The sequence below is a fragment of the Staphylococcus sp. EG-SA-15 genome, from assembly GCF_017151895.1.
Classification (GTDB): domain Bacteria; phylum Bacillota; class Bacilli; order Staphylococcales; family Staphylococcaceae; genus Staphylococcus; species Staphylococcus aureus.
Genome location: NZ_JACVZN010000001.1, coordinates 115,344 through 230,686, shown reverse-complemented (window position 1 = coordinate 230,686; position 115,343 = coordinate 115,344). Strand labels below are relative to the sequence as shown.

The window sequence follows — 115,343 nt, the reverse complement described above, 5'->3', positions numbered from 1 at the left end:
TATAACGTTAAAAACAATTAATATCGATGAAGGTGAATAAATGGTTACATTATTACTAGTTGCAGTAACAATGATTGTCAGTTTGACGATAACACCAATTGTTATTGCAATATCGAAAAGATTAAATTTAGTTGATAAACCAAATTTTAGAAAAGTACACACTAAACCTATTTCAGTTATGGGTGGTACAGTGATTCTCTTTTCATTTTTAATAGGTATTTGGATTGGTCATCCTATTGAAACAGAAATCAAACCACTTATTATTGGTGCGATTATTATGTACGTACTTGGGCTTGTAGATGATATCTACGATTTGAAACCGTATATAAAATTGGCTGGTCAAATTGCCGCTGCCTTAGTAGTTGCTTTTTATGGTGTGACTATTGATTTTATTTCGTTGCCAATGGGTACAACGATTCATTTTGGATTTCTTAGTATTCCAATTACTGTGATTTGGATTGTTGCTATTACAAATGCAATTAACTTAATTGATGGACTCGATGGTTTGGCGTCGGGTGTTTCTGCAATCGGACTCATTACAATAGGATTCATTGCAATTTTACAAGCTAATATTTTCATAACGATGATTTGTTGTGTTTTATTAGGCTCTTTAATTGGGTTTTTATTTTACAATTTCCATCCTGCCAAAATATTTTTAGGTGATAGTGGGGCTTTAATGATTGGATTTATCATCGGATTCCTTTCTTTACTCGGATTCAAAAATATTACAATTATTGCATTGTTCTTCCCAATTGTTATCTTAGCAGTTCCATTCATTGATACTTTGTTCGCAATGATTCGACGTGTGAAAAAAGGGCAGCATATAATGCAAGCTGATAAATCGCATTTGCATCATAAACTATTAGCTTTAGGCTACACACATAGACAAACAGTATTATTAATCTATTCAATCTCTATTTTATTTAGTCTTTCGAGCATTATTTTGTATGTATCGCCACCATTAGGTGTTGTATTAATGTTTGTATTAATCATATTTAGTATTGAATTAATTGTTGAATTTACAGGATTAATAGATAACAACTACCGACCAATATTAAATTTAATTAGTCGGAAATCGTCACACAAAGAGGAATAGGGAATGAAAGCATAGCTGTATGGGATAATTTGTATTATATGGCTTTACTCTTTGCAATTTTTTATGTATTAAATTTCAAATATAAAAAAGCACTGCCATAAACGTGTACTTCAATTGTCGTTTAATAATACGCAATTGATATTTACCGTCTTATGATAGTGCTTTTTATTTTTATTCAGTTGGTATATCGAAAGGTAACTGCTTTGGAGTTTCTTCAGTCAAATCGAAATTTCCTGCAGTCATTTGATTTAAAAAGTTAATAAACGCTTCATAGTCACTTTTAACGACATCGATATAGTAGCTTACCTTATCAGTGTAAGTTTGGTTTCTTAACATAAAATGAGTTGAAGCTAATTCATATTCAAATTTACCAGTTTGATCATAATTCAGTGTTACTATACATGGTACTGCTTCTCGTAGTTCGACACGTCCGACATCATAAATGACGTCTCTAACAGCACCGCTATAGGCGCGAATTAAACCGCCACCACCTAATTTAATACCACCAAAATATCTTGTTACTACGACACACGCATTATGAACATCGAGCTTTTTTAATATGTCTAACATTGGGACACCGGCAGTTCCTGTCGGTTCACCATCATCATTCGCTTTTTGAATATTCATTTCAGGTCCAATAGTATATGCAGAACAATTATGAGTGGCATCTTTATGTTCTTTTTTTATTGCAGCAATAAATGCTTTAGCTTCATCTTCATTTTGAACAGGCTTGATGTGAGCAATGAATCTTGATTTACTAATCACATTTTCAATAATGTGTTCTTTTTTAACAGTAATGATATTTTGTGTCATAATAACTCCTTAATTCATAAGCTTAAGATTATTTAATCTTCATTATACACTGAAAATGACATGACTATAAATCGTTTGATTGCCATTTTCTTTTTAACTGAAATATTGTATCATTGCTATGAGTATATTTTAGGAGGACGACTATGAAAATTGCTGTGATGACCGATTCTACAAGTTATCTTTCGCAGGACTTAATCGATAAATATAATATTCAAATAGCGCCATTAAGTGTGACTTTTGATGATGGGAAGAACTTTACAGAAAGTAATGAAATAGCAATTGAAGAATTTTATAATAAAATGGCATCGTCTCAAACGATTCCAACAACAAGCCAACCAGCAATTGGCGAATGGATTACTAAATATGAAATGCTAAGAGATCAAGGTTACACAGATATCATTGTCATTTGCTTATCAAGTGGAATTAGTGGAAGTTATCAATCTAGTTATCAAGCAGGGGAAATGGTTGAAGGTGTTAATGTACATGCATTTGATAGTAAGCTTGCAGCAATGATTGAAGGATGCTATGTATTACGTGCTATTGAAATGGTTGAAGAAGGATACGAACCACAGCAAATTATTGATGATTTAACTAATATGCGTGAACACACAGGTGCATATTTAATTGTTGATGACTTAAAGAATTTACAAAAAAGTGGTCGAATTACTGGTGCTCAAGCATGGGTTGGAACATTATTGAAAATGAAGCCAGTTCTTAAGTTTGAAGATGGCAAGATTATACCAGAAGAAAAAGTTCGTACTAAAAAGCGTGCCATTCAAACATTAGAAAAGAAAGTATTAGATATTGTAAAAGACTTTGAAGAAGTAACTTTATTTGTCATAAATGGAGATCATTTCGAAGATGGTCAAGCGTTATACAAAAAGTTACAAGATGATTGTCCTTCAGCTTATCAAGTAGCATACTCTGAGTTTGGTCCAGTTGTTGCAGCACATTTAGGTTCTGGTGGATTAGGTTTAGGCTATGTTGGCAGAAAAATAAGATTAACATAATTATAAAATTTTAATAAAAGAGTCTATATTGTAATTGGAAATTATCTCTCGTATACATGGCTTTAAATGTTCATCATTTGAAAGCCAAAATGCTAAAGATATAAGAAAATCATTATAATATTAGGCTCTTTTTTACGTTGAAATGAGGTTTTAAGCATTAAACATTACGGGAAATTAATTCATCCTCAAACTTCACTTACTAATGAAAAAATTAAAAAAGAAGTAACAGGTGTCATCAAACAAAATTCAAACTATTATTGTGTTCAATGTGAAAGTACAAATCCAAAGCATTTTTATCAGTATGCTTCCTCAGTACATTCCAAGAAAATTGTATATTGCAGAAATTGTATATCACTGGGTCGAATGGATAATGTAACAAGATATAAAATAACAGAGAGTTCGCAAAGTTCATCACAAGCATATTATCATCTCTCATTTGCATTGTCGGAACAGCAGTCTTATGCCTCAGAACATATTGTTCGAGCCATTAGAAAGAGACAAACGATTTTGTTATATGCCGTAACAGGTGCAGGTAAGACAGAAATGATGTTTCAAGGCATTCAATATGCAAGAATACAGGGAGATAATATAGCTATTGTGTCACCACGTGTAGATGTTGTTGTAGAAATTAGTAAACGTATTAAAGACGCATTTCTTAATGAAGATATAGACATACTACACCAGCAATCAAGACAACAATTTGAAGGGCATTTTGTTGTATGCACAGTGCATCAACTTTACCGATTCAAACAGCACTTTGATACTATTTTTATTGATGAAGTCGATGCCTTTCCTATATCAATGGATAAAAATCTACAACAAGCATTGAAGTCATCTTCTAAAGTTGAACATGCAACAATTTATATGACAGCAACACCACCGAAACAACTTCTGTCAGAGATTCCCCACGAAAATATAATTAAATTGCCAGCTCGCTTTCATAAAAAATCACTTCCAGTTCCTAAATATTGCTATTTCAAACTTAATAATAATAAGATTCAGAAAATGTTATACCGAATTTTACAAGATCAAATTAATAATCAACGTTATACACTGGTGTTTTTTAACAATATAGAAACAATGATTAAAACATTTTCGGTTTATAAGCAGAAAATTACTAAATTAACATACGTCCATAGCGAGGATGTTTTTCGCTTTGAAAAAGTTGAACAATTAAGGAATGGACATTTCGATGTCATTTTTACTACGACAATATTAGAACGTGGATTTACAATGGCAAATTTGGATGTTGTTGTTATCGATGCACATCAATATACTCAAGAGGCTTTAATACAAATTGCTGGACGTGTTGGACGAAAATTAGAATGTCCTACTGGAAAAGTATTGTTTTTCCATGAAGGAGTAAGTATGAATATGATTCAAGCTAAAAAAGAGATTCAAAAGATGAACAAATTAGCATTAAAAAGAGGTTGGATTGATGAATAATTGTTTGAGTTGTGGTGCTAAGTTATATGAAAATATAACCATTTATAATTTGTTCAAGAAACCTAATAGATTATGTGACAGATGCAAAGAGAATTGGGACAATATTAAACTTGATATTAAAGCAAGGCGATGTTCAAGGTGCTTAAAACACTTAAATCAAAATGAAGCGTATTGTTTAGACTGCAAGTTTCTATCGGCACACTTTAATTTAATGGAACAATTATATTGTCAATTTCAATATGACGGTTTAATGAAAGAGATGATACATCAGTATAAATTTTTGAAAGACTATTATTTATGTGAATTATTGGCACATTTGATTGAAATACCACAAACATCTTATGACTATATTGTGCCAATTCCTTCTTCGCCGGCACATGATTTATCTAGAACATTTAACCCGGTAGAAGCAGTACTAAAAGCTAAAGGGATTCGCTTTGATAAGATTTTAAAGATGTCAAATAGACCAAAACAGTCTCATTTAACTAAGAAAGAGCGTCTGGCAGATGAAAATCCATTTATTATTGATACGGAATTAGATTTAAATGGCAAGGAAATATTACTCGTTGACGATATTTATACAACTGGATTAACAATTCATCGTGCAGGGTGTAAATTATATGCTAAAAATATCAGAAAATTCAAAGTGTTTGCGTTTGCACGATAGCGTAAAAATGTTAAAATATAATAAAGAGTTACCAATAAAGAGGTTTAAGGAGAGATTACTATGATTAGATTTGAAATTCATGGAGATAACCTCACTATCACAGATGCTATTCGCAACTATATTGAGGAAAAAATTGGTAAGTTGGAACGTTATTTTAATGACGTACCAAATGCAGTGGCGCATGTTAAAGTTAAAACTTATTCAAATTCAGCTACTAAAATTGAAGTAACAATTCCATTGAAAAATGTTACGTTAAGAGCTGAAGAGCGAAACGATGATTTATACGCAGGTATTGATTTAATTAATAATAAACTTGAAAGACAAGTTCGAAAATATAAAACACGTATTAATCGTAAGAGCCGTGATCGAGGAGATCAAGAAGTGTTTGTTGCCGAATTACAAGAAATGCAAGAAACACAAGTTGATAATGACGCTTACGATGATAACGAGATAGAAATTATTCGTTCAAAAGAATTCAGCTTAAAACCAATGGATTCAGAAGAAGCGGTATTACAAATGAATCTATTAGGTCATGACTTCTTTGTATTCACAGACAGAGAAACTGATGGAACAAGTATCGTTTACCGCCGTAAAGACGGTAAATATGGCTTGATTCAAACTAGTGAACAATAAATTAAGTTTAAAGCACTTGTGTTTTTGCACAAGTGCTTTTTTATACTCCAAAAGCAAATTATGATTATTTCATAGTTCGGTAATGTAATTTGTTGAATGAAACATAGTGATTATGCTAATGTTAATGGATGTATATATTTGAATGTTAAGTTAATAATAGTATGTCAGTCTATTGTATAGTCCGAGTCGAAAATCGTAAAATATTTATAATATAATTTATTAGGAAGTATAATTGCGTATTGAGAATATATTTATTAGTGATAAACTTGTTGACAACAGAATGTGAATGAAGTATGTCATAAATATATTTATATTGATTCTACAAATGAGTAAATAAGTATAATTTTCTAACTATAAATGATAAGATATATTGTTGTAGGCCAAACAGTTTTTTAGCTAAAGGAGCGAACGAAATGGGATTTTTATCAAAAATTCTTGATGGCAATAATAAAGAAATTAAACAGTTAGGTAAACTTGCTGATAAAGTAATCGCTTTAGAAGAAAAAACGGCAATTTTAACTGATGAAGAAATTCGTAATAAAACGAAACAATTCCAAACAGAATTAGCTGACATTGATAATGTCAAAAAGCAAAATGATTATTTAGATAAAATTTTACCAGAAGCATATGCACTTGTTAGAGAAGGCTCTAAACGTGTATTCAATATGACACCATATAAAGTTCAAATTATGGGTGGTATTGCAATTCATAAAGGTGATATCGCTGAGATGAGAACAGGTGAAGGTAAAACATTAACAGCGACAATGCCAACATACTTAAATGCATTAGCTGGTAGAGGTGTTCACGTTATTACAGTCAATGAATACTTATCAAGTGTTCAAAGTGAAGAAATGGCTGAGTTATATAACTTCTTAGGTTTGACTGTCGGATTAAACTTAAACAGTAAGACGACAGAAGAAAAACGTGAAGCATACGCACAAGACATTACTTACAGTACTAATAATGAGCTAGGTTTTGATTACTTACGAGATAACATGGTGAATTATTCTGAAGATAGAGTAATGCGTCCATTACATTTTGCAATCATTGATGAGGTTGACTCAATTTTAATCGACGAGGCACGTACGCCATTAATTATTTCTGGTGAAGCTGAAAAGTCAACGTCACTTTATACACAAGCAAATGTTTTTGCGAAAATGTTAAAACAGGACGAAGATTATAAATACGATGAAAAAACGAAAGCTGTACATTTAACAGAACAAGGTGCGGATAAAGCAGAACGTATGTTCAAAGTTGAAAACTTATATGATGTACAAAATGTTGATGTTATTAGTCATATCAACACAGCTTTACGTGCGCACGTTACATTACAACGTGACGTAGACTATATGGTTGTTGATGGCGAAGTATTAATTGTCGATCAATTTACAGGACGTACAATGCCAGGCCGTCGTTTCTCGGAAGGTTTACACCAAGCTATTGAAGCGAAGGAAGGCGTTCAAATTCAAAATGAATCTAAAACTATGGCGTCTATTACATTCCAAAACTATTTCAGAATGTACAATAAACTTGCGGGTATGACAGGTACAGCTAAAACTGAAGAAGAAGAATTTAGAAATATTTATAACATGACAGTAACTCAAATTCCGACAAATAAACCTGTGCAACGTAACGATAAGTCTGATTTAATTTACATTAGCCAAAAAGGTAAATTTGATGCAGTAGTAGAAGATGTTGTTGAAAAACACAAGGCAGGGCAACCAGTGCTATTAGGTACTGTTGCAGTTGAGACTTCTGAATATATTTCAAATTTACTTAAAAAACGTGGTATCCGTCATGATGTGTTAAATGCGAAAAATCATGAACGTGAAGCTGAAATTGTTGCAGGCGCTGGACAAAAAGGTGCCGTTACTATTGCCACTAACATGGCTGGTCGTGGTACAGATATCAAATTAGGTGAAGGCGTAGAGGAATTAGGCGGTTTAGCAGTAATAGGTACAGAACGACATGAATCTCGTCGTATTGATGACCAGTTACGTGGTCGTTCTGGACGTCAAGGTGATAAAGGGGATAGTCGCTTCTATTTATCATTACAAGATGAATTAATGATTCGTTTTGGTTCTGAACGTTTACAGAAAATGATGAGCCGACTAGGTTTAGATGACTCTACACCAATTGAATCAAAAATGGTATCAAGAGCTGTAGAATCAGCACAAAAACGTGTAGAAGGTAATAACTTCGACGCGCGTAAACGTATCTTAGAATACGATGAAGTATTACGTAAACAACGTGAAATTATCTATAACGAAAGAAATAGTATTATTGATGAAGAAGACAGCTCTCAAGTTGTAGATGCAATGCTACGTTCAACGTTACAACGTAGTATCAATTACTATATTAATACAGCAGATGACGAGCCTGAATATCAACCATTCATCGACTACATTAATGACATCTTCTTACAAGAAGGTGACATTACAGAGGATGATATCAAAGGTAAAGATGCTGAAGATATTTTCGAAGTCGTTTGGGCTAAGATTGAAGCAGCATATCAAAGTCAAAAAGATATCTTAGAAGAACAAATGAATGAGTTTGAGCGTATGATTTTACTTCGTTCTATTGATAGCCATTGGACTGATCATATCGACACAATGGATCAATTACGTCAAGGTATTCACTTACGTTCTTATGCACAGCAAAATCCATTACGTGACTATCAAAATGAAGGTCATGAATTATTTGATATCATGATGCAAAATATTGAAGAAGATACTTGTAAATTCATTTTAAAATCTGTAGTACAAGTTGAAGATAATATTGAACGTGAAAAAACAACAGAGTTTGGTGAAGCGAAGCACGTTTCAGCTGAAGATGGTAAAGAAAAAGTGAAACCGAAACCAATCGTTAAAGGCGATCAAGTTGGTCGTAACGATGATTGTCCATGTGGTAGTGGTAAAAAATTCAAAAATTGCCATGGAAAATAAATGATATAAAATAACTCCTTCCAATTAAACACCTATAGTTTGTGTTATGGGAGGAGTCTTTTTATTTTACAAGCGTTAAATACTTTAAAAAATGTGAAGAAGTTGTTAAACGTTGTTATGTACTTAGTTTTAAAAAATCGGTTTAGGCATATGTCGATGATAAATGTACTGATTTTTAACAATAAATGCATAAACTAATTGTCAGTGTGCTTATATTTCTTAACATTGTTATTTAACAAAATTATGTTAAAATTTAGCATTATAAAAGATACAAATCAATGACTTGAATTGAAATATAAATAGGAGCGAATGCTATGGAATTATCAGAAATCAAACGAAATATAGATAAGTATAATCAAGATTTAACACAAATTAGGGGGTCTCTTTGACTTAGAGAACAAAGAAACTAATATTCAAGAATATGAAGAAATGATGGCAGAACCTAATTTTTGGGATAACCAAACGAAAGCGCAAGATATTATAGATAAAAATAATGCGTTAAAAGCAATAGTTAATGGTTATAAAACACTACAAGCAGAAGTAGATGACATGGATGCTACTTGGGATTTATTACAAGAAGAATTTGATGAAGAAATGAAAGAAGACTTAGAGCAAGAGGTCATTAATTTTAAGGCTAAAGTGGATGAATACGAATTGCAATTATTATTAGATGGGCCTCACGATGCCAATAACGCAATTCTAGAGTTACATCCTGGTGCAGGTGGCACGGAGTCTCAAGATTGGGCTAATATGCTATTTAGAATGTATCAACGTTATTGTGAGAAGAAAGGCTTTAAAGTTGAAACTGTTGATTATCTACCTGGGGATGAAGCAGGGATTAAAAGTGTAACATTGCTCATCAAAGGGCATAATGCTTATGGTTATTTAAAAGCTGAAAAAGGTGTACACCGACTAGTACGAATTTCTCCATTTGATTCATCAGGACGTCGTCATACATCATTTGCATCATGCGACGTTATTCCAGATTTTAATAATGATGAAATAGAGATTGAAATCAATCCGGATGATATTACAGTTGATACATTCAGAGCTTCTGGTGCAGGTGGTCAGCATATTAACAAAACTGAATCGGCAATACGAATTACCCACCACCCCTCAGGTATAGTTGTTAATAACCAAAATGAACGTTCTCAAATTAAAAACCGTGAAGCAGCTATGAAAATGTTAAAGTCTAAATTATATCAATTAAAATTGGAAGAGCAGGCACGTGAAATGGCTGAAATTCGTGGCGAACAAAAAGAAATCGGCTGGGGAAGCCAAATTAGATCATATGTTTTCCATCCATACTCAATGGTGAAAGATCATCGTACGAACGAAGAAACAGGTAAGGTTGATGCAGTGATGGATGGAGACATTGGACCATTTATCGAATCATATTTAAGACAGACAATGTCGCACGATTAATATATATTTTAAAACCGAGGCTCTAAAAGGGCGTCGGTTTTTGGTTTTTTTAAAGGTAGCTAAATAAATTGTAAATTAGATTTTGGAATATGATTTGTTTATGAATATTTAAGTACAATTCGGTAGATAGAGTTAGAATATATTTTTTGAAAGTTGTATTTGTTAAAACAACATATGCAGTGTGCATTTAGTAATATTACCTATGGCGATTTTCAAGGTATTGAATTAATCGTTGAAAACGTTCTCAATTACATGGTATGAATACATTTTACACTATGATAAAAGGTTGTATTCTTTTTATATTGTTAACCATTTGATTACATCGTTATAACAATAGCTTTTGACAAAATGTATTGTGCTATAGTATTTGCATACTTAAAATACTAACAGCAAAGGAATGACAGCAAGATGAAAAAAACTCTTACAGTGACGGTTTCGTCAGTGTTAGCTTTTTTAGCTTTAAATAATGCAGCACATGCACAACAACATGGCACACAAGTAAAAACACCTGTTCAACATAATTATGTATCAAATGTTCAAGCACAAACGCAATCACCGACAACTTATACAGTAGTTGCTGGCGATTCATTATATAAGATTGCATTAGAGCATCACTTAACGTTGAATCAATTATATTCATACAATCCTGGTGTAACACCTTTAATTTTTCCTGGTGACGTGATTTCACTTGTGCCTCAAAATAAAGTGAAACAAACTAAAGCGGTTAAAACACCAGTAAGAAAAGCAAGCCAAGCTAAAAAGGTAGTAAAACAACCTGTACAACAAGCGTCTAAAAAAGTAGTAGTTAAGCAAGCACCTAAGCAAGCAGTAGCTAAGACAGTTAATGTAGCATACAAACCTGCTCAAGTACAAAAATCAGTACCAACTGTACCTGTTGCACATAACTACAATAAATCAGTTGCTAACAGAGGGAACTTATATGCTTATGGAAACTGCACATATTATGCTTTCGATCGTCGTGCACAATTAGGTAGAAGTATAGGAAGTTTATGGGGCAATGCAAATAACTGGAATTACGCAGCAAAAGTTGCAGGATTTAAAGTAGATAAAACACCAGAAGTTGGCGCTATTTTCCAAACAGCTGCTGGCCCATATGGACATGTTGGTGTTGTTGAATCTGTAAACCCTAATGGAACAATTACTGTTTCTGAAATGAACTATGCTGGATTTAATGTTAAATCTTCAAGAACAATTTTAAATCCAGGAAAATATAATTACATCCACTAAGTAATATATCAAGACAAGACTATCCTCTTAGCCTGTTTAAGTAACAGGTTGAGAGGATTTTTTGGTATCATTTAATCAGAGTTATATAAAGAAGATATTTAAATGATATTTAATTGATTGATATGTAAAAAGAAAGTATAATTTATGATTAATTAATGGAGGAGGTAATTGAAATGGGTGTACATCAATATTTTAAAAGATTATCAGATATGGAAAGACTTATAAGATTACCTGGAAAATTTAAATATTTTGAACACAATGTTGCAGCACACTCCTTTAAAGTAACTAAAATTGCTCAATATCTAGCAACAGTTGAAGAATATCATGGACGAAAGATTAATTGGAAAAGCTTATATGAAAAAGCATTAAATCATGATTTCGCCGAAGTGTTTACTGGTGATATAAAAACACCTGTTAAATATGCGAGTAGTGAATTAAAAAAATTATTTTCGCAAGTTGAAGAAGAAATGGTAGAGACCTTTATTGAAGAAGAAATTCCACTACAATATAGAGATGTTTATAAGCAACGACTGCAAGAAGGTAAAGATGATTCATTAGAAGGCCAAATACTTTCAGTTGCTGATAAAATTGATTTGCTTTATGAAACATTTGGAGAAATACAAAAACGTAATCCCGAAGAATTATTTTTCGAAATTTATGAAATGAGTCTAGAAACAATTATTCAATTTGACCATTTAGCATCTGTACAAGATTTTATTAATAATATCATTCCAGAAATGTTGACTGAAAACTTTATACCTAGAACAGAATTAAGAGAAACAACCATGAACATTTTAAATAAAAGAAAAGAGGAAAATGAATGATATGGTATTTTAGCGCAGCATTCTTTCCATGTGTCTTGGTAGTATTATTTAGTGTAATAACAAGAAGTAAATGGGTCGGTACTATTCTGACATTAATTTTAATTGGTGCCTCAATCTATAAAGAGTATTTCCATAACGAGTGGATTATTTTTATTGATGTAGTGTCATTATTAGCTGGTTATTTAATTATAGATCAACTCGAATTTCATAAACATCAAGATGAAGATCGCTAAGATTAACTTTAAAATAATGTTTCAAACAAATTTGTTGAAACAAAATGATGATTAATATAATGTGTATTTACATACTAAAAATAACAAGATAAACGATTTGATTTAAGGCAAGCATAGTTAGCACAACTATGTTTGTTTTTCTTTGTTCGACATTTTTACGAACAAACGTTTGCTTTTTGTGTGACTACTTTGCTAAAATATGTAATGAGAAAGCAAAGAGTTGAGCGGAAATATAAATAATACGTTGAAAGAGGAGGCATATGTGACAATGGTTGAACATTATCCTTTTAAAATACATTCTGATTTTGAGCCTCAAGGTGATCAACCGCAAGCAATTGAAGAAATCGTGGAAGGTATTAAAGCGGGGAAAAGACATCAAACTTTATTAGGTGCTACTGGCACAGGGAAAACATTTACGATGAGTAATGTTATTAAAGAAGTTGGGAAACCAACGTTAATTATCGCGCATAACAAAACATTAGCAGGACAATTATATAGTGAGTTTAAAGAATTTTTTCCTGAAAACAGGGTGGAATACTTTGTAAGTTACTATGATTATTATCAACCAGAGGCATACGTACCGTCTACTGACACTTTTATTGAAAAAGATGCCTCAATCAATGATGAAATTGATCAACTACGACATTCTGCTACAAGTGCATTATTTGAACGCGATGATGTAATTATTATTGCTAGTGTAAGTTGTATATATGGTTTAGGTAATCCTGAAGAATATAAAGATTTAGTAGTAAGTGTTCGAGTTGGTATGGAAATGGATAGAAGTGAATTACTTAGAAAACTTGTAGATGTGCAATATACACGAAATGACATCGATTTCCAACGAGGAACGTTTCGAGTGCGTGGTGATGTAGTTGAAATATTCCCAGCCTCTAAAGAAGAACTTTGTATAAGGGTTGAGTTTTTCGGCGATGAGATTGACCGTATCCGAGAAGTTAACTACCTAACAGGTGAAGTGTTGAAAGAAAGAGAACATTTTGCGATATTCCCAGCTTCTCACTTCGTAACACGTGAAGAAAAGTTGAAAGTTGCGATTGAACGTATTGAAAAAGAATTGGAAGAACGATTGAAAGAATTACGAGATGAGAATAAATTACTAGAAGCGCAAAGGTTAGAACAGCGTACCAACTATGATTTAGAAATGATGCGAGAGATGGGATTCTGTTCAGGAATTGAAAACTATTCCGTACATTTAACTTTGCGACCACTGGGTTCGACACCATATACTTTATTGGATTACTTTGGCGATGATTGGTTAGTAATGATTGATGAATCACATGTGACATTACCGCAAGTTCGAGGCATGTATAACGGAGACAGAGCGCGTAAACAAGTTTTGGTGGATCATGGGTTTAGATTACCGAGTGCATTAGATAACCGTCCACTTAAATTTGAAGAATTTGAAGAAAAGACAAAACAACTTGTGTATGTATCTGCAACGCCTGGACCATACGAAATTGAACATACGGATAAGATGGTTGAACAAATTATTCGTCCTACTGGTTTACTGGATCCTAAGATTGAGGTTAGACCTACTGAAAATCAAATTGACGATTTATTAAGTGAAATTCAAATAAGGGTTGAGCGTAATGAACGCGTACTTGTTACAACGCTCACTAAAAAGATGAGTGAAGATTTAACCACATACATGAAAGAAGCGGGTATTAAAGTTAATTATCTGCATTCAGAAATCAAGACATTAGAACGAATCGAAATAATTAGAGACTTACGAATGGGTACATATGATGTTATCGTAGGTATTAATTTATTAAGAGAGGGTATTGATATACCAGAAGTTTCTCTAGTTGTCATATTAGATGCAGATAAAGAAGGATTTTTACGTTCTAACCGCTCATTAATTCAAACAATAGGTAGAGCTGCGCGTAACGATAAAGGTGAAGTCATTATGTATGCCGATAAAATGACTGATTCGATGAAGTATGCAATTGATGAGACACAACGTCGTCGAGAAATACAGATGAAACATAATGAAAAACATGGTATTACACCTAAAACAATTAATAAAAAAATACATGATTTAATTAGTGCTACTGTTGAAAATGACGAAAATAATGACAAAGCACAAACTGTGATACCTAAGAAGATGACGAAAAAAGAACGTCAAAAGACAATCGACAATATAGAAAAAGAAATGAAACAAGCAGCGAAAGATTTAGATTTCGAGAAAGCTACAGAATTAAGAGATATGTTATTTGAATTAAAAGCAGAAGGGTGACAAGTAAATGAAAGAACCATCCATAGTAGTAAAAGGTGCTCGTGCGCATAACTTGAAAGATATTGATATCGAACTACCTAAAAATAAATTAATTGTTATGACAGGTTTATCTGGGTCAGGTAAATCGTCATTAGCATTCGATACTATATATGCTGAAGGACAACGACGTTATGTTGAATCATTAAGTGCCTATGCGCGTCAATTTTTAGGCCAAATGGACAAACCAGATGTTGATACAATTGAAGGATTATCGCCAGCAATTTCAATAGATCAAAAAACAACAAGTAAAAATCCAAGATCAACTGTAGCAACAGTAACAGAAATATATGATTATATACGTTTGTTATATGCACGTGTTGGTAAACCTTACTGTCCAAATCACAATATAGAAATTGAATCGCAAACAGTACAACAAATGGTTGACCGCATTATGGAATTAGAGGCACGTACAAAGATTCAATTATTAGCACCTGTCATCGCTCATCGTAAAGGTAGTCATGAAAAGCTAATCGAAGATATTGGTAAAAAAGGTTATGTACGTTTAAGAATCGATGGCGAAATTGTTGATGTAAATGATGTACCTACTTTAGATAAGAACAAGAATCATACAATAGAAGTTGTTGTAGACCGATTAGTTGTTAAAGATGGAATTGAAACACGACTAGCTGACTCTATAGAAACTGCCTTAGAGCTTTCAGAAGGACAATTAACAGTCGATGTCATTGACGGGGAAGACCTTAAGTTTTCAGAAAGCCATGCTTGTCCTATATGTGGATTTTCAATCGGAGAGTTAGAACCAAGAATGTTTAGCTTTAACAGTCCTTTTGGTGCTTGTCCGACATGTGATGGCTTAGGCCAAAAGTTAACAGTCGATGTAGACTTGGTTGTTCCCGACAAAGATAAGACGCTAAACGAAGGTGCAATAGAACCTTGGATACCGACGAGTTCTGATTTTTATCCAACATTGTTAAAACGTGTTTGTGAAGTTTATAAAATCAATATGGATAAACCTTTTAAAAAGTTAACAGAACGTCAACGTGATATTTTATTGTATGGTTCTGGTGACAAAGAAATTGAATTTACATTTACACAACGTCAAGGTGGTACTAGAAAACGAACAATGGTTTTCGAGGGTGTAGTTCCTAATATAAGTAGACGATTCCATGAATCTCCTTCAGAATATACACGTGAAATGATGAGTAAATATATGACTGAACTACCTTGCGAAACTTGTCATGGAAAGCGATTGAGTCGTGAAGCGTTATCTGTTTATGTAGGTGGTTTAAATATTGGTGAAGTAGTCGAATATTCAATCAGTCAAGCGCTGAACTATTATAAAAACATTGATTTGTCAGAACAAGATCAAGCGATTGCAAATCAAATATTGAAAGAAATTATTTCCCGACTTACTTTTTTAAATAATGTGGGACTTGAATATTTAACGTTAAACAGAGCTTCAGGTACACTTTCAGGTGGTGAAGCACAACGTATTCGATTAGCAACGCAAATTGGATCGCGTTTGACTGGTGTCTTATATGTATTAGATGAGCCATCAATTGGACTGCATCAAAGAGATAATGATCGATTAATTAATACACTTAAAGAAATGAGAGATTTAGGAAATACTTTAATTGTAGTTGAACACGATGATGATACAATGCGTGCGGCTGATTACTTAGTGGATATAGGTCCTGGTGCTGGTGAACATGGAGGACAGATTGTGTCTAGTGGTACTCCTCAAAAGGTAATGAAAGATAAAAAATCATTAACAGGACAATACTTGAGTGGTAAGAAACGTATTGAAGTACCTGAATATCGCAGACCGGCTTCAGATCGTAAAATTTCTATACGTGGAGCTAGAAGCAACAATCTTAAAGGGGTTGATGTGGACATACCACTATCAATCATGACGGTTGTTACAGGTGTATCAGGTTCTGGTAAAAGCTCATTAGTAAATGAAGTATTATACAAATCATTAGCTCAAAAAATTAATAAATCTAAAGTAAAGCCAGGATTGTACGATAAGATTGAAGGTATTGATCAACTTGATAAAATTATTGATATTGATCAATCACCGATAGGTAGAACGCCACGCTCTAATCCAGCAACATATACTGGTGTGTTTGATGATATACGTGATGTGTTTGCGCAAACAAATGAAGCTAAAATTCGAGGATATCAAAAAGGGCGTTTTAGTTTTAATGTAAAAGGTGGACGCTGTGAAGCTTGTAAAGGTGACGGTATTATTAAAATTGAAATGCATTTTTTACCTGATGTTTATGTTCCTTGTGAAGTGTGTGATGGTAAACGATATAATCGTGAGACACTAGAGGTTACTTACAAAGGTAAAAATATTGCTGACATTTTAGAAATGACTGTTGAAGAAGCAACACAATTTTTTGAAAATATTCCTAAGATTAAGCGCAAGTTACAAACACTAGTTGATGTTGGTCTTGGATACGTCACATTAGGTCAACAAGCTACAACGTTATCAGGTGGTGAGGCTCAACGTGTGAAACTTGCATCTGAACTTCATAAACGTTCAACTGGTAAATCTATTTATATCCTAGATGAACCGACAACAGGGTTACATGTTGACGATATTAGTAGATTATTAAAAGTATTAAACCGATTAGTTGAAAATGGTGATACTGTTGTAATTATTGAACATAACCTAGATGTTATCAAAACAGCAGACTATATTATCGACTTAGGTCCTGAAGGTGGTAGTGGCGGTGGTACTATTGTTGCGACTGGCACACCCGAAGATATTGCTCAGACAAAGTCATCATATACAGGAAAGTATTTAAAAGAAGTACTTGAACGAGATAAACAAAATACTGAAGATAAATAAGATTAAAAGAAGTGAAGGATGTTATAAATTTATCCTTCGCTTCTTTTTATTAATTTAGTAATGAATAGTAGAAAGAAAAGATGCGTAAAAAGAATTATGTTAAGATAGGGTCAATCTAGAGTAGTTAAACATAAATCGAACTGGGAGTGGGACAGAAATGATAAAGAATCACTAATGATTTATTATGTAGTGGTTCTTTGTCATTAGCCACAGCTATTGTGTACTTAAAAATAGGAATGCATGAGTGCAACTCATGCATAAGAAATACTAATTTCTAAAGAAAAAGTATTTCTTTATGTTGGGGCCCACCCCAACTTGCATTGTTTGTAGAATTTCTTTTCGAAATTCTCTGTGTTGGGGCCCCGCCAACTAATTCCAATATATCATTGTGGAGCTTAGGTCCATTGATTTATGGCTCGGACTTTTATGGCGATATGAACCATGTAAATTAAGCAAGCAATAAATTAATGATTGATATTGACTTGTAAAATAATAACAATAATGAACAATTAATATTTATTTTAGCTTTTCAATGTAGATTGGTGTTATATTTTTGATATGATAAGAAGAGATGTAAGAGTAGGGATAAATACAATTGAGGTGAACCCATGTTAACGACAGAAAAACTAGTTGAAACATTAAAGTTAGATTTAATCGCTGGTGAAGAAGGACTATCGAAGCCAATTAAAAATGCTGATATATCAAGACCGGGCTTAGAGATGGCAGGTTATTTTTCACATTATGCGTCAGATAGAATACAACTATTAGGAACAACGGAACTATCGTTTTACAATTTATTACCAGATAAGGATCGCGCAGGTCGTATGCGTAAACTATGCAGACCAGAAACGCCTGCAATTATTGTGACACGTGGATTGCAGCCACCAGAAGAATTAGTTGAAGCTGCAAAAGAATTAAATACCCCACTTATAGTTGCTAAAGATGCGACTACAAGTTTAATGAGTCGCTTAACAACGTTTTTAGAGCATGCACTTGCAAAGACGACATCTTTACATGGTGTTCTAGTAGATGTTTACGGTGTTGGTGTACTAATTACCGGTGATTCAGGAATAGGTAAAAGTGAGACTGCGTTGGAATTAGTTAAACGTGGGCATAGATTAGTAGCAGATGATAATGTAGAAATACGTCAAATTAATAAAGATGAACTAATAGGGAAACCACCAAAGTTAATAGAACATCTATTAGAAATACGTGGACTAGGTATTATCAATGTTATGACTTTATTTGGCGCGGGTTCAATATTAACTGAAAAACGAATTAGATTAAATATTAATTTGGAAAACTGGAACAAGCAAAAGTTATATGACCGCGTAGGTCTTAATGAAGAGACGCTAAGTATTTTAGATACTGAAATCACTAAAAAAACAATCCCTGTAAGACCTGGTAGAAATGTTGCGGTAATTATTGAGGTCGCTGCAATGAACTATCGATTAAATATCATGGGCATTAACACGGCCGAAGAATTTAGTGAAAGATTAAATGAAGAAATTATCAAGAACAGTCATAAGAGTGAGGAGTAGGTTGAATGGGTATTGTATTTAACTATATAGATCCTGTGGCATTTAACTTAGGACCACTGAGTGTACGATGGTATGGAATTATCATTGCTGTCGGAATATTACTTGGTTACTTTGTTGCACAACGTGCACTAGTTAAAGCAGGATTACATAAAGATACTTTAGTAGATATTATTTTTTATAGTGCACTATTTGGATTTATCGCGGCACGCATCTATTTTGTGATTTTCCAATGGCCATATTACGCGGAAAATCCAAGTGAAATTATTAAAATATGGCATGGTGGAATAGCAATACATGGTGGTTTAATAGGTGGCTTTATTGCTGGTGTTATTGTATGTAAAGTGAAAAATTTAAACCCATTTCAAATTGGTGATATCGTTGCGCCAAGTATAATTTTAGCGCAAGGAATTGGACGCTGGGGTAACTTTATGAATCACGAGGCACATGGTGGACCTGTGTCACGCGCTTTTTTAGAACAATTACATTTGCCAAATTTTATAATAGAAAATATGTATATTAACGGCCAATATTATCATCCAACATTCTTATATGAATCCATTTGGGATGTCGCTGGATTTATTATCTTAGTTAATATTCGTAAACATTTAAAATTAGGAGAAACATTCTTTTTATATTTAACTTGGTATTCAATTGGTCGATTCTTTATAGAAGGATTACGTACAGATAGCTTAATGCTCACAAGTAATATTAGAGTTGCACAATTAGTATCAATTCTTTTAATTTTAATAAGTATAAGTTTAATTGTATATAGAAGGATTAAGTATAATCCACCGTTGTATAGCAAAGTTGGGGCGCTTCCATGGCCAACAAAAAAAGTGAAGTAGTGATAGTTTGAGGAAATTTTTATCAAAAACACATCATCATACAAACCCTTTATGGCGTGTATACCGTCTTGTTAAATTTTCGAAAGTTTTTAAGAATGTAATTATCATTGAATTTTCGAAATTTATTCCAAGTATGGTACTGAAAAGACATATATATAAACAACTTTTAAATATTAATATCGGTAATCAATCGTCGATAGCTTATAAAGTAATGTTAGATATTTTTTACCCAGAACTGATTACGATTGGTAGTAACAGTGTTATTGGTTACAATGTAACAATTTTGACGCATGAAGCATTAGTTGATGAATTTCGTTATGGACCAGTGACGATAGGATCTAACACTTTGATTGGTGCAAATGCTACCATTTTACCCGGTATAACGATTGGTGACAATGTAAAAGTTGCAGCTGGTACGGTTGTTTCAAAAGATATACCGGATAATGGATTTGCATATGGCAACCCTATGTATATAAAAATGATTAGGAGGTGACAATTTTATGGCGCAAAAGAATAATAATGTAATTCCAATGACTTTTGATGATGCATTTTATCGTAAAATGGCTAAACAGAAGTTTAAACAAAGAGAATATAAACGAGCTGCTGAATACTTTGAAAAAGTGTTAGAATTGTCACCTGATGATCTGGAAATTCAAATTGATTATGCACAATGTCTAGTGCAACTTGGTATTGCTAAAAAAGCAGAACATTTATTTTATGACAATATTATTTATAATAGGCATCTAGAAGATAGCTTTTATGAATTGAGTCAGCTCAACATTGAAGTTAACGAACCAAACAAGGCATTCTTGTTTGGTATTAATTATGTTATTGTTAGCGACGACCAAGATTATAGAGATGAATTAGATCAAATGTTTGATGTGAAATATCAAAGTGAAGAACAAATTGAACTTGAAGCTCAATTGTTTGTAGTTCAAATACTATTCCAATATCTTTTTTCTCAAGGTCGATTAAAAGATGCAAAGAATTATGTCTTACATCAACCACAAGAAGTTCAAGATCATCGTGTCGTACGTAATTTATTGGCAATGTGTTATTTATATCTCGGCGAATATGATACGGCTAAAGCATTGTACGAAGCACTATTACAAGAGGATAGTACAGATATATATGCATTATGCCATTATACTTTGCTACTTTATAACACTAAGGAAAATGAACAATACCAAAAATATTTAAAAATATTAAATAAAGTTGTACCTATGAATGACGATGAAAGTTTTAAATTAGGTATTGTTTTAAGTTATTTAAAGCAGTATCGTGCATCACAACAATTGTTGTACCCTTTATATAAAAAAGGAAAATTTTTATCAATTCAAATGTACAATGCTTTAGCATATAATTATTATTATTTAGGTGAAGAAGACGAAAGTCATTACTACTGGGATAAATTGAAGCAAATTTCTAAAGTGGAAATTGGACATGCGCCTTGGGTAATTGAAAATAGCAAAGAAGTTTTTGACCAACATATTTTGCCATTACTTCAAAGTGATGACAGTCATTATCGTTTATATGGTATTTTTTTATTGGATCAATTAAATGGTAAAGAAATTGTGATGACGGAAAGTATTTGGCAGGTTCTGGAAAATCTAAATAATTATGAGAAATTGTATTTAACGTATTTAGTTCAAGGTTTAACGCTCAATAAATTAGACTTCATTCATCGCGGCTTGTTAACGCTTTACCAAAATGAATTATTTGTAAGTGAAAATGATTTAATGGTTGCATGGATTAATCAAGGTGAACTCATAATTGCTGAAAAAGTAGATTTAACTGATGTTGAGCCATATATCGGTGCGTTTATTTATTTGTATTTTAAAAATCAACCTCGAAACGTTACAAAGAAGCAAATTACAACATGGTTAGGCATAACACAATATAAACTGAACAAAATGATTGAATTTCTCTTGAGCATATAGATTTATGAAAAGTTAGATTTATTATATAATGCGCATAATGATTAATAATGAGGAGGCGTTAATAAAATGACTGAAATAGATTTTGATATAGCAATTATCGGTGCAGGTCCAGCTGGTATGACTGCTGCAGTATACGCATCACGTGCTAATTTAAAAACAGTTATGATTGAAAGAGGTATTCCAGGCGGTCAAATGGCTAATACAGAAGAAGTAGAGAACTTCCCTGGTTTCGAAATGATTACAGGTCCAGATTTATCTACAAAAATGTTTGAACACGCTAAAAAGTTTGGTGCAGTTTATCAATATGGAGATATTAAATCTGTAGAAGATAAAGGCGAATATAAAGTGATTAACTTTGGTAATAAAGAATTAACAGCGAAAGCGGTCATTATTGCTACAGGTGCAGAATACAAGAAAATTGGTGTTCCGGGTGAACAAGAACTTGGTGGACGCGGTGTAAGTTATTGTGCAGTATGTGATGGTGCATTCTTTAAAAATAAACGCCTATTCGTTATCGGTGGTGGTGACTCAGCAGTAGAAGAGGGAACATTCTTAACTAAATTTGCTGACAAAGTAACAATCGTTCACCGTCGTGATGAGTTACGTGCACAGCGTATTTTACAAGATAGAGCATTCAAAAATGATAAAATCGACTTTATTTGGAGTCATACTTTGAAATCAATTAATGAAAAAGACGGCAAAGTGGGTTCTGTGACATTAACGTCTACAAAAGATGGTTCAGAAGAAACACACGAGGCTGATGGTGTATTCATCTATATTGGTATGAAACCATTAACAGCGCCATTTAAAGACTTAGGTATTACGAATGATGTTGGTTATATTGTGACAAAAGATGATATGACAACATCAGTACCAGGTATTTTTGCAGCAGGAGATGTTCGTGACAAAGGTTTACGCCAAATTGTCACTGCTACTGGCGATGGTAGTATTGCAGCGCAAAGTGCAGCGGAATATATTGAACATTTAAACGATCAAGCTTAATTCGAAGTCGAATTAAGATGTTGAGCTGTAAATTATTTGGATATTTATTTTAATAGTGTCATCACATTGTTAATATAATGTCTTACTTTTAAATTAAAGCAAATTATATAGAAAACTAGAACTTAGTACGTATCATTTGTGCGTTTCAATGAGTTCTAGTTTTTTTATATGTTATATTAAACTTATAACTTTATGGGAGTGAGACAGAAATGATATTTTTACAAAATTTATTTCGTTGTCCCACCCCAACTCGCACATTATCGTAAGCTGACTTTTCGTAAGCTTCTGTGTTGGGGCCCCGCCAACTTGCATTGTCTGTAGAAATTCTTTTCGAAATTCTCTGTGTTGGGGCCCACACCCCAACTTGCATTGTCTGTAGAAATTGGAAATCCAATTTCTCTGTGTTGGGGCCCACACCCCAACTCGCATTGCCTGTAGAATTTCTTTTCGAAATTCTCTGTGTTGGGGCCCCTGACTAGAGTTGAAAAAAGCTTGTTTCAAGCGCATTTTCATTCAGTCAACTACTAGCAATATAATATTATAGACCCTAGGACATTGATTTATGTCCCAAGCTCCTTTTAAATGATGTATATTTTTAGAAATTTAATCTAGACATAGTTGGAAATAAATATAAAACATCGTTGCTTAATTTTGTCATAGAACATTTAAATTAACATCATGAAATTCGTTTTGGCGGTGAAAAAATAATGGATAATAATGAAAAAGAAAAAAGTAAAAGTGAACTATTAGTTGTAACAGGTTTATCTGGCGCAGGTAAATCTTTGGTTATTCAATGTTTAGAAGACATGGGATATTTTTGTGTAGATAATCTACCACCAGTGTTATTACCTAAATTTGTAGAGTTGATGGAACAAGGAAATCCATCCTTAAGAAAAGTGGCAATTGCAATTGATTTAAGAGGTAAGGAACTATTTAATTCATTAGTTGCAGTAGTGGATAAAGTTAAAAGTGAAAGTGACGTCATCATTGATGTTATGTTTTTAGAAGCAAGTACTGAAAAATTAATTTCAAGATATAAGGAAACGCGTCGTGCACATCCTTTGATGGAACAAGGTAAAAGATCCTTAATTAATGCAATTAATGATGAGCGAGAGCATTTGTCTCAAATTAGAAGTATAGCTAATTTTGTTATAGATACTACAAAGTTATCACCTAAAGAATTAAAAGAACGCATTCGTCGATACTATGAAGATGAAGAGTTTGAAACTTTTACAATTAATGTCACAAGTTTCGGTTTTAAACATGGGATTCAGATGGATGCAGATTTAGTATTTGATGTACGATTTTTACCAAATCCATATTATGTAGTAGATTTAAGACCTTTAACAGGATTAGATAAAGACGTTTATAATTATGTTATGAAATGGAAAGAGACGGAGATTTTCTTTGAAAAATTAACTGATTTGTTAGATTTTATGATACCCGGGTATAAAAAAGAAGGGAAATCTCAATTAGTAATTGCCATCGGTTGTACGGGTGGACAACATCGATCTGTAGCATTAGCAGAACGACTAGGTAATTATCTAAATGAAGTATTTGAATATAATGTTTATGTGCATCATAGGGACGCACATATTGAAAGTGGCGAGAAAAAATGAGACAAATAAAAGTTGTACTTATCGGTGGTGGCACTGGCTTATCAGTTATGGCTAGGGGATTAAGAGAATTCCCAATTGATATTACGGCGATTGTAACAGTTGCTGATAATGGTGGGAGTACAGGGAAAATCAGAGATGAAATGGATATACCAGCACCAGGAGACATCAGAAATGTGATTGCAGCTTTAAGTGATTCTGAGTCAGTTTTAAGCCAACTTTTTCAGTATCGCTTTGAAGAAAATCAAATTAGCGGTCACTCATTAGGTAATTTATTAATCGCAGGTATGACTAATATTACGAATGATTTCGGACATGCCATTAAAGCATTAAGTAAAATTTTAAATATTAAAGGTAGAGTCATTCCATCTACAAATACAAGTGTGCAATTAAATGCTGTTATGGAAGATGGAGAAATTGTTTTTGGAGAAACAAATATTCCTAAAAAACATAAAAAAATTGATCGTGTGTTTTTAGAACCTAACGATGTGCAACCAATGGAAGAAGCAATCGATGCTTTAAGGGAAGCAGATTTAATCGTTCTTGGACCAGGGTCATTATATACGAGCGTTATTTCTAACTTATGTGTCAATGGTATTTCAGATGCGTTAATTCATTCTGATGCGCCTAAGCTATATGTTTCTAATGTGATGACGCAACCTGGGGAAACAGATGGTTATAGCGTGAAAGATCATATCGATGCGATTCATAGACAAGCTGGACAACCGTTTATTGATTATGTCATTTGTAGTACACAAACTTTCAATGCTCAAGTTTTGAAAAAATATGAAGAAAAACATTCTAAACCAGTTGAAGTTAATAAGGCTGAACTTGAAAAAGAAAGCATAAATGTAAAAACATCTTCAAATTTAGTTGAAATTTCTGAAAATCATTTAGTAAGACATAATACTAAAGTGTTATCGACAATGATTTATGACATAGCTTTAGAATTAATTAGTACTATTCCTTTCGTACCAAGTGATAAACGTAAATAATATAGAACGTAATCATATTATGATATGATAATAGAGCTGTGTAAAAAAATGAAAATAGACAGTGGTTCTAAGGTGAATCATGTTTTAAATAAGAAAGGAATGACTGTACGATGAGCTTTGCATCAGAAATGAAAAATGAATTAACTAGAATAGACGTCGATGAAATGAATGCAAAAGCAGAGCTCAGTGCACTGATTCGAATGAATGGTGCACTTAGTCTTTCAAATCAACAATTTGTTATAAATGTTCAAACGGAAAATGCAACAACGGCAAGACGTATTTATTCGTTGATTAAACGTGTCTTTAATGTGGAAGTTGAAATATTAGTCCGTAAAAAAATGAAACTTAAAAAAAATAATATTTATATTTGTCGTACAAAGATGAAAGCGAAAGAAATTCTTGATGAATTAGGAATTTTAAAAGACGGCATTTTTACGCATGAAATTGATCATTCAATGATTCAAGATGACGAAATGAGACGCAGTTACTTGAGAGGAGCTTTTCTGGCAGGTGGCTCAGTGAATAACCCTGAAACATCTTCGTACCATTTGGAAATTTTTTCTCAAAATGAGAGTCATGCAGAAGGCTTAACGAAACTAATGAATAGTTATGAGTTGAATGCCAAACATTTAGAGCGAAAAAAAGGAAGTATTACGTATTTAAAAGAAGCGGAAAAGATTTCGGATTTTCTTAGTTTGATAGGTGGCTATCAAGCGTTATTAAAATTTGAAGACGTACGTATTGTAAGAGATATGCGTAATTCTGTTAACCGACTCGTTAATTGTGAAACGGCCAATCTAAATAAAACAGTTAGTGCTGCGATGAAACAAGTTGAGAGCATTAAATTGATTGATAAAGAAATTGGTATTGAAAATTTACCAGACAGGTTGAGAGAGATTGCTAGAATTCGAGTAGAACATCAAGAAATTTCGTTGAAAGAGCTTGGAGAAATGGTATCAACTGGTCCAATTTCAAAATCAGGTGTAAATCACCGATTAAGAAAACTTAATGATTTAGCCGATAAGATTAGAAATGGTGAACAAATAGAATTATAAGTAAGAAGGTGTTTTTGGTAGTGAATTATCAAAAATACCTTTTTTATGATTAAAAAGTGTTTAATGAATAATAGTCGACTAACTATTAAATTGAGCTGGAAAGTTTAATGAAGGAAATTCAATAACCAAGCGTTACCTAATTTTCTCATTAAGTAGCATCATATGTATCAATTTGGTCATAAGAAAATATGAATGTGATAATTAATTGAGTCACTGATCATAGACAAAAACAAAATCAGCATAAAAAAGAATCCCGACTTTGCGGGATTCTCTGTATTGAAAAGTATTGTATTTTATTAAAACAGCCTCCTTGAAGGGAATTGAACCCCTATCTTAAGAACCGGAATCTTACGTGTTATCCATTACACCACAAGGAGCAAATATGTAATCATATCTCTGTACTATGAGAAGTAAAATAAGTACAATCTAAAATAGATATTATCAGTTTACAAAGGAAAGAGAAAAGCGTCAAACAATGTAACTATTTAAAGTCAAAGTGTTTGACCAAATTTGACTTAATATGTAAAATAATGAGTAACAGTTATTACAAGGAGGAAATATAGATGAATTTAATTCCTACAGTTATTGAAACAACAAACCGCGGTGAACGTGCATATGATATATACTCACGTTTATTAAAAGACCGTATTATTATGTTAGGTTCACAAATTGATGACAACGTAGCAAATTCAATCGTATCACAGTTATTATTCTTACAAGCGCAAGACTCAGAGAAAGATATTTATTTATACATTAATTCACCAGGTGGAAGTGTAACAGCTGGTTTTGCGATTTATGATACAATTCAACACATTAAACCTGATGTTCAAACAATTTGTATTGGTATGGCTGCATCAATGGGATCATTCTTATTAGCAGCTGGTGCAAAAGGTAAACGTTTCGCGTTACCAAATGCAGAAGTAATGATTCACCAACCATTAGGTGGTGCTCAAGGACAAGCAACTGAAATCGAAATTGCTGCAAATCACATTTTAAAAACACGTGAAAAATTAAACCGCATTTTATCAGAGCGTACTGGTCAAAGTATTGAAAAAATACAGAAAGACACAGATCGTGATAACTTCTTAACTGCAGAAGAAGCTAAAGAATATGGCTTAATTGATGAAGTGATGGTACCTGAAACAAAATAATTCAAAGTAAAGAGTAGACTAAGCAGTCTGCTCTTTTTGTATGAGTAAACCGAGGTGTCAATAAATTGTTTACTATACTTTGAGCGGAAATATGATTGAATGAAGCTAGTTGAATCGTAACTATATGAAATGTTCCCTTCAAAGTAGACATTGAAAGGAACATTTCAATCCTTTGTTTGTAAGTCGCTCTAGACATTACATTTAGTACATATGTTGTTTCTAATGCTCATTAATGGTATTGATTATTCTTTGATTAAATCTTCAAGTGCCATTTTTAAATTACTATATTTAAATTGGAATCCCAATGCTTGAATTTTATTAGGTAATACTTTTTGAGTATCCAATACTACTGTTGACATTTGACCAAGTATGAGACGCATTGCAAGACTTGGTGCCCAAGTTTCATGGGGCTTATGCATAGCTCTTGCTAAAGTGTAGCCAAATAAATTTTGACGCTCAGGTATAGGTGCAGTTAAATTAAACGGACCACTAGCTGACTCGTTATTTATTAAAAATAAAATAGCTTGAATTAAATCATTGATATGAATCCATGAATACCATTGTTGACCAGAACCTAATTTACCACCAATGTAATATTTGTATGGTAGTTTCATTGTTTGTAACGCACCGCCTTCATTCGATAAAATCATACCGAAACGACCGATGACAACTCGCGTACCTAATTGTTCAAATTGTTGTGCGAAACGTTCCCATTGATACACAATATCTGATAAGAAATCAAATGGTAAAGTTTTATAAACTTCTGTGTAACTCATAAATAAATCAGGAGGATAGTAACCAGTGGCACTAGCATTAAATAAAACTTTAGGTGCTTTATTGCGTGATTTAAACAATTCATATAAAGCTTGCGTAGATTGAATTCTACTTAGCATTAGCGTTTGTTTATATTCCGGTGTCCATCGTTTATTCAATGTAGCACCTGCTAAGTTGATGACCACATCGATATTTTGAGGAACTTTGTGTTCCCACCCAGATTTAGCCCAGTTGACATATGAAATTTTCTTATCATTTGAAATTTGGTCGTGTCGCGTTAATATCGTGATATGTGAATCTGATTTTTTAATTTCATTAACTAATTGAGATCCAACCATACCAGTCCCACCAGTAATTAAGTATTGTTTCATTATCATTCACCCCATGTAATTTTGTATTTAGTTACTATTTAATAATCATTATTGTTGTTCAAAGGTTATACATTATTTAGACAATAATATGTCAATAACTTTTTTTGAATTGTATTTTAATAAAAATGATATAAGTTATAATAAAGGTGTACCTTCGATAACGAATAAACATCTCTTAAAAGTATGTGTAAAACGCTGCATGATACAAACGAAGGTAAAAATTTGACTCCCTTTAGTAGTGGACCCGTACGTTTATCGTGCGGGTCGTTTTTATTTATTTCTTATTCCCATTATACATCAATTTAAAGCATTAATTTTTTAAACAAATTTAAGAATACATAGTAATATAACAATCTAAACATAAAAACTTTTAACACAACACTTAAACCAATGCTTTAATTTTCAATACGTAGCTATAATTTGTTGTAAAATCAAAAAGGTTAAAATGTTAATTTTCAAAAAAAGGCTCAAAATATGTTTGATTTAGTTATTAAATGTTAAGATATATAAGACTACTATTTCTTTGTAAAAATGAATCCGATTTACGAGTGAGTAATAGTGAAGGCAGTTTTAAGTTGAAGAAGGCAAAAAGAGTAAATGTTTATTAATATTTGTAGAAACTAGGTAAGCAAATTAGTTGTGAAAATGTTAATGGTTGCGTGATAATTTCTATATTTAAATTAGTTTGAAGTGAGGGAGAGTATGTCGAATCAAAATTACGACTACAATAAAAATGAAGATGGAAGTAAGAAGAAAATGAGTACAACAGCGAAAGTAGTTAGCATTGCGACGGTATTGCTATTACTCGGAGGATTAGTATTTGCAATTTTTGCATATGTAGATCATTCGAATAAAGCTAAAGAACGTATGTTGAACGAACAAAAGCAGGAACAAAAAGAAAAGCGTCAAAAAGAAAATGCAGAAAAAGAGAGAAAGAAAAAGCAACAAGAGGAAAAAGAGCAGAATGAGCTAGATTCACAAGCAAACCAATATCAGCAATTGCCACAGCAGAATCAATATCAATATGTGCCACCTCAGCAACAAGCACCTACAAAGCAACGTCCTGCTAAAGAAGAGAATGATGATAAAGCATCAAAGGATGAGTCGAAAGATAAGGATGACAATGCATCTCAAGATAAATCAGATGATAATCAGAAGAAAACTGATGATAATAAACAACCAGCTCAGCCTAAACCACAGCCGCAACAACCAACACCAAAGCCAAATAATAATCAACAAAATAATCAATCAAATCAGCAAGCAAAACCACAAGCACCACAACAAAATAGCCAATCAACAACAAATAAACAAAATAATGCTAATGATAAGTAGTATTTAGTCAAACAAAAATGAACCAGTATGACAGACAACACAATTAATTAGGTTGTCTCGAATATTGGTTCTTATTTTTATAATTGTTAATTAGGGGAGAGATGATACTTAAATAGTTAGTTGTTTATTTTACGGATAGTGAAATTTATTTTGAGTGAGGTGGGACAGAAATGATATTTTCGCAAAATTTATTTCGTCGTCTGACCCCAACTTCCATTGCCTGTAGAATTTCATTTCGAAATTCTCTATGTTGGGGCCCCACCCCAACTTGCATTGCCTGTAGAAATTGGGAGGAGCCAATTTCACTATGTTGGGGCCCCTGACTTTAATTGGAAAAAGCTTGTTACAAGTGCATTTTCGTTCGGTCAACTACTACTAATGTAACTTTTTGGATTCTAGAGCATTGATTTATGTCCTAGTCTCAAATAATAAGCAAATGATTATCGAGTCAGTATAAGGGTATACATTTGACTACAGCGAATAAAATAAAACGTTTTGTTGCATAACAAATCGAAAATGTATTGCAAGCGCTTTATCAAATTATTTAGAAAATTTAAGTTTTATGCTTGCAATTTTTGAAATAGAATAGTACTATTGCAAGTGTAAAGAGGTTAATTTTTGTCCCACGCGGGACTTAAAAAGGCAACCACTGGTTGTGACATATCCTTATTTACATTTATAAATATAAGGAGGAGGTAGTAGTGAAAGACTTATTGCAAGCACAGCAAAAGCTTATACCGGATCTCATAGATAAAATGTATAAACGTTTTTCTATTCTTACTACTATCTCAAAAAATCAGCCTGTCGGACGTCGAAGTTTAAGCGAACATATGGATATGACTGAACGTGTACTGCGTTCTGAAACAGATATGCTTAAGAAACAAGATTTGATAAAAGTTAAGCCTACCGGAATGGAAATTACAGCTGAAGGTGAGCAACTGATTTCGCAATTGAAAGGTTACTTTGATATCTATGCAGATGACAATCGTCTGTCAGAAGGTATTAAGAATAAATTTCAAATTAAGGAAGTTCATGTTGTTCCTGGTGATGCTGATAATAGTCAATCTGTTAAAACAGAATTAGGTAGACAAGCAGGTCAATTACTTGAAGGCATATTACAAGAAGACGCGATAGTTGCTGTAACTGGCGGATCCACGATGGCATGTGTTAGTGAAGCAATTCATTTATTACCATATAATGTATTCTTCGTACCAGCCAGAGGTGGACTAGGCGAAAATGTTGTCTTTCAGGCAAACACAATTGCAGCCAGTATGGCACAACAAGCTGGCGGTTATTATACGACGATGTATGTACCTGATAATGTCAGTGAAACAACATATAACACATTGTTGTTAGAGCCATCAGTCATAAACACTTTAGACAAAATTAAACAAGCAAACGTTATATTACACGGCATTGGTGATGCGCTGAAGATGGCGCATCGACGTCAATCACCTGAAAAGGTCATTGAACAACTTCAACATCATCAAGCTGTCGGAGAGGCATTTGGTTATTATTTTGATACACAAGGTCAAATTGTCCATAAGGTTAAAACAATTGGACTTCAATTAGAAGACCTTGAATCAAAAGACTTTATTTTTGCAGTTGCAGGAGGCAAATCGAAAGGTGAAGCAATTAAAGCATACTTGACGATTGCACCCAAGAATACAGTGTTAATCACTGATGAAGCCGCAGCAAAGATAATACTTGAATAAGAGATAAAAAGTTTAATACTTTTTAAATATCATTTTAAAGGAGGCCATTATAATGGCAGTAAAAGTAGCAATTAATGGTTTTGGTAGAATTGGTCGTTTAGCATTCAGAAGAATTCAAGAAGTAGAAGGTCTTGAAGTTGTAGCAGTAAACGACTTAACAGATGACGACATGTTAGCGCATTTATTAAAATATGACACTATGCAAGGTCGTTTCACAGGTGAAGTAGAGGTAGTTGATGGTGGTTTCCGCGTAAATGGTAAAGAAGTTAAATCATTCAGTGAACCAGATGCAAGCAAATTACCTTGGAAAGACTTAAATATCGATGTAGTATTAGAATGTACTGGTTTCTACACTGATAAAGATAAAGCACAAGCTCATATTGAAGCAGGCGCTAAAAAAGTATTAATCTCAGCACCAGCTACTGGTGACTTAAAAACAATCGTATTCAACACTAACCACCAAGAGTTAGACGGTTCTGAAACAGTTGTTTCAGGTGCTTCATGTACTACAAACTCATTAGCACCAGTTGCTAAAGTTTTAAACGATGACTTTGGTTTAGTTGAAGGTTTAATGACTACAATTCACGCTTACACAGGTGATCAAAATACACAAGACGCACCTCACAGAAAAGGTGACAAACGTCGTGCTCGTGCAGCAGCAGAAAACATCATCCCTAACTCAACAGGTGCTGCTAAAGCTATCGGTAAAGTTATTCCTGAAATCGATGGTAAATTAGATGGTGGTGCACAACGTGTTCCTGTAGCTACAGGTTCATTAACTGAATTAACAGTAGTATTAGAAAAACAAGACGTAACAGTTGAACAAGTTAACGAAGCTATGAAAAATGCTTCAAACGAATCATTCGGTTACACTGAAGACGAAATCGTTTCTTCAGACGTTGTAGGTATGACTTACGGTTCATTATTCGACGCTACACAAACTCGTGTAATGTCAGTTGGCGACCGTCAATTAGTTAAAGTTGCAGCTTGGTATGATAACGAAATGTCATATACTGCACAATTAGTTCGTACATTAGCATACTTAGCTGAACTTTCTAAATAATTTTAGTATAGTTTTTATTCAAATACGCTAGTGCTCAGAACTATTTAGCATTAATTAAAGCTTATGAGTAAGCGGGGAGCACAAACGCTTCTCCGCTTATTTTTATATAAAATTTCCTAATTACAAGGAGGAAACACCATGGCTAAAAAAATTGTTTCTGATTTAGATCTTAAAGGTAAAACAGTCTTAGTACGTGCTGATTTTAACGTACCTTTAAAAGACGGTGAAATTACTAATGACAACCGTATCGTTCAAGCTTTACCTACAATTCAATACATCATCGAACAAGGTGGTAAAATCGTACTATTTTCACATTTAGGTAAAGTAAAAGAAGAAAGTGATAAAGCAAAATTAACTTTACGTCCAGTTGCTGAAGACTTATCTAAGAAATTAGATAAAGATGTTGTTTTCGTACCAGAAACACGCGGTGAAAAACTTGAAGCAGCTATTAAAGACCTTAAAGAAGGCGACGTATTATTAGTTGAAAATACACGTTATGAAGATTTAGACGGTAAAAAAGAATCTAAAAATGATCCAGAATTAGGTAAATACTGGGCATCTTTAGGTGATGTGTTTGTAAATGATGCTTTTGGTACTGCGCATCGTGAGCATGCATCTAATGTTGGTATTTCTACACATTTAGAAACTGCAGCTGGATTCTTAATGGATAAAGAAATTAAGTTTATCGGTGGCGTAGTTAACGATCCACATAAACCAGTTGTTGCTATTTTAGGTGGAGCAAAAGTATCTGACAAAATTAATGTCATCAAAAACTTAGTTAACATAGCTGATAAAATTATCATCGGCGGAGGTATGGCTTATACTTTCTTAAAAGCGCAAGGTAAAGAAATTGGTATTTCATTATTAGAAGAAGATAAAATCGACTTCGCAAAAGATTTATTAGAAAAACATGGTGATAAAATTGTATTACCAGTAGACACTAAAGTTGCTAAAGAATTTTCTAATGATGCCAAAATTACTGTAGTACCATCTGATTCAATTCCAGCAGACCAAGAAGGTATGGATATTGGACCAAACACTGTAAAATTATTTGCAGATGAATTAGAAGGTGCGCACACTGTTGTATGGAATGGACCTATGGGTGTATTCGAGTTCAGTAACTTTGCACAAGGTACAATTGGTGTATGTAAAGCAATTGCAAACCTTAAAGATGCAATTACGATTATCGGTGGCGGTGATTCAGCTGCAGCAGCAATCTCTTTAGGTTTTGAAAATGACTTCACTCATATTTCAACTGGTGGCGGAGCGTCATTAGAGTACCTAGAAGGTAAAGAATTGCCTGGTATCAAAGCAATCAATAATAAATAATAAAGTGATAGTTTAAAGTGATGTGGCGTGTTTGTTTAACATTGTTACGGGAAAACAGTCACAAGATGACATCGTGTTTCATCACTTTTCAAAAATATTTACAAAACAAGGAGTGTCTTTAATGAGAACACCAATTATAGCTGGTAACTGGAAAATGAACAAAACAGTACAAGAAGCAAAAGACTTCGTCAATGCATTGCCAACATTACCAGATTCAAAAGAAGTAGAATCAGTAATTTGTGCACCAGCAATTCAATTAGATGCATTAACTACTGCAGTTAAAGAAGGAAAAGCACAAGGTTTAGAAATCGGTGCTCAAAATACGTATTTCGAAGATAATGGTGCGTTCACAGGTGAAACGTCTCCAGTTGCATTAGCAGATTTAGGCGTTAAATACGTTGTTATCGGTCATTCTGAACGTCGTGAATTATTCCACGAATCAGATGAAGAAATTAACAAAAAAGCGCACGCTATTTTCAAACATGGAATGACTCCAATTATATGTGTTGGTGAAACAGACGAAGAGCGTGAAAGTGGTAAAGCTAACGATGTTGTAGGTGAGCAAGTTAAGAAAGCTGTTGCAGGTTTATCTGAAGATCAACTAAAATCAGTTGTAATTGCTTATGAACCAATCTGGGCAATCGGAACTGGTAAATCATCAACATCTGAAGATGCGAATGAAATGTGTGCATTTGTACGTCAAACTATTGCTGACTTATCAAGCAAAGAAGTATCAGAAGCAACTCGTATTCAATATGGTGGTAGTGTTAAACCTAACAACATTAAAGAATACATGGCACAAACTGATATTGATGGGGCATTAGTAGGTGGCGCATCACTTAAAGTTGAAGATTTCGTACAATTGTTAGAAGGTGCAAAATAATCATGGCTAAGAAACCAACTGCGTTAATTATTTTAGATGGTTTTGCGAACCGCGAAAGCGAACATGGTAATGCGGTAAAATTAGCAAACAAGCCTAATTTTGATCGTTATTACAACAAATATCCAACGACTCAAATCGAAGCGAGTGGCTTAGATGTTGGACTACCTGAAGGACAAATGGGTAACTCAGAAGTTGGTCATATGAATATCGGTGCAGGACGTATCGTTTATCAAAGTTTAACTCGAATCAATAAATCAATTGAAGACGGTGATTTCTTTGAAAATGATGTTTTAAATAATGCAATTGCACACGTGAATTCACATGATTCAGCGTTACACATCTTTGGTTTATTGTCTGACGGTGGTGTGCACAGTCATTACAAACATTTATTTGCTTTGTTAGAACTTGCTAAAAAACAAGGTGTTGAAAAAGTTTACGTACACGCATTTTTAGATGGTCGTGACGTAGATCAAAAATCCGCTTTGAAATACATCGAAGAGACTGAAGCTAAATTCAATGAATTAGGCATTGGTCAATTTGCATCTGTGTCTGGTCGTTATTATGCAATGGACCGTGACAAACGTTGGGAACGTGAAGAAAAAGCTTACAATGCTATTCGTAATTTTGATGCCCCAACTTATGCAACTGCCAAAGAAGGTGTGGAAGCAAGTTATAATGAAGGCTTAACTGACGAATTCGTAGTACCATTCATCGTTGAGAATCAAAATGACGGTGTTAATGATGGAGATGCAGTGATCTTCTATAATTTCCGACCTGATAGAGCAGCACAATTATCGGAAATTTTTGCGAACAGAGCATTCGAAGGCTTTAAAGTTGAACAAGTTAAAGACTTATTCTATGCAACATTCACTAAGTATAACGACAATATCGATGCGGCTATCGTTTTCGAAAAAGTTGATTTAAATAATACAATTGGTGAAATTGCACAAAATAACAATTTAACACAATTACGTATTGCAGAAACTGAAAAATATCCTCACGTTACTTACTTTATGAGTGGTGGACGTAATGAGGAATTTAAAGGTGAACGCCGTCGTTTAATTGATTCACCTAAAGTTGCAACGTATGACTTGAAACCAGAAATGAGTGCTTATGAAGTTAAAGATGCATTATTAGAAGAGTTAAATAAAGGTGACTTGGACTTAATTATTTTAAACTTTGCTAACCCTGATATGGTTGGACATAGTGGTATGCTTGAGCCGACAATCAAAGCAATCGAAGCGGTTGATGAATGTTTAGGAGAAGTGGTTGATAAGATTTTAGACATGGACGGTTATGCAATTATTACTGCTGACCATGGTAACTCTGATCAAGTATTGACGGATGATGATCAACCAATGACTACGCATACAACGAACCCAGTACCAGTGATTGTAACAAAAGAAGGCGTTACACTTAGAGAAACTGGTCGCTTAGGTGACTTAGCACCTACATTATTAGATTTATTAAATGTAGAACAACCTGAAGATATGACAGGTGAATCTTTAATTAAACACTAATATTGTAAAAGATGTTAAGTAAACGCTTAATGACACTTATTTTTTGAAAATAATAGTAATATCATTTTGTTAAATGAAAGAATAAAGCTATAATAATTATAGAATAACTATTTAAAGGAGATTATAAACATGCCAATTATTACAGATGTTTACGCTCGCGAAGTCTTAGACTCTCGTGGTAACCCAACTGTTGAAGTAGAAGTATTAACTGAAAGTGGCGCATTTGGTCGTGCATTAGTACCATCAGGTGCTTCAACTGGTGAACACGAAGCTGTTGAATTACGTGATGGAGACAAATCACGTTATTTAGGTAAAGGTGTTACTAAAGCAGTTGAAAACGTTAATGAAATCATCGCACCAGAAATTATTGAAGGTGAATTTTCAGTATTAGATCAAGTATCTATTGATAAAATGATGATCGCATTAGACGGTACTCCAAACAAAGGTAAATTAGGTGCAAATGCTATTTTAGGTGTATCTATCGCAGTAGCACGTGCAGCAGCTGACTTATTAGGTCAACCACTTTACAAATATTTAGGTGGATTTAATGGTAAGCAGTTACCAGTACCAATGATGAACATCGTTAATGGTGGTTCTCACTCAGATGCTCCAATTGCATTCCAAGAATTCATGATTTTACCTGTAGGTGCTACAACGTTCAAAGAATCATTACGTTGGGGTACTGAAATTTTCCACAACTTAAAATCAATTTTAAGCAAACGTGGTTTAGAAACTGCAGTAGGTGACGAAGGTGGTTTCGCTCCTAAATTTGAAGGTACTGAAGATGCTGTTGAAACAATTATCCAAGCAATCGAAGCAGCTGGTTACAAACCAGGTGAAGAAGTATTCTTAGGATTTGACTGTGCATCATCAGAATTCTATGAAAATGGTGTATATGACTACAGTAAGTTCGAAGGCGAACACGGTGCAAAACGTACAGCTGCAGAACAAGTTGACTACTTAGAACAATTAGTAGACAAATATCCTATCATTACAATTGAAGACGGTATGGACGAAAACGACTGGGATGGTTGGAAACAACTTACAGAACGTATCGGTGACCGTGTACAATTAGTAGGTGACGATTTATTCGTAACAAACACTGAAATTTTAGCAAAAGGTATTGAAAACGGAATTGGTAACTCAATCTTAATTAAAGTTAACCAAATCGGTACATTAACTGAAACATTTGATGCAATCGAAATGGCTCAAAAAGCTGGTTACACAGCAGTAGTTTCTCACCGTTCAGGTGAAACAGAAGATACAACAATTGCTGATATCGCTGTTGCTACAAACGCTGGTCAAATTAAAACTGGTTCATTATCACGTACTGACCGTATTGCTAAATACAATCAATTATTACGTATCGAAGATGAATTATTTGAAACTGCTAAATATGACGGTATCAAATCATTCTATAACTTAGATAAATAATCATTTTAAACATTAAGTACTGTCATAATTTTAGTTGAGGATTATTATGTCGGTATAAATTGAATAAAGTTTTTGAGTTCATGCTTAAAAAGTTCACGCTTGTATTTATAACCTGCCACAGAGTTGAGACTGTGGTAGGTTTTTTATTTTGGATGGCTTCAAATCATGATTTATAAGGGGCTTGATAAATCGTGAGATAGCCAATAACACATATTTAACTTGTATTCTTAAACTGGTATAATAAATTTATGTTGAAATGAATATTGTATGACAGGGTATTCACTTTTATTAAAAGGTAAAATTAAATAAAGGTTTTATAGAACGTATTTAAATATATGAGGAGTAAACAAATGGCTGATAGAACGAATAAAGAAATTAAAACAGGACGCTTTATTGCAACTGCATCAATCGTATTCTCAATATTATTGATTATTCATTACTTTGTTTCGTTGGATAATGCGACTGCCAAAGCATTACTTAATTTAACGAATCAAAACACTTCAGATAAAGCGATTGATTACATTTTAAACAGCTTTAGATTCACTGGTATTATGTATATTTTGGCTTATCTAGCAGGCTTCATCACTTTTTGGAATCGACATACTTATGTGTGGTGGTTTATGTTTGCAGTTTATGTATCAAATAGTTTGTTTACGTTGATTAATTTATCAATCACAATTCAAGCAATAAAAGCTGCACACGGTGCGTACTTAACATTGCCAATTTTAATCGTTATTATAGGTTCGGTTGCATTAGCGATTTATATGCTTGTTGTTTCTATCAAACGTAAAAGTACATTTAATCGCTAGAAAATTGATTTTAACAATAAAAATATGATATACTACTTGTCGTATATAAGGAACGGAGGACAATTTATGCATACATTTTTAATCGTATTATTAATCATTGATTGTATTGCATTAATAACTGTTGTACTACTCCAAGAAGGTAAAAGCAGTGGACTTTCAGGTGCCATCAGTGGTGGTGCTGAGCAGTTATTCGGTAAACAAAAACAACGTGGCGTCGATTTATTCTTAAATAGATTAACAATTATTTTATCAATATTATTTTTTGTACTTATGATTTGCATAAGTTATCTTGGTATGTAAGGTCCGGCGATGTAAATGTCGGGCTTTTTTATTTATAATTAAGAATGTAATAGTTTAACAATAAGCTATGTAAAATATATAGCCTAGTTAAGTATGCAAAGGGAGCGTTAGATTTATGCAGATAAAATTACCAAAACCTTTCTTTTTTGAAGAAGGCAAACGTGCCGTGTTATTATTACATGGATTTACAGGCAATTCGTCTGATGTACGTCAATTAGGTCGATTTTTACAAAAAAAGGGATATACTTCGTATGCACCACAATATGAAGGTCACGCGGCACCACCAGAGGAAATACTGAAATCTAGTCCTTTCGTTTGGTTTAAAGATGCGTTAGATGGTTATGATTATCTTGTTGAACAAGGTTATGATGAAATTGTTGTTGCTGGTCTATCATTAGGTGGGGATTTTGCTTTAAAATTAAGCTTAAATAGAGATGTAAAGGGTATTGTAACGATGTGTGCACCAATGGGTGGCAAAACTGAAGGTACCATTTACGAAGGCTTTTTAGAGTATGCACGTAACTTTAAAAAGTATGAAGGTAAAGATCAAGAGACTATTGATAATGAAATGGATCATTTTAAACCAACTGAAACTTTAAAAGAACTAAGTGAATCATTAGATACGATTAAAGAGCAAGTTGATGAAGTGTTGGATCCTATTTTAGTGATTCAAGCAGAAAACGACAATATGATTGATCCACAATCCGCAAATTATATATATGACCATGTAGATTCTGATGACAAAAATATCAAGTGGTACAGTGAATCTGGACATGTTATTACGATTGATAAAGAGAAAGAACAAGTATTTGAAGATATTTATCAATTTTTAGAGTCATTAGACTGGTCAGAATAAAAAGAGATTTTAACATTAGAAAGGAGGGGCATAATGAATTTAAAGCAATCTATAGAAGAGATTATTAATCAACCTGAATATGAACCTATGTCAGTGTCAGATTTTCAAGATGCATTAGGTTTAAGCAGTGCCGACTCGTTTAGAGATTTAATTAAGGTGCTTGTGGAGTTAGAACAATCAGGATTAATCGAACGTACAAAAACAGACAGATACCAAAAAAAGCATAGTTCTAGAGGTCAATCAAAATTGATAAAAGGAACGTTAAGTCAAAATAAAAAAGGCTTTGCATTCTTAAGACCTGAAGATGAGGATATGGAAGATATATTTATTCCCCCGACGAAAATTAATCGTGCCTTGGATGGAGATACTGTTATTGTAGAAACACATCAATCTAAAGGTGAACATAAAGGTAAAATTGAAGGGGAAGTTAAATCGATTGAGAAGCATTCAGTAACTCAAGTTGTTGGTACGTATAGTGAAGCTAGACATTTCGGATTTGTTATTCCAGATGATAAACGTATTATGCAAGATATTTTCATTCCTAAAGGACAAAGTTTAGGTGCAGTAGATGGGCATAAGGTACTTGTTCAAATTACTAAATATGCTGATGGTTCAGATAATCCAGAAGGACATATTTCTGCTATTTTAGGACATAAAAATGATCCTGGCGTAGATATTTTATCTATTATCTATCAACATGGCATAGAAATTGAATTTCCTGATGAAGTGTTACAAGAAGCTGAAGCAGTACCTGATCATATTGAAAATACTGAAATTAAAGGCCGTCATGATTTACGTGATGAATTGACAATCACAATTGATGGTGCTGATGCTAAAGACTTAGATGACGCAATTAGTGTTAAAAAGTTAGCGAACGGTAATACGCAGTTGACTGTAAGTATTGCTGATGTCAGTTATTATGTAACTGAAGATTCAGCTTTAGATAAAGAAGCTTATGATAGAGCGACAAGTGTATATCTTGTTGACCGTGTGATTCCGATGATTCCACATCGATTAAGCAATGGTATTTGTTCATTAAATCCTCACGTTGATCGTTTAACGTTAAGCTGTCGCATGGAAATTGATGCTAGTGGTCGCGTTGTTAAACATGAAATTTTTGATAGTGTTATACATTCTGATTATCGAATGACGTATGATGCGGTAAATCAGATTATTACTGAAAAGGATCCTAACATTCGCGAACAATATAAAGAAATTACGCCTATGTTAGATTTAGCACAAGATTTATCTAATCGTTTGATTCAAATGAGAAAACGACGTGGTGAAATCGATTTTGATATTAGTGAAGCAAAAGTATTAGTTAACGAGGACGGTATACCAACAGATGTTCAATTAAGACAACGTGGCGAGGGTGAACGTCTAATTGAATCATTTATGTTAATTGCAAATGAAACAGTTGCTGAACATTTTAGTAAGTTAGATGTACCTTTTATTTACCGAGTGCATGAGCAACCTAAATCAGATCGCTTAAGACAATTCTTTGATTTTATTACAAACTTTGGCATCATGATTAAGGGTACTGGCGAAGATATTCATCCAACAACACTTCAAAAGGTTCAAGAAGAAGTAGAAGGTCGACCTGAACAAATGGTCATTTCAACAATGATGTTACGTTCAATGCAACAAGCGCATTATGATGATGTGAACTTGGGACATTTTGGCTTATCAGCTGAATATTATACGCATTTTACATCACCAATTAGACGTTATCCTGATTTAACAGTTCATCGTTTAATCCGTAAGTATTTAATTGAGAAATCAATGGATAACAAAGAAGTGAAGCGTTGGGAAGACAAATTGCCTGAGTTAGCTGAACATACTTCTAAACGTGAACGTCGTGCTATTGAGGCAGAACGTGATACTGATGAATTGAAAAAAGCAGAATATATGATTCAACATATTGGTGATGAATTTGAAGGTATTGTCAGCTCAGTAGCTAACTTCGGTATGTTCATTGAATTGCCAAATACGATAGAAGGTATGGTTCATATTGCGAATATGACTGATGATTATTACCGTTTTGAAGAGCGTCAAATGGCATTAATTGGTGAGCGTCAAGCTAAAGTATTTAGAATTGGTGACACAGTTAAGGTTAAAGTGACGCATGTTGATGTAGATGAACGATTAATTGATTTTCAAATTGTTGGAATGCCTTTACCTAAAAATGACCGCTCACAGCGACCAGCAAGAGGTAAAACGATTCAAGCTAAAACGCGTGGCAAATCTTTAGATAAATCGAAATCTGATGATAAGGGTCGTAAGAAAAAAGGTAAGCAACGTAAAGGTAAAAACCAACGTAATAATGATAAATCAGGTAATAGTAAGCATAAGCCATTTTATAAAGATAAAAGTGTGAAAAAGAAAGCACGTCGTAAGAAAAAATAAGCAGCAATGAGGTGAGTATGAATGGCTAAGAAGAAATCACCAGGTACATTAGCGGAAAATCGTAAAGCAAGACATGATTATAATATTGAAGACACGATTGAAGCGGGAATCGTATTACAAGGTACAGAAATAAAATCGATTCGCCGAGGTAGTGCTAACCTTAAAGATAGTTATGCGCAAGTTAAAAACGGTGAAATGTATTTGAATAATATGCATATAGCACCATACGAAGAAGGGAATCGTTTTAATCACGATCCTCTTCGTTCTCGAAAATTATTATTGCACAAGCGTGAAATCATTAAATTGGGTGATCAAACACGTGAGATTGGTTATTCGATTGTGCCGTTAAAGCTTTATTTGAAGCATGGACATTGTAAAGTATTACTTGGTGTTGCACGAGGTAAGAAAAAATATGATAAACGTCAAGCTTTGAAAGAAAAAGCAGTCAAACGAGATGTTGCGCGCGATATGAAAGCCCGTTATTAAGCGATTTAGTTGCTTAATCGGGCTATATTTGATATAGTTATATGTGCTTTTGTAAATTACAAAAGTATGATTTGTTTGATTTATTATTTCGGGGACGTTCATGGATTCGACAGGGGTCCCCCGAGCTCATTAAGCGTGTCGGAGGGTTGTCTTCGTCATCAACACACACAGTTTATAATAACTGGCAAATCAAACAATAATTTCGCAGTAGCTGCCTAATCGCACTCTGCATCGCCTAACAGCATTTCCTATGTGCTGTTAACGCGATTCAACCTTAATAGGATATGCTAAACACTGCCGTTTGAAGTCTGTTTAGAAGAAACTTAATCAAGCTAGCATCATGTTGGTTGTTTATCACTTTTCATGATGCGAAACCTTTCGATAAACTACACACGTAGAAAGATGTGTATCAGGACCTCTGGACGCGGGTTCAAATCCCGCCGTCTCCATATTTGTAGCCTACAACTTTTGTGGATGTGGGCTTTTTTATTATGTGTTTTTCAGGGGATAATGCATTGCAGAATTTGTTGTGAGTATTGATATAGCAGTGTTTGTATAGGTGTTTATTTGATGGAGGAAAGAGTAATAAGTGATTATGAATTAGTTTTTGAGATATAAGGGGACAGTGATGTGTGTCAAATAAGTGTCAAAAAAGTTGGATTCTGAGTTTTACATTCAACATTGTTCATGAAGAAACTTCTTTATACGCAAAAAATTCTCCATGTTATATATGTCAATATAAAAATGTGAATCGTCTACACTTAATTGGATAAATGGCTACTGAAAAAGAACTTTTCATTTTTGTTACGTCACTAAGTGGGTGTAGTTATAAAGAGATGAGCCGAGTTTTGATATTTTCATTAGAATCAATATGCCTATTAACACAATCAGCAATAGTTGACGAGACGGAAATAAAAGAAGTCGTAGTTAAGAAATGCATTTCACAACATACCATTGTAGCCATTTTTATTGTTTTGGATGATAAACTCTTTTTGGAATTTTTAGTTTTTATAATTTGCAACTACACTACTTCTTTTACTAATATTAATGTCTAAGTAATCGATAAAAAATTTTCCATTGAATAAATGAGAAGTTAAAAACTTTACTTAACCTTTCTCATTGCATTTTCCTATTCACGATTTTAAGAACCCAACATACTACAAACGAATTTTAAAAGGCGAGAGTAAAGCTTACTTGTTTATTATACATATTTAAAATCCAAGAGTCAGAACAGACTACTCCTCTTTATAACTATAAAAAATAGCTATGAAAAAATCTATCGTCATAGATTCCTTCATAGCTAATCTTAGTATGTTTATTTTTATTTTAGGATGCTATTTATCAACTCAACATATAACTCACTATTTTTATAACCTTCTAATATATCATTAACTTGTCTAATAGGTATTTCTGGTACTTCTCTAATGTTTTCCAATTTTGTTTTAAATTGTTTTTTTGTTATTTGCTCTTTATTTGTAGCCAATTGGAACAAGTAAGAATCTAGCATATTAATTTCTTTATATGAATACATATATCTTAATAACACTAAATCTCTAGTTTTTAAGTTAGGCGCTAGTTCTTCTTGTAATTGTTCTATTGATTGTTTCATTAATAACAATCTCATTTCTAATTCTTCATTATTCATTTTATCACACTCTTTTTATATTAATGCTTGACCAACTTGGGAAACCCAAAACCCTATGCTTCTTGCAGTAGAATCTTTAATACCAGTTCCCATCAATGCTTGTGAAACTTGACCTTGTACATTTCCCCATGTAGCCTCTTCTTGTTTTAATGCATTATTCAATGCGGGATTTACAAATTTATCCCATCTTTTTTTTATGATTTTCCGGCACGGGGACTGATTTCTTTAACACCATTAAACACAGATTTTTTATTTTTAATCATAGCTTTATAGTATCATGTTGGCTAAGCTATAAATAAGTCAGTTTCTCTAAAAATTAAATAACTGAATGTAAGACAATCAACAAACCAAATTTATACTTCATCTAAACCACTGTGGTCGTCATCTTTTTGCTTTTCTTTTTCTTTCTCTCGTTCTTGTTCTTTTTTGTACTCTTCTTCAAATTCTTTTTCTTTCTTTTCTACTTCTTCTCTTGTTTCCGCTCTATGAGAAAAATCTTCGGTTTTGAGTTTACTAAATTTGAATGATTTAGAATCAACTGTTTTATCTTCTGAGTATTTATGGACATTTAAATTAATATTTCCATCACCTCTTAACTCATAGATAAACATGGCTTGTGCAGTTTTGCCTTTTTTAATTTGATCTTGGTTATGTTCTGTCCAATCTTTATATTTTTTATCACTTAAAAGATAACCATCTCTTAATTTATTTACTGTATTTTTATCATCTTGAGTGATATTAATATAGTCATGAGAAATAGAAGATGGATTTAAATCTTTATCGTCTTTTTTAGCAGTAATTTCCATTTTAAAAGCGATATATTTCTTTTTCTCATCTTTTTCATTGATGATAAACGGTTCTTTTATTTTAGCTTCAAATTTGTCACTAACAATAGTATCGCCTTTAATTTTTATATCCATATTTTTTTTGCTTTTAAATTCTTTAAGTTCTTCATTTAATTCTTCATTGTCATTTTCTTTCTTTTTGTGACTAGTGCTCTCTTTTTTTGCACTATCTTGATGATGTCCACAAGCACCTAAGATAAGTGTACTTGCTAATAATATCCCCATTACTTTTTTCATTTAACATGTCTCCTTTATTTCGCAAAAATTTATTTTAAAAACTCTAAATGACTTATCATTTTGAGTAATTAAACAAAGTTGATATTTTGTGAGATTCTAAGATGATATTAAATAATTCTTGTAATAATGATTCTATGTATTGTTGCAATAAATTAATGAAACTATAATTACTAATATTATATTACTTTTATTGATAGAAATATATTACTTTTTTAAAAAACTTGTAATATATCGAAAGATTTAAATGTAAAATTTTGATTTGTTAAGAAATTACGTTTGTAAAAATAAAAAAATCAACTTATTTGTATGAGATAAATATGTATTGAAGAAGAAGTGTTATTAATTTGGAAAATACTGGTCAAAGATGGGAGCTCTTAAAAGCGTTATTGTATTTTTTAGTCAATACAAATAGATTGCCGTAATAATAATCGTACTTGATGGTTAAAAAGTTACTTAAGGCTATAAAGCAAAACTTTTTATATGAGCAGTCGAATATAACGTTTAAAATGATTGTTTTTGGATATAAACGATTAAGTAAAATGCTTTTTCAGTTTGAAATTAATCATATAAATTTCTTATGGGAAGGTTGATATCTTAATGATTAATATTATTTCAGCTATAGGATCTATTGGAACATTTATTATGGCTTTATTTTATTTTGTATCAGTTTCAGTTCAACTTTATCAAATGAAAATTAGCTTTCTGCCAGCTTTAGGTTTTAACCAAATTTTATTAGAAAGGGAGGAGGATCAACTTAATATAATGAATTCGGCAACAGAAGAGCATCATCATAAAGATTATATTAAACTATATAATTTAGGTGGCGGTGCTGCTAAAAAAATTGCAATAGAGGTTTTATTGGGTAATGATAAAGTCATTCAGAAAAAATACGTGAATATTTTACCTAGTAAAGAAGGGTACATGTTACCAATTAATAAAAATGTGTACGAAGAATTAGAAAGAACGATTGAGAACAATGGTTATGAAGCTGATTTGAATGTACGTATGACTTATTATCATAATGTAAGTCGCAAACAACAGGAAGTTATATTAAAAGGTCAAATCGACCGTTTTAATACTTATAATAATAAAGAAATTTATGATTTGCAGTTTATCTAAAAATTGATTTAAGAGGGTAGTTGTTTATTGCGAAAAATATCATTCAATTTTAATGAAATAATGGCGTCATTACTATAAAATATTACTTTATGTTGTAATGCATTTTTCTATAAGATAGAACTAAAAGGAGGGGCAAAGATGCAAATTAGACAAATACATCAACATGACTTTGCTCAAGTTGACCAGTTAATTAGAACGGCATTTGAAAATAGTGAACATGGTTATGGTAATGAATCAGAGCTAGTAGACCAAATTCGTCTAAGTGATACGTATGACAATAACTTAGAAATAGTAGCTGTTCTTCAAAACGAAGTTGTAGGGCACGGTTTACTAAGTGAAGTTTATCTTGATAACGGAGCACAACGGGAAATTGGATTAGTGTTAGCACCTGTATCTGTTGATATTCATCATCAAAATAAAGGTATTGGGAAGCGATTGATTCAAGCATTAGAACGAGAAGCAATATTAAAAGGATATAATTTTATCAGTGTATTAGGATGGCCGACGTATTATGCCAATCTAGGATATCAACGCGCAAGTATGTACGACATTTATCCACCATATGATGGTATACCAGACGAAGCGTTTTTAATTAAAGAATTAAAAGTGAACAGTTTAGCGGGAAAAACAGGTACCATAAATTACACATCTGCTTTTGAAAAAATATGATTTCAAGCTAGGATTACATTAGGCAGAGTTCATATTAATAATATAAATTGTTTGCAATGAAATCGTACGTTGTCGTTTGCAATTTATAAAATAGCAATAAATAAAATGTTTGTTAGGAAAGTATTATTGTGGATAATAAAAAATCGATACAAATTAATTGCTATAATGCAATTTTAGTGTATAATTGCATTAATGGAGATTAAATATATCTTTAAAGGGTATACAGTTAATATAAAATGACTTTTTAAAAAGAGGGAATAAAATGAATATGAAGAAAAAAGAAAAACACGCAATTCGGAAAAAATCGATTGGCGTGGCTTCAGTGCTTGTAGGTACGTTAATCGGTTTTGGACTACTCAGCAGTAAAGAAGCAGATGCAAGTGAAAATAGTGTTACGCAATCTGATAGCGCAAGTAACGAAAGCAAAAGTAATGATTCAAGTAGCGTTAGTGCTGCACCTAAAACAGACGACACAAACGTGAGTGATACTAAAACATCGTCAAACACTAATAATGGCGAAACGAGTGTGGCGCAAAATCCAGCACAACAGGAAACGACACAATCAGCATTAACAAATGCAACTACGGAAGAAACTCCGTTAACTGGTGAAGCTACTACGGCAACGAATCAAGCTAATACACCGGCAACAACTCAATCAAGCAATACAAATGCGGAGGAATTAGTGAATCAAACAAGTAATGAAACGACTTCTAATGATACTAATACAGTATCATCTGTAAATTCACCTCAAAATTCTACAAATGCGGAAAATGTTTCAACAACGCAAGATACTTCAACTGAAGCAACACCTTCAAACAATGAATCAGCTCCACAGAGTACAGATGCAAGTAATAAAGATGTAGTTAATCAAGCGGTTAATACAAGTGCGCCTAGAATGAGAGCATTTAGTTTAGCGGCAGTAGCTGCAGATGCACCGGCAGCTGGCACAGATATTACGAATCAGTTGACAGATGTGAAAGTTACTATTGACTCTGGTACGACTGTGTATCCGCACCAAGCAGGTTATGTCAAACTGAATTATGGTTTTTCAGTGCCTAATTCTGCTGTTAAAGGTGACACATTCAAAATAACTGTACCTAAAGAATTAAACTTAAATGGTGTAACTTCAACTGCTAAAGTGCCTCCAATTATGGCCGGAGATCAAGTATTGGCAAATGGTGTAATCGATAGTGATGGTAATGTTATTTATACATTTACAGACTATGTTGATAATAAAAACGATGTTAAAGCAACACTAACTGTTCCTGCATACATTGATCCAGAAAATGTAACGAAAACAGGTAATGTAACATTGACAACTGGCATAGGAACCAATACTGCTAGTAAGACAGTTTTAATCGACTATGAGAAATATGGACAATTCCATAATTTATCAATTAAAGGTACAATTGATCAAATCGACAAAACAAACAATACGTATCGTCAAACGATTTATGTCAATCCAAGTGGAGACAATGTTGTATTACCAGTGTTAACTGGTAATCTAATTCCTAAGAGTAATAGTAATGCTTTAATAGATGCCAACAATACTAATATTAAAGTTTATAAAGTGGATAATGCTAATGATTTATCTGAAAGTTATTATGTGAATCCTAGCGATTTTGAAGATGTAACTAATCAAGTTAGAATTTCATTTCCAAATGCTAATCAATACAAAGTAGAATTTCCTACGGACGATGACCAAATTACAACACCGTATATTGTAGTTGTTAATGGCCATATTGATCCTGCTAGTACAGGTGATTTAGCACTACGTTCGACATTTTATGGTTATGATTCTAATTTTATATGGAGATCTATGTCATGGGACAACGAAGTAGCATTTAATAACGGATCAGGTTCTGGTGACGGTATCGATAAACCAGTTGTTCCTGAACAACCTGATGAGCCTGGTGAAATTGAACCAATTCCAGAGGATTCAGATTCTGACCCAGGTTCAGATTCTGGCAGCGATTCTAATTCAGATAGCGGTTCAGATTCGGGTAGTGACTCTACATCAGATAGTGGTTCAGATTCAGCAAGCGATTCAGATTCAGCAAGTGATTCAGATTCAGCGAGTGATTCAGATTCAGCGAGTGATTCAGATTCAGCAAGTGATTCAGACTCAGCAAGTGATTCAGATTCAGCAAGTGATTCAGACTCAGCAAGTGATTCAGATTCAGCGAGCGATTCAGATTCAGCGAGTGATTCAGATTCAGCGAGTGATTCAGATTCAGACAGCGATTCAGACTCAGACAGTGACTCAGATTCCGATAGTGACTCAGACTCAGATAGCGACTCAGATTCCGATAGTGACTCAGACTCAGACAGCGATTCAGATTCAGATAGTGATTCAGATTCAGATAGCGATTCGGATTCAGATAGTGACTCAGATTCAGATAGCGACTCAGATTCAGATAGCGATTCAGATTCCGACAGTGACTCAGATTCCGACAGCGATTCAGATTCCGACAGTGACTCAGACTCAGACAGTGATTCGGATTCAGATAGCGATTCAGACTCAGACAGTGACTCGGATTCAGATAGCGATTCCGACTCAGACAGTGACTCAGATTCCGACAGCGATTCAGATTCCGACAGTGACTCAGACTCAGACAGTGATTCGGATTCAGATAGCGATTCAGACTCAGACAGTGACTCGGATTCAGATAGCGATTCCGACTCAGACAGTGACTCAGATTCCGACAGCGATTCAGATTCCGACAGTGACTCAGACTCAGACAGTGATTCGGATTCAGATAGCGATTCAGACTCAGACAGTGACTCGGATTCAGATAGCGATTCCGACTCAGACAGTGACTCGGATTCAGATAGCGATTCTGACTCAGATAGCGATTCAGACTCAGACAGTGACTCAGACTCAGACAGCGATTCAGATTCCGATAGCGATTCAGATTCCGACAGTGACTCAGACAGCGATTCAGACTCAGACAGTGACTCGGATTCAGATAGCGATTCTGACTCAGATAGTGACTCCGACTTAGACAGCGACTCAGATTCAGATAGCGATTCAGATTCCGACAGTGACTCAGATTCGGATAGCGATTCAGAATCAGATAGTGACTCCGACTCAGGTTCTAACAATAATGTAGTGCCGCCTAATTCACCTAAAAATGGTACTAATGCTTCTAATAAAAATGAGGCTAAAGATAGTAAAGAGCCATTACCAGATACAGGTTCTGAAGATGAAGCGAATACGTCACTAATTTGGGGATTATTAGCATCATTAGGTTCATTACTACTTTTCAGAAGAAAAAAAGAAAATAAAGATAAGAAATAAGTAATAATGATATTAAATTAATCATATGATTCATGAAGAAGCCACCTTAAAAGGTGGCTTTTTTACTTGGATTTTCCAAATATATTGTTTGAATATAATTAATAATTAATTCATCAACAGTTAATTATTTTAAAAAGGTAGATGTTATATAATTTGGCTTGGCGAAAAAATAGGGTGTAAGGTAGGTTGTTAATTAAGGAAAATTAAGGAGAAAATACAGTTGAAAAATAAATTGCTAGTTTTATCATTGGGAGCATTATGTGTATCACAAATTTGGGAAAGCAATCGTGCAAGTGCAGTGGTTTCTGGGGAAGAGAATCCATATAAATCTGAGTCATTGAAATTAAATGGGAAAAGAAGCACTACAATAACTAGTGATAAATATGAAGAAAATTTAGATATGTTAATATCGTCATTATCATTTGCAGATTATGAAAAATATGAGGAACCAGAATACAAAGAAGCAGTTAAAAAGTATCAACAAAAATTTATGGCTGAAGATGATGCATTAAAAAAATTTTTTAGTGAAGAGAAAAAAATAAAAAATAGAAATACTAATACTAATACATCAAATTATCTGGGGTTAACACACGAAAGATATGAGTCAATTTATAATTCATTAAAAAAACATCGTGAAGAATTTTCAAAAGAAATCGAAGAAATTAATAATAAAAATCCAGAGTTAAAAGAATATAACAATGAGGAACAAACTAAAGCTGATACGGAATTAAACACTCTTGAAAATCAAGTACTAATGATAGGTTATACATTTTATCACTCGAATAAAAATGAAGTAGAAGATTTATATAACAAATTAGATATGATTCTTGGTTATAAAGATGAAGAGAGAAAAAAGAAGAGGGCTACCAATCAAAGAATGTTCAATAATAAAAAAGAGGATTTAGAAACTATTATTGATGAATTCTTTGGAGAAATTGGACAACAAAGGCCAACATCTATACCAACATTAGCGCCTAAAGAAGAGAAAGAAACAAATACTAATAATGCTAATAAATTAAAGTATGACACTGAAGCAGCAAAAACTGACGAATCAAAAAGAAGTAATCGAAGTAAAAGAAGTTTAGATTCTCAAAATTATAAATCTGTTTCAAAAGAAGTAACTGCAGAGCAAAAAGCTGAATATGAAAAAAGAGCTGAAGAAAGAAAAGCAAGATTTCTAGATAGACAAAAAAGTAAAAAAGAACCGGTTGTATCATTAGAATACGATTTTGAACACAAGCAACGTTTTAATAACGCAAATGACAAACAACTTGTTGTTTCTGCACCAACAAAGAAACCAACAACACCGACTACATATACTGAAACAACGACTCAGGTACCAATGCCTACAGTTGAGCGTCAAACTCAGCAACAAATCGTTTACAAAACACCAAAACCATTAGTTGGATTAAATGGTGAAAGTCATGATTTCACAACAACGCATCAATCACCAACAACTTCAAATCACACGCATAATAATGTTGTTGAATTTGAAGAAACGTCTGCTTTACCTGGTAGAAAATCAGGATCACTGGTTGGTATAAGTCAAATTGATTCTTCTCATCTAACTGAACGTGAGAAGCGTGTAATTAAGCGTGAACACGTTAGAGAAGCTCAAAAGTTAGTTGATAATTATAAAGATACACATAGTTATAGAGACCGATTAAATGCACAACAAAAAGTAAATACATTAAGTGAAGGTCATCAAAAACGTTTTAATAAACAAATCAATAAAGTATACAATGGCAAATAATTAATGCATGGCTGCAAAGCAAATAATGAGTTTGTCGAAAAAATAATAACATTTTAAACTAGCAATAAATAATATCTAAGTTATCATTTCAATGATGCAATCTAGTATAGTCCACATTCTAAACAGGTGTGGACTATTACTTTTTTCACTTTATATTACGAAAAAATTATTATGCTTAACTATCAATATCAATAATTAATTTTAAGCTGAAAAACAATAAAAATGTTAAGACAACGTTTACTTCAAGTTAATTATTATACTGAAAATTCTGGTATATAATGCTGTTAGTGAATATAACAGGAAAATTAAATTGGTTATAATATTGAGTCTATATAAAGGAGAAATAACAGATGAAAAAGAAATTATTAGTTTTAACTATGAGCACGCTATTTGCTACACAACTTATCAATTCAAATAACGCTAAAGCATCAGTGACAGAGAGTGTTGACAAAAAATTTGTAGTTCCAGAATCAGGAATTAATAAAATTATTCCATCTTACAATGAATTTAAAAAAGCACCAAAAGTAAATGTTAGTAATTTAACTGACAATAAAAACTTTGTAGTTTCTGAAGACAAATTGAATAAGATTTCGGATCCTTCAGCAGCAAGTAAAATTGTAGATAAAAACTTTGCCGTACCAGAATCAAAGTTAGGAAACATTGTACCAGAGTACAAAGAAATCAATAATCGCGTGAATGTAACAACAAACAATCCAGCTTCACAACAAGTTGATAAGCATTTTGTTGCTAAAGGCCCAGAAGTAAATAGATTTATTACGCAAAACAAAGTAAACCACCACTTCATTACTACGCAAACCCACTACAAGAAAGTTATTACTTCATACAAATCAACACATGTACATAAACATGTAAATCATGCAAAGGATTCTATTAATAAACACTTTATTGTTAAACCATCAGAATCGCCTAGATATACACATCCATCTCAATCTTTAATTATCAAGCATCATTTTGCAGTTCCTGGATATCACGCGCATAAATTTGTTACACCAGGGCATGCTAGCATTAAAATTAATCACTTTTGTGTTGTGCCACAAATAAATAGTTTCAAGGTAATTCCACCATATGGTCACAATTCACATCGTATGCATGTACCAAGTTTCCAAAATAACACAACAGCAACACATCAAAATGCTAAAGTAAATAAAGCATATGACTATAAATACTTCTATTCTTATAAAGTAGTTAAAGGTGTGAAGAAATATTTCTCATTTTCACAATCAAATGGTTATAAAATTGGGAAACCATCATTAAATATCAAAAATGTAAATTATCAATATGCTGTTCCAAGTTATAGCCCTACACACTACGTTCCTGAATTTAAGGGTAGCTTACCAGCACCACGAGTATAAAAATTGGCACTAAGTTTACGAGATATGATAAATACCTATTATTTTAAATATAGTCTACAATCTATGTGGTTGTAGGCTGTATTTTTTGCAGTTTATCAATAAACACCCATCAACAAATTATACCGTTTTTCTACTTTGAAAGTTGGAAGTAACATAATCTTAAATAAATATATTATTAATTAAGATAAATATAATACTCAAGATTATTGTTAATAGTTTGTTCATCGCAAGTTAATTATTGTTTCTAAAATATTGGTATATAATTTTCAATGGCGAAGAAAACAGGGTGAAAAAGTCGGTTTTTATATCAAAGCAAATAAGGGAGCATAAACAAATGAAAAGGAAAGTATTAGTACTAACAATGGGTGTAATTTGTGCAACTCAATTATGGCATTCTAATCACGCAAACGCATTAGTAACAGAGAGTGGCGCAAATGATACTAAGCAATTTACTGAAATTGTATCGGAAGAGAAAGTTATAACAGTTGAACATGCTCAAATTAATATTTTTCAATCTAATAGCAATTCAAACTTGATGGAGTTCAACATATTAACAATGGGCGGTAAATCAGGAGCTATGGTTGGTTATAGTGAAATTGACTCATCACATTTCACAGACCGTGACAAACGCGTTATTAGACGTGATCATGTTAAAGAAGCACAAAGCTTAGTAGAGAACTATAAAGATACACAAAGTGCTGATGCTAGGATGAAAGCCAAACAAAAAGTTAACACATTAAGCAAACCGCATCAAAACTATTTCAATAAACAAATTGATAAGGTTTATAATGGATTACAACGCTAATCCAAAGTAAATTATAAGTTATACATCTCGTTTTTAAATGACAATTTATCCCCGTAAATATTATAAATAATCTTTTCAAATTCCACATAGATATAGAGACACTAATAAACCTCTTTGTCTCGATATGATAGTCTGCAACGATTCATGTTGTAGGCTTTTTAATTTTACAAATAAGGCTAAATATATAAGTTCTGGCACCTAAAATATAGAAAATACATAAAAGTAAGTATAGTTATTTTATTATAATTATTAAATTTTTATTAATTAATTGTAAAAATGTAGAATTATAATTAATTAACGTTTAATATTAAAATTAACTAAAAAGAAAGAGGTGTTAGTTATGACAGAATACTTATTAAGTGCTGGCATATGTATGGCAATCGTTTCAATATTACTTATAGGGATGGCTATCAGTAATGTTTCGAAAGGGCAATACGCAAAGAGGTTTTTCTATTTCACTACTAGTTGCTTAGTGTTAACTTTAGTTGTAGTTTCAAGTCTAAGTAGCTCAGCAAATGCATCACAAACAGATAATGGCGTAAATAGAAGTGGTTCTGAAGACCCAACAGTATATAGTGCAACTTCAACTAAAAAATTACATAAAGAACCTGCGACATTAATTAAAGCGATTGATGGTGATACGGTTAAATTAATGTACAAAGGTCAACCAATGACATTCAGACTATTATTGGTTGATACACCTGAAACAAAGCATCCTAAAAAAGGTGTAGAGAAATATGGTCCTGAAGCAAGTGCATTTACGAAAAAAATGGTAGAAAATGCAAAGAAAATTGAAGTCGAGTTTGACAAAGGTCAAAGAACTGATAAATATGGACGTGGCTTAGCGTATATTTATGCTGATGGAAAAATGGTAAACGAAGCTTTAGTTCGTCAAGGCTTGGCTAAAGTTGCTTATGTTTATAAACCTAACAATACACATGAACAACTTTTAAGAAAAAGTGAAGCACAAGCAAAAAAAGAGAAATTAAATATTTGGAGCGAAGACAACGCTGATTCAGGTCAATAATGCTCATTGTAAAAGTGTCACTGCTGCTAGTGGCACTTTTATAATTTTTAGATCACGATATGATTTATTATCAATTCAGAATTAAAAAAGTAAATAGTATCAAAAGTAAGTGTATTTAATATTAGAAAATAAAAATTTTAAATTTAGTATTAAAATGGAATGTTACTATATAGTTCAATGTGTATTATCACAGAAAATAAAATAATGCTTTACTTCTATATTTAAAAGTGTATAATGAAAGTTAAGTAATAAAGAGCGTGAAGAAAAATGTGAGTTATTTATATAGAATATTCTCCTTTTCATTTATGAATTTGTTACAAAATATTTAGTGCAAAAGCACGACGGAGGTATTCAATATGAATAACGGTACAGTTAAATGGTTTAATGCAGAAAAAGGTTTTGGTTTCATCGAAAGAGAAGATGGTAGCGACGTATTCGTACACTTCTCAGCAATCGCTGAAGATGGATACAAATCATTAGAAGAAGGCCAAAAAGTTGAATTCGACATCGTTGAAGGCGACCGTGGCGAGCAAGCTGCAAACGTAGTTAAAATGTAATTTTAACTTATTCAAACAGTCCTTACTATAGGGCTGTTTTTTTATGCTTTAAATCGATAACAGTTGGTGTGGTAAAAGCACTAGCTGTTATTTTTTTGTCCAATAAATATAGGTGGAGATCTAACAATATATAATGGTTCTAAAATAAATCGAACTGATGGAAAAGCTTTTTACTTTTCATCTGTCCGACTTTTGATTTTGAATAAAAAAAGCGCCAATACAGAACTTTAATAATGACGAGAATTAAAGTCTGTATATGGCGATAACAAGAAGTAATGTTAAACACTCAAAATGTTTAACAATAATAGGATACCACATCGCATAATATCTTACTACTTAATTAATAATTTAACTAATCAACTTTTTGTTAATTTTTTATTAAGACTGATTAATTATTGAGAATATTTATTGTTTTTAAAATCTCATAATAATTCAGTAATCTTGTTTTCATTTAAAAGGCGGGACATTAAAATAATTAAATAAAAATATTGCGTTTAATTTACAGCGTCAAATATACTTATTTCTAATGCTTTGGGGTCTACTGAAACAAGTAGAGAATGATCGATGTTACTAACATTGCCATTCTCCAAATCTATTTCTGTGAGTATTTGGAAGCTACCATTAGGCAATGGTTTAACAATAGACAATTGCTTTTCCGCTTGTTGTATTAAAAAAGGTTTTGTAGATTGATTATTAATATGCCATTCACTCATGTATGTTTTTCACTCCTGCTTTAAAATAGGGTTAAAAAGTTTATAGTTGAGACATTCATGTTCAACCAAAATTTTGTTCAAATTCAATAAATGTCTTGTTTAAAATAGAAATATTGTAAATGTTATCGTCCAAAATTTCACCAGTTAAGTATTTGTTTTGAATTAAAATTTGGCAGTTAGTTAAGAAGTCTTGATAATCACGATCGCAAAAATAGTTTTCACGTGCATCTTTAGCATCGCCAAAAAAGTTAGCGACTGTTTCTGTTTCTCCTTTATTCGAACGTTCAATATATAATTTGTAAAATTTAGCTATTGTATACTTTTGTTCTTTAGTTAGTTCATTCAAAATATTGGGCCTCCTGAAATATCATTTGTAATCTATACCCAATTTATTGCAAAACACAAACTAATTTAACTATTTGATGAAACTGTGTTAATAAGCTTTAACAAGCCTTAGTTTGTATGGATCTATAAAATTATCTTTAATTGCATAGGGTGAAATAATATGTAGTCCATAACTTTTAACTGATTTTTCACTTACACCAAATTTATAAGCTTGATAGATAATTTTAGTACAATACGTAAATTTTTTGCTGTTCAAATTTAATGTAACTAGATAACGATGATTTGTATTTTCATAGTTTTTCTTAACCCAGTCAGCCGCTTTTTTACCTGCACCAGGATAGCTGCAACGATAAACTTTCATCCAATCATTTTTGCCACTTGCATAATTATATTTAAAAGATTCGAAGGATTGTGTAGTTGGTTTGTCGCCAGGCCCCTCAATTTGTAAAATCGTTTTATCATCAATCGCGATACTACAATGACCAAAAAATCCCCACATGACAGGGCCTTTTGTAACAATAATATCACCAGGTTGTAATTGGAATTTGTCATCTTGAATTTCTGAATACTTATTATCTGCAATTGTTTTTGGTGAGTTTATAGGGGATACGACAACGAATAATATAAGTAAAATTATCGTTCGTTTAATATAGTTCACTTAAAAGCTCCTTGTTGAAGAAATATATGTAAATAGTCTTAAATTAGAATTGTAATCTTTAATAAGCTTGTAAGACTAAAACATACCTTAAATATTAAAGTATGAGAGTGTGAAATGTCTATTAAGAATAAAAAACAGTCTGAAACATCATTGAGACGCTTCAGACTGGATATAAAATGAATTTCATTTATAGCACACCAAATATAAATGTGTATATTAATATAGCGAATCCAAAAATATAGAGAATGACAGTGAAACTTAAATAGGACTCTTTTTTAGATTCTTTGCCAGTTTTTTTCATTAATACGAGTATAAACGTAGCGGCAACTAAGAAAATTAATGCTAGCCAAAACAGAATTGCAAAATGTAAAGACATGTGAAACCCTCCTTATATACCGTAATTATTAACCTATAAAACTATAAAAAATAGGATAAATGTAATATAGAACGAGTACGATATTTATAAAAAATAATATTTCACTTAACCAGTTTTTAGTTATCATTGCAATGGTAAAGGATACGATGAGTATCACACCACAAATGATAATACCAGGCAGGAGCCAACATAAATCATCTAAATCTTTATTATATGTGATTAAAATATTAAAGATAACAAAAGTGGTAGTAATAACTATATTGATAGCATTTAACAAAATGTTATTCATGACTGACACCTACTAGTATAAAAATAGCTTCTTAATAAATATGATAACACTATTTTCCAATAGGTAAATAAAAAGTATAGTTATTTTTAAAATATTATTTGTAGAATGCTAAAGTTTATTAATTCAAACAAGTGAGCATATATAGGGGTGTATAGTATTAATATGAAAAGAATATTTACATACTAAAAACTCTTAAAGTTGTATAATTCGTTAATATTTTTAGAATCAGATATCAAAAAAATGTGCAAAATCACTTTTGCACATTTACAAATACTAGTTTTCTGATAAGATTAATAATAACACTTTAAATAGCGCTTAATAAAAGAAGGGGGCAAGTCTTATGACGTTTTACAATTTCATCATGGGTTTTCAAAATGATAACACACCATTTGGTATATTGGCCGAACACGTTAGTGAAGATAAAGCATTCCCTCGATTAGAAGAAAGACACCAAGTAATTAGAGCATATGTGATGTCTAATTACACAGATCATCAATTAATTGAAACTACAAATAGAGCTATTAGCTTATATATGGCAAATTAATTTGAGTAGTACCAATTATGATGTATTAGTGCATCCCAAATATCTTTTGTTTTAAAGTTTATTTCATCATTTCTTATCGAAAATGGTGTAATAATGTCTTTATCTAACCAAGTGTTGATAAGTTCATTTGGTACACCATCTAACAACATTTCACTTTTACTAATTATAAAACATTCCCAGTCAAGTGAAACATTTTGTGGATTCACATAATTACATTGATTATGATTATCCATAAACACTCACTCCTTTAAAATTCTGTACTCTTCATTGCGTTTTACCCCGTCACATTATCTTTTAAACTAAAATCATCATTACTTATGAAAAAAATGTACATCAAAAGCAAAGGTTTTCGCTACCGAAAAAGTTTAAATAATGGTTTAATATATTTGGTACTCATTTTAATAAAAAGAGAATACATTTTGAGCTATCAATACTTTTTATTGAAGAGGTGTTATTGTTGGCTAAAACGTTATATTTAATGCGCCACGGACAAACTTTGTTTAATTTTAAGGGACTAATTCAGGGATTTGGAGATTCGCCGCTAACAGAACTTGGAATTGCTCAAGCTCAAAAGGCACGTAGTTATTATGAAACTAAGGGGATAAACTTCGATTTATATGCATCATCAACGCAAGAACGCGCAAGTGACACACTTGAAAATGTTGCACCTAACCAATCGTATCAACGTTTTAAGGGACTGAAGGAATGGCATTTTGGATTATTTGAAGGTGAGTCAGTCTATCTATTTGATAATCTATACAAGCCTGAGGACTTATTCGGAGATCGAATTGTTCCTTTCAAAGGAGAGGCAAGGCAACAAGTTGAGGAACGCATTGTGAAAACTTTACATGACATTATGTCTCAAACAAAGAATAATGCATTAGTCGTGAGTCATGGAACAATAATGGGAGTATTTTTAAGATATTGCCTTAAACTAGATGAAGCATTAAAGCATAATATCGGTAATTGTAATATCCTGAAATTTGAATATGACAATGGAACATTTAAATTTGTTGAGTTAATTGATCCAAATTTATAATAAATAAAGCGTTATACATAGACACAAGTATGTTTTTTGTATAACGCTTTTAAAATACAACTATAAAACGCTTTAGAATATTAATTGAATAAGTTTTTGTAATATCATTAGAGCAACAATAATAATTATTATGCTTGATATTTTATTGATTATTGTTAATAATTTTCCGGTTTTATCAATTGATCCAACCATTTTTCCTAAAATTGCGAGTAAAAAGAACCATAACCATGAAACGCTAATACAAGCGATTGTAAACGCAATTTTATTGCTGCCACTATATAATGCAGCACTACTACCAATTACACCAATTGTATCTAAAATAGCATGTGGATTGAGTAATGAAACTGATAAAGCAAAACTTACTTGTTTCATTGGAGACATAATTTGAGCTTCTCCATCTGTTGAGGGTTTATCATGCCAAATGGTCCAAGCCATATACATCAAGAAAATTAAACCAACTATATAAATAATTGCTTGAAGTACAGGTAAAGACATAATAATGATAGATACTCCTACCACTGCAATAATAATAAGTAAGCTGTCAGACAACCCGGCTGTAATTATTGCAGGCAATACATATCTATATTTTGGTTGATTAGCTCCTTGGTTAAAAATAAATACATTTTGTGCACCTAAAGGTAAAATTAGACCAATCGCTAAGATAAATCCATGAATAATTGCGGTTACCATTAAGTTTTGACACCCCTAAAACATAGAATATTCTGAAAAAACTTATTGATATCATACCAAATAAAAAACAACTACTCAATAGTAGAGTAGTTGTATGAAAAATAGATTAATATATGATTTGAATTTATGAGAAATGTAGAATATATAAAACTGTATTACTTATTAATCAAATCATAAAAAAGCCAATGTTCATCGAAATAGGTATTTCCGATTTTAATTGCATTTTTCTCAAAACCAAGAATGTCGAATCCTAGTGCACTATAGAAAACTTTAGCACCTATGTTGTTTGACACAATTGATGTAAGTAAAGATTCGTAATTGTTCTGCCGTGCATAATTAATAATGAAATTAATGAGCTCGCTATTAATCGATTTATCGTTATTAGTAACAAAGTTGTATTTAATTAATGATTTATGTTCTTTTCCAACGTATCGAATTTGTTCTAAGGCAGCTGTTGCGATAAGTGTTTCGTTTTCATAACAGCCAAATACAATACATTTCGGTGAACCTTGATTTAAAATGTCATGTATTAAGGTGTCAGTCATTGTTTGACTATAATGTGAATCTTGAGTGAATTCTTCATTGACTGTCGAAACAAGTCTCTTATACTCATTAAAATCATTATTCGTTAATGTTTTAATTTCAATCATTACTGACCTCCTTAATCATTATTAAGAAAGATTTTGTACTAAAAAAATTTCTTAATTACATATTAAAATGTTTATTAAAATTTTGCAATCACTGATTTATATGCACATTCTTGTAAATGGATTATCAATTTAATTATATTTATTTTTAAGTTCAGGAAATTATGGAATTGGTTATTGGTCGACACTGGACTTTTATTTGTAGACGGTATGCGAAGAAGTCAAGCCAGTATTGGAACCGGTCACATTCATGATGACTAAGGGACAATCATTTTCAGTTAAATATTGCCAGAAATTTCAATCACGAATAGAAAAAATAACCAACCAAAAATTTTTGGTTGGCAAATTTGAATTTTATGTGAATTTTATTAATAAAGTTGAATAATCTCTTTAAGTTAATGCTAATCTACAACATTTACATTTAAATCGACATTAATATTTCCTTGAGTCGCTTTTGAATATGGACAAAATTCATGAGCCATTTGTAAATATTTTTCAGCTTCTTCTTGAGATATAACATTTTTAATTGTTGCATCAATTGAAACACTTAATTTAGGACTTTCTGAGTCTGAATCATCTTCTAGTCTCACTGTTAGTGTTACTTCTGGATGAGCATCACGCACTTTGTTTTGCTTTAAAATTAGGTCGAAGGCACCGTTGAAGCAAGATGCATAACCTGCTGCAAATAATTGTTCGGGGTTAGTAGCTTTACCATCTGCTTGAGCAGGCGGAACGATATCAATATCTAACGTTCGATCATCAGTATAAACATGTCCTTTACGTCCGCCAACATTCGTCGCTTTAGTTTCATAATGTATTGCCATACTTATAACCTCCTAATTTAAAATACATTTATGCTTTACCCATTCGAAAATACCTTAATCATTTTCATTTATAGCATTGTTTGATTGAAGGATAAAAAGTTGTTGTTTACAATAAAAATAATGAGTATCTGAAATGAGGGATTCACTATGACACATGTGGAAGTAGTAGCGACTATCGCGCCACAATTATCTATCGAAGAAACTTTAATTCAAAAAATTAATCATCGTATTGATGCAATAGACGTATTAGAATTACGAATTGATCAAATTGAAAATGTCACAGTTAATCAAGTGGCAGAAATGATTACAAAGCTGAAGGTTATGCAAGATTCATTCAAATTATTAGTTACGTATCGTACAAAGTTACAAGGTGGCTATGGGCAATTTACAAATGACTCGTATCTTAATTTAATATCAGACTTAGCAAATATCAATGGTATAGATATGATTGATATAGAATGGCAAGCAGATATTGACATTGAAAAACATCAACGAATCATTACACATTTGCAACAGTATAATAAAGAGGTGGTTATATCACATCATAATTTCGAAAGTACGCCTCCGTTAGATGAATTGCAATTTATATTTTTTAAAATGCAAAAATTCAACCCAGAATACGTTAAATTAGCAGTAATGCCACATAATAAAAATGATGTGTTAAATTTATTGCAGGCAATGTCTACATTTTCAGATACTATGGACTGCAAAGTTGTTGGTATTTCAATGTCTAAACTTGGACTAATAAGTAGAACGGCTCAAGGCGTTTTTGGTGGTGCGTTGACTTATGGTTGTATCGGAGTACCACAAGCTCCAGGACAGATTGATGTTACTGATTTAAAAGCACAAGTGACTTTATACTAATAAAATGAATTAGGTTGCTTTTGTGTAAGTGCTGTCTTATAATTGAGAAGTATTATCATTGTTCGTGGAGGAGCGATTTTAGATGGAATTACAACAAGCAATAGCTAATAGAAGAAGTGTGAAAAAATTTAAAAGAGATATGCACATAGATGACGCATTGCTATATCAAGCAATTGAGAAAGCTGCTGATGCTCCAAATCACGGAATGAGGGAACCATGGAGAGTTGTGCATGTTCCGAAAGACAGATTAGGAGATATGAGTAAGGATATTTCTAAATTTGCATTTCCTAATGAATTAGATAAGCAACAATGTCATTATGATGCAGTTACGAAACTAGGTGGCATGTTATTGCTTATTTTAAAAACAGATCCAAGACAACGTCAAAATGATGAAAACTACTTTGCATTTGGTGCATATGCACAAAATCTTATGTTGTTACTTTATGAAGCGGGAATAGGTACATGTTGGAAATCGCCATTATATATCTATGATCCTAAAGTAAGAAAAACACTTGGTATAAAGAAAGATGAAGTTCTTGCTGGATTCTTATATTTAACGGATTTAGAAGAAGATATGCCTAAAGCACCACGTAAAAATAGAAACTTAATTACATTATATTAATATGTATAATTATAGAAACATTAATAAAAGCTGAGTCATGAATTGATGGACATCTATCGAGTTAGAGATTTAATCTAACTTATTAGAGTCGGTACAATCACAGTCTCAGCTTTTTATTGTGCAGTATATACACATTTTTATTTTAGTATTTATTTAAAAGTTTCTGCTAAAAATGATTCAACTTGATCAGGTGACTTAGCATTTGCTGAATGAAGGTGTGCAATTTTGTCGCCGTTTTTAAATACTAGCAAGCTAGGGATACCCATAACTTCATTTTCAACAACTACATCCTCTAATTCATCACGATTAACAGTATACCATTGGTAATCATTATATTGTTCTACGATTGGGTCAATCCATAAATCCATAGCACGACAGTCTGGGCACCATCCTGCCTCAAATTTAACAATTACAGGTGTATCGCTATTAATTACAGATTTAAATGATTCATTACTTTTGATTGATTGCATTGTAACAACTCCTCTAGATAGTTTAATAATTTTTATTATAGCTAAATTTATATCATAATAAAAAATTTTAGCTTCAAAATGAAAGCCTTTTGCTATGGAAAATGATATATTTATTTTAAATACATAAAGGAGGTTGCAGTCGTATGATTAAATTTTACCAATATAAGAATTGTACAACTTGTAAAAAGGCAGCAAAGTTTTTAGATGAATATGGCGTAAGTTATGAACCAATTGATATCGTTCAACATACACCTACAATAAATGAATTTAAAACAATAATTGCAAATACAGGCGTAGAAATTAATAAATTGTTTAATACACACGGCGCGAAATATCGTGAGCTTGATTTGAAAAATAAATTACAAACTTTATCAGATGATGAAAAGTTAGAGTTGTTATCATCTGATGGTATGTTAGTAAAGCGTCCTCTAGCAGTAATGGGCGATAAGATAACATTAGGATTTAAAGAAGATCAATATAAAGAGACTTGGTTAGCGTAAGTGAAATGTAAACGTTTACTAAATATCTCGATATTTAGATTCATTACATGTAAAATGAAATAAGCTATACAATTGTTAATTTTTATAAATATAGTTGAATAGCATCTAGCCTTATGGCATCATTAATGATGTAAAGATTAATTAGGAGGGGATTCTCTTGGCAGTACCAAATGAATTGAAATATTCAAAAGAGCATGAATGGGTTAAAGTTGAAGGTAATGTAGCAACAATTGGAATCACAGAATACGCACAAAGCGAGTTAGGTGATATTGTTTTCGTTGAATTACCAGAAACAGATGATGAAATTAATGAAGGGGATACGTTTGGTAGCGTAGAATCAGTTAAAACTGTATCAGAATTATATGCACCAATCTCTGGTAAAGTAGTTGAAGTCAACGAAGAACTAGAAGATAGTCCCGAATTTGTAAATGAATCTCCATACGAAAAAGCATGGATGGTAAAAGTAGAAATTAGTGATGAAAGTCAGATTGAAGCTTTATTAACAGCTGAAAAATATTCAGAAATGATTGGTGAATAATCACCGTGTAACTCCTTAATCTAAGATTGAGGAGTTTATTTTTAGTCTGAGTAAGTAAATAATATGAAAGAAAATTTATTAGGTACTATTATTTGGAGTATTGCTACATTTTATTATTCAAGAATGATGAAAATAATGAATTTAGCTATTTTAAAAATAAAAATTGGGGGAAGTTAATATGCTAAACATTCAAGACGTTAGTCATCTTTCTAAAAAGGAGCAAAAAGCATATAACCGTTTCGTAGAATCTGTAGAAAACGGTAATTTACCAGTACTACCATGTATTGAAATGGATCTAAAAGAGATGAAAGAAGAAACATTAAACCAGAGTAAGATTGGTGGAATGCCATTTTTAAAATCTTTTAAAGATATACCATTAGATGAAAATAATGTACCAATGGTATTGTTAGCACAGATTAATTTGGATAATCTTCCAGAACAACAAGAATTATTTCCTGTAAAAGAAGGGATATTGCAGTTTTGGATTAGTTCAGAAGATCAAATGTATGGTATGTCTGAAAATTTAAAGGGAAACAATATAAACTCAAGGCTTGTTTATATAAAAGAGCCAATTACAGATTTATCTCTCGAAAATATTCAAGCGCATTTAAAGTCATTAGATGCTGATAATGAGGATATCCCGTTCAGTGGAGCATTTTCTATAGAATTTAGATTGTCGAAACAAACTATTACATGTACTGATTATAAGTACGATGAGGACGTGCTTGCATTGTGGAATAAAGTCAATCCATCCTTCGCGCTAAAATCAATGTTTGGTGGTTATGATGAATTGATGGAACCTGTGTGTAACACATTTACTGCTAAGGAACCATTTAATCAACTTGGTGGTTATCCATATTTTGACCAAATAGATCCAAGAACGAACGATCAAGAACTGAAAATGTATGATAGAGTCTTACTGCAAATTGATTCTACAAGAGATGGTAATTCTTCGATTATATGGGGTGATTTAGGTATTGCCAATATCTTAGTAAAATCTACTGACCTTGAGGCTATGAAGTTTGATGATTACATGTATTCATGGGATTGCAGCTAAGAGAATCATAAAAATATATTACTTTAATAAGTGTAGTATCTATAGATCAATCTAGGGAGTGGGACAGAAATGATATTTTCGCAAAATTTATTTCGTCGTCCCACCCCAACTTGCATTGTCTGTAGAAATTGGAAGTCCAATTTCTCTGTGTTGGGGCCCCGCTATGATTGAAAAGTTTGTTATAGGTGTATTTTCTTTTGGTTAACTATTGGTAATACAACATTGTAGATTTTAGGATGTTGATTTTTGACTTAGCCTTTGTCTGCTTATGTTAAATGTTACAGCTAGTCAAACATTGAGTTTGTAATTATTATATTAAGCTAGTTTAAATTTTTTGTGATTTATGTTTTATTCATACCAATTTTGTGAAATGATACAGTGACAGATGTTTATTGATTTTAAAGGGTGATGATGATGGCTATTGTAAATAAAGTGATAATTGTTGAAGGAAAATCTGATAAAAAAAGGGTGCAACAGGTTATTGCAGAACCAGTCAATATTATTTGTACTCATGGAACAATGAGTATAGATAAGCTTGATGATATGATAGAATCACTATATGATAAACAAGTTTTTGTATTAGCCGATTCTGATGACGAAGGAGATCGAATTAGAAATTGGTTTAAACGTTATTTGAGTGAAAGTGAACATATATTTATTGATAAAACTTACTGTCAAGTTGCGAATTGCCCCAAACAATATTTGGCGCATGTACTTTCAAAACATGGCTTTACTTGTAAGAAAGAAACACCTCTTTTACCGAATATAAATAATGAAAGGTTAGTTTTAGTAAATGAATAATTCATTAGACATCAAAGATGTAACTACATTTTATGAGGAAGACAAACATTTAATCTTTGGTTATACACCAACGTGTGGTACTTGTAAGGTTTCAGAAAGAATGTTAGACATTGCTAATGAAATATTGCAGTTACCATTATTGAAAATAGATTTAAACTTTTATCCTCAGTTTTGTAAAGATATGCAAATCATGTCTACGCCGATTTTATTGTTGATGAATAAAGATAAAGAAGTAAAACGAATTTATGCATTTAAATCGGTGACTGATTTGTTAGAAAATTTAAAATAGTTATTGACGAAATTTTACTAAGGTGTTAGGATTAATACAAATTAAATGATGCGTAAACTCTTATCGAGAGTGGTGGAGGGATGTGCCCTACGAAGCCCGGCAACCGTCTTATATAGAAATGGTGCCAATTCACATAAAGTTTTAACTTTTGAAGATGAGAGAAACAATACTACTATTGCTTTCTCAATTTTTCTATCGATATTGAGAAAGCATTTTTTATTTTATTAAGCAACACAGGGAGGAATCAACGTGATTGAATTAAAAGAAGTTGTTAAAGAATATCGGACTAAAAATAAAGAAGTCCTTGCTGTAGATCACGTTAATTTATCGATTCGAGCAGGATCGATTTATGGCGTCATTGGTTTTTCTGGAGCAGGAAAAAGTACTTTGATTCGAATGTTTAATCATTTAGAAGCGCCTACATCAGGCGAAGTTATTATAGATGGGGACCATATAGGTCAATTGTCCAAAAATGGATTAAGAGCAAAAAGACAAAAAGTAAGTATGATCTTCCAACATTTTAATTTGTTATGGTCAAGGACTGTGTTAAAAAATATTATGTTTCCGCTTGAAATTGCAGGTGTCCCTAGAAGGAGAGCTAAGCAAAAAGCATTAGAACTTGTCGAACTCGTCGGTTTAAAAGGTAGAGAAAAGGCTTATCCATCAGAGTTATCAGGTGGACAAAAGCAACGTGTTGGGATTGCACGAGCGTTAGCTAATGATCCAACGGTCTTGCTTTGTGATGAGGCAACAAGTGCACTTGATCCGCAAACAACAGATGAAATTTTAGATCTACTACTAAAAATTAGAGAACAACAAAATTTAACAATTGTACTAATTACGCATGAAATGCATGTCATTCGTCGTATTTGTGATGAAGTTGCAGTTATGGAAAGTGGTAAAGTGATAGAACAAGGACCGGTGACACAGGTTTTTGAAAATCCGCAACACACTGTGACAAAACGATTTGTGAAAGACGATTTAAATGATGATTTCGAAACATCTTTAACAGAATTAGAGCCATTAGAAAAAGATGCTTATATCGTTAGATTAGTTTTCGCTGGTTCAACAACAACCGAGCCTATTGTATCGAGTCTATCAACTGCCTATGATATTAAAATTAATATTTTAGAAGCAAATATTAAAAATACAAAAAATGGAACAGTCGGCTTTTTAGTTCTGCATATTCCATATATTTCAAGTGTAGATTTCGGAAAATTCGAAAAAGAGTTAATTGAGCGACAAGTTAAAATGGAGGTGTTAAGACATGGGTAAATCATTTAGTGAAATTATAAATGAAATGATTACAATGCCTAATATTCAGTGGCCAGAAGTTTGGACTGCAATAGTCGAAACACTATACATGACAGTCGTCTCAACTATATTTGCATTTATACTCGGTCTTATTTTAGGTGTGTTATTATTCTTGTCTGCTAAAGGTAAGTCTATCGGTGCAAGGTTATTTTATTCTATCGTTTCTTTCATTGTTAACTTATTTAGAGCGATACCATTTATTATTTTAATTTTATTATTAATTCCATTTACAAGTTTGATACTTGGAACGATAAGTGGTCCGACAGGTGCGTTACCAGCCTTGATTATTGGCGCAGCGCCGTTTTATGCAAGGCTCGTAGAAATTGCTTTTAAAGAAATTGATAAAGGTGTCATCGAAGCGGCTTGGTCAATGGGTGCTAATACTTGGACAGTAATTCGTAAAGTCCTTTTACCTGAAGCCATGCCAGCGCTAGTGTCTGGCATTACAGTTACAGCAATCGCTTTAGTTGGTTCAACAGCAGTTGCAGGTGTAATTGGTGCCGGTGGTTTAGGAAATTTAGCATACTTAACAGGTTTCACTCGAAATCAAAATGATGTCATTTTAGTATCAACAGTTTTTATTTTAATTATTGTATTTATAATCCAATTCATTGGGGATTGGCTTACAAATAAACTTGATAAACGATAAATTGGGGGTTTCATTTTATGAAAAAATTATTTGGTCTTATTTTAGTATTAACATTTGCAGTTGTATTAGCAGCTTGCGGTAATGGAAGCAAAAGTGGCAGTGACGACAAGAAAATAACAGTAGGTGCTTCACCAGCACCACATGCTGAAATTTTAGAAAAAGCAAAACCATTATTAGAGAAAAAAGGTTATGAACTAGATATTAAAACAATTAACGATTACACTACGCCTAATAAATTACTAGACAAAGGTGAAATTGACGCAAACTATTTCCAACATACACCATATTTAAACACAGAGAAAAAGGATAAAGGTTACAAAATCGTAAGTGCCGGTGATGTTCACTTAGAACCTATGGCTGTATACTCTAAAAAGTATAAAAGTTTAAAAGAATTACCAAAAGGTGCAACAGTTTATGTGTCTAATAATCCAGCTGAACAAGGACGCTTCTTAAAATTCTTCGTTGATGCAGGTTTAATTAAGATCAAAAAAGGCGTAAAAATTGAAGATGCTAAGTTTAGTGATATTACAGAGAATAAAAAAGATATTAAGTTTAATAATAAACAATCAGCAGAATTCTTACCTAAAATTTATCAAAATGAAGACGCTGATGCTGTTATCATTAATTCGAACTTTGCAATCGAACAAAAACTAAATCCTAAAAAAGATTCTATTGCTGTAGAAAGTGCGAAAGATAATCCTTATGCAAACTTAATTGCTGTTAAAGAAGGACATCAAGATGATAAGAAAATCAAAGCATTAATTGAAGTATTACAATCTAAAGATATTCAAGACTTCATTAATGAAAAATACAATGGTGCAGTTATTCCTGCTAAATAAATCATATTAATGGCTCAGTAACGTGATGTTGCTGGGCTTTTTAATTTAAACAGGTATTTATATGATATTTAGGAATGAGATGCTATTACGGATAAAGTAAAATCCTATATGCATGCGTGCTACTCATTTATTCTTATTTTTAATTTCACATGGCTAGTGACTAATACATCATAAATCATTAGTGATTCTTTATTATTTCAGTCCCACTCCCTCAAGTTAATGATGAATCTATTTCGCTAGTTATAAAATGACGTCAAATCAATATCAAAAATTATTTAAGTAAAATGTTTAGATAATTTTTCAGTGGGTAAGTATTATATATAACATTTAATTATTCCGAGGAGGCATTTATTATGGCAGACGAAAGTAAATTTGAACAAGCAAAAGGTAATGTTAAAGAAACAGTAGGTAATGTTACTGATAATAAAAATTTAGAAAACGAAGGTAAAGAAGATAAAGCTTCTGGTAAAGCGAAAGAATTCGTTGAAAATGCAAAAGAAAAAGCAACTGATTTTATTGATAAAGTAAAAGGTAACAAAGGCGAGTAATTTTACTTTTTATTCCTAATACACTGCACATGCCACTTAGTCGGTATAACCATCGGCTAGGTGGTTTTTGTATTAAAAAAGTGGATACCAAAATTTATTAATAATTATTTTAATGTTAGAAAAAAAACTAAATAAAAACTCGCTAATGATATCCAATAATATGTATACAAAATGAGACATATATTGCATATGATTAACGAGATACTGAATATATTTTATCACCCCTAAAATGATTATTCATTTTCAGCGGTAATTCGACCTAAAGTCAAACTTACAATAAAACCGATGATAAATACTACTAATGAAACGAACCACATCACGATGTTAGTTGGTAAACCTGGAAATACTGCAAAGAGGGAGCCAACAACAAAACCAATGATTAATGCAAAAGTCATTAGTTTATGATGTGTTAGGAAATACTGGATAATTTTGCTTGAAATAATGAATCCAGCAAGCACGCCAAATCCGACTGCAAGTAATATAGGAAGACCGGTAAAGTTAAGTTTAACAACTTCAGATATTGCTAGCATGACCGTACCATAGACGCCAAATACTAATAACATAAATGATCCTGAAATACCTGGGAGTAACATAGCGCTAGATGCACACATACCTGCAATAAAGTATTTAATAATAAGACCAGTTGATAGAGTAAGTGTTTCTCCAGCATGTTTATCGCCATTATTCATTAATGTAATAACAATTAAGATAGCGATACCAGCTATAACCATCATGTAATGTTTAGTTGTAAATGACGTTTTATAGTTAGAAATTTTCAATAAATATGGAACGATACCAATGATTAATCCACCAAAGAAAAACATAGTTGGAATATGGTGTTGGCTTAATAAATAATTAAAAAGATTACTTAGTGATCCCATTGCCAGTAACATTCCAATTATAATGGGGATTAAAAATGTAAAACTTGGCCAAAAACGTCGTGAGAATATGCCGCTAATTGAAGCGATAAATTGATTGTAAATACCTAACAATAATGCGATAGTCCCACCGCTAACACCAGGTACCAAGTCACTCGTTCCCATAGCAAAACCTTTTAGAATATTAATCCATTTAAATTGTTGCATGAATAACTCCTTTCAAACGATTGGAATAAAATCATAAATAGCATCATACCATATTACAAATGTCCTAGTGAAATGATAACATATTTTAAATTCATAAAATCCATTGAGAAATTATGTGCACTTATTATCATTTATATTTTTAAAGAGAGAGGATTAGAGTTGTACTTTAGAGTTATTAAAAATAATAAAAAGGGTTTAAGTTGTTTATATTAAGGTATAAGTAAGTTATAATTAACTGAACGCATTATTACAAAGTCTTTTTGACTACAAATTAAAATTATTATAAACTAGTTAAGAAAACTTTATATTTTACGGAGGGAATATAAAATGGCATCAACATTAGAAATCAAAGACCTACATGTGTCTATTGAGGATAAAGAAATCTTAAAAGGTGTTAACTTGACAATTAACACTGATGAAATACATGCGATTATGGGACCAAACGGGACAGGTAAATCAACTTTATCATCTGCAATTATGGGACATCCAAGCTATGAAGTAACTAAAGGAGAAGTACTTTTAGACGGTGTAAATATTTTAGAATTAGAAGTTGATGAAAGAGCAAAAGCAGGATTATTCTTGGCAATGCAATATCCATCAGAAATTACAGGTGTTACAAATGCTGATTTCATGCGTTCAGCAATCAATGCGAAACGTGAAGAAGGACAAGAAATCAACTTAATGCAATTTATTAAGAAATTAGATAAAAACATGGATTTTCTAGACATAGATAAAGACATGGCACAACGTTATTTAAATGAAGGTTTCTCAGGTGGAGAGAAGAAACGTAACGAAATCTTACAATTAATGATGTTAGAACCTAAGTTTGCAATCTTAGATGAAATCGATTCAGGATTAGACATCGATGCATTAAAAGTTGTATCTAAAGGTATTAACCAAATGCGTGGGGAAAACTTTGGTGCATTAATGATTACACACTATCAACGATTATTAAATTACATTACTCCTGATAAAGTACATGTAATGTATGCTGGTAAAGTCGTTAAATCTGGTGGTCCAGAATTAGCAAAACGTCTTGAAGAAGAAGGATATGAATGGGTTAAAGAAGAGTTCGGTTCAGCTGAATAATCTTATTAATACAGTATCCATGAGATGTTCATCTATATATGATGAAAATGAACATTTATACGAAATAGTAAATTTCATCAAGTAGGAGGAAAAAGTTATGACAACTGATATTTTGAACATTTCTGAAGAACAACTTGTTGATTATTCTAAAGCCCACAATGAACCTTCTTGGATGACAGAATTACGTAAAAAAGCTTTGAAATTAACAGAAACTTTAGAAATGCCAAAACCTGATAAAACAAAATTAAGAAAATGGGATTTTGATTCTTTTAAACAACACGATGTAAAAGGTGATGTTTATCAATCTTTATCACAATTACCTGAGTCAGTAAGAGAAATTATTGACGTAGATCATTCTAAAAACTTAGTAATTCAACATAATAATACGATTGCGTACACACAAGTTGATGATAATGCATCGAAAGATGGCGTTATCGTTGAAGGTTTAGCAGACGCTCTTATGAACCATAGTGATTTAGTACAAAAGTACTTTATGAAAGATGCAGTAACAGTAGATGAACATCGTATCACAGCGCTACACACGGCATTAGTTAATGGTGGCGTATTTGTTTATGTTCCTAAAAATGTAGTTGTAGAACATCCAGTACAATACGTTGTGTTGCACGACGACGAAAATGCAAGCTTTTATAACCATGTTATCATCGTTACTGAAGAAAGCGCCGAAGTCACATATGTTGAAAATTACTTATCAAATGCATCTGGTGAAGGAAATCAATTAAATATTATTTCTGAAGTGATTGCTGGTGCAAATTCAAATATCACATATGGCTCAGTGGACTATATGGATAAAGGCTTTACAGGTCATATCATTCGACGTGGTATTACTGAAGCGGATGCCTCAATTAATTGGGCACTAGGTTTAATGAATGAGGGTAGCCAAATTATTGATAATACAACAAATTTATTTGGTGATCGTTCAACAAGTTCACTTAAATCAGTAGTTGTAGGTACAGGCGAACAAAAAATCAATCTAACATCTAAAATCGTACAATATGGTAAAGAAACAGATGGTTATATCCTTAAACATGGTGTTATGAAAGAACATGCATCATCTGTATTTAATGGTATCGGCTACATTAAGCATGGTGGAACTAAATCAATTGCTAATCAGGAATCACGTGTATTAATGTTATCTGAACATGCTCGTGGTGACGCGAATCCTATTTTATTAATTGATGAAGATGATGTACAAGCTGGTCATGCTGCATCAGTAGGTCGTGTTGATCCAGATCAACTTTACTATTTAATGAGTCGTGGTATTTCTCAAAGAGAAGCGGAACGTCTTGTTATACATGGTTTCTTAGATCCAGTAGTACGTGAATTACCTATCGAAGACGTTAAACGTCAATTGAGAGAAGTAATTGAACGCAAAGTTTCTAAATAATATTTTGAAAATAAAAGTTTGTAATAGATATAGACTGTCGATATTGGTATAAGACTAATACAACGTCAGTATTTAAATGATTAGGATTTTTATTTAAGAAAGGTCGTGAATGAAGTGGCCGAACACTCATTTGACGTTAATGAAGTAATCAAGGATTTTCCGATATTAGATCAAAAAGTCAATGGCAAACGTTTAGCATATCTTGATTCAACAGCGACAAGTCAAACGCCTGTGCAAGTGTTAAATGTTTTAGAGGATTACTACAAGCGTTATAATTCAAACGTTCATCGTGGTGTTCATACATTAGGATCATTGGCAACTGATGGTTATGAAAATGCCCGTGAAACCGTTCGTCGTTTTATTAATGCGAAGTATTTTGAAGAAATCATTTTCACACGCGGAACAACTGCATCGATTAACCTTGTAGCACATAGCTATGGTGATGCAAATGTTGAAGAGGGCGATGAAATTGTTGTCACTGAAATGGAACATCATGCCAATATTGTTCCTTGGCAACAGTTAGCAAAGCGTAAAAATGCGACATTGAAATTTATACCAATGACAGCTGACGGTGAATTAAACATCGAAGATATTAAGCAAACGATTAATGATAAAACAAAGATCGTTGCTATTGCACATATTTCTAATGTACTCGGTACAATTAATGATGTTAAAACCATTGCAGAAATAGCTCATCAACATGGTGCAATTATCAGTGTTGATGGGGCGCAAGCAGCACCACATATGAAACTTGATATGCAAGAAATGAATGCTGATTTTTATAGTTTTAGTGGTCATAAAATGCTTGGACCAACAGGTATTGGCGTATTATTTGGTAAACGTGAGTTACTACAAAAAATGGAACCGATTGAGTTCGGTGGCGACATGATTGATTTTGTAAGTAAGTATGATGCAACATGGGCTGATTTACCTACTAAATTTGAGGCGGGCACTCCATTAATTGCACAAGCAATTGGGCTTGCAGAAGCTATTCGCTATTTAGAACGCATAGGATTTGATGCAATTCATAAATATGAACAAGAATTAACGATATATGCTTATGAGCAAATGTCTGCAATTGAAGGAATTGAAATTTATGGCCCGCCAAAGGATCGTCGTGCAGGTGTAATAACGTTTAATTTACAAGATGTACATCCACACGATGTTGCTACAGCCGTAGATACAGAAGGTGTAGCGGTTAGAGCTGGGCATCATTGTGCGCAACCGTTAATGAAATGGTTAAATGTGTCTTCAACAGCTAGAGCGAGTTTTTATATATACAACACGAAAGAAGACGTTGATCAGTTAATAAATGCCTTGAAACAAACGAAGGAGTTTTTCTCTTATGAATTTTAATAATCTAGATCAATTATATAGATCTGTCATTATGGATCATTATAAAAATCCTAGAAATAAAGGTGTATTAGATAACGGGACTATGACAGTAGATATGAATAACCCGACATGCGGTGACCGTATACGACTAACATTTGATATAGAAGACGGCATTATAAAAGATGCTAAGTTTGAAGGTGAAGGTTGTTCGATTTCAATGGCAAGTGCATCGATGATGACACAAGCTGTTAAAGGTCATTCACTTGGAGAAGCAATGCAAATGAGCCAAGAATTTACGAAAATGATGCTTGGTGAAGACTATGTGATTACAGAAGAAATGGGAGATATTGAAGCATTGCAAGGTGTATCTCAATTCCCAGCTCGTATTAAATGTGCCACATTAGCTTGGAAAGCATTGGAAAAAGGTACTGTTGCTAAAGAAGGTAAAGCAGAAGGTACGACTGAAGAAGAATAGAATGCTGTTAATCATAGATGATTTTGATATTAGACATATAAAAGTATAAAAATTTTTATAAGATGTCATGTCATAATATGGTTTACATCATGAATTAAAAACTTACGCACGCCGTTGTAAATATATTTTTAAGGAGTGATTGAAATGGCTAAAAAAGCACCTGATGTTGGGGATTATAAATATGGATTCCACGACGATGATGTATCCATTTTCAGATCAGAACGTGGTTTAACTGAGAATATCGTTAGAGAAATTTCTAACATGAAAAATGAGCCGGAATGGATGTTAGATTTCCGTCTTAAATCATTAAAATTGTTTTATAAAATGCCAATGCCTCAATGGGGTGGCGACTTATCAGAATTGAATTTCGATGACATTACTTACTATGTAAAGCCTTCAGAACAAGCTGAACGTTCATGGGATGAAGTGCCAGAAGAAATTAAAAGAACTTTCGATAAATTAGGAATTCCTGAAGCTGAACAAAAATATTTAGCTGGTGTTTCTGCTCAATATGAATCTGAAGTTGTTTACCATAATATGGAAAAAGAACTTGAAGAAAAAGGTATTATCTTTAAAGATACAGATAGTGCTTTACAAGAAAATGAAGAATTATTCAAAAAATACTTTGCTTCTGTAGTACCTGCAGCAGATAACAAATTTGCGGCGTTAAACTCAGCAGTATGGTCAGGTGGTTCGTTCATTTATGTACCTAAAAATATCAAACTAGATACGCCACTACAAGCTTATTTCCGTATTAACTCTGAGAACATGGGTCAATTTGAACGTACATTAATCATTGCTGATGAAGGTGCTTCTGTACATTACGTAGAAGGTTGTACTGCACCAGTTTATACAACTAGTTCTTTACACTCTGCTGTTGTGGAAATCATTGTGCATAAAGATGCGCACGTTCGTTATACTACGATTCAAAACTGGGCGAACAATGTATACAATTTAGTTACAAAACGTACTTTTGTTTATGAAAACGGAAATATGGAATGGGTAGATGGTAACTTAGGTTCTAAGTTAACGATGAAATATCCAAACTGTGTTCTTTTAGGTGAAGGTGCAAAAGGTAGTACATTATCTATTGCATTTGCTGGTAAAGGACAAGTTCAAGATGCCGGTGCTAAAATGATTCATAAAGCGCCAAATACATCTTCAACGATTGTTTCTAAATCTATTTCTAAAAATGGTGGTAAAGTTATTTATCGCGGTATTGTTCATTTTGGACGTAAAGCAAAAGGTGCTCGTTCAAATATTGAATGTGATACATTAATCTTAGATAACGAATCAACATCAGATACAATTCCATATAACGAAGTATTCAACGATCAAATATCATTAGAACATGAAGCCAAGGTTTCAAAAGTTTCTGAAGAACAATTATTCTATCTAATGAGTCGTGGTATTTCTGAAGAAGAAGCGACAGAAATGATTGTTATGGGATTCATCGAACCATTTACAAAAGAACTTCCAATGGAATACGCGGTCGAAATGAACCGTTTAATCAAGTTCGAAATGGAAGGTAGTATTGGATAGCTTTAAACCGCGTTGTTAAGCCATTCTTGACTTCCGAAAATGGCTATTGATACCATTTTGATACCATTTTGATACTGAATATAACAAAAAGCCACATTACTGTGGCTTTTTTTGTTTTATAACTAAATCGGATTGATAGATAAGCTTTGTACTTATTTATATCAGTCCGATTTTTTGATTGGTGTAAAAAATAATCATTGATGGTGGATAAAGCGACAACACAAATACAACATGATTGTGGCATTAGAGTGCTGGTCTTTATTAAATTAATTGAAAGCTACATCAAATATTCTTTAGATAATTCGATATTAGTTCGATTAAGATTCGTTGTATAAGTGAGTTAAAATAAGAAAACTATTAATAATATTAAGTTCACTACAGATGTTGCTAATGGACCATAAGTTTTAAAGACATCTTCACTTTTATAACCAACAATCGCATCTAAAAATTGAACTAAGATCATTGCAATGGATATAGTTATCAAAAATATAGCACTATGAATGACTAAAGAAAAAATAGCTAATAAAAATAAAGGTAAGCTTCGACTAAGTGCATAATATGCATTTATATTATGGCTAGATGCACATGCTTGAATTGAATAACCTAAACTTACACTGGCACTGATTATTGTAAATATTGCTAAAACAAAATACATGTTAATCCTTCTTTCTATATTTGGATATAAACAAGTACTTGTCTAAAGTTATTTAAAAGATAATTAGAATAAATTTATGAGAAACTTATTGTTATCATTATAATGGTTTCAAATCATTATAACTATGTCATAAACTGAATTTGTTAAAATTTTTCATTATGTAAATTTATTAATAACAAACAGCTCGAACTATAGCATCATTTTACTAATGAATGCATTAAAGTAACTATAACTAAAAATGCATATTAATTATCATTATTAAGACTATTATATATAATGAATTTTAACTGGTTTATTAAACGAGAACGTCGGGAATTAAGTAACTACAATAAAAATAAGATATGACAATAAGGAGACTACACGCGTGATCATTGCCATAATTATATTGATATTTATTTCGTTTTTCTTTTCAGGAAGCGAGACGGCATTAACGGCTGCCAATAAAACAAAATTTAAAACTGAAGCTGACAAAGGTGATAAAAAAGCAAAAGGCATTGTAAAGTTACTTGAAAAACCAAGTGAGTTTATTACAACGATTCTAATTGGGAATAATGTCGCGAATATTTTATTACCAACACTTGTTACAATTATGGCTTTACGTTGGGGGATTAGCGTTGGTATTGCATCAGCTGTTTTAACAGTTGTTATCATATTGATTTCCGAAGTGATTCCCAAGTCTGTCGCTGCAACATTTCCAGATAAAATAACAAGGCTTGTATATCCAATTATTAATATTTGTGTCATTGTGTTCCGCCCTATCACATTACTTTTAAATAAGTTGACGGACAGTATTAATCGAAGTTTATCTAAGGGCCAACCTCAAGAACATCAATTTTCAAAAGAAGAATTTAAAACAATGTTAGCAATTGCTGGACATGAAGGTGCTTTAAATGAAATTGAGACGAGTAGGTTGGAAGGTGTCATTAATTTTGAAAATTTAAAAGTAAAAGATGTAGATACAACACCTAGAATTAATGTGACGGCATTTGCTTCAAATGCGACATACGAAGAAGTTTATGAAACGGTTATGAATAAGCCATACACTAGATATCCAGTGTACGAGGGAGATATTGATAACATTATTGGAGTGTTTCATTCTAAATATCTGTTGGCTTGGAGTAATAAAAAAGAAAATCAAATTACAAACTATTCAGCTAAGCCATTATTTGTGAATGAACACAATAAAGCTGAATGGGTATTACGTAAGATGACTATTTCTAGAAAACATTTAGCAATTGTGTTGGACGAATTTGGTGGTACCGAAGCGATAGTGTCACATGAAGACTTAATTGAAGAATTATTAGGTATGGAAATTGAAGATGAGATGGATAAAAAGGAAAAAGAAAAACTTTCTCAACAGCAAATTCAATTTCAACAACGGAAAAATCGCAACGTATCTATATAAGGAGCGAACAGCTATGTGGAATAAGAATCGACTTACTCAAATGTTAAGTATTGAATATCCAATTATACAAGCAGGTATGGCAGGAAGTACGACACCGAAATTAGTTGCATCAGTAAGTAACAGTGGTGGATTAGGCACAATAGGCGCAGGTTACTTTAATACGCAGCAATTAGAAGATGAAATAGATTATGTACGCCAATTAACGTCAAATTCTTTTGGTGTAAATGTCTTTGTACCAAGTCAACAATCATATACCAGTAGTCAAATTGAAAATATGAATGCATGGTTAAAACCTTATCGACGCGCATTACATTTAGAAGAGCCGGTTGTAAAAATTACCGAAGAACAACAATTTAAGTGTCATATTGATACGATAATTAAAAAGCAAGTGCCTGTATGTTGTTTTACTTTTGGAATTCCAAGCGAACAGATTATAAGCAGGTTGAAAGCAGCGAATGTCAAACTTATAGGTACAGCAACAAGTGTTGATGAAGCTATTGCGAATGAAAAAGCGGGTATGGATGCTATCGTTGCTCAAGGTAGTGAAGCAGGTGGACATCGTGGTTCATTTTTAAAACCTAAAAATCAATTACCTATGGTTGGAACAATATCTTTAGTGCCACAAATTGTAGATGTCGTTTCAATTCCGGTCATTGCCGCTGGTGGAATTATGGACGGTAGAGGAGTTTTGGCAAGTATTGTCTTAGGTGCAGAAGGGGTACAAATGGGCACTGCATTTTTAACATCACAAGATAGTAATGCATCAGAACTACTACGAGACGCAATTATAAATAGTAAAGAAACAGATACAGTCATTACAAAAGCGTTTAGTGGAAAGCTTGCACGCGGTATCAACAATAGGTTTATCGAAGAAATGTCCCAATACGAAGGCGATATCCCAGATTATCCAATACAAAATGAGCTAACAAGTAGCATAAGAAAAGCCGCAGCAAACATCGGCGACAAAGAGTTAACACATATGTGGAGTGGACAAAGCCCGCGACTAGCAACAACGCATCCCGCCAACACCATCATGTCCAATATAATCAATCAAATTAATCAAATCATGCAATATAAATAATCGACCGCAATCCACAAAAGCACAAGCACCCCCAAACATTATTTTAGTGCTTGCCATTTTTGTGGATTGCGTTTCTATTTTACCAATCTAGTCAAGCGAAATCATCAAACGAAAGTTCACTGAAATGATTATGATCAAACGAAATCATCAAACGAAAGTTCACTGAAATGATTATAATCAAACGAAGGTTCGCTGAAATGATTATAATCAAGCGAAATCATCAAATTAAAGTTCGCTGAAATGATTATGATAAAAGTTATATGGTATGATGACATTGGTGATATATATATGATAAACATCGGATTAACAGGTTGGGGTGATCACTATTCATTATATGAAGATTTAGAACGCCAAACCGATAAACTTAAAACATATGCTGGACATTTTCCGGTTGTCGAATTAGATGCGACATACTATGCGATACAACCGGAAAGAAATATATTGAAATGGATAAAAGAAACGCCTGATACATTTGAATTTGTGGTCAAAATTCATCAAGCACTCACATTGCATGCAGACTACAAAACATTTGCAGATACAAGGCAAGAACTATTTGATCAATTTAAGAATATGTTAGAGCCCTTACATACACAGAAAAAATTAGCAATGGTATTGGTTCAATTTCCGCCATGGTTTGACTGCAATGCACAAAATATCAAATATATTTTGTATGTAAGACAGCAATTACAAGCATTTCCAATATGTGTAGAATTTAGGCATCAATCATGGTTTAGTGATGCATTTAAAGAACAAACATTGGCATTTTTAACAGAACATCAAATCATTCATGCAGTAGTTGATGAACCACAAGTGAAAGATGGCAGTGTACCTTTAGTCAATCGAATCACAAATGAAATTGCGTTTGTACGTTATCATGGACGTAATCATTACGGTTGGACTAAGAAAGATATGTCAGATCAAGAATGGCGAGATGTACGCTATTTATATGATTATAATGAGCAAGAATTAATAGACTTGGCACAAAAGGCACAAATATTAGCACAAAAAGCTAAGAAAGTTTACGTCATATTTAACAATAATTCTGGTGGTCATGCAGCAAATAATGCCAAAACATATCAGCGATTATTGAATATAGAATATGAAGGGTTAGCACCACAACAATTAAAATTATTTTAAGAGGCGACGACTATGTTATTAACAATTACATTATTAGTTTTAATCGGAGGTTTGTCAGCGATTATAGGTTCAATCGTAGGCATTGGAGGCGGTATTATTATCGTTCCAACAATGGTTTACCTTGGTGTTGAACATGGATTACTACATAATATTACAACACAAGTAGCGATAGGGACGTCTTCAGTCATTCTAATTGTGACAGGACTTTCTTCATCACTTGGATATTTAAAAACAAAACAAGTTGATATTAAAAATGGTTCCATCTTTTTATTTGGACTATTACCAGGTTCATTGCTTGGGTCCTTCATTAGTAGATATTTAACATTTGAGTCATTTAATTTATATTTTGGTATCTTTTTAATTTTCGTAGCCATTTTATTAATGGTAAGAAATAAGATTAAACCGTTTAAAATTTTTGATAAACCCAAGTATGAAAAGACTTATGTAGATGCTAAAGGTAAAACATATCATTATAGTGTGCCACCATTGTTTGCTTTTATTACAACGTTTTTAATTGGTATATTGACAGGTTTATTTGGTATTGGAGGTGGCGCACTAATGACGCCACTAATGCTTATTGTATTTAGATTTCCACCTCATGTAGCTGTTGGAACAAGTATGATGATGATTTTCTTTTCAAGTATCATGAGTTCTATAGGGCACATTGCTCAAGGTCACGTAGCTTGGGGGTATGCAATCATTTTAATTATTTCTAGTTATTTTGGTGCGAAAATCGGTGTCAAAGTGAATCAATCAATTAAGTCAGATACGGTAGTAACATTATTGAGAACAGTAATGTTGTTAATGGGTATATATTTAATTATTCGTGCGTTGATTTAATACAACTTTAAAAGGAGGACGTCAATTTGAGGCTTACAATTTATCATACGAACGATATTCATAGTCATTTACATGAATACGAACGCATTAAAGCATATATGGCAGAACATCGGCCACGACTTAACCATCCTTCTTTATATGTTGATCTAGGTGATCATGTAGATTTATCCGCACCTATAACTGAAGCAACTTTAGGTAAAAAGAATGTGGCATTACTAAATGAAGCAAAATGTGATGTTGCAACAATCGGTAATAATGAAGGGATGACCATTTCACACGAAGCTTTAAATCACCTTTACGACGAAGCAAAATTTATAGTGACATGTAGCAATGTTATAGATGAATCAGGTCATTTACCAAATAATATCGTTTCTTCTTATATTAATGACATAGACGGTGTGAAAATACTATTCGTTGCAGCGACAGCACCTTTTACCCCATTTTATCGTGCACTAAATTGGATTGTTACCGATCCACTTGAATCTATAAAAGAAGAAATTGAACTTCAACGAGGTAAATTTGATGTATTAATCGTGCTAAGTCATTGTGGCATTTTCTTCGATGAAACATTATGCCAAGAATTGCCTGAAATTGATGTCATTTTTGGTAGTCATACGCATCATTATTTTGAACATGGTGAAATCAATAATGGTGTACTGATGGCGGCAGCTGGAAAGTATGGTAATTATCTTGGAGAGGTTAATTTAACTTTTGAGGCACATAAAGTAGTACATAAAACTGCAAAGATTATTCCTTTAGAAACATTACCTGAAGTTGAAACTTCATTTGAAGAAGAAGGAAAAACGTTAATGTCCAATTCAGTAATTCAACATCCAGTAGTGCTTAAGCGTAGTATGAATCACATAACTGAAGCTGCATACTTATTAGCTCAAAGTGTTTGTGAGTATACACATGCACAATGTGCCATCATCAATGCTGGCTTACTCGTTAAAGATATTGTAAAAGATGAAGTGACAGAATATGACATTCATCAAATGTTACCGCATCCGATTAATATGGTAAGGGTTAGACTTTCTGGTGTGAAATTAAAAGAGATTATAGCCAAAAGTAATAAACAAGAATATATGTATGAACATGCACAAGGTTTGGGTTTCAGAGGGAATATATTTGGAGGATATATTCTTTATAATTTAGGGTACATTCATTCTACAGGGCGTTACTATCTGAATGGAGAAGAAATCGAAGACGACAAAGAATATGTACTAGGTACGATAGATATGTATACGTTCGGTCGTTATTTCCCAACATTGAAAGAATTACCAAAAGAGTATTTAATGCCAGAGTTTTTAAGAGATATATTTAAAGAAAAATTATTGGAATATTAAAAAGTAAGATTATTGGATTTTCATTTGTCATGAATTTCGATATAATGTTTAAAGATACACTTAACAGGAGGGTATGTGTTGTTATGGCGACAAAAAACGAGGAAATATTACGTAAACCGGATTGGTTGAAAATAAAATTAAATACCAACGAAAACTATACAGGACTTAAGAAGATGATGAGGGAAAAAAATCTTAATACTGTATGTGAAGAAGCTAAATGTCCTAATATACATGAATGTTGGGGTGCACGTCGTACAGCGACATTTATGATTTTAGGTGCCGTATGTACAAGAGCTTGTCGTTTTTGTGCGGTTAAGACAGGTTTACCTAATGAACTTGATTTAAATGAGCCTGAACGTGTAGCTGAATCAGTTGAATTAATGAACTTGAAACACGTTGTTATCACTGCTGTTGCGCGTGATGATTTAAGAGATGCTGGTTCAAATGTTTATGCTGAGACAGTACGTAAAGTTAGAGAAAGAAATCCATTTACAACGATTGAAATTTTACCATCAGATATGGGCGGGGACTATGATGCGTTAGAAACATTAATGGCTTCAAGACCTGACATTTTAAACCATAATATTGAAACTGTTCGTCGCTTAACACCGAGAGTTCGTGCGCGTGCGACTTACGACAGAACATTAGAGTTTTTACGTCGTTCAAAAGAATTACAACCGGATATCCCAACTAAATCAAGTATTATGGTTGGATTAGGTGAAACTATAGAAGAAATTTATGAAACGATGGATGATTTACGTGCGAATGATGTAGATATTTTAACGATTGGTCAATATTTACAACCTTCACGTAAACATTTAAAGGTTCAAAAATATTACACGCCTTTAGAGTTTGGTAAATTAAGAAAAGTGGCAATGGATAAAGGGTTTAAACATTGCCAAGCTGGACCTTTAGTACGTAGTTCTTATCATGCGGATGAGCAAGTAAATGAAGCTGCTAAAGAAAAGCAACGCCAAGGTGAGGCACAGTTAAATAGTTAATATTTAACAATTAATAAGGCATAAAGGCTTAGTTTGTACAAAACGAACGTGTCTTAGAAGTAATCATTATTTTTATGAAACACTAAAAGTATAAACTGAGCCTTTCATTGTCATAGATAGGTGAAGAATTTGATAAAAGTAGATCAACATTACTTTGAATTAATAGAAAATTATCGCGAATGTTTTAATGAAGAACAATTTATTGCTAGGTATTCAGATATTTTAGATAAATATGATTACATTGTTGGTGACTATGGTTACGATCAATTACGATTAAAAGGTTTTTACAAAGATTCTAATAAAAAAGCAGAGATGAGTAAACGTTTTTCAAATATTCAAGATTACATATTTGAATATTGTAACTTTGGTTGTCCTTACTTTGTATTAAGACATTTGTCTAAACAAGAGGTTAAAAAGTTAATCGAAGAAGTTCATCCGTCTGATGTGATAGATGACGACAATAAACTTCAAGATGTGAAGATTAAGCCAACCATTCAAGATACTGAACATTAATAAAACCCTTAGCTAGATTAAAAATGGGAATCATGCAATTCAAGCATGGACCTGTAATCTAGTTAGGGGGTTTTATCTTTAATGAATGACTTCATTTAAATACTCAGTAATTTCATCGCCTTCTTCAGCATTTACACCTAAAATATGAGCGATATAGCCTTCTTCTTTTAAATCATCAGTACCGATAATACCGAATTTATTTGTTTGCATATTAAGTACGAGTGTCTTACCATAATGTCTATTTGTATGGACTAACATTAAATCATATCGACTATGCTCGCCAACAAAACCAACAAACTGAACTTGACTCTCTTCGTTGTCATCATATAAATACATATCAATCATTTTGTAGCGACTCCTTTTAAAAGTAGTAAAGTTAGTATAACGACAAATGAAGTATACTGCAAAATTATGATAATATATAAGCGAGAGGTGACAAGGAATGTATTTTGTAGACAAAGATAAACTAACTCAGAAATTAGCCTATTTACAAGCATTAACTGATGATTATCATGAGAGCAAGCACAATCATTATGCATTTGAACGCATTGCTCAAATGTTGATAGAATCATCGGTAGATATAGGGAATATGATTATCGATGCATTTATTTTAAGGGATCCTGGTAATTATAAAGATGTGATTGATATATTAGAACTAGAAAATGTTATTACTAAAGAAACACAGCAGGCGATTAATAAAACTGTCGATATTCGTAAACAATTTACATATGATTACACAGCCTTAGATATTAAGGTTATCATGCCAATGTTTGATGACGCATTACCTTATTACAAACAATTTATTACAGAAGTAACGACATTTTTACATCAAGAAAATGTACCAGTAACAGCTTTTGGTAAAGGAGAAAATCAATAATGAAACAGTATAAAGCGTATTTAATCGATTTAGATGGCACAATGTATATGGGAACAGATGAGATTGATGGAGCAAAACAATTCATCGATTATTTAAATGTAAAAGGCATTCCTCATTTATACGTAACAAATAATTCAACAAAAACACCTGAGCAAGTAACTGAAAAATTACGTGAAATGCACATTGATGCGAAACCAGAAGAGGTTGTAACGTCAGCGTTAGCCACTGCTGATTATATTTCAGAACAATCACCAGGAGCATCAGTATATATGTTAGGTGGGAGTGGTTTAAATACTGCGTTAACCGAAGCGGGACTTGTCATTAAAAATGACGAGCATGTTGATTATGTAGTTATTGGACTTGACGAACAAGTTACATATGAAAAGCTTGCGATTGCAACGTTAGGTGTAAGAAATGGTGCAACATTTATTTCTACAAATCCTGATGTATCAATTCCTAAAGAGCGTGGTTTATTACCTGGTAATGGTGCTATTACAAGTGTTGTAAGTGTATCGACAGGTGTATCGCCACAATTTATTGGTAAACCAGAACCGATTATTATGGTTAAAGCATTAGAAATTTTAGGATTAGATAAATCCGAAGTTGCTATGGTAGGCGATTTGTACGATACCGATATTATGTCTGGTATTAACGTAGGTATGGATACGATTCATGTACAAACAGGTGTATCTACGTTAGAAGATGTGCAAAATAAAAATGTGCCACCAACGTATTCTTTTAAAGATTTAAATGAAGCAATAGCTGAATTAGAAAAATAGATATAGTCATTTTATAAAGTAGGTGAATTGATTTGGTAAAAATAGTTGTTTCGAGGAAAATTCCAGATAAATTTTATCAACAATTAAGTAAACTTGGTGACGTTGTTATGTGGCAAAAATCATTAGTGCCTATGCCTAAAGATCAATTTGTGACAGCACTTCGTGACGCAGATGCTTGTTTTATTACATTAAGTGAACAGATCGATGCAGAAATTTTAGCACAATCACCAAATTTAAAAGTAATTGCGAATATGGCTGTAGGATATGACAACATCGATGTTGAAAGTGCAACAGCGAATAACGTGGTTGTCACGAATACACCAAATGTACTTACTGAAACAACTGCAGAATTAGGATTTACATTAATGCTTGCTATAGCACGCCGTATTGTAGAAGCTGAAAAATATGTAGAAGCAGATGCATGGCAAAGCTGGGGTCCTTATTTATTGTCAGGTAAAGATGTCTTCAATTCAACTATTGGAATATATGGTATGGGAGATATTGGTAAAGCTTTTGCAAGAAGGTTGCAAGGGTTTAATACTAATATTCTTTATCATAATCGATCAAGACATAAAGATGCAGAGGCGGACTTTAATGCAACATATGTTTCTTTTGAAACGTTGTTAGCAGAAAGTGATTTTATCATCTGTACAGCGCCACTTACAAAAGAAACACATCATAAATTTAATGCTGAAGCATTTGAACAAATGAAAAATGATGCAATTTTTATTAATATCGGTAGAGGGCAAATTGTAGATGAAACAGCATTAATCGATGCACTAGACAATAAAGAAATTTTAGCATGTGGTTTAGATGTATTAGCAAATGAACCGATTGATCATACACATCCATTAATGGGACGTGATAATGTTCTGATTACACCACACATTGGTAGCGCATCAGTAACAACACGGGACAATATGATTCAATTATGTATTAATAATATAGAAGCGGTTATGACAAATCAGGTACCACATACTCCAGTAAATTGAAAATAAGTATGGTTTTTAATCATTGGTAAAACAAGCAAAGCAATTGTTAAATATGTTATGCTTGACTTGCGAATGTATATATTTGCGCTGATGATAATTCAATAACATTATAAACTCGTCATATTAATGTGATGAGTTTATTTGATTTTGACGTATATAACAAAATTGTTATATAGACTGTAATTGTTTATTGTTTAAATAACCTTTAAAATGAATGATGTTCTCAACAAAGTGTATCATTTACAATAATTGAGTGATGACAACCAATTACTATGTTGAATCTATAAAATTAAAATTGAATTTCATTATGAATATCGATATAATGAATTGTAAAAAACAAATTTTAAAACGTATTTTATATTGAACGGTCTTTATAAAGGCGTTTTTACTAAGAACTTTAAGAGGTGCAATATGAAATCTAAAAGTAAACAGCCACCTAATAAATATGTTGAAGCATTCAAACCATATTTATTAACACTATTGTATTTGGCAATATTTATTACTTTATATTTAATTTATGGCAGTGGCGACACACACAATAACTTCATTTATAATGAGTTCTAATGAGGGAGACTTAATATGACAGATATTATTAACAAGCTGCAAGCGTTTGCGGATGCAAATCCACAAAGCATTGCTGTTAGACACACAACTGATGAATTAACTTATCAACAGTTAATGGATGAGTCTAGTAAATTAGCACATCGATTACAAGGTAGTAGGAAACCGATGATTTTATTCGGTCACATGTCACCATATATGATTGTTGGGATGATTGGTGCCATTAAAGCAGGATGTGGATATGTACCTGTAGACACTTCAATTCCTGAAGACCGTATTAAAATGATTATTAACAAGGTTCAACCAGAGTTTGTATTTAATACGACTGATGAATCATTTGAAAGTTTAGAAGGCGAAGTATTTACAATAGAAGATATTAAAACATCTCAAGACCCAGTAATTTTTGATAGTCAGATTAAAGATAACGACACAGTATACACAATCTTTACATCTGGTTCTACTGGGGAACCTAAAGGTGTTCAAATTGAATATGCAAGTTTAGTTCAATTTACTGAGTGGATGTTAGAACTTAATAAATCAGGAAATGAACAACAATGGCTTAACCAAGCGCCATTTTCATTTGATTTATCTGTAATGGCTATTTATCCATGTTTAGCATCAGGCGGTACATTAAATCTTGTAGATAAAAACATGATTAATAAACCTAAATTATTAAATGAAATGCTAACAGCAACACCGATTAACATTTGGGTATCAACACCATCATTTATGGAAATGTGTTTATTATTACCAACGCTTAATGAAGAACAATATGGTAGTCTTAACGAATTCTTCTTCTGTGGTGAAATTCTACCTCACAGAGCAGCAAAAGCGTTAGTAAGCCGTTTCCCAAGTGCGACGATTTACAACACATATGGTCCAACTGAAGCTACGGTAGCAGTTACAAGTATTCAAATTACACAAGAAATCTTAGATCAATATCCGACATTACCTGTTGGCGTTGAAAGACCAGGCGCAAGATTATCTACTACAGATGAAGGTGAACTTGTTATCGAAGGTCAAAGTGTAAGTTTAGGATACTTAAAAAATGACCAAAAAACAGCTGAAGTATTTAATTTCGATGACGGTATTCGTACTTATCACACTGGTGATAAAGCGAAGTTTGAAAATGGTCAATGGTTCATTCAAGGTCGTATTGATTTCCAAATCAAATTGAATGGCTACAGAATGGAATTAGAAGAAATTGAAACACAATTACGCCAGTCTGAGTTCGTAAAAGAAGCGATTGTTGTACCTGTATATAAAAATGATAAAGTTATTCATTTAATTGGTGCAATTGTGCCAACGACTGAAGTTACGGACAATGCAGAAATGACTAAAAATATTAAAAATGACTTGAAATCACGCTTACCAGAGTATATGATTCCTAGAAAGTTTGAATGGATGGAACAATTGCCATTGACTTCAAATGGTAAAATTGACAGAAAGAAAATTGCAGAGGTAATTAACGGATGATTCCATATGGTGATTTTACATTCTTCTTAATTGCTTTAATTGCATTATTACCAGTCATTATACTTGGATTTTTAGGTAAGCGAAGTTACATTTATAATGGCGTAGTTACAGCATTTATGATTGTGTTAATCTTTTCTTCTGATAAACATAATCTGTTTGACCAAAAGTATTTAAGTGTTCAATTAATTAGTTTTATTATTTACGTCGTATGGCAAGTTTTATTGATAATGTTTTATTATCATTCAAAACCAAAAAATAATTCATTTTCAAAATTTGTAACTGTAATGGTTTTATCAATATTGCCATTAGCACTTGTGAAAGTGTTACAAAGTACATGGTTAGGTGGACATCAGATTCACTTCCATGAAAGTAAATTAATTGAATTTGTTGGTTTCTTAGGAATTTCTTATGTTACATTCAAAAGTGTGCAGTTAATTATGGAAATTCGTGATGGTTCTATCAAAGAAATTAAAGTATGGAAATTAATTCAATTTATTTCATTCTTCCCAACGATTTCATCTGGACCAATCGATCGTTACAAACGTTTCGTTAAAGACGATAAAAAAGTACCAACAGGCAATGAATATCGTGAATTAGTATTAAAAGCAATTCACATGATTATGCTTGGTTTCTTGTATAAATATATTGTTGCTTACTTTATTAACACATATGCAATCATGCCGTTACAATTAGACTTACATGGCTTTGTCAATTTGTGGTTATATATGTACGCATACAGCTTATATTTATTCTTTGACTTTGCAGGTTATAGTTTATTTGCGATAGCATTTAGTTATTTATTCGGTATTAAAACACCACCAAACTTCGATAAACCTTTCAAAGCGAAAAATATTAAAGATTTCTGGAATAGATGGCATATGACATTATCATTCTGGTTCAGAGATTGTATTTACATGAGATCTTTATTCTACATGTCTCGTAAAAAATTATTGAAGAGTCAATTTGCAATGTCTAACGTGGCATTCTTAATCAACTTCTTCATAATGGGAATTTGGCATGGTATCGAAGTGTATTACATTGTTTATGGTTTATACCATGCAGCATTGTTTATAGGTTATGGCTATTATGAACGTTGGCGTAAGAAACATCCGCCACGTTGGCAAAATGGTTTCACAACAGCACTTAGCATTGTGATTACATTCCACTTTGTAACATTTGGCTTTTTAATCTTCTCAGGTAAACTTATATAATAAAGGAGAATTTAATTATGGAATTTAGAGAACAAGTATTAAATTTATTAGCAGAAGTAGCAGAAAATGATATTGTAAAAGAAAATCCAGACGTAGAAATTTTTGAAGAAGGTATTATTGATTCTTTCCAAACAGTTGGATTATTATTAGAGATTCAAAATAAACTTGATATCGAAGTATCTATTATGGACTTTGATAGAGATGAGTGGGCAACACCAAATAAAATCGTTGAAGCATTAGAAGAGTTACGATGAAATTAAAACCTTTTTTACCCATTTTAATTAGTGGAGCGGTATTCATTGTCTTTCTATTATTACCTGCTAGTTGGTTTACAGGATTAGTAAATGAAAAGACTGTAGAAGATAATAGAACTTCATTGACAGATCAAGTACTAAAAGGCACACTCATTCAAGATAAGTTATACGAATCAAACAAGTATTATCCTATATACGGCTCTAGTGAATTAGGTAAAGATGACCCATTTAATCCTGCAATTGCATTAAATAAGCATAACGCCAACAAAAAAGCATTCTTATTAGGTGCTGGTGGTTCTACAGACTTAATTAACGCAGTTGAACTTGCATCACAGTATGATAAATTAAAAGGTAAGAAATTAACATTTATTATTTCACCACAATGGTTTACAAACCATGGTTTAACGAATCAAAACTTTGATGCTCGTATGTCTCAAACTCAAATTAATCAAATGTTCCAGCAGAAAAACATGTCTACTGAATTAAAACGTCGTTATGCACAACGTTTATTACAGTTTCCACATGTACACAATAAAGAATACTTGAAATCTTATGCTAAAAACCCTAAAGAAACTAAAGATAGTTATATTTCTGGTTTTAAAGAGAATCAATTGATTAAAATAGAAGCGATTAAATCATTGTTTGCAATGGATAAATCTCCATTAGAACATGTTAAACCTGCTACAAAACCAGATGCTTCTTGGGATGAGATGAAACAAAAAGCAGTTGAAATTGGTAAAGCTGATACTACATCGAATAAATTTGGTATTAGAGATCAATACTGGAAATTAATTCAAGAAAGTAAGCGTAAAGTTAGACGTGACTACGAATTCAATGTTAATTCTCCAGAATTCCAAGATTTAGAATTACTTGTAAAAACAATGCGTGCTGCTGGTGCAGATGTTCAATATGTAAGTATTCCATCAAACGGTGTATGGTATGACCACATTGGTATCGATAAAGAACGTCGTCAAGCAGTTTATAAAAAAATCCATTCTACTGTTGTAGATAATGGTGGTAAAATTTACGATATGACTGATAAAGATTATGAAAAATATGTTATCAGTGATGCCGTACACATCGGTTGGAAAGGTTGGGTTTATATGGATGAGCAAATTGCGAAACATATGAAAGGTGAACCACAACCTGAAGTAGATAAACCTAAAAATTAAAATACAAATAGCACATAACTCAACGATTTTGATTGAGCGTATGTGCTATTTTTATATTTTAAATTTCATAGAATAGAATAGTAATATGCGCTTGGATATGTGGCAATAATAAAATAATTAATCAGATAAATAGTATAAAATAACTTTCCCATCAGTCCAATTTGACAGCGAAAAAAGACAGGTAATAACTGATTATAAATAATTCAGTATTCCTGTCTTTGTTGTTATTCATAATATGTTCTGTTAACTTAATATCTTTATATTAGAATACTTGTTCTACTTCTATTACACCAGGCACTTCTTCGTGTAATGCACGCTCAATACCAGCTTTAAGAGTGATTGTAGAACTTGGGCATGTACCACATGCACCATGTAATTGTAATTTAACAATACCGTCTTCCACGTCAATCAATGAGCAGTCGCCACCATCACGTAATAAAAATGGACGAAGACGTTCAATAACTTCTGCTACTTGATCAAACATCGTTGTATCTTCAGTAGGCATCAGGCAAGTCTCCTTTCGAGAGATGAATTTGATAATCTTTATTAGTATATTATAATAGATAGTGTAATAAAAATCTATCAAACCAATGGGGGATAAATATATGGAGCACGTGAGTGTGGTAGTATATGGGGCAGATGTTATTTGTGCAAGTTGCGTTAATGCGCCAACATCGAAAGATATTTATGACTGGCTACAGCCGCTATTAAAAAGAAAATACCCAAATATATCATTTAAATATACGTATATAGATATTACAAAAGATAATGACAACTTAACAGATCATGATTTACAATTTATTGAAAGAATAGAACAAGATGAACTATTTTATCCATTAATTACAATGAACGATGAATATGTAGCAGATGGTTATATACAAACAAAGCAAATCACTCGATTTATAGACCAAAAGCTTGTGAATGAATAATATACACATAACAAAAAGCAATGTCAGTAATAGTGTGAACTGACATTGCTTTTTAATTTTAACCATTATGATATTTATATAACCAAAGTACGCCGGATTTTAAAATAGAAGCGAGTCGTCCTGTTACAGTGCGATCCATGATATATGCAAAACCTTGTTTATCTCCTAATGACCCAACGATACCTTGTACCTTTAGTTCCGGCATTTTGTCAGGTAATGGTTCATTTAGCCATTGCTTTTTAAGCACATCGGCAATTTGATCACCTTGAACTTCGGCTAACTGAGCACTTGGCGCATGTGGTAAATCAGCACAATCACCAACTACATAGACGTTACGATATGTTGGTACTTGATGATACTGGTTAACTATCACGCGTCCATTACTATTTATATCAATCGGCAAGTTACGAACAACTTCAACAGGTTGAATTCCTGCTGTCCATACAACTAAATCAATATCTTTAGGTTCATCACAGTTATATATTTTACCAGGTTCAACTTTATTAATATTTGAATTTGGAACAACAGTAACATTATTTTTGGCGAACCATTTCGCAACATACTTACTTAATTTTTCTGGAAAATTTCTTAAAATTCGCGGCCCACGGTCATAAAGATATATTTCCAAGTCTGATCTACTTTCTCTTAATTCGCTGGCAAGTTCTATGCCGCTTAATCCAGCACCAACGATACCAACTTTAGCACCTTCTGGTAGTTCACTAATACTATGGAAAGTATCCCGAGCCTTTGAGAGTGTTTGAATACTATGTGTATATTCTTCGGCTCCTGGAACGTTATGATATTTATCTTCACATCCTAAACCAATGATTAGCTCATCATAATCAATTTTAGAATTACCGACTGAGACAATTTGAGCATCTAAATCTATGTCGTTAATTTCACCATAAACTGTATTCACTTGTGGATGATTAGGGAATTTCATGCGAACATCTTTATCTGATTTCGTGCCCGCAGCTAAAGCATAAAATTCTGGTTTCAATCCATGAAATGGCATACGATCAACTAATGTGACTGTATAATCTTGTGGTAAAGAAGTAGTTAAAATGCGTGACATGATACGCATATTACCATATCCGCCGCCTAACAAAACTAAGTTTTTCATAATGAAGTACCCCTTTTATATGTTAATATTTACTTTAATTTTGAAAAGATCAAAGTGCATAGATATATTTGTTAATGAACAGTTATAAAATGCAAGTGTCTTTGATTCATCAATAACCCCTAAAAAAGTAAATATGTATTTATATGCTTATTATATATTTTTTTGAAAATGACTACAAATAAATATTTGTACTAACTAAGGCACTATTACATAACTGGGATAAGAAACATCAGTTGTTGTAATTGAGCACATCATGTTAAAATACCAGTTTTAAAATGCTATAATATTGTAACAAATGAAATAAGAAGGTGAAGTATGAATCCGATCGTAGAATTTTGTCTCTCTAACATGGCAAAAGGTGGAGATTATGTTTTTAATCAACTGGAAAATGACCCAGATGTCGATGTGTTAGAGTATGGTTGCCTGACACATTGTGGTATATGTTCAGCCGGGTTGTATGCTTTAGTAAATGGTGATATTGTTGAAGGTGATTCGCCGGAAGAATTATTACAAAATATATATGCACATATAAAAGAAACTTGGATTTTTTAAGGAGGAGTTATCATGCCAACAGTTATATTAACAGAAGCAGCTGCTTACGAAGTAAAAGATATGCTTAAAGCAAATGAAATGCCAGATGGCTATTTAAAAATTAAAGTGAATGGTGGCGGGTGCACTGGTTTAACATACGGTATGGGTGCAGAAGAAGCGCCTGGTGAAAATGATGAAATCTTAGAATACTTTGGATTAAAAGTTTTAGTAGACAAAAAAGATGCACCCGTATTAAATGGTACGACTATTGATTTTAAGCAATCATTAATGGGTGGCGGTTTCCAAATCGACAATCCTAATGCAATTGCTTCATGTGGCTGTGGTAGTTCATTTAGAACTGCAAAAGTTGCAGGTAATCCTGAAAATTGCTAATAAAATAACTTTAAATGGTTAACCCAATTTTTGGGATACAAATTGATATCAATTTTGATTAGGGACATATTTGATTATGTCCTATTTTTGCGTAAAGATATTTTGTTTTATTAAAAAGCTTATTGAAAATTAAGAATCTGACTATAAATAGTAATTTAAATGATCGTGATAACGGATACATTTTTAATCGAAATCAGGCTACGAAAAAATTAATTAATTTTTTCACAATCTGACTGAATCTTGCTTGAAAATATAACATAAAAGCTATAGAATTAGTATTGGATTAAAAATGTCTTTTTTGTGAACATCACAGGTTTTTACATAATTTAAAAGACTTAAATAACAAAATGATGATAAACTAGTATACATTGTGGTAAAAGTAGTAATGACCAGTTGTTACTAGTAATTATCAGCATTTGGTTAAAAAAATATGAAAGCTTAGGTGAAATTAAATGGCTCAAGATCGTAAAAAAGTACTTGTACTTGGTGCTGGTTATGCAGGTTTACAGACTGTAACTAAATTGCAAAAAGCGATATCAACAGAAGAAGCAGAAATTACGCTTATTAATAAAAATGAATATCACTATGAAGCAACATGGTTACATGAAGCATCAGCAGGTACACTAAACTATGAAGATGTATTATATCCTGTGGAAAGTGTCTTGAAGAAAGACAAAGTGAACTTTGTTCAAGCAGAAGTAACAAAAATTGACCGTGATGCTAAAAAGGTAGAAACAAATCAAGGTATTTATGACTTTGATATTTTAGTAGTAGCATTAGGTTTCGTTAGTGAAACATTCGGCATCGAAGGTATGAAAGATCATGCTTTCCAAATTGAAAATGTTATCACAGCACGTGAATTATCACGTCATATCGAAGACAAATTTGCTAACTATGCAGCATCAAAAGAAAAAGATGATAACGATTTATCTATCTTAGTTGGTGGTGCTGGATTCACTGGTGTTGAATTCTTAGGTGAATTAACAGACAGAATTCCTGAATTATGTAGCAAATATGGTGTGGATCAAAATAAAGTTAAAATCACTTGTGTTGAAGCAGCACCTAAAATGTTACCAATGTTCTCAGAAGAATTAGTTAACCACGCAGTTAGCTACTTAGAAGACCGCGGTGTTGAATTTAAAATTGCTACACCAATCGTTGCTTGTAACGAAAAAGGTTTTGTAGTTGAAGTAGATGGTGAAAAACAACAATTAAATGCAGGTACTTCAGTATGGGCAGCTGGTGTACGTGGTAGTAAATTAATGGAAGAATCATTTGAAGGCGTTAAACGTGGACGTATCGTTACAAAGCAAGATTTAACAATCAATGGTTACGACAACATTTTTGTTATTGGTGACTGTTCAGCGTTTATCCCAGCTGGAGAAGAACGTCCATTACCAACTACAGCACAAATTGCAATGCAACAAGGTGAAAGTGTTGCTAAAAACATTAAACGCATCTTAAACGGTGAATCAACTGAAGAATTCGAATACGTTGATCGTGGAACTGTTTGTTCTTTAGGTTCACATGACGGTGTAGGTATGGTATTTGGTAAACCTATCGCTGGTAAAAAAGCAGCATTCATGAAAAAAGTGATTGATACACGTGCGGTATTCAAAATCGGTGGTATCGGTTTAGCATTCAAAAAAGGTAAATTCTAGGCTTTAAATAAAGTTTCAGCTAAACACATAAAATTAAATTATTCATTTATAAAGTCCTTCAGTGTCACTGAAGGGCTTTATTGTTGTACAATTTGAAGTGAGTAACATATCAAATCTAAGGAGGTACATTATGAATTTTAAATTAAATAACACACTAAGCAACGAAATAAATACATTGATTATTGGTATACCAGAACATTTAAATCAGTTAGAGCGCATTAGTTTTAATCATATCGATATTACAGAATCACTTGAAAGACTAAAACATCAACATATTATTGGTAGTAAAGTTGGGAAGATTTATACAACTGCATTTGATGTACAAGATCAAACATATCGTTTAATTACAGTTGGTTTAGGAAACTTAAAAGCACGTAGTTATCAAGATATGTTGAAAATATGGGGACATCTTTTCCAATACATAAAGTCAGAACATATTGAAGATACGTATTTACTTATGGATTCATTTATTTCAAAATATGATCAGTTATCAGATGTATTAATGGCATGCGGTATTCAAAGTGAGCGTGCAACATATGAATTCGATCATTATAAATCAAGTAAGAAGGCACCGTTTAAGACGAATTTAAACCTTATTAGTGAATCATTAATTGAATTAGATTTCATTCATGAGGGTATCAGTATTGGCCAATCCATTAATTTGGCAAGAGACTTTAGTAATATGCCACCGAATGTATTAACACCACAAACATTTGCAGAAGATATTGTTAATCATTTTAAAAATACAAAGGTCAAAGTAGATGTTAAAGATTATGACACTTTAGTTTCTGAAGGATTCGGACTTTTACAAGCAGTAGGTAAAGGTAGTAAGCATAAACCGAGATTAGTAACCATCACATATAATGGCAAAGACAAAGATGTAGCACCAATTGCCTTAGTTGGTAAAGGTATAACGTATGATTCTGGTGGTTATAGTATTAAAACGAAGAATGGCATGGCTACAATGAAGTTTGACATGTGTGGCGCTGCGAATGTCGTTGGTATCATTGAAGCGGCTAGTCGTTTACAACTGCCTGTAAATATTGTCGGAGTGCTTGCTTGTGCTGAAAATATGATAAATGAAGCATCAATGAAGCCAGATGATGTATTTACAGCATTAAGTGGTGAAACTGTAGAAGTAATGAATACAGACGCTGAAGGTAGATTAGTCCTTGCAGATGCTGTGTATTATGCAAATCAATATCAGCCTAGTGTGATTATGGACTTTGCTACATTAACGGGTGCAGCCATCGTTGCACTAGGCGATGATAAAGCTGCTGCATTTGAATCGAATAGTAAAGTGATATTAAACGATATATTACAAATAAGTTCTAAAGTCGATGAAATGGTATTTGAATTACCGATTACTGCAACCGAACGTGCAAGTATTAATCACAGTGATATCGCTGATTTAGTTAACCATACGAATGGACAAGGTAAAGCGCTATTTGCGGCAAGTTTTGTAACACATTTTAGTGGTCAAACACCTCACATTCATTTCGATATTGCAGGTCCAGCAACGACTAATAAAGCTTCATATAATGGTCCAAAAGGGCCAACAGGATTTATGATTCCGACGATAGTACAATGGTTAAAACAACAATAATTTAATTATTTGCCTGATACAACTTGTGTCTTGTTATACATTTCTAATTTAACTCTTGAAAGTATAAAGGATCGCATTGTATCAGGCATTTTCATTGTTGTAAGAAAATATAAATCGCATATCCTTGTGAGCATAAATCAACTTGATTAGCATTGCAAAAACTTATTATAATCATATGCTCATTCAGTCAACGACTACTAATATAACATTATAGAACTTAGGATTTTGATTGGTGTTCCAGGCTTGTAAAATTGTTTAATTTAATGAAAGTGAAAATTATTTTAAGAAAGACAATTAACTAAAAAATAAAGATTATGGGTATAGTTTGCTATTGACAGGTGTTAAAGCTACTGATACTATGTAGTCTATAAACGCTTTAGTTCGATAGAGCGATAAAGGATGGTTATCATATGATAAATGCAGTAGTAATAGCAGTAATATTAATGATTGTGCTATGTTTATGTCGATTAAACGTAGTTATAAGCTTATTTATCAGTGCGCTAGTTGGTGGCTTAATTTCAGGCATGAGCATTGAAAAAGTTATAAATGTATTTGGGAAAAATATAGTCGATGGTGCTGAGGTAGCATTAAGCTATGCATTATTAGGTGGATTTGCAGCATTAATTTCATACAGTGGTATCACAGACTATTTAGTAGGAAAAATTATAAATGCAATTCACGCTGAAAATAGTCGATGGTCAAGAGTTAAAGTAAAAGTGACAATAATCATTGCATTATTAGCTATGAGTATCATGAGTCAAAACTTAATTCCTGTACATATTGCATTCATTCCAATTGTCATCCCACCATTGTTAAGTCTGTTTAATGACTTAAAAATAGATAGACGTTTAATCGGTTTGATTATCGGTTTTGGTTTATGTTTCCCGTATGTGTTATTACCATATGGATTCGGTCAAATTTTCCAGCAAATTATTCAAAGTGGCTTTGCAAAGGCGAATCACCCAATTGAGTTTAATATGATTTGGAAAGCAATGCTTATTCCTTCAATGGGGTATATTGTTGGCTTACTTATCGGTTTATATGTATATCGTAAACCACGTGAATATGAAACACGTAAAATTTCAGATAGTGACAATGTTACAGAGTTAAAACCATATATCTTAATAGTAACAATTGTGGCAATACTAGCTACATTTTTAGTACAAACATTTACAGATTCAATGATTTTTGGTGCACTGGCAGGGGTACTCGTATTCTTTATTTCACGTGCATATAATTGGTATGAATTAGATGCTAAGTTTGTTGAAGGTATTAAAATTATGGCTTATATTGGTGTAGTTATTTTAACAGCAAATGGGTTTGCTGGTGTAATGAATGCTACTGGTGATATAGATGAATTAGTTAAAACTTTAACAAGTATTACTGGTGATAATAAATTATTTAGCATTATCATGATGTATGTGATAGGTTTAATTGTCACTTTAGGTATTGGATCATCATTTGCAACAATTCCTATTATCGCATCATTATTCATTCCTTTTGGAGCGTCAATTGGACTAGATACAATGGCATTAATCGCATTGATTGGAACAGCGAGTGCATTAGGTGACTCAGGTTCACCTGCAAGTGATTCAACATTAGGACCAACTGCGGGATTAAATGTTGATGGCCAACATGATCATATACGCGATACATGTGTACCAAACTTCTTGTTTTATAATATTCCTTTAATGATTTTCGGTACTATTGCTGCTATGGTACTATAAGCATAAAGAGGTGAAAATATGACTCATTTATTAGAGACATTTGAGATGTCAATAGATCACCAGGAAGATGGTTTAGTTGTTATTTCTATGCCTGTCACTGATAAAGTAAAACAACCATTTGGATATTTACATGGTGGGGCTTCGATTGCTTTAGGTGAAACAGCATGTTCATTAGGATCTGCTAATTTAATTGATACAACCAAATTTATTCCATTAGGTTTAGAGATGAATGCTAACCATATTCATTCTGCTAAAGATGGTCGTGTTACTGCGACAGCTGAAATTATTCATCGAGGTAAGTCGACACATGTATGGGATATAAAAATTAAGAATGACAAAGAACAATTAATTACAGTTATGCGTGGTACAGTTGCTATTAAACCTTTAAAATAAAAGAACTGCTAGCTGAAATGTTATGAGATATTCATAACTACGGCTAGCAGTTTTTTTATGCGCTATATTGTTGTAGTTTTAGAAATGCTTGTTCAATGCGTTCGGCAGCTTTACGGCCACCCATAACATTTCTACCAAATGGTCCTAATTCTAAGTCTGCAAAGCATCCTGCGACAAATAGATTTGGTATCCATTCTAATTTTTCGGAAATAACAGGGTAATTACATTCGTTGATAGGTGCATCATAATTTTGTATTAATTGCTTAATAAGTGGTTGTGACATAAAATCTTGTTCAAAACCAGTTGCAACCATAATCTGTTGATATGGAACAGAATTATTTTCAGTGTTAATTAAACCATCACTAATTTGAGTGATAGGTGTTTTATGCACATTTATACGACCATTTTTAATATGTTTTTTAAGGCGTAAGTACAGTTCGTGAGGCATTGATCCTTTATGACGTTCACGTTGTACAATGGCATTTCTTTCAGGCATGCTTTTAGTACTTAAAAATGAAGACATATTTTTCGGACCTAACCAACCAGGATCAGCATCAAAGTCATGTATTTCAATATCTTTATTTAGCCATAAATGAATCTTTTTATCGTTATCATGATTTAACAATTTAAGTGCAAGATGTGCAGCAGTAATGCCACTACCAACGATATGATCGGTCTTATCATATACTACTTGATCATGTTCTTTCTCGAAAATATGATTTACATTCTGTTTGTCTTTTAAAATGTCAGGCATAAACGGAATATTTGTACTGCCTATTGCAATAACGACGCAATCTGTAGTGATAATTTGTCCATCTTCTAACTTGATATGCCATTTGTCTTCTTGTTTATCTAAAGTTTGAACTAAACCTTGAACCAAGCAATCCTCTAATTGATATTGTTTAGAAGCATGTGCAATATGATCCATAAACATTGTCAATTCAGGTCGTTGATAAGGACCATAAAAAGCATTTGTATATTGGTGCTGTTTAGCGAATTGTTTTAGATGGAACGGTTGTGGATGTACGTGATGTACAATCGGTGATCTTAAATAAGTCATTTCTATTCGATTTGTATATGAGTTAAACCTTTGGCAAAAAGTTTCGTATGGGTCAATGATTGTTAATCGGTCTGTTGTTAATCCGCTTGATAATAGTTTTTGTGCGATTGCAGTTCCCTGTATGCCACCGCCGATAATTGTCCAATGCATAATAAAACCTCTCTTTTTTAAAGCGTAATCGTTACGATTTATAATTATTATTATCATAATACATAACGACATGAAAGGCAATTAAATTAAAGAGATATACGTAGATAGGGCGAAGCTGTAGTCAAAGAAAAAATCATTGAAAAAGAGGTAACAATGTCAAAAGAAAACAGCAGTAAAATCATTCCTAATTTGGAATCATCTTACTGCTGTTTGTTGTTGATTTATATTCATGATTTTGTTATATAATCTACAATTTTGTGTCTTTTAAGTCTTCCGAAATTTCATCGACTTTAGTCTTTTTAGTATAAGGCGTTTTAATATTATATGCTGCTTTCATAATCATATGACTTGAAAGAGGACCTGTAATTAATACAAAGATAATCGCAACGATTAATTGCATATTTACAAAACCTTGAGTAGCAATAAAATATAAAAACGTACCAAATAGTAATGACATTGCACCTAATGTTGATGCTTTTCCGGCAGCATGTGCACGTGAATATACATCTTCAAGTCTCAATAATCCTATAGCTGCTAGGGCGCTAATTAAAGCACCGATGATAACAAAGATAAGTGCAAGACTAATCAGTATGATTTTGATCATGTTCAATCACCTTACCTTTGTCCATAAATTTAGAGAATACTGCAGTACCTAAAAAAGCTAATATACCAATCATCATAATAACGACAATCATGTATTTAATATTTAATAAAATACTGAATAATGCTATAACTGCCATTAATTGAAGACCAATCGCATCTAATGCGACAACACGATCGGCAAGTGATGGGCCTAGCACAACGCGAATGAGCATAGCTAACATAGAAATGACAACTATGATTAATGCAATAACGATAATAACATTATGATTCATTATATTTCGCCCACCTCTCTTACAATTTTCTCTAATGATGTTTTAATACTTTCTACTTCTTGCTCTTTAGTTGAAAAATCTATGGCATGAATATAAATTTTTGTACGATCGTCACTTACACCAAGCACTACAGTACCAGGTGTTAATGTAATTAAATTAGACAGCAAGACAATTTGCCAATCTTTTTTTAAATCTGTGTGATAAACAAAGAATCCTGGTTCATTTTTAATCGAAGGTTTAATAATAATTTTCAAAACATCAAAATTAGCTTTAATCAGTTCGATTAAGAAAATAATAACTAATTTAATAATACGATATAGCGTGATGACATAAAATCTACCTGGTAACACTCTGTGTAAGAGGTAAACAAGAACTAGGCCAAAGATGAAACCTAACACAAAGTTATTTGTTGTGTAACTATTTGTTACAAACAACCAAAACACTGCGATAATAAAGTTTAATACTAATTGTACAGCCATGTTATTTACCTCCTAATACAGCTTTAACGTAGGTTGATGGATTGTAGAATGTTTCTGCACCAGCTTTTACCATTGGATATAAGTAATCTGCTGACAATCCATATAAAACAGTTATCACAACTGCAACGATTGCAATCGTAGTTAAATATTTGACGTCGACTTTGTTATTAAGATCATATCCTTTTGGTTGACCGAAAAAGCCTTGTAGGAATATGCGAATGACAGAATATAATACGACTAAACTTGATAATAAGACGATGACACCACTTAAATAAAATCCTCTTTCAAATGTTGATTGGACAATGAAAAATTTTCCATAAAAGCCACTGAGTGGGGGAATGCCAGCTAAACTTAATGCTGCGATAAAGAATGACCAACCAAGTACAGGATATCGTTTAATTAAGCCACCAAATTGTCTTAAATCAGCAGTGCCTGTAATTTTAATCATAATTCCGATAAGCAAGAATAATGCAAGTTTTACTAACATGTCGTGCAATGTATAGTAAATAGCCCCAATCATACCTGACTCTGTCATCATTGCAACGCCGACTAAGATCACACCTACAGCAATCATGACATTGTATAGGATGATTTTTTTAATGTTGGCATATGCAACAGCACCGACACAACCAAAGATGATCGTTAATAGTGCTAAGAATAAAATGACATAATGTGAAAAGCTTACATTATCACTAAAGAATAGGCTCAATGTTCTAGCGATTGCATAAACACCAACTTTTGTTAACAAAGCACCAAAGAATGCAATGATTGGAATTGGTGGTGCATAGTATGCACTAGGTAACCAAACAAACATTGGGAATACGCCAGCTTTTGTAGCAAAAACAAAGATAAATAGTATGAAAACGATATTGACTAAGCCACTGTCATGCGCTGAAAGGTTAGCTAATTTATTGCTTATATCTGCTAGATTCAATGTTCCTACTACTGAATATAAAATCGCTACACCCATTACGAAGAAGGATGACGATACAACGTTAACAAGAACATATTTGATTGTTTCTTGTAGTTGAATTTTTGTAGAACCAATTACTAATAAGAAATAAGATGACATTAAAAATACTTCGAAAAATACGAATAGGTTGAAAATGTCACCAGTTGTGAATGCACCAATGATACCTATTAACATAAATAGTACTGAAAAATAATAATAATATCTTTCACGTTCAATACCAATTGTTTGGTATGAATATAAAATCACAATAGCTGTAATAATAATACTAGTAATTATTAGTAGGGCACTGAATATGTCTAATACAAAGACAATACTGTATGGTGCTTTCCATGAACCTAGCTCTACGCGTATTGGTCCATGTTTAACAACATTTGCTAAATTGATAATTGCCGCGACCAAGGTTAATAATGTACCGCCTAGTGCGACATAACGCTTTATAATAGGACGCTTTCCAATAAAGACAAGTAATATGGCTGTAATTACTGGAATAACTAGCGTTAACACAAGCATATTACTTTCAATCATCTTCTGGAACTCCTTTCATACACTCAACGTTATCTGTGCCTAATTCTTTATATGTTCTAAATGCTAATACTAAGAAAAAGGCTGTTGTCGCAAAGGCGATAACGATTGCTGTTAAAATAAGTGCTTGCGGGATAGGATCAACATAGCTTTTTACGTTCGCTTCATAAATTGGAACAGTACCATGTTTAAGTCCGCCCATAGTTATTAAAAATAAGTTTGCTGCATGTGTTAATAGTGTAGTTCCCATAACAATTCGTATCAGACTTTTAGACAAAACGAGATAGACACTTATTGCTGTGAGAATACCACTAACAAAAATCATAATAATTTCCACTATTCGTTCTCTCCAATCGAAATAATAATTGTCATGACAGTACCAACTACTGCACATAAAACACCGAAATCAAAGAATACTGCTGTTGTCATATGAACAGGTTCTAATATAAATAACGGTATATCAAATGTGACATGCGTAAAGAAATTTTTGCCTAAAAACCAACTTGCGATAGGCGTCGCAATACAAAAAACTAATCCGATACCTATCAAGATTTTAAAATCTAATGGGAAAATTTTACGCATTGTTTCTATATCAAATGCAATCGTAATGATAACAAGTGAACTTGCGAATAATAATCCGCCGACGAAACCGCCACCAGGTGTATAATGTCCTGCTAAGAAAAGTGAAAAACCAAAGACCATTACCATGAAAAAGATAATAACTGCAGCAAATTGCAAAATTAGATCATTTTGTTGTCTATTCATGATTTTTCACCTCGTTACCTTGCGTTTGACGCTTTTTACGTAATTTAATCATTGTATATACAGCTAATCCTGCGATACCAAGCACAGATGACTCGAATAAAGTATCCATACCACGGAAATCAACAAGTATGACGTTTACCATGTTTTTACCGTGAGCTAAATCATAAACGTGCTCTTGATAAAACTTAGATATCGATTCAAAATGTCTATTTCCGTATGCAATTAAACCGATAATAATGACGGACAAACCAACACCACCAGCAATTAAAGCATTAGTAAGCTGGAATGAGCGCTTTTCATTATAACGATTTAAATTTGGTAAGTGGTAGAAGCATAATAAGAACAATGCTGTTGAAATAGATTCAACGACAAACTGTGTCAATGCTAAGTCGGGTGCTTTAAAGAATATAAACAATACAGACACAGCATATCCAACTGCACTTAACATAATGATGCTAAATAATCTTGATTTAGCGAAAAGAATTAAAAAGGCAGCACTTAATAATAAAATTACGATACAAACTTCGAAAATTCTAATCGGACTAACGTCTTTAAAATTAATGTTGAAAGGTACTGAGAATATAGTGACAAATGTTAATAAAATTAATGCACCAAAAATGATAACTAAATTATTACGTGAATAATCGGTAACATAGCTATTCGTCATCTTTTCAGAGTAGTTTGGAATAACATTTGCACTTCTGTTGTACCAATAATTGAATGTTAGTTTACCAGGTTGTCGTTGCAACAATTTCACCCAATAACTAAATGTCACAATTAGTAAGATACCTAAAATATAAATCACTAATGTTGATAAAAAGGCAGGCGTTAATCCATGGAACATATGGAATTCAACATCATCAATTACCGTATGATTAATCGAAGATGTAGCTGGTTCAATAATCGAATTAGTTAAAATGCCAGGGAATAAACCAAATACAATTACTAATGTAGCTAAAATAGCTGGTGATAAAAGCATTAATATTGATACTTCGTGTGCTTTTTTAGGTAATTGTTCAGGTTTATATTGTCCGAAAAATATATGCATTATAAATTTAATTGAATATACAAATGTGAAGACACTGCCCACTATACCAATGATTGGGAATAGGTAGCCTAATGTATCAACACTGAATAAATTTGCTTGGCTTGCTGTAAATGTTGTTTCTAAAAATGATTCTTTTGATAAGAAACCATTGAACGGTGGTACACCAGCCATACTTAATGCTGTAATAACAGTGATTGTAAATGAAATAGGCATAATTGTTAGTAAGCCACCTAATTTCTTAACATCACGTGTACCAGTAGAATGATCCACTGCACCTGTAATCATAAATAGGGCACCTTTAAATGTTGCATGGTTGATTAAATGGAATATTGCAGCCGTAAATGCAGCAGCATATATTTTGCTATCATCGCCTTGATAGTGATAACTAATGGCACCGATTCCAAGCATCGCCATAATCATACCTAATTGGGATACTGTTGAAAATGCCAGTATACCTTTCAAGTCTTGTTGTTTTGTTGCGTTTAGCGAAGCCCAGAATAATGTAATTAAACCAACGAGTGTGACAGTCCATACCCAACCTTGCGATGCTGCGAAGATTGGTGTCATTCGAGCGATTAAATATAACCCTGCTTTAACCATTGTTGCTGAATGAAGATAAGCACTGACTGGTGTAGGTGCTTCCATTGCATCTGGTAGCCAAATATAAAATGGAAACTGAGCAGATTTTGTAAAAGCACCAATCATGATTAAAATCATCGCAAAAATGAAGAATGGGCTATTTTGAATTTCAGAAGCATGTTGAATCATGTACTGAATGCTAAATGATTGTGTTGGTATAGCGAGTAAGATGATACCACCTAATAATGATAGACCACCAAATACTGTGATTATGAGCGATTTTTGAGCACCATATATAGATGCTTGTCGTTCGCGCCAGAATGAAATAAGTAAAAAACTAGAAAATGACGTTAGCTCCCAGAATAAATATAGAATAATAACATTATCTGAAAGTACGACACCTAACATTGCACCCATAAATAGTAATAAATAACAATAAAAATTCCCTAGTTGTTCTGACTTACTTAAGTAGCCGATTGAATATAATACTACTAAACTGCCGATTCCTGAAATAAGCAAACTAAAGAGTAAACCTAAGCCATCAAGATATAAATCAAAGTTCATACCAAAATGAGGCATCCAATTTAAGGTTTTCATTACAGTATTACCTGACATCGTCGTTTTAATTAATGTAAGCATATAAATAAATATGACGATAGGGACAGGTAATACGAACCATCCTAAATGTATACGTTTAAAAAATCTATACAGGATAGGAATAATGAGTGCGAATATTAACGGTAATATCACCGCAATATGTAACAAACTCACTATGTTGTCCTCCTTTAAAAAATATTTATGTTATTCATTATACATGAATGATATAGTTCTGAAAAACGTACACACTCCTTGTTGTGCTTTATTTTCAGAAGTATTTAAATAAGAAGAAACACGTCATTTTTTATTTAAAATTTTCTTTGTATTGAAGTGAATAATCTTCTTTTAAGCGTGCTAAACTAGCTAAAGACATTTCAGCATGTTTTGTTTGCTGAGCTTTAAGTTTAGTTTCTAAATCTGTAATTGCTTGTTGAAGTGAATCTTCATAGCGCAATACATCAACATTGAAGTCGCGTAATTGTGAACGTTTCGTATAGCGTTTTTCAAAATGGCTTAATGCTTTGCGGTCATGGAAAAATACACCTTCAGTTTCAGTAGGGTTATGTAAATCACCTTGTTTCGGGTGTTTGATAACTTGTTCAACTTTAACAAGGACATCGTCTCCATTTTCTTCAACAATCGTGACACCATAGCTACCTGTTTTGTGTGAAAATCGATATAGCTTCATGCTATTTTCCTCCCTTAAAAGTATGTTAATATATATGTATCATAACATGAATGGAGAATATAAATGGCTAACTATCCACAGTTAAACAAAGAAGTACAACAAGGTGAAATTAAAGTGGTTATGCACACAAATAAAGGTGACATGACATTCAAATTATTTCCAAATATTGCACCAAAAACAGTTGAAAATTTTGTGACACATGCAAAAAATGGTTATTATGATGGAATAACATTCCACCGTGTCATTAATGACTTCATGATTCAAGGTGGCGATCCAACAGCTACTGGTATGGGTGGCGAAAGTATTTATGGCGGTGCTTTTGAAGATGAATTTTCATTAAATGCATTTAACTTATATGGCGCATTATCAATGGCTAACTCAGGACCTAATACTAATGGTTCACAATTTTTCATTGTTCAAATGAAAGAAGTACCTCAAAATATGTTAAGTCAACTTGCAGATGGTGGTTGGCCACAACCAATCGTTGATGCATATGGCGAGAAGGGTGGTACACCATGGTTAGATCAAAAACATACAGTATTCGGTCAAATCATTGATGGTGAAACTACATTAGAAGATATTGCAAATACAAAAGTGGGACCACAAGATAAACCACTTCATGATGTTGTAATTGAATCTATTGATGTTGAAGAATAATATCTAAACATAATTAACTACCAACATTTTAAACTCGGATAAAGCTAATTTATGAATGGATTAGTATATATTCCAACGAAAATAAATAAACTAATATGATGAGCAATCTCAATATATTTATCAAGAAAGCACAGTTTTTAAATAGATGTGTATTTTAAAGATAATAGTTGAGGTTGCTTTTTATGTTTTTACAGAGAATTGCTATTCAAATAGTAAATAAATTGAAAACAAAGTAGCTGGATATCATATTGATTTAGATAGGAATTTGTTGCTAATTTTATTTGTAAATCCAAGTTTGTAGAATTCTTATTCATTTATAAAATAATATTCGTATGATTTGATGTTTTAATTAGTCCACCATTTCGATTTGTGCTATGATAATAGTGTTAAGTAAACGAAATAAGGGGTTATTAAGTTGAATAACTACAAAATTGGCCAACATATCAAGGTGCGTGTAACTGGTATTCAACCATACGGTGCGTTTGTTGAGACCCCTAATCATACTGAAGGACTGATTCATATATCAGAAATTATGGATGACTACGTTCATAATTTGAAGAAATTTCTATCAGAAGGCCAAATTGTTAAAGCTAAAATTTTGTCTATAGATGATGAAGGAAAGCTTAATCTATCATTAAAGGATAATGATTACTTCAAAAATTATGAGCGTAAGAAGGAAAAACAATCAGTATTAGATGAAATCAGAGAAACAGAAAAATATGGGTTTCAAACACTTAAAGAACGCTTACCAATCTGGATAAAACAGTCAAAGCGAGCAATTCGAAACGACTAAAGGAACAGATAAATCGTACCGAAAATCATACAAAGGGTCTGAAATGAAAGTTTCTTAGACTATAAAAGAGATTAGTATCTATTAAATTTTATTAGATACTAATCTCTTTTTGTCTACGATAACGTAATATGATTGATTCTATTTACACGTACAAATGGTTTAAGGTGACATATCCATTATCTTTGTTAGATAGAATCGTTGATTTGCAATATTGTATGTGGATTTGTTTTTTTTATTTATTTTAGAAATGAGAACTACAACTTAAAGTATTAAACGAATTGCAACTATATAAACAGATAATTGGAGAATGAAAAAATTACATGTTATAGTCAACTCAATAATTTTAAGGAGGAATTAAGTAATGAAAAGTAAATACGAACCATTGTTTGATAAAGTAGAATTACCAAATGGAGTAGAGTTGAGAAATCGATTTGTGTTAGCCCCTTTAACACATATTTCTTCAAATGATGATGGTACTATTTCAGATGTAGAACTTCCTTATATTGAAAAGCGTTCACAAGATGTTGGTATTACAATTAATGCTGCGAGTAATGTGAGTGATGTCGGAAAAGCATTTCCAGGACAGCCGTCAATCGCGCATGACAGTGATATTGAAGGACTAAAACGATTAGCTACAGCAATGAAGAAAAACGGTGCCAAAGCACTCGTACAAATACATCATGGTGGTGCACAAGCATTGCCTGAATTAACACCTGATGGAGACGTTGTAGCACCAAGTCCAATTTCTTTAAAAAGTTTCGGTCAGAAACAAGAACATAGTGCTAGAGAAATGACGAATGAAGAGATTGAACAAGCAATCAAGGATTTTGGTGAAGCAACACGACGTGCAATTGAAGCAGGTTTTGATGGTGTTGAAATACATGGCGCGAATCATTACTTAATTCATCAATTTGTATCACCATACTATAATAGAAGAAATGATGTATGGGCAAATCAATATAAATTCCCGGTCGCTGTGATTGAAGAAGTGCTTAAAGCGAAAGAAGCGTATGGCAATAAAGACTTTATAGTTGGATACAGATTATCTCCAGAGGAAGCGGAGTCTCCAGGAATCACAATGGAAATTACAGAGGAACTCGTTAATAAAATTAGCCATATGCCAATCGACTATATTCATGTTTCAATGATGGATACGCATGCAACGACACGTGAAGGTAAATACGCTGGACAAGAAAGACTACCTTTAATTCACAAATGGATAAATGGTCGTATGCCACTTATCGGTATTGGTTCAATTTTCACAGCTGACGAAGCTTTAGATGCAGTTGAAAATGTTGGTGTTGACTTAGTAGCCATTGGTAGAGAGCTACTACTGGATTATCAATTTGTTGAAAAAATTAAAGATGGACGGGAAGATGAAATTATTAATTACTTTGATCCAGAGAGAGAAGATAATCATCACTTAACTCCTAATTTATGGCATCAATTTAATGAAGGATTCTATCCATTACCACGTAAAGATAAATAAGTGTTTAACTGTTACCACTAATGATATTGTGTATGCAATTTGTTAGTGGTTTTCAATATTTATAAATAAAAATATTCTTAGTAAAATATACTTTTGATTAAGTGTAAAATTATCAATTCTTTTGCTTGTAATCATTTAAGTAATTATGTCATTATAAATGTAAGGGTTTTCAAAATAGACAAATTTAATGAAACTTAGTGATTATTTCATCTTTTTTGGTGGAAAAGTATCTGCTTTGAAAACTAATGTAATTATTTGGATAATGTTTCATGTATAATAGTTATAAATGATGAAAAGGGGAGATATGATGACTAAATCTGAAAAAATTATTGAGTTAACAAATCATTACGGAGCACATAATTATTTACCATTGCCAATTGTCATTTCAGAAGCTGAAGGGGTATGGGTTAAAGATCCTGAAGGCAATAAATATATGGATATGTTATCTGCATATTCCGCTGTTAACCAAGGTCATAGACATCCGAAAATTATTCAAGCATTAAAAGATCAAGCTGATAAAGTGACTCTAGTTTCACGTGCTTTTCATAGTGATAACTTAGGTGAATGGTACGAAAAAATTTGTAAACTGGCAGGTAAAGATAAAGCTTTACCAATGAATACAGGTGCTGAAGCAGTAGAAACAGCTTTGAAAGCAGCACGACGCTGGGCATACGATGTTAAAGGAATTGAGCCAAATAAAGCAGAAATCATTGCATTTAATGGTAACTTCCATGGTCGAACAATGGCGCCAGTTTCATTATCTTCAGAAGCAGAATACCAACGTGGTTATGGTCCGTTATTAGATGGATTTAGAAAAGTTGATTTTGGAGATGTAGATGCATTGAAAGCTGCAATTAATGAAAATACTGCAGCAGTTTTAGTAGAACCAATTCAAGGTGAAGCGGGTATAAATATACCGCCAGAAGGATATTTGAAAGCAATTAGAGAATTATGTGATGAACATAATGTCTTATTTATTGCTGACGAAATCCAAGCAGGATTAGGTCGTTCGGGTAAATTATTTGCTACGGATTGGGATAATGTAAAACCTGATGTCTATATTTTAGGTAAAGCACTAGGTGGTGGTGTCTTCCCAATTTCTGTTGTATTAGCAGATAAAGAAGTATTAGATGTCTTTACACCTGGCTCACATGGTTCAACATTTGGTGGTAATCCACTTGCTTGTGCTGCATCAATTGCTGCATTAGATGTTATCGTTGATGAGGATTTACCAGGGCGCTCTTTAGAATTAGGAGATTATTTTAAAGAACAATTAAAGCAAATTGATCATCCATCAATTAAAGAAGTCCGTGGACGTGGTTTGTTTATAGGTGTGGAACTTAATGAAAGTGCTAGACCATATTGTGAAGCTTTGAAAGAAGAAGGCTTATTATGTAAAGAAACGCATGATACTGTCATTCGTTTTGCACCACCATTAATTATTACTAAAGAAGAATTGGACCTTGCACTTGAAAAAATAAGACATGTATTTCAATAATGTCAAAAAGTTGTAACAATCAGTTTGTAAGGGCTTTAAAAAGGAATACGTTATGTTACAATATGTTTGAAAGCGAAATCATTAGGTAAAGAAGAGGCGAAAAGGATCATGACTGAGAACAATAATTTAGTAACTTCTACTCAAGGAATTATTAAAGAAGCATTGCATAAATTGGGATTTGACGAAGGAATGTACGATTTAATTAAAGAACCTTTAAGAATGTTACAAGTGCGTATCCCTGTACGAATGGATGATGGCACAGTTAAAACATTCACAGGTTACCGTGCGCAACATAATGATGCTGTTGGACCAACAAAAGGGGGCGTGCGTTTCCACCCAGATGTTGATGAAGAAGAAGTAAAAGCATTATCAATGTGGATGACTTTGAAATGTGGCATTGTAAACTTACCATACGGTGGTGGTAAGGGTGGTATCGTTTGTGATCCACGTCAAATGAGCATTCATGAAGTTGAACGTTTATCACGCGGATATGTAAGAGCAATTTCACAATTCGTAGGTCCGAACAAAGATATTCCAGCACCAGATGTATTTACAAACTCACAAATTATGGCTTGGATGATGGATGAATATAGTGCATTAGATAAATTTAATTCACCAGGTTTCATCACAGGTAAACCAATTGTATTGGGTGGTTCTCATGGACGCGACAGATCAACTGCACTAGGTGTAGTTATTGCAATTGAACAAGCTGCAAAACGTCGTAATATGCAAATTGAAGGTGCCAAGGTTGTTATTCAAGGTTTCGGTAATGCCGGAAGTTTCTTAGCTAAATTCTTATATGATTTAGGTGCAAAAATTGTAGGTATCTCTGATGCTTACGGTGCATTACACGATCCAAATGGCTTAGATATAGATTATTTATTAGACCGTCGTGATAGTTTTGGTACGGTAACAAATTTATTTGAAGAAACAATCTCAAATAAAGAATTGTTTGAATTAGATTGTGACATTTTAGTACCAGCGGCTATTTCAAACCAAATTACAGAAGACAATGCACATGATATTAAAGCTAGTATCGTTGTTGAAGCTGCTAATGGACCTACAACACCAGAAGCAACACGTATTTTAACTGAACGTGGTATATTATTAGTTCCAGACGTATTAGCAAGTGCTGGTGGTGTAACGGTTTCTTACTTCGAATGGGTACAAAATAATCAAGGTTATTATTGGTCTGAAGAAGAAGTAAATGAAAAACTACGTGAAAAATTAGAAGCGGCATTTGACACGATTTACGAATTGTCTCAAAATCGAAAAATAGATATGAGACTTGCAGCATATATCATAGGTATTAAACGTACAGCAGAAGCAGCTAGATATCGTGGTTGGGCATAATTAATTATCATATGTGATTTAACGAGCTTGGGACAGAAAACAAAGCCCTAAGCTCGTTAATTTTATTTTAGCAGTAGTTGACTGTAAAACAATGCCCGTGTAACACGCTCTTTTCAAAAATAGTCGGGGCCCCAACACAGAGGCTGGTGGAAAGTCAGCTTACAATAGTGTGCAAGTTGGCGGGGCCCCAACACAGAGGCTGGCGGAAAGTCAGCTTACAATAGTGTGCAAGTTGGGGTGGAGCCCCGACACAGAGAAATTAGCTCCTCAATTTCTACAGACAATGCAAGTTGGCGAGGCCCCAACACTGAGAATTTCTAATTAAACGCTCAACTATATATAGTTGATCAAAAAGACAGCAGTAGGATAATTTCAATTTGGAAATATCTTACTGCTGTTTTTTAT

The 115,343-nt window shown here is 32.7% G+C and carries 120 protein-coding genes, 1 other RNA gene and 1 riboswitch; of the genes, 92 read left to right on the top strand and 29 right to left on the bottom strand.

Translation table 11 applies throughout. The features are described 5' to 3' along the window. Window positions 1-40: 40 nt before the first annotated feature. Complete coding sequence (locus IDG64_RS01135; protein WP_000258151.1) at window positions 41-1,096, top strand: glycosyltransferase family 4 protein; 1,056 nt, start codon at window positions 41-43, stop codon at window positions 1,094-1,096. Between the two features lie 171 nt (window positions 1,097-1,267). Here IDG64_RS01135 and IDG64_RS01130 read toward each other — a convergent pair whose 3' ends face one another. Then, window positions 1,268-1,909 carry a YigZ family protein gene (locus IDG64_RS01130; protein WP_000192949.1) on the bottom strand — a complete coding sequence of 214 codons (642 nt, stop codon included), beginning with the start codon at window positions 1,907-1,909 and terminating at the stop codon, window positions 1,268-1,270. Between the two features lie 143 nt (window positions 1,910-2,052). On the opposite strand from IDG64_RS01130, the gene fakB1 reads away from it, so the two are divergent. The 22 genes from fakB1 (at window position 2,053) to clpP (ending at window position 27,593) form a co-directional block, all read left to right on the top strand. Next, the gene (fakB1, locus tag IDG64_RS01125; protein WP_000686342.1) at window positions 2,053-2,919 is read left to right on the top strand and encodes a fatty acid kinase binding subunit FakB1; all 867 of its coding nucleotides are present in this window, start codon (window positions 2,053-2,055) and stop codon (window positions 2,917-2,919) included. A 363-nt stretch (window positions 2,920-3,282) separates the two neighbouring features. Continuing rightward, the gene (locus IDG64_RS01120; RefSeq protein ID WP_001813867.1) at window positions 3,283-4,365 is read left to right on the top strand and encodes an ATP-dependent helicase ComFA; all 1,083 of its coding nucleotides are present in this window, start codon (window positions 3,283-3,285) and stop codon (window positions 4,363-4,365) included. After that, on the top strand, window positions 4,358-5,032 hold the full coding sequence (locus IDG64_RS01115) for a ComF family protein (RefSeq protein ID WP_001057968.1): 675 nt from the start codon (window positions 4,358-4,360) through the stop codon (window positions 5,030-5,032). Before IDG64_RS01120 ends, IDG64_RS01115 begins: the two co-directional genes overlap by 8 nt. Before the next feature lie 60 nt (window positions 5,033-5,092). Next, window positions 5,093-5,665: a ribosome hibernation-promoting factor, HPF/YfiA family gene (hpf, locus tag IDG64_RS01110; RefSeq protein WP_000617735.1), complete on the top strand. Its 573-nt coding sequence runs from the start codon at window positions 5,093-5,095 to the stop codon at window positions 5,663-5,665. A gap of 413 nt (window positions 5,666-6,078) precedes the next feature. Next, window positions 6,079-8,610 carry a preprotein translocase subunit SecA gene (secA, locus tag IDG64_RS01105; protein WP_000506531.1) on the top strand — a complete coding sequence of 844 codons (2,532 nt, stop codon included), beginning with the start codon at window positions 6,079-6,081 and terminating at the stop codon, window positions 8,608-8,610. 41 nt (window positions 8,611-8,651) lie between these two features. Continuing rightward, window positions 8,652-8,756, top strand: coding sequence for a hypothetical protein (locus tag IDG64_RS01100; protein ID WP_001790092.1), 105 nt, complete (start codon window positions 8,652-8,654; stop codon window positions 8,754-8,756). A gap of 168 nt (window positions 8,757-8,924) precedes the next feature. After that, a protein-coding gene (gene prfB / locus IDG64_RS01095) for a peptide chain release factor 2 (protein WP_010956549.1) occupies window positions 8,925-10,035 on the top strand; the annotation gives its coding sequence in 2 pieces (ribosomal slippage) (window positions 8,925-8,996 and window positions 8,998-10,035; 1,110 coding nt in all). Window positions 10,036-10,188: 153 nt separating this feature from the next. After that, entirely contained in the window at window positions 10,189-10,296 is a 108-nt protein-coding gene (locus IDG64_RS01090; protein ID WP_072360986.1) for a hypothetical protein, read from the top strand. A gap of 147 nt (window positions 10,297-10,443) precedes the next feature. After that, complete coding sequence (locus IDG64_RS01085) at window positions 10,444-11,283, top strand: CHAP domain-containing protein (RefSeq protein WP_000753321.1); 840 nt, start codon at window positions 10,444-10,446, stop codon at window positions 11,281-11,283. A 173-nt stretch (window positions 11,284-11,456) separates the two neighbouring features. Continuing rightward, window positions 11,457-12,107 (top strand): YfbR-like 5'-deoxynucleotidase, encoded by a 651-nt coding sequence (locus IDG64_RS01080; protein ID WP_000538141.1) that lies wholly within the window; start codon window positions 11,457-11,459, stop codon window positions 12,105-12,107. Continuing rightward, window positions 12,104-12,340: a CsbA family protein gene (locus tag IDG64_RS01075; RefSeq protein WP_000638419.1), complete on the top strand. Its 237-nt coding sequence runs from the start codon at window positions 12,104-12,106 to the stop codon at window positions 12,338-12,340. The genes IDG64_RS01080 and IDG64_RS01075 overlap by 4 nt, the downstream gene beginning before the upstream one ends. Window positions 12,341-12,608: 268 nt before the next feature. Further along, window positions 12,609-14,594 carry an excinuclease ABC subunit UvrB gene (gene uvrB / locus IDG64_RS01070; protein WP_000229236.1) on the top strand — a complete coding sequence of 662 codons (1,986 nt, stop codon included), beginning with the start codon at window positions 12,609-12,611 and terminating at the stop codon, window positions 14,592-14,594. A gap of 7 nt (window positions 14,595-14,601) precedes the next feature. Continuing rightward, window positions 14,602-17,448, top strand: a complete 2,847-nt coding sequence (gene uvrA / locus IDG64_RS01065; protein WP_000662681.1) for an excinuclease ABC subunit UvrA — start codon at window positions 14,602-14,604, stop codon at window positions 17,446-17,448. A gap of 608 nt (window positions 17,449-18,056) precedes the next feature. After that, window positions 18,057-18,989, top strand: a complete 933-nt coding sequence (gene hprK / locus IDG64_RS01060; RefSeq protein ID WP_000958224.1) for an HPr(Ser) kinase/phosphatase — start codon at window positions 18,057-18,059, stop codon at window positions 18,987-18,989. Between the two features lie 5 nt (window positions 18,990-18,994). Continuing rightward, window positions 18,995-19,834, top strand: coding sequence for a prolipoprotein diacylglyceryl transferase (gene lgt, locus IDG64_RS01055; protein ID WP_000513305.1), 840 nt, complete (start codon window positions 18,995-18,997; stop codon window positions 19,832-19,834). Window positions 19,835-19,841: 7 nt separating this feature from the next. Continuing rightward, window positions 19,842-20,327: an acyltransferase gene (locus IDG64_RS01050; RefSeq protein WP_001224793.1), complete on the top strand. Its 486-nt coding sequence runs from the start codon at window positions 19,842-19,844 to the stop codon at window positions 20,325-20,327. A gap of 7 nt (window positions 20,328-20,334) precedes the next feature. Then, complete coding sequence (locus IDG64_RS01045; protein ID WP_000057543.1) at window positions 20,335-21,774, top strand: tetratricopeptide repeat protein; 1,440 nt, start codon at window positions 20,335-20,337, stop codon at window positions 21,772-21,774. A gap of 66 nt (window positions 21,775-21,840) precedes the next feature. After that, on the top strand, window positions 21,841-22,776 hold the full coding sequence (gene trxB / locus IDG64_RS01040) for a thioredoxin-disulfide reductase (protein WP_000134963.1): 936 nt from the start codon (window positions 21,841-21,843) through the stop codon (window positions 22,774-22,776). A gap of 707 nt (window positions 22,777-23,483) precedes the next feature. Further along, window positions 23,484-24,395: an RNase adapter RapZ gene (rapZ, locus tag IDG64_RS01035; RefSeq protein ID WP_000369722.1), complete on the top strand. Its 912-nt coding sequence runs from the start codon at window positions 23,484-23,486 to the stop codon at window positions 24,393-24,395. After that, window positions 24,392-25,387, top strand: coding sequence for a YvcK family protein (locus IDG64_RS01030; RefSeq protein WP_001248939.1), 996 nt, complete (start codon window positions 24,392-24,394; stop codon window positions 25,385-25,387). Before rapZ ends, IDG64_RS01030 begins: the two co-directional genes overlap by 4 nt. A gap of 110 nt (window positions 25,388-25,497) precedes the next feature. Further along, complete coding sequence (whiA, locus tag IDG64_RS01025; RefSeq protein WP_000006551.1) at window positions 25,498-26,442, top strand: DNA-binding protein WhiA; 945 nt, start codon at window positions 25,498-25,500, stop codon at window positions 26,440-26,442. A 563-nt stretch (window positions 26,443-27,005) separates the two neighbouring features. Beyond that, a complete protein-coding gene (gene clpP / locus IDG64_RS01020; protein ID WP_001049165.1) occupies window positions 27,006-27,593 on the top strand; it encodes an ATP-dependent Clp endopeptidase proteolytic subunit ClpP in 588 nt (195 codons plus the stop codon). Between the two features lie 242 nt (window positions 27,594-27,835). Here the strand turns inward: clpP and IDG64_RS01015 are convergent, their stop codons facing one another. Next, on the bottom strand, window positions 27,836-28,738 hold the full coding sequence (locus tag IDG64_RS01015) for a TIGR01777 family oxidoreductase (RefSeq protein WP_000816304.1): 903 nt from the start codon (window positions 28,736-28,738) through the stop codon (window positions 27,836-27,838). Between the two features lie 702 nt (window positions 28,739-29,440). Here IDG64_RS01015 and IDG64_RS01010 point away from each other — a divergent pair. From IDG64_RS01010 to ssrA, 13 genes are all read left to right on the top strand, one after another. Then, window positions 29,441-30,070: a DUF4887 domain-containing protein gene (locus IDG64_RS01010; RefSeq protein ID WP_000070831.1), complete on the top strand. Its 630-nt coding sequence runs from the start codon at window positions 29,441-29,443 to the stop codon at window positions 30,068-30,070. A gap of 701 nt (window positions 30,071-30,771) precedes the next feature. After that, the gene (locus IDG64_RS01005) at window positions 30,772-31,785 is read left to right on the top strand and encodes a sugar-binding transcriptional regulator (protein ID WP_000654030.1); all 1,014 of its coding nucleotides are present in this window, start codon (window positions 30,772-30,774) and stop codon (window positions 31,783-31,785) included. Between the two features lie 52 nt (window positions 31,786-31,837). Next, window positions 31,838-32,848: a type I glyceraldehyde-3-phosphate dehydrogenase gene (gap, locus tag IDG64_RS01000; protein WP_000279414.1), complete on the top strand. Its 1,011-nt coding sequence runs from the start codon at window positions 31,838-31,840 to the stop codon at window positions 32,846-32,848. A 138-nt stretch (window positions 32,849-32,986) separates the two neighbouring features. Then, on the top strand, window positions 32,987-34,177 hold the full coding sequence (locus tag IDG64_RS00995) for a phosphoglycerate kinase (RefSeq protein ID WP_001074742.1): 1,191 nt from the start codon (window positions 32,987-32,989) through the stop codon (window positions 34,175-34,177). A gap of 121 nt (window positions 34,178-34,298) precedes the next feature. After that, entirely contained in the window at window positions 34,299-35,060 is a 762-nt protein-coding gene (tpiA, locus tag IDG64_RS00990) for a triose-phosphate isomerase (protein WP_001260087.1), read from the top strand. Window positions 35,061-35,062: 2 nt separating this feature from the next. After that, the gene (gpmI, locus tag IDG64_RS00985; RefSeq protein WP_001085505.1) at window positions 35,063-36,580 is read left to right on the top strand and encodes a 2,3-bisphosphoglycerate-independent phosphoglycerate mutase; all 1,518 of its coding nucleotides are present in this window, start codon (window positions 35,063-35,065) and stop codon (window positions 36,578-36,580) included. Window positions 36,581-36,709: 129 nt separating this feature from the next. Then, the gene (gene eno, locus IDG64_RS00980) at window positions 36,710-38,014 is read left to right on the top strand and encodes a surface-displayed alpha-enolase (RefSeq protein WP_001121760.1); all 1,305 of its coding nucleotides are present in this window, start codon (window positions 36,710-36,712) and stop codon (window positions 38,012-38,014) included. A gap of 350 nt (window positions 38,015-38,364) precedes the next feature. Beyond that, complete coding sequence (locus IDG64_RS00975; protein ID WP_000785252.1) at window positions 38,365-38,823, top strand: hypothetical protein; 459 nt, start codon at window positions 38,365-38,367, stop codon at window positions 38,821-38,823. 66 nt (window positions 38,824-38,889) lie between these two features. Then, window positions 38,890-39,123, top strand: coding sequence for a preprotein translocase subunit SecG (gene secG, locus IDG64_RS00970; RefSeq protein ID WP_000556760.1), 234 nt, complete (start codon window positions 38,890-38,892; stop codon window positions 39,121-39,123). A 115-nt stretch (window positions 39,124-39,238) separates the two neighbouring features. After that, complete coding sequence (locus IDG64_RS00965; protein WP_001165962.1) at window positions 39,239-39,979, top strand: alpha/beta hydrolase; 741 nt, start codon at window positions 39,239-39,241, stop codon at window positions 39,977-39,979. A gap of 33 nt (window positions 39,980-40,012) precedes the next feature. Beyond that, window positions 40,013-42,385 carry a ribonuclease R gene (gene rnr / locus IDG64_RS00960; RefSeq protein ID WP_001050063.1) on the top strand — a complete coding sequence of 791 codons (2,373 nt, stop codon included), beginning with the start codon at window positions 40,013-40,015 and terminating at the stop codon, window positions 42,383-42,385. 21 nt (window positions 42,386-42,406) lie between these two features. Next, window positions 42,407-42,871 (top strand): SsrA-binding protein SmpB, encoded by a 465-nt coding sequence (gene smpB, locus IDG64_RS00955; RefSeq protein ID WP_001085185.1) that lies wholly within the window; start codon window positions 42,407-42,409, stop codon window positions 42,869-42,871. A 90-nt stretch (window positions 42,872-42,961) separates the two neighbouring features. After that, window positions 42,962-43,323, top strand: a transfer-messenger RNA (tmRNA) gene (gene ssrA, locus IDG64_RS00950). A gap of 869 nt (window positions 43,324-44,192) precedes the next feature. On the opposite strand, the gene IDG64_RS00945 is transcribed toward ssrA, so the two are convergent. From IDG64_RS00945 to IDG64_RS00935, 3 genes are all read right to left on the bottom strand, one after another. Next, complete coding sequence (locus IDG64_RS00945) at window positions 44,193-44,516, bottom strand: hypothetical protein (RefSeq protein WP_001058299.1); 324 nt, start codon at window positions 44,514-44,516, stop codon at window positions 44,193-44,195. Window positions 44,517-44,531: 15 nt separating this feature from the next. Then, window positions 44,532-44,678, bottom strand: coding sequence for a hypothetical protein (locus tag IDG64_RS15105; protein WP_001057759.1), 147 nt, complete (start codon window positions 44,676-44,678; stop codon window positions 44,532-44,534). A gap of 191 nt (window positions 44,679-44,869) precedes the next feature. Beyond that, the gene (locus IDG64_RS00935) at window positions 44,870-45,598 is read right to left on the bottom strand and encodes a DUF5067 domain-containing protein (RefSeq protein ID WP_000757406.1); all 729 of its coding nucleotides are present in this window, start codon (window positions 45,596-45,598) and stop codon (window positions 44,870-44,872) included. A gap of 434 nt (window positions 45,599-46,032) precedes the next feature. Here IDG64_RS00935 and IDG64_RS00930 point away from each other — a divergent pair, with 434 nt between their 5' ends. The 9 genes from IDG64_RS00930 (at window position 46,033) to IDG64_RS00890 (ending at window position 56,202) form a co-directional block, all read left to right on the top strand. Then, window positions 46,033-46,188 (top strand): hypothetical protein, encoded by a 156-nt coding sequence (locus IDG64_RS00930; RefSeq protein ID WP_001790158.1) that lies wholly within the window; start codon window positions 46,033-46,035, stop codon window positions 46,186-46,188. A gap of 7 nt (window positions 46,189-46,195) precedes the next feature. Continuing rightward, complete coding sequence (locus tag IDG64_RS00925) at window positions 46,196-46,717, top strand: hypothetical protein (RefSeq protein WP_000608182.1); 522 nt, start codon at window positions 46,196-46,198, stop codon at window positions 46,715-46,717. A 138-nt stretch (window positions 46,718-46,855) separates the two neighbouring features. Further along, window positions 46,856-47,386 (top strand): GNAT family N-acetyltransferase, encoded by a 531-nt coding sequence (locus IDG64_RS00920; protein WP_001167158.1) that lies wholly within the window; start codon window positions 46,856-46,858, stop codon window positions 47,384-47,386. A 262-nt stretch (window positions 47,387-47,648) separates the two neighbouring features. Then, window positions 47,649-50,687, top strand: coding sequence for an MSCRAMM family adhesin clumping factor ClfA (gene clfA, locus IDG64_RS00915; RefSeq protein ID WP_206171273.1), 3,039 nt, complete (start codon window positions 47,649-47,651; stop codon window positions 50,685-50,687). A 220-nt stretch (window positions 50,688-50,907) separates the two neighbouring features. Continuing rightward, complete coding sequence (gene vwb / locus IDG64_RS00910; RefSeq protein ID WP_064288702.1) at window positions 50,908-52,440, top strand: von Willebrand factor binding protein Vwb; 1,533 nt, start codon at window positions 50,908-50,910, stop codon at window positions 52,438-52,440. 350 nt (window positions 52,441-52,790) lie between these two features. Beyond that, entirely contained in the window at window positions 52,791-53,813 is a 1,023-nt protein-coding gene (gene emp, locus IDG64_RS00905; protein WP_000728072.1) for an extracellular matrix protein-binding adhesin Emp, read from the top strand. Between the two features lie 334 nt (window positions 53,814-54,147). Then, window positions 54,148-54,618: a hypothetical protein gene (locus tag IDG64_RS00900; RefSeq protein ID WP_000824472.1), complete on the top strand. Its 471-nt coding sequence runs from the start codon at window positions 54,148-54,150 to the stop codon at window positions 54,616-54,618. A 340-nt stretch (window positions 54,619-54,958) separates the two neighbouring features. Then, a complete protein-coding gene (locus IDG64_RS00895) occupies window positions 54,959-55,645 on the top strand; it encodes a thermonuclease family protein (RefSeq protein WP_001566557.1) in 687 nt (228 codons plus the stop codon). Window positions 55,646-56,001: 356 nt separating this feature from the next. Beyond that, the gene (locus IDG64_RS00890; protein ID WP_001059082.1) at window positions 56,002-56,202 is read left to right on the top strand and encodes a cold-shock protein; all 201 of its coding nucleotides are present in this window, start codon (window positions 56,002-56,004) and stop codon (window positions 56,200-56,202) included. Between the two features lie 494 nt (window positions 56,203-56,696). Here IDG64_RS00890 and IDG64_RS00885 read toward each other — a convergent pair whose 3' ends face one another. From IDG64_RS00885 to tsaA, 5 genes are all read right to left on the bottom strand, one after another. Next, entirely contained in the window at window positions 56,697-56,915 is a 219-nt protein-coding gene (locus IDG64_RS00885; protein ID WP_000005884.1) for a hypothetical protein, read from the bottom strand. A 61-nt stretch (window positions 56,916-56,976) separates the two neighbouring features. Beyond that, window positions 56,977-57,261 (bottom strand): hypothetical protein, encoded by a 285-nt coding sequence (locus IDG64_RS00880; RefSeq protein ID WP_001004394.1) that lies wholly within the window; start codon window positions 57,259-57,261, stop codon window positions 56,977-56,979. 87 nt (window positions 57,262-57,348) lie between these two features. Continuing rightward, entirely contained in the window at window positions 57,349-57,918 is a 570-nt protein-coding gene (lnsA, locus tag IDG64_RS00875) for a lipoprotein N-acylation protein LnsA (protein ID WP_001106652.1), read from the bottom strand. A 187-nt stretch (window positions 57,919-58,105) separates the two neighbouring features. After that, window positions 58,106-58,294, bottom strand: a complete 189-nt coding sequence (gene tsaT, locus IDG64_RS00870; protein ID WP_000052076.1) for a type II toxin-antitoxin system toxin TsaT — start codon at window positions 58,292-58,294, stop codon at window positions 58,106-58,108. A gap of 28 nt (window positions 58,295-58,322) precedes the next feature. Further along, entirely contained in the window at window positions 58,323-58,583 is a 261-nt protein-coding gene (gene tsaA / locus IDG64_RS00865) for a type II toxin-antitoxin system antitoxin TsaA (RefSeq protein WP_001059690.1), read from the bottom strand. Between the two features lie 340 nt (window positions 58,584-58,923). On the opposite strand from tsaA, the gene IDG64_RS00860 reads away from it, so the two are divergent. Next, complete coding sequence (locus IDG64_RS00860) at window positions 58,924-59,127, top strand: sterile alpha motif-like domain-containing protein (protein ID WP_000145163.1); 204 nt, start codon at window positions 58,924-58,926, stop codon at window positions 59,125-59,127. On the opposite strand, the gene IDG64_RS00855 is transcribed toward IDG64_RS00860, so the two are convergent. After that, window positions 59,124-59,360 (bottom strand): hypothetical protein, encoded by a 237-nt coding sequence (locus IDG64_RS00855; protein ID WP_000368687.1) that lies wholly within the window; start codon window positions 59,358-59,360, stop codon window positions 59,124-59,126. The genes IDG64_RS00860 and IDG64_RS00855 overlap by 4 nt on opposite strands. Before the next feature lie 224 nt (window positions 59,361-59,584). Between IDG64_RS00855 and IDG64_RS00850 the strand changes: the two genes are divergently transcribed. Then, on the top strand, window positions 59,585-60,166 hold the full coding sequence (locus tag IDG64_RS00850; RefSeq protein ID WP_001140697.1) for a histidine phosphatase family protein: 582 nt from the start codon (window positions 59,585-59,587) through the stop codon (window positions 60,164-60,166). 72 nt (window positions 60,167-60,238) lie between these two features. Here IDG64_RS00850 and IDG64_RS00845 read toward each other — a convergent pair whose 3' ends face one another. The 3 genes from IDG64_RS00845 to IDG64_RS00835 form a co-directional block, all read right to left on the bottom strand. Next, window positions 60,239-60,856: a LysE/ArgO family amino acid transporter gene (locus tag IDG64_RS00845; protein ID WP_000255553.1), complete on the bottom strand. Its 618-nt coding sequence runs from the start codon at window positions 60,854-60,856 to the stop codon at window positions 60,239-60,241. A gap of 155 nt (window positions 60,857-61,011) precedes the next feature. Further along, window positions 61,012-61,506 carry a GNAT family N-acetyltransferase gene (locus tag IDG64_RS00840; protein ID WP_000569884.1) on the bottom strand — a complete coding sequence of 165 codons (495 nt, stop codon included), beginning with the start codon at window positions 61,504-61,506 and terminating at the stop codon, window positions 61,012-61,014. Window positions 61,507-61,904: 398 nt separating this feature from the next. After that, window positions 61,905-62,327 (bottom strand): organic hydroperoxide resistance protein, encoded by a 423-nt coding sequence (locus tag IDG64_RS00835; protein ID WP_000974465.1) that lies wholly within the window; start codon window positions 62,325-62,327, stop codon window positions 61,905-61,907. Window positions 62,328-62,474: 147 nt separating this feature from the next. Between IDG64_RS00835 and aroD the strand changes: the two genes are divergently transcribed. Together aroD and IDG64_RS00825 are read left to right on the top strand one after the other, a co-directional pair. Then, complete coding sequence (gene aroD, locus IDG64_RS00830; protein ID WP_000150020.1) at window positions 62,475-63,191, top strand: type I 3-dehydroquinate dehydratase; 717 nt, start codon at window positions 62,475-62,477, stop codon at window positions 63,189-63,191. Window positions 63,192-63,273: 82 nt separating this feature from the next. Then, window positions 63,274-63,813: a nitroreductase family protein gene (locus IDG64_RS00825; protein ID WP_000422908.1), complete on the top strand. Its 540-nt coding sequence runs from the start codon at window positions 63,274-63,276 to the stop codon at window positions 63,811-63,813. 149 nt (window positions 63,814-63,962) lie between these two features. Here the strand turns inward: IDG64_RS00825 and IDG64_RS00820 are convergent, their stop codons facing one another. Next, a complete protein-coding gene (locus IDG64_RS00820) occupies window positions 63,963-64,283 on the bottom strand; it encodes a thioredoxin family protein (RefSeq protein WP_001190694.1) in 321 nt (106 codons plus the stop codon). Window positions 64,284-64,426: 143 nt separating this feature from the next. Here IDG64_RS00820 and IDG64_RS00815 point away from each other — a divergent pair, with 143 nt between their 5' ends. The 9 genes from IDG64_RS00815 (at window position 64,427) to IDG64_RS00775 (ending at window position 70,818) form a co-directional block, all read left to right on the top strand. After that, a complete protein-coding gene (locus IDG64_RS00815) occupies window positions 64,427-64,783 on the top strand; it encodes an arsenate reductase family protein (RefSeq protein WP_000589549.1) in 357 nt (118 codons plus the stop codon). Window positions 64,784-64,940: 157 nt separating this feature from the next. Next, a complete protein-coding gene (gene gcvH / locus IDG64_RS00810; protein ID WP_000290489.1) occupies window positions 64,941-65,321 on the top strand; it encodes a glycine cleavage system protein GcvH in 381 nt (126 codons plus the stop codon). Window positions 65,322-65,499: 178 nt separating this feature from the next. Continuing rightward, the gene (locus IDG64_RS00805) at window positions 65,500-66,378 is read left to right on the top strand and encodes a YwqG family protein (RefSeq protein ID WP_000932211.1); all 879 of its coding nucleotides are present in this window, start codon (window positions 65,500-65,502) and stop codon (window positions 66,376-66,378) included. Between the two features lie 414 nt (window positions 66,379-66,792). Beyond that, the gene (locus IDG64_RS00800) at window positions 66,793-67,179 is read left to right on the top strand and encodes a toprim domain-containing protein (RefSeq protein WP_001018962.1); all 387 of its coding nucleotides are present in this window, start codon (window positions 66,793-66,795) and stop codon (window positions 67,177-67,179) included. Continuing rightward, window positions 67,172-67,468, top strand: coding sequence for a thioredoxin family protein (locus tag IDG64_RS00795; protein ID WP_001065801.1), 297 nt, complete (start codon window positions 67,172-67,174; stop codon window positions 67,466-67,468). The genes IDG64_RS00800 and IDG64_RS00795 overlap by 8 nt, the downstream gene beginning before the upstream one ends. Window positions 67,469-67,525: 57 nt before the next feature. Beyond that, window positions 67,526-67,629, top strand: a riboswitch (SAM riboswitch). 88 nt (window positions 67,630-67,717) lie between these two features. Continuing rightward, a complete protein-coding gene (locus IDG64_RS00790; RefSeq protein ID WP_000571218.1) occupies window positions 67,718-68,743 on the top strand; it encodes a methionine ABC transporter ATP-binding protein in 1,026 nt (341 codons plus the stop codon). Further along, complete coding sequence (locus IDG64_RS00785; RefSeq protein ID WP_000520233.1) at window positions 68,736-69,431, top strand: methionine ABC transporter permease; 696 nt, start codon at window positions 68,736-68,738, stop codon at window positions 69,429-69,431. The genes IDG64_RS00790 and IDG64_RS00785 overlap by 8 nt, the downstream gene beginning before the upstream one ends. A 17-nt stretch (window positions 69,432-69,448) precedes the next feature. Further along, the gene (locus IDG64_RS00780; protein WP_000732334.1) at window positions 69,449-70,270 is read left to right on the top strand and encodes a MetQ/NlpA family ABC transporter substrate-binding protein; all 822 of its coding nucleotides are present in this window, start codon (window positions 69,449-69,451) and stop codon (window positions 70,268-70,270) included. 353 nt (window positions 70,271-70,623) lie between these two features. Beyond that, window positions 70,624-70,818, top strand: a complete 195-nt coding sequence (locus IDG64_RS00775; protein ID WP_000752917.1) for a CsbD family protein — start codon at window positions 70,624-70,626, stop codon at window positions 70,816-70,818. 233 nt (window positions 70,819-71,051) lie between these two features. Here the strand turns inward: IDG64_RS00775 and popT are convergent, their stop codons facing one another. Continuing rightward, window positions 71,052-71,903 carry a polyprenyl-phosphate transporter PopT gene (gene popT / locus IDG64_RS00770; protein WP_001183854.1) on the bottom strand — a complete coding sequence of 284 codons (852 nt, stop codon included), beginning with the start codon at window positions 71,901-71,903 and terminating at the stop codon, window positions 71,052-71,054. 327 nt (window positions 71,904-72,230) lie between these two features. On the opposite strand from popT, the gene sufC reads away from it, so the two are divergent. The 6 genes from sufC (at window position 72,231) to IDG64_RS00740 (ending at window position 78,084) form a co-directional block, all read left to right on the top strand. Then, the gene (gene sufC, locus IDG64_RS00765; protein ID WP_000168845.1) at window positions 72,231-72,992 is read left to right on the top strand and encodes a Fe-S cluster assembly ATPase SufC; all 762 of its coding nucleotides are present in this window, start codon (window positions 72,231-72,233) and stop codon (window positions 72,990-72,992) included. Window positions 72,993-73,089: 97 nt separating this feature from the next. Continuing rightward, the gene (gene sufD / locus IDG64_RS00760) at window positions 73,090-74,397 is read left to right on the top strand and encodes a Fe-S cluster assembly protein SufD (RefSeq protein ID WP_000205572.1); all 1,308 of its coding nucleotides are present in this window, start codon (window positions 73,090-73,092) and stop codon (window positions 74,395-74,397) included. 105 nt (window positions 74,398-74,502) lie between these two features. Continuing rightward, a complete protein-coding gene (locus tag IDG64_RS00755) occupies window positions 74,503-75,753 on the top strand; it encodes a cysteine desulfurase (protein ID WP_001006454.1) in 1,251 nt (416 codons plus the stop codon). Then, the gene (gene sufU, locus IDG64_RS00750) at window positions 75,743-76,207 is read left to right on the top strand and encodes a Fe-S cluster assembly sulfur transfer protein SufU (protein WP_001010514.1); all 465 of its coding nucleotides are present in this window, start codon (window positions 75,743-75,745) and stop codon (window positions 76,205-76,207) included. The genes IDG64_RS00755 and sufU overlap by 11 nt, the downstream gene beginning before the upstream one ends. 144 nt (window positions 76,208-76,351) lie before the next feature. Then, on the top strand, window positions 76,352-77,749 hold the full coding sequence (sufB, locus tag IDG64_RS00745) for a Fe-S cluster assembly protein SufB (protein WP_001074405.1): 1,398 nt from the start codon (window positions 76,352-76,354) through the stop codon (window positions 77,747-77,749). Between the two features lie 197 nt (window positions 77,750-77,946). Then, the gene (locus IDG64_RS00740) at window positions 77,947-78,084 is read left to right on the top strand and encodes a chorismate mutase (RefSeq protein ID WP_001790198.1); all 138 of its coding nucleotides are present in this window, start codon (window positions 77,947-77,949) and stop codon (window positions 78,082-78,084) included. Window positions 78,085-78,089: 5 nt separating this feature from the next. Here the strand turns inward: IDG64_RS00740 and IDG64_RS00735 are convergent, their stop codons facing one another. After that, the gene (locus IDG64_RS00735; RefSeq protein ID WP_000274029.1) at window positions 78,090-78,404 is read right to left on the bottom strand and encodes a hypothetical protein; all 315 of its coding nucleotides are present in this window, start codon (window positions 78,402-78,404) and stop codon (window positions 78,090-78,092) included. A 364-nt stretch (window positions 78,405-78,768) separates the two neighbouring features. On the opposite strand from IDG64_RS00735, the gene IDG64_RS00730 reads away from it, so the two are divergent. The 7 genes from IDG64_RS00730 (at window position 78,769) to IDG64_RS00700 (ending at window position 85,727) form a co-directional block, all read left to right on the top strand. Then, entirely contained in the window at window positions 78,769-79,809 is a 1,041-nt protein-coding gene (locus IDG64_RS00730; protein ID WP_000582332.1) for a hemolysin family protein, read from the top strand. Window positions 79,810-79,822: 13 nt separating this feature from the next. Continuing rightward, window positions 79,823-80,890 (top strand): NAD(P)H-dependent flavin oxidoreductase, encoded by a 1,068-nt coding sequence (locus tag IDG64_RS00725; protein WP_000267248.1) that lies wholly within the window; start codon window positions 79,823-79,825, stop codon window positions 80,888-80,890. Window positions 80,891-81,178: 288 nt separating this feature from the next. Beyond that, entirely contained in the window at window positions 81,179-82,027 is an 849-nt protein-coding gene (locus IDG64_RS00720) for a DUF72 domain-containing protein (protein ID WP_000608127.1), read from the top strand. Between the two features lie 12 nt (window positions 82,028-82,039). Continuing rightward, complete coding sequence (locus tag IDG64_RS00715) at window positions 82,040-82,867, top strand: sulfite exporter TauE/SafE family protein (protein ID WP_000927631.1); 828 nt, start codon at window positions 82,040-82,042, stop codon at window positions 82,865-82,867. Window positions 82,868-82,893: 26 nt separating this feature from the next. Beyond that, window positions 82,894-84,213 carry a bifunctional metallophosphatase/5'-nucleotidase gene (locus IDG64_RS00710; protein ID WP_001241221.1) on the top strand — a complete coding sequence of 440 codons (1,320 nt, stop codon included), beginning with the start codon at window positions 82,894-82,896 and terminating at the stop codon, window positions 84,211-84,213. A gap of 83 nt (window positions 84,214-84,296) precedes the next feature. Further along, entirely contained in the window at window positions 84,297-85,214 is a 918-nt protein-coding gene (gene lipA / locus IDG64_RS00705) for a lipoyl synthase (protein WP_000201875.1), read from the top strand. Window positions 85,215-85,343: 129 nt separating this feature from the next. Then, window positions 85,344-85,727, top strand: a complete 384-nt coding sequence (locus tag IDG64_RS00700; protein WP_000598444.1) for a YutD family protein — start codon at window positions 85,344-85,346, stop codon at window positions 85,725-85,727. 78 nt (window positions 85,728-85,805) lie between these two features. Here IDG64_RS00700 and IDG64_RS00695 read toward each other — a convergent pair whose 3' ends face one another. Next, the gene (locus tag IDG64_RS00695; RefSeq protein ID WP_000566649.1) at window positions 85,806-86,072 is read right to left on the bottom strand and encodes a DUF3055 domain-containing protein; all 267 of its coding nucleotides are present in this window, start codon (window positions 86,070-86,072) and stop codon (window positions 85,806-85,808) included. Window positions 86,073-86,169: 97 nt separating this feature from the next. Between IDG64_RS00695 and IDG64_RS00690 the strand changes: the two genes are divergently transcribed. The 9 genes from IDG64_RS00690 (at window position 86,170) to dltD (ending at window position 93,049) form a co-directional block, all read left to right on the top strand. Next, on the top strand, window positions 86,170-86,604 hold the full coding sequence (locus IDG64_RS00690; RefSeq protein WP_000273979.1) for a DUF86 domain-containing protein: 435 nt from the start codon (window positions 86,170-86,172) through the stop codon (window positions 86,602-86,604). Then, window positions 86,604-87,383 (top strand): TIGR01457 family HAD-type hydrolase, encoded by a 780-nt coding sequence (locus IDG64_RS00685; RefSeq protein ID WP_000816184.1) that lies wholly within the window; start codon window positions 86,604-86,606, stop codon window positions 87,381-87,383. The genes IDG64_RS00690 and IDG64_RS00685 overlap by 1 nt, the downstream gene beginning before the upstream one ends. 32 nt (window positions 87,384-87,415) lie before the next feature. Continuing rightward, window positions 87,416-88,375, top strand: a complete 960-nt coding sequence (locus IDG64_RS00680; protein ID WP_000239131.1) for a 2-hydroxyacid dehydrogenase — start codon at window positions 87,416-87,418, stop codon at window positions 88,373-88,375. 253 nt (window positions 88,376-88,628) lie between these two features. Next, window positions 88,629-88,739: a hypothetical protein gene (locus tag IDG64_RS00675; protein WP_001790652.1), complete on the top strand. Its 111-nt coding sequence runs from the start codon at window positions 88,629-88,631 to the stop codon at window positions 88,737-88,739. Window positions 88,740-88,786: 47 nt separating this feature from the next. Beyond that, complete coding sequence (locus IDG64_RS00670) at window positions 88,787-88,939, top strand: teichoic acid D-Ala incorporation-associated protein DltX (protein WP_000837752.1); 153 nt, start codon at window positions 88,787-88,789, stop codon at window positions 88,937-88,939. A 15-nt stretch (window positions 88,940-88,954) separates the two neighbouring features. After that, complete coding sequence (gene dltA / locus IDG64_RS00665; RefSeq protein WP_000129661.1) at window positions 88,955-90,412, top strand: D-alanine--poly(phosphoribitol) ligase subunit DltA; 1,458 nt, start codon at window positions 88,955-88,957, stop codon at window positions 90,410-90,412. Beyond that, window positions 90,409-91,623, top strand: a complete 1,215-nt coding sequence (dltB, locus tag IDG64_RS00660; protein ID WP_000613541.1) for a PG:teichoic acid D-alanyltransferase DltB — start codon at window positions 90,409-90,411, stop codon at window positions 91,621-91,623. Before dltA ends, dltB begins: the two co-directional genes overlap by 4 nt. 17 nt (window positions 91,624-91,640) lie before the next feature. Next, window positions 91,641-91,877, top strand: coding sequence for a D-alanine--poly(phosphoribitol) ligase subunit 2 (gene dltC / locus IDG64_RS00655; RefSeq protein ID WP_000395692.1), 237 nt, complete (start codon window positions 91,641-91,643; stop codon window positions 91,875-91,877). Further along, complete coding sequence (gene dltD / locus IDG64_RS00650; protein ID WP_000769416.1) at window positions 91,874-93,049, top strand: D-alanyl-lipoteichoic acid biosynthesis protein DltD; 1,176 nt, start codon at window positions 91,874-91,876, stop codon at window positions 93,047-93,049. Before dltC ends, dltD begins: the two co-directional genes overlap by 4 nt. A gap of 262 nt (window positions 93,050-93,311) precedes the next feature. On the opposite strand, the gene IDG64_RS00645 is transcribed toward dltD, so the two are convergent. Further along, complete coding sequence (locus IDG64_RS00645) at window positions 93,312-93,554, bottom strand: NifU family protein (RefSeq protein WP_001141883.1); 243 nt, start codon at window positions 93,552-93,554, stop codon at window positions 93,312-93,314. A gap of 100 nt (window positions 93,555-93,654) precedes the next feature. On the opposite strand from IDG64_RS00645, the gene IDG64_RS00640 reads away from it, so the two are divergent. Next, window positions 93,655-93,978 carry a YuzD family protein gene (locus IDG64_RS00640; RefSeq protein ID WP_000401414.1) on the top strand — a complete coding sequence of 108 codons (324 nt, stop codon included), beginning with the start codon at window positions 93,655-93,657 and terminating at the stop codon, window positions 93,976-93,978. A 58-nt stretch (window positions 93,979-94,036) separates the two neighbouring features. Here the strand turns inward: IDG64_RS00640 and IDG64_RS00635 are convergent, their stop codons facing one another. Beyond that, window positions 94,037-95,101 (bottom strand): NAD(P)/FAD-dependent oxidoreductase, encoded by a 1,065-nt coding sequence (locus IDG64_RS00635; RefSeq protein WP_000794020.1) that lies wholly within the window; start codon window positions 95,099-95,101, stop codon window positions 94,037-94,039. Window positions 95,102-95,416: 315 nt separating this feature from the next. Between IDG64_RS00635 and IDG64_RS00630 the strand changes: the two genes are divergently transcribed. The 6 genes from IDG64_RS00630 (at window position 95,417) to IDG64_RS00605 (ending at window position 101,412) form a co-directional block, all read left to right on the top strand. Continuing rightward, window positions 95,417-95,653, top strand: coding sequence for a YuzB family protein (locus IDG64_RS00630; RefSeq protein WP_001068337.1), 237 nt, complete (start codon window positions 95,417-95,419; stop codon window positions 95,651-95,653). Between the two features lie 12 nt (window positions 95,654-95,665). Beyond that, window positions 95,666-96,025, top strand: coding sequence for a HesB/IscA family protein (locus tag IDG64_RS00625; RefSeq protein WP_001143493.1), 360 nt, complete (start codon window positions 95,666-95,668; stop codon window positions 96,023-96,025). A gap of 452 nt (window positions 96,026-96,477) precedes the next feature. Continuing rightward, window positions 96,478-97,686, top strand: a complete 1,209-nt coding sequence (locus IDG64_RS00620) for an NAD(P)/FAD-dependent oxidoreductase (RefSeq protein ID WP_000046076.1) — start codon at window positions 96,478-96,480, stop codon at window positions 97,684-97,686. Window positions 97,687-97,816: 130 nt separating this feature from the next. Further along, on the top strand, window positions 97,817-99,292 hold the full coding sequence (locus IDG64_RS00615; protein ID WP_001009692.1) for a M17 family metallopeptidase: 1,476 nt from the start codon (window positions 97,817-97,819) through the stop codon (window positions 99,290-99,292). 410 nt (window positions 99,293-99,702) lie between these two features. Beyond that, the gene (locus IDG64_RS00610) at window positions 99,703-101,019 is read left to right on the top strand and encodes a Na+/H+ antiporter family protein (RefSeq protein WP_000606324.1); all 1,317 of its coding nucleotides are present in this window, start codon (window positions 99,703-99,705) and stop codon (window positions 101,017-101,019) included. 18 nt (window positions 101,020-101,037) lie between these two features. Beyond that, window positions 101,038-101,412 (top strand): PaaI family thioesterase, encoded by a 375-nt coding sequence (locus tag IDG64_RS00605; protein ID WP_000149295.1) that lies wholly within the window; start codon window positions 101,038-101,040, stop codon window positions 101,410-101,412. Window positions 101,413-101,467: 55 nt separating this feature from the next. On the opposite strand, the gene IDG64_RS00600 is transcribed toward IDG64_RS00605, so the two are convergent. From IDG64_RS00600 to IDG64_RS00560, 9 genes are all read right to left on the bottom strand, one after another. Beyond that, on the bottom strand, window positions 101,468-102,622 hold the full coding sequence (locus IDG64_RS00600) for an FAD/NAD(P)-binding protein (RefSeq protein ID WP_000558777.1): 1,155 nt from the start codon (window positions 102,620-102,622) through the stop codon (window positions 101,468-101,470). Between the two features lie 247 nt (window positions 102,623-102,869). After that, window positions 102,870-103,226, bottom strand: coding sequence for a Na+/H+ antiporter Mnh1 subunit G (gene mnhG1, locus IDG64_RS00595; RefSeq protein ID WP_000590451.1), 357 nt, complete (start codon window positions 103,224-103,226; stop codon window positions 102,870-102,872). After that, window positions 103,204-103,497, bottom strand: coding sequence for a Na+/H+ antiporter Mnh1 subunit F (gene mnhF1, locus IDG64_RS00590; RefSeq protein WP_001016306.1), 294 nt, complete (start codon window positions 103,495-103,497; stop codon window positions 103,204-103,206). The genes mnhG1 and mnhF1 overlap by 23 nt, the downstream gene beginning before the upstream one ends. Next, the gene (gene mnhE1 / locus IDG64_RS00585) at window positions 103,497-103,976 is read right to left on the bottom strand and encodes a Na+/H+ antiporter Mnh1 subunit E (protein ID WP_000290674.1); all 480 of its coding nucleotides are present in this window, start codon (window positions 103,974-103,976) and stop codon (window positions 103,497-103,499) included. Before mnhE1 ends, mnhF1 begins: the two co-directional genes overlap by 1 nt. A gap of 1 nt (window position 103,977) precedes the next feature. Then, window positions 103,978-105,474: a Na+/H+ antiporter Mnh1 subunit D gene (mnhD1, locus tag IDG64_RS00580; protein ID WP_000573077.1), complete on the bottom strand. Its 1,497-nt coding sequence runs from the start codon at window positions 105,472-105,474 to the stop codon at window positions 103,978-103,980. Beyond that, the gene (gene mnhC1 / locus IDG64_RS00575) at window positions 105,467-105,808 is read right to left on the bottom strand and encodes a Na+/H+ antiporter Mnh1 subunit C (RefSeq protein WP_000402802.1); all 342 of its coding nucleotides are present in this window, start codon (window positions 105,806-105,808) and stop codon (window positions 105,467-105,469) included. Before mnhC1 ends, mnhD1 begins: the two co-directional genes overlap by 8 nt. After that, a complete protein-coding gene (mnhB1, locus tag IDG64_RS00570) occupies window positions 105,808-106,236 on the bottom strand; it encodes a Na+/H+ antiporter Mnh1 subunit B (protein ID WP_001081626.1) in 429 nt (142 codons plus the stop codon). Before mnhB1 ends, mnhC1 begins: the two co-directional genes overlap by 1 nt. Then, window positions 106,229-108,634 carry a Na+/H+ antiporter Mnh1 subunit A gene (mnhA1, locus tag IDG64_RS00565; RefSeq protein WP_000054609.1) on the bottom strand — a complete coding sequence of 802 codons (2,406 nt, stop codon included), beginning with the start codon at window positions 108,632-108,634 and terminating at the stop codon, window positions 106,229-106,231. The genes mnhB1 and mnhA1 overlap by 8 nt, the downstream gene beginning before the upstream one ends. 130 nt (window positions 108,635-108,764) lie before the next feature. Continuing rightward, the gene (locus tag IDG64_RS00560) at window positions 108,765-109,148 is read right to left on the bottom strand and encodes a kinase-associated lipoprotein B (protein WP_000781156.1); all 384 of its coding nucleotides are present in this window, start codon (window positions 109,146-109,148) and stop codon (window positions 108,765-108,767) included. A gap of 63 nt (window positions 109,149-109,211) precedes the next feature. Between IDG64_RS00560 and IDG64_RS00555 the strand changes: the two genes are divergently transcribed. From IDG64_RS00555 to IDG64_RS00535, 5 genes are all read left to right on the top strand, one after another. Beyond that, a complete protein-coding gene (locus IDG64_RS00555; RefSeq protein ID WP_000035058.1) occupies window positions 109,212-109,805 on the top strand; it encodes a peptidylprolyl isomerase in 594 nt (197 codons plus the stop codon). A 415-nt stretch (window positions 109,806-110,220) separates the two neighbouring features. Further along, window positions 110,221-110,598: a S1 domain-containing post-transcriptional regulator Ygs gene (gene ygs, locus IDG64_RS00550; protein ID WP_001067294.1), complete on the top strand. Its 378-nt coding sequence runs from the start codon at window positions 110,221-110,223 to the stop codon at window positions 110,596-110,598. Between the two features lie 361 nt (window positions 110,599-110,959). Continuing rightward, the gene (locus tag IDG64_RS00545) at window positions 110,960-112,087 is read left to right on the top strand and encodes an NADH-dependent flavin oxidoreductase (RefSeq protein ID WP_000838031.1); all 1,128 of its coding nucleotides are present in this window, start codon (window positions 110,960-110,962) and stop codon (window positions 112,085-112,087) included. A 307-nt stretch (window positions 112,088-112,394) separates the two neighbouring features. Beyond that, window positions 112,395-113,585, top strand: a complete 1,191-nt coding sequence (locus IDG64_RS00540) for an ornithine--oxo-acid transaminase (RefSeq protein ID WP_000167314.1) — start codon at window positions 112,395-112,397, stop codon at window positions 113,583-113,585. A 108-nt stretch (window positions 113,586-113,693) separates the two neighbouring features. Then, the gene (locus IDG64_RS00535) at window positions 113,694-114,938 is read left to right on the top strand and encodes a Glu/Leu/Phe/Val family dehydrogenase (RefSeq protein ID WP_000138487.1); all 1,245 of its coding nucleotides are present in this window, start codon (window positions 113,694-113,696) and stop codon (window positions 114,936-114,938) included. Window positions 114,939-115,343 lie beyond the last annotated feature (405 nt).

Bases quoted from the DNA above. Each gene is read 5' to 3' on its own strand.
- sufD (WP_000205572.1), top strand. From the start codon at position 73,090: ATGACAACTGATATTTTGAACATTTCTGAAGAACAACTTGTTGATTAT.
- IDG64_RS00690 (WP_000273979.1), top strand. From the start codon at position 86,170: ATGTATTTTGTAGACAAAGATAAACTAACTCAGAAATTAGCCTATTTA.
- lipA (WP_000201875.1), top strand. From the start codon at position 84,297: ATGGCGACAAAAAACGAGGAAATATTACGTAAACCGGATTGGTTGAAA.
- IDG64_RS00560 (WP_000781156.1), bottom strand. From the start codon at position 109,148: ATGAAGCTATATCGATTTTCACACAAAACAGGTAGCTATGGTGTCACG.
- IDG64_RS00795 (WP_001065801.1), top strand. From the start codon at position 67,172: ATGAATAATTCATTAGACATCAAAGATGTAACTACATTTTATGAGGAA.
- IDG64_RS00600 (WP_000558777.1), bottom strand. From the start codon at position 102,622: ATGCATTGGACAATTATCGGCGGTGGCATACAGGGAACTGCAATCGCA.
- IDG64_RS00630 (WP_001068337.1), top strand. From the start codon at position 95,417: ATGAATCCGATCGTAGAATTTTGTCTCTCTAACATGGCAAAAGGTGGA.
- IDG64_RS00925 (WP_000608182.1), top strand. From the start codon at position 46,196: ATGATTAATATTATTTCAGCTATAGGATCTATTGGAACATTTATTATG.
- fakB1 (WP_000686342.1), top strand. From the start codon at position 2,053: ATGAAAATTGCTGTGATGACCGATTCTACAAGTTATCTTTCGCAGGAC.
- IDG64_RS00920 (WP_001167158.1), top strand. From the start codon at position 46,856: ATGCAAATTAGACAAATACATCAACATGACTTTGCTCAAGTTGACCAG.
- IDG64_RS00625 (WP_001143493.1), top strand. From the start codon at position 95,666: ATGCCAACAGTTATATTAACAGAAGCAGCTGCTTACGAAGTAAAAGAT.
- IDG64_RS00720 (WP_000608127.1), top strand. From the start codon at position 81,179: ATGATAAACATCGGATTAACAGGTTGGGGTGATCACTATTCATTATAT.
- secA (WP_000506531.1), top strand. From the start codon at position 6,079: ATGGGATTTTTATCAAAAATTCTTGATGGCAATAATAAAGAAATTAAA.
- emp (WP_000728072.1), top strand. From the start codon at position 52,791: ATGAAAAAGAAATTATTAGTTTTAACTATGAGCACGCTATTTGCTACA.
- IDG64_RS01045 (WP_000057543.1), top strand. From the start codon at position 20,335: ATGGCGCAAAAGAATAATAATGTAATTCCAATGACTTTTGATGATGCA.
- IDG64_RS00785 (WP_000520233.1), top strand. From the start codon at position 68,736: ATGGGTAAATCATTTAGTGAAATTATAAATGAAATGATTACAATGCCT.
- IDG64_RS00615 (WP_001009692.1), top strand. From the start codon at position 97,817: ATGAATTTTAAATTAAATAACACACTAAGCAACGAAATAAATACATTG.
- clpP (WP_001049165.1), top strand. From the start codon at position 27,006: ATGAATTTAATTCCTACAGTTATTGAAACAACAAACCGCGGTGAACGT.
- IDG64_RS00545 (WP_000838031.1), top strand. From the start codon at position 110,960: ATGAAAAGTAAATACGAACCATTGTTTGATAAAGTAGAATTACCAAAT.
- IDG64_RS00885 (WP_000005884.1), bottom strand. From the start codon at position 56,915: ATGAGTGAATGGCATATTAATAATCAATCTACAAAACCTTTTTTAATA.
- uvrA (WP_000662681.1), top strand. From the start codon at position 14,602: ATGAAAGAACCATCCATAGTAGTAAAAGGTGCTCGTGCGCATAACTTG.
- mnhD1 (WP_000573077.1), bottom strand. From the start codon at position 105,474: ATGATTGAAAGTAATATGCTTGTGTTAACGCTAGTTATTCCAGTAATT.
- IDG64_RS00975 (WP_000785252.1), top strand. From the start codon at position 38,365: ATGGCTGATAGAACGAATAAAGAAATTAAAACAGGACGCTTTATTGCA.
- IDG64_RS00860 (WP_000145163.1), top strand. From the start codon at position 58,924: ATGACGTTTTACAATTTCATCATGGGTTTTCAAAATGATAACACACCA.
- IDG64_RS00945 (WP_001058299.1), bottom strand. From the start codon at position 44,516: ATGAATAATGAAGAATTAGAAATGAGATTGTTATTAATGAAACAATCA.
- IDG64_RS00640 (WP_000401414.1), top strand. From the start codon at position 93,655: ATGGAGCACGTGAGTGTGGTAGTATATGGGGCAGATGTTATTTGTGCA.
- IDG64_RS00540 (WP_000167314.1), top strand. From the start codon at position 112,395: ATGACTAAATCTGAAAAAATTATTGAGTTAACAAATCATTACGGAGCA.
- mnhE1 (WP_000290674.1), bottom strand. From the start codon at position 103,976: ATGGCTGTACAATTAGTATTAAACTTTATTATCGCAGTGTTTTGGTTG.
- mnhF1 (WP_001016306.1), bottom strand. From the start codon at position 103,497: ATGAATCATAATGTTATTATCGTTATTGCATTAATCATAGTTGTCATT.
- gap (WP_000279414.1), top strand. From the start codon at position 31,838: ATGGCAGTAAAAGTAGCAATTAATGGTTTTGGTAGAATTGGTCGTTTA.
- rapZ (WP_000369722.1), top strand. From the start codon at position 23,484: ATGGATAATAATGAAAAAGAAAAAAGTAAAAGTGAACTATTAGTTGTA.
- dltD (WP_000769416.1), top strand. From the start codon at position 91,874: ATGAAATTAAAACCTTTTTTACCCATTTTAATTAGTGGAGCGGTATTC.
- IDG64_RS01080 (WP_000538141.1), top strand. From the start codon at position 11,457: ATGGGTGTACATCAATATTTTAAAAGATTATCAGATATGGAAAGACTT.
- IDG64_RS00895 (WP_001566557.1), top strand. From the start codon at position 54,959: ATGACAGAATACTTATTAAGTGCTGGCATATGTATGGCAATCGTTTCA.
- IDG64_RS00620 (WP_000046076.1), top strand. From the start codon at position 96,478: ATGGCTCAAGATCGTAAAAAAGTACTTGTACTTGGTGCTGGTTATGCA.
- IDG64_RS01085 (WP_000753321.1), top strand. From the start codon at position 10,444: ATGAAAAAAACTCTTACAGTGACGGTTTCGTCAGTGTTAGCTTTTTTA.
- tpiA (WP_001260087.1), top strand. From the start codon at position 34,299: ATGAGAACACCAATTATAGCTGGTAACTGGAAAATGAACAAAACAGTA.
- IDG64_RS00725 (WP_000267248.1), top strand. From the start codon at position 79,823: ATGTGGAATAAGAATCGACTTACTCAAATGTTAAGTATTGAATATCCA.
- uvrB (WP_000229236.1), top strand. From the start codon at position 12,609: ATGGTTGAACATTATCCTTTTAAAATACATTCTGATTTTGAGCCTCAA.
- secG (WP_000556760.1), top strand. From the start codon at position 38,890: ATGCATACATTTTTAATCGTATTATTAATCATTGATTGTATTGCATTA.
- IDG64_RS00605 (WP_000149295.1), top strand. From the start codon at position 101,038: ATGACTCATTTATTAGAGACATTTGAGATGTCAATAGATCACCAGGAA.
- IDG64_RS00995 (WP_001074742.1), top strand. From the start codon at position 32,987: ATGGCTAAAAAAATTGTTTCTGATTTAGATCTTAAAGGTAAAACAGTC.
- IDG64_RS00965 (WP_001165962.1), top strand. From the start codon at position 39,239: ATGCAGATAAAATTACCAAAACCTTTCTTTTTTGAAGAAGGCAAACGT.
- sufC (WP_000168845.1), top strand. From the start codon at position 72,231: ATGGCATCAACATTAGAAATCAAAGACCTACATGTGTCTATTGAGGAT.
- hprK (WP_000958224.1), top strand. From the start codon at position 18,057: ATGTTAACGACAGAAAAACTAGTTGAAACATTAAAGTTAGATTTAATC.
- IDG64_RS00890 (WP_001059082.1), top strand. From the start codon at position 56,002: ATGAATAACGGTACAGTTAAATGGTTTAATGCAGAAAAAGGTTTTGGT.
- IDG64_RS00855 (WP_000368687.1), bottom strand. From the start codon at position 59,360: ATGGATAATCATAATCAATGTAATTATGTGAATCCACAAAATGTTTCA.
- smpB (WP_001085185.1), top strand. From the start codon at position 42,407: ATGGCTAAGAAGAAATCACCAGGTACATTAGCGGAAAATCGTAAAGCA.
- hpf (WP_000617735.1), top strand. From the start codon at position 5,093: ATGATTAGATTTGAAATTCATGGAGATAACCTCACTATCACAGATGCT.
- IDG64_RS01030 (WP_001248939.1), top strand. From the start codon at position 24,392: ATGAGACAAATAAAAGTTGTACTTATCGGTGGTGGCACTGGCTTATCA.
- IDG64_RS00610 (WP_000606324.1), top strand. From the start codon at position 99,703: ATGATAAATGCAGTAGTAATAGCAGTAATATTAATGATTGTGCTATGT.
- IDG64_RS00840 (WP_000569884.1), bottom strand. From the start codon at position 61,506: ATGATTGAAATTAAAACATTAACGAATAATGATTTTAATGAGTATAAG.
- IDG64_RS00825 (WP_000422908.1), top strand. From the start codon at position 63,274: ATGGAATTACAACAAGCAATAGCTAATAGAAGAAGTGTGAAAAAATTT.
- IDG64_RS00670 (WP_000837752.1), top strand. From the start codon at position 88,787: ATGAAATCTAAAAGTAAACAGCCACCTAATAAATATGTTGAAGCATTC.
- IDG64_RS00815 (WP_000589549.1), top strand. From the start codon at position 64,427: ATGATTAAATTTTACCAATATAAGAATTGTACAACTTGTAAAAAGGCA.
- dltB (WP_000613541.1), top strand. From the start codon at position 90,409: ATGATTCCATATGGTGATTTTACATTCTTCTTAATTGCTTTAATTGCA.
- dltA (WP_000129661.1), top strand. From the start codon at position 88,955: ATGACAGATATTATTAACAAGCTGCAAGCGTTTGCGGATGCAAATCCA.
- IDG64_RS00780 (WP_000732334.1), top strand. From the start codon at position 69,449: ATGAAAAAATTATTTGGTCTTATTTTAGTATTAACATTTGCAGTTGTA.
- gpmI (WP_001085505.1), top strand. From the start codon at position 35,063: ATGGCTAAGAAACCAACTGCGTTAATTATTTTAGATGGTTTTGCGAAC.
- tsaA (WP_001059690.1), bottom strand. From the start codon at position 58,583: ATGAATAACATTTTGTTAAATGCTATCAATATAGTTATTACTACCACT.
- IDG64_RS00935 (WP_000757406.1), bottom strand. From the start codon at position 45,598: ATGAAAAAAGTAATGGGGATATTATTAGCAAGTACACTTATCTTAGGT.
- IDG64_RS00535 (WP_000138487.1), top strand. From the start codon at position 113,694: ATGACTGAGAACAATAATTTAGTAACTTCTACTCAAGGAATTATTAAA.
- IDG64_RS01115 (WP_001057968.1), top strand. From the start codon at position 4,358: ATGAATAATTGTTTGAGTTGTGGTGCTAAGTTATATGAAAATATAACC.
- IDG64_RS00900 (WP_000824472.1), top strand. From the start codon at position 54,148: ATGAAAAGGAAAGTATTAGTACTAACAATGGGTGTAATTTGTGCAACT.
- IDG64_RS00695 (WP_000566649.1), bottom strand. From the start codon at position 86,072: ATGATTGATATGTATTTATATGATGACAACGAAGAGAGTCAAGTTCAG.
- rnr (WP_001050063.1), top strand. From the start codon at position 40,013: ATGAATTTAAAGCAATCTATAGAAGAGATTATTAATCAACCTGAATAT.
- tsaT (WP_000052076.1), bottom strand. From the start codon at position 58,294: ATGTCTTTACATTTTGCAATTCTGTTTTGGCTAGCATTAATTTTCTTA.
- lgt (WP_000513305.1), top strand. From the start codon at position 18,995: ATGGGTATTGTATTTAACTATATAGATCCTGTGGCATTTAACTTAGGA.
- mnhB1 (WP_001081626.1), bottom strand. From the start codon at position 106,236: ATGAATAGACAACAAAATGATCTAATTTTGCAATTTGCTGCAGTTATT.
- IDG64_RS00820 (WP_001190694.1), bottom strand. From the start codon at position 64,283: ATGCAATCAATCAAAAGTAATGAATCATTTAAATCTGTAATTAATAGC.
- popT (WP_001183854.1), bottom strand. From the start codon at position 71,903: ATGCAACAATTTAAATGGATTAATATTCTAAAAGGTTTTGCTATGGGA.
- IDG64_RS00805 (WP_000932211.1), top strand. From the start codon at position 65,500: ATGCTAAACATTCAAGACGTTAGTCATCTTTCTAAAAAGGAGCAAAAA.
- IDG64_RS00800 (WP_001018962.1), top strand. From the start codon at position 66,793: ATGGCTATTGTAAATAAAGTGATAATTGTTGAAGGAAAATCTGATAAA.
- IDG64_RS00555 (WP_000035058.1), top strand. From the start codon at position 109,212: ATGGCTAACTATCCACAGTTAAACAAAGAAGTACAACAAGGTGAAATT.
- IDG64_RS00775 (WP_000752917.1), top strand. From the start codon at position 70,624: ATGGCAGACGAAAGTAAATTTGAACAAGCAAAAGGTAATGTTAAAGAA.
- IDG64_RS01130 (WP_000192949.1), bottom strand. From the start codon at position 1,909: ATGACACAAAATATCATTACTGTTAAAAAAGAACACATTATTGAAAAT.
- trxB (WP_000134963.1), top strand. From the start codon at position 21,841: ATGACTGAAATAGATTTTGATATAGCAATTATCGGTGCAGGTCCAGCT.
- IDG64_RS00715 (WP_000927631.1), top strand. From the start codon at position 82,040: ATGTTATTAACAATTACATTATTAGTTTTAATCGGAGGTTTGTCAGCG.
- clfA (WP_206171273.1), top strand. From the start codon at position 47,649: ATGAATATGAAGAAAAAAGAAAAACACGCAATTCGGAAAAAATCGATT.
- IDG64_RS00645 (WP_001141883.1), bottom strand. From the start codon at position 93,554: ATGCCTACTGAAGATACAACGATGTTTGATCAAGTAGCAGAAGTTATT.
- IDG64_RS01075 (WP_000638419.1), top strand. From the start codon at position 12,104: ATGATATGGTATTTTAGCGCAGCATTCTTTCCATGTGTCTTGGTAGTA.
- whiA (WP_000006551.1), top strand. From the start codon at position 25,498: ATGAGCTTTGCATCAGAAATGAAAAATGAATTAACTAGAATAGACGTC.
- eno (WP_001121760.1), top strand. From the start codon at position 36,710: ATGCCAATTATTACAGATGTTTACGCTCGCGAAGTCTTAGACTCTCGT.
- IDG64_RS01010 (WP_000070831.1), top strand. From the start codon at position 29,441: ATGTCGAATCAAAATTACGACTACAATAAAAATGAAGATGGAAGTAAG.
- sufB (WP_001074405.1), top strand. From the start codon at position 76,352: ATGGCTAAAAAAGCACCTGATGTTGGGGATTATAAATATGGATTCCAC.
- IDG64_RS00635 (WP_000794020.1), bottom strand. From the start codon at position 95,101: ATGAAAAACTTAGTTTTGTTAGGCGGCGGATATGGTAATATGCGTATC.
- IDG64_RS01135 (WP_000258151.1), top strand. From the start codon at position 41: ATGGTTACATTATTACTAGTTGCAGTAACAATGATTGTCAGTTTGACG.
- IDG64_RS00685 (WP_000816184.1), top strand. From the start codon at position 86,604: ATGAAACAGTATAAAGCGTATTTAATCGATTTAGATGGCACAATGTAT.
- IDG64_RS00735 (WP_000274029.1), bottom strand. From the start codon at position 78,404: ATGTATTTTGTTTTAGCAATATTTACAATAATCAGTGCCAGTGTAAGT.
- IDG64_RS00835 (WP_000974465.1), bottom strand. From the start codon at position 62,327: ATGGCAATACATTATGAAACTAAAGCGACGAATGTTGGCGGACGTAAA.
- IDG64_RS01015 (WP_000816304.1), bottom strand. From the start codon at position 28,738: ATGAAACAATACTTAATTACTGGTGGGACTGGTATGGTTGGATCTCAA.
- mnhG1 (WP_000590451.1), bottom strand. From the start codon at position 103,226: ATGATCAAAATCATACTGATTAGTCTTGCACTTATCTTTGTTATCATC.
- sufU (WP_001010514.1), top strand. From the start codon at position 75,743: ATGAATTTTAATAATCTAGATCAATTATATAGATCTGTCATTATGGAT.
- IDG64_RS01120 (WP_001813867.1), top strand. From the start codon at position 3,283: ATGGATAATGTAACAAGATATAAAATAACAGAGAGTTCGCAAAGTTCA.
- aroD (WP_000150020.1), top strand. From the start codon at position 62,475: ATGACACATGTGGAAGTAGTAGCGACTATCGCGCCACAATTATCTATC.
- IDG64_RS00845 (WP_000255553.1), bottom strand. From the start codon at position 60,856: ATGGTAACCGCAATTATTCATGGATTTATCTTAGCGATTGGTCTAATT.
- dltC (WP_000395692.1), top strand. From the start codon at position 91,641: ATGGAATTTAGAGAACAAGTATTAAATTTATTAGCAGAAGTAGCAGAA.